Origin of the sequence: Pseudomonas sp. NEEL19 (genome assembly GCF_028751975.1) — a bacterium.
In the GTDB taxonomy this organism is placed as follows: Bacteria; Pseudomonadota; Gammaproteobacteria; order Pseudomonadales; family Pseudomonadaceae; genus Aquipseudomonas; species Aquipseudomonas juntendi.
Window position 1 is genome coordinate 929896 of sequence record NZ_CP081491.1, and the last position, 111976, is coordinate 1041871.

At 62.9% G+C, this 111976-nt stretch carries 109 protein-coding genes, 1 tRNA gene and 1 pseudogene (1 of these 111 cut by a window edge); 68 read left to right on the top strand and 43 right to left on the bottom strand.

The window, feature by feature from the left end:
• Nucleotides 1-511: 511 nt before the first annotated feature.
• From cyoA to K4A76_RS04190, 11 genes are all read left to right on the top strand, one after another.
• Entirely contained in the window at nt 512-1453 is a 942-nt protein-coding gene (cyoA, locus tag K4A76_RS04140) for a ubiquinol oxidase subunit II (protein WP_054890292.1), read from the top strand.
• Between the two features lie 3 nt (nt 1454-1456).
• On the top strand, nt 1457-3475 hold the full coding sequence (gene cyoB, locus K4A76_RS04145) for a cytochrome o ubiquinol oxidase subunit I (protein ID WP_009685201.1): 2019 nt from the start codon (nt 1457-1459) through the stop codon (nt 3473-3475).
• Between the two features lie 3 nt (nt 3476-3478).
• Nucleotides 3479-4105, top strand: a complete 627-nt coding sequence (gene cyoC, locus K4A76_RS04150; RefSeq protein ID WP_029886722.1) for a cytochrome o ubiquinol oxidase subunit III — start codon at nt 3479-3481, stop codon at nt 4103-4105.
• Nucleotides 4105-4437 (top strand): cytochrome o ubiquinol oxidase subunit IV, encoded by a 333-nt coding sequence (cyoD, locus tag K4A76_RS04155; RefSeq protein WP_003248599.1) that lies wholly within the window; start codon nt 4105-4107, stop codon nt 4435-4437. Before cyoC ends, cyoD begins: the two co-directional genes overlap by 1 nt.
• Nucleotides 4438-4448: 11 nt before the next feature.
• Nucleotides 4449-5336 carry a heme o synthase gene (gene cyoE / locus K4A76_RS04160; RefSeq protein ID WP_029886721.1) on the top strand — a complete coding sequence of 296 codons (888 nt, stop codon included), beginning with the start codon at nt 4449-4451 and terminating at the stop codon, nt 5334-5336.
• A 337-nt stretch (nt 5337-5673) separates the two neighbouring features.
• Nucleotides 5674-6882, top strand: a complete 1209-nt coding sequence (alaC, locus tag K4A76_RS04165) for an alanine transaminase (RefSeq protein ID WP_054911420.1) — start codon at nt 5674-5676, stop codon at nt 6880-6882.
• A gap of 218 nt (nt 6883-7100) precedes the next feature.
• Nucleotides 7101-8228 (top strand): hypothetical protein, encoded by a 1128-nt coding sequence (locus K4A76_RS04170; protein WP_274411624.1) that lies wholly within the window; start codon nt 7101-7103, stop codon nt 8226-8228.
• 126 nt (nt 8229-8354) lie between these two features.
• On the top strand, nt 8355-8738 hold the full coding sequence (locus tag K4A76_RS04175; protein WP_029886718.1) for a YkgJ family cysteine cluster protein: 384 nt from the start codon (nt 8355-8357) through the stop codon (nt 8736-8738).
• A gap of 170 nt (nt 8739-8908) precedes the next feature.
• A complete protein-coding gene (locus K4A76_RS04180) occupies nt 8909-9472 on the top strand; it encodes a GNAT family N-acetyltransferase (protein WP_009681616.1) in 564 nt (187 codons plus the stop codon).
• An 11-nt stretch (nt 9473-9483) separates the two neighbouring features.
• The gene (locus tag K4A76_RS04185) at nt 9484-10023 is read left to right on the top strand and encodes a hypothetical protein (RefSeq protein WP_274411625.1); all 540 of its coding nucleotides are present in this window, start codon (nt 9484-9486) and stop codon (nt 10021-10023) included.
• A gap of 20 nt (nt 10024-10043) precedes the next feature.
• Nucleotides 10044-10430 carry a lysozyme inhibitor LprI family protein gene (locus K4A76_RS04190; RefSeq protein WP_054890549.1) on the top strand — a complete coding sequence of 129 codons (387 nt, stop codon included), beginning with the start codon at nt 10044-10046 and terminating at the stop codon, nt 10428-10430.
• A 238-nt stretch (nt 10431-10668) separates the two neighbouring features.
• On the opposite strand, the gene mnmH is transcribed toward K4A76_RS04190, so the two are convergent.
• The gene (gene mnmH / locus K4A76_RS04195) at nt 10669-11781 is read right to left on the bottom strand and encodes a tRNA 2-selenouridine(34) synthase MnmH (RefSeq protein WP_274411626.1); all 1113 of its coding nucleotides are present in this window, start codon (nt 11779-11781) and stop codon (nt 10669-10671) included.
• Nucleotides 11781-12815: a selenide, water dikinase SelD gene (selD, locus tag K4A76_RS04200; RefSeq protein WP_029887425.1), complete on the bottom strand. Its 1035-nt coding sequence runs from the start codon at nt 12813-12815 to the stop codon at nt 11781-11783. Before selD ends, mnmH begins: the two co-directional genes overlap by 1 nt.
• Nucleotides 12816-13008: 193 nt before the next feature.
• On the opposite strand from selD, the gene K4A76_RS04205 reads away from it, so the two are divergent.
• Genes K4A76_RS04205 through phnE form a run of 4 tightly spaced genes read left to right on the top strand, consistent with a single transcriptional unit; the run spans nt 13009 to nt 16254 of the window.
• Nucleotides 13009-13863: a putative selenate ABC transporter substrate-binding protein gene (locus tag K4A76_RS04205; RefSeq protein ID WP_110678806.1), complete on the top strand. Its 855-nt coding sequence runs from the start codon at nt 13009-13011 to the stop codon at nt 13861-13863.
• Nucleotides 13860-14669 carry a phosphonate ABC transporter ATP-binding protein gene (locus K4A76_RS04210; RefSeq protein ID WP_110678808.1) on the top strand — a complete coding sequence of 270 codons (810 nt, stop codon included), beginning with the start codon at nt 13860-13862 and terminating at the stop codon, nt 14667-14669. Before K4A76_RS04205 ends, K4A76_RS04210 begins: the two co-directional genes overlap by 4 nt.
• Nucleotides 14663-15490, top strand: a complete 828-nt coding sequence (locus tag K4A76_RS04215; RefSeq protein ID WP_274411627.1) for a PhnE/PtxC family ABC transporter permease — start codon at nt 14663-14665, stop codon at nt 15488-15490. The genes K4A76_RS04210 and K4A76_RS04215 overlap by 7 nt, the downstream gene beginning before the upstream one ends.
• Nucleotides 15487-16254: a phosphonate ABC transporter, permease protein PhnE gene (phnE, locus tag K4A76_RS04220; protein WP_274411628.1), complete on the top strand. Its 768-nt coding sequence runs from the start codon at nt 15487-15489 to the stop codon at nt 16252-16254. Before K4A76_RS04215 ends, phnE begins: the two co-directional genes overlap by 4 nt.
• A 36-nt stretch (nt 16255-16290) precedes the next feature.
• Here the strand turns inward: phnE and K4A76_RS04225 are convergent, their stop codons facing one another.
• The 4 genes and pseudogenes from K4A76_RS04225 to K4A76_RS04240 all read right to left on the bottom strand — a co-directional run bounded on the left by K4A76_RS04225 (nt 16291) and on the right by K4A76_RS04240 (nt 18482).
• The gene (locus K4A76_RS04225) at nt 16291-17184 is read right to left on the bottom strand and encodes a bestrophin family protein (RefSeq protein WP_047150158.1); all 894 of its coding nucleotides are present in this window, start codon (nt 17182-17184) and stop codon (nt 16291-16293) included.
• 82 nt (nt 17185-17266) lie between these two features.
• Nucleotides 17267-17368, bottom strand: a pseudogene (locus K4A76_RS04230) (GNAT family N-acetyltransferase); the annotation flags it as partial.
• A gap of 118 nt (nt 17369-17486) precedes the next feature.
• On the bottom strand, nt 17487-18134 hold the full coding sequence (locus tag K4A76_RS04235) for a trypsin-like peptidase domain-containing protein (protein ID WP_274412266.1): 648 nt from the start codon (nt 18132-18134) through the stop codon (nt 17487-17489).
• A gap of 263 nt (nt 18135-18397) precedes the next feature.
• A tRNA-Leu gene (locus K4A76_RS04240) sits at nt 18398-18482 on the bottom strand.
• Nucleotides 18483-18589: 107 nt separating this feature from the next.
• Here K4A76_RS04240 and queA point away from each other — a divergent pair.
• From queA to K4A76_RS04270, 6 genes are all read left to right on the top strand, one after another.
• Nucleotides 18590-19639: a tRNA preQ1(34) S-adenosylmethionine ribosyltransferase-isomerase QueA gene (gene queA, locus K4A76_RS04245; protein WP_274411629.1), complete on the top strand. Its 1050-nt coding sequence runs from the start codon at nt 18590-18592 to the stop codon at nt 19637-19639.
• A 14-nt stretch (nt 19640-19653) separates the two neighbouring features.
• Nucleotides 19654-20769, top strand: coding sequence for a tRNA guanosine(34) transglycosylase Tgt (gene tgt, locus K4A76_RS04250; protein WP_009682049.1), 1116 nt, complete (start codon nt 19654-19656; stop codon nt 20767-20769).
• 42 nt (nt 20770-20811) lie between these two features.
• Nucleotides 20812-21147, top strand: a complete 336-nt coding sequence (gene yajC / locus K4A76_RS04255; protein WP_008092587.1) for a preprotein translocase subunit YajC — start codon at nt 20812-20814, stop codon at nt 21145-21147.
• Between the two features lie 63 nt (nt 21148-21210).
• The gene (gene secD, locus K4A76_RS04260; protein ID WP_054890336.1) at nt 21211-23073 is read left to right on the top strand and encodes a protein translocase subunit SecD; all 1863 of its coding nucleotides are present in this window, start codon (nt 21211-21213) and stop codon (nt 23071-23073) included.
• A 10-nt stretch (nt 23074-23083) separates the two neighbouring features.
• Nucleotides 23084-23992: a protein translocase subunit SecF gene (secF, locus tag K4A76_RS04265; protein WP_009682047.1), complete on the top strand. Its 909-nt coding sequence runs from the start codon at nt 23084-23086 to the stop codon at nt 23990-23992.
• 121 nt (nt 23993-24113) lie between these two features.
• The gene (locus K4A76_RS04270) at nt 24114-24656 is read left to right on the top strand and encodes a glycine zipper 2TM domain-containing protein (RefSeq protein WP_033744396.1); all 543 of its coding nucleotides are present in this window, start codon (nt 24114-24116) and stop codon (nt 24654-24656) included.
• Nucleotides 24657-25118: 462 nt separating this feature from the next.
• Here K4A76_RS04270 and suhB read toward each other — a convergent pair whose 3' ends face one another.
• Nucleotides 25119-25937, bottom strand: coding sequence for a type III secretion system regulator SuhB (gene suhB / locus K4A76_RS04275; RefSeq protein ID WP_009682045.1), 819 nt, complete (start codon nt 25935-25937; stop codon nt 25119-25121).
• A gap of 151 nt (nt 25938-26088) precedes the next feature.
• Between suhB and trmJ the strand changes: the two genes are divergently transcribed.
• The 21 genes from trmJ to K4A76_RS04380 all read left to right on the top strand — a co-directional run bounded on the left by trmJ (nt 26089) and on the right by K4A76_RS04380 (nt 44681).
• Entirely contained in the window at nt 26089-26844 is a 756-nt protein-coding gene (gene trmJ / locus K4A76_RS04280) for a tRNA (cytosine(32)/uridine(32)-2'-O)-methyltransferase TrmJ (protein WP_182388826.1), read from the top strand.
• A gap of 3 nt (nt 26845-26847) precedes the next feature.
• Nucleotides 26848-27633, top strand: a complete 786-nt coding sequence (gene cysE / locus K4A76_RS04285; protein ID WP_274411630.1) for a serine O-acetyltransferase — start codon at nt 26848-26850, stop codon at nt 27631-27633.
• A 178-nt stretch (nt 27634-27811) separates the two neighbouring features.
• Nucleotides 27812-28303, top strand: a complete 492-nt coding sequence (iscR, locus tag K4A76_RS04290) for a Fe-S cluster assembly transcriptional regulator IscR (protein WP_008092572.1) — start codon at nt 27812-27814, stop codon at nt 28301-28303.
• 45 nt (nt 28304-28348) lie between these two features.
• The gene (locus tag K4A76_RS04295) at nt 28349-29563 is read left to right on the top strand and encodes an IscS subfamily cysteine desulfurase (RefSeq protein ID WP_009682042.1); all 1215 of its coding nucleotides are present in this window, start codon (nt 28349-28351) and stop codon (nt 29561-29563) included.
• Between the two features lie 46 nt (nt 29564-29609).
• Nucleotides 29610-29996, top strand: a complete 387-nt coding sequence (gene iscU / locus K4A76_RS04300) for a Fe-S cluster assembly scaffold IscU (protein ID WP_003248539.1) — start codon at nt 29610-29612, stop codon at nt 29994-29996.
• 28 nt (nt 29997-30024) lie between these two features.
• The gene (iscA, locus tag K4A76_RS04305; protein WP_003248536.1) at nt 30025-30348 is read left to right on the top strand and encodes an iron-sulfur cluster assembly protein IscA; all 324 of its coding nucleotides are present in this window, start codon (nt 30025-30027) and stop codon (nt 30346-30348) included.
• Between the two features lie 8 nt (nt 30349-30356).
• Complete coding sequence (gene hscB, locus K4A76_RS04310; protein WP_054911407.1) at nt 30357-30878, top strand: co-chaperone HscB; 522 nt, start codon at nt 30357-30359, stop codon at nt 30876-30878.
• A 42-nt stretch (nt 30879-30920) separates the two neighbouring features.
• Nucleotides 30921-32783: a Fe-S protein assembly chaperone HscA gene (gene hscA / locus K4A76_RS04315; protein ID WP_054881952.1), complete on the top strand. Its 1863-nt coding sequence runs from the start codon at nt 30921-30923 to the stop codon at nt 32781-32783.
• Nucleotides 32784-32786: 3 nt separating this feature from the next.
• Nucleotides 32787-33128 (top strand): ISC system 2Fe-2S type ferredoxin, encoded by a 342-nt coding sequence (fdx, locus tag K4A76_RS04320; protein ID WP_023533300.1) that lies wholly within the window; start codon nt 32787-32789, stop codon nt 33126-33128.
• 10 nt (nt 33129-33138) lie between these two features.
• Complete coding sequence (gene iscX, locus K4A76_RS04325; RefSeq protein WP_009682037.1) at nt 33139-33339, top strand: Fe-S cluster assembly protein IscX; 201 nt, start codon at nt 33139-33141, stop codon at nt 33337-33339.
• Nucleotides 33340-33427: 88 nt separating this feature from the next.
• Nucleotides 33428-33853 (top strand): nucleoside-diphosphate kinase, encoded by a 426-nt coding sequence (ndk, locus tag K4A76_RS04330; RefSeq protein ID WP_009682036.1) that lies wholly within the window; start codon nt 33428-33430, stop codon nt 33851-33853.
• A 28-nt stretch (nt 33854-33881) separates the two neighbouring features.
• Entirely contained in the window at nt 33882-35027 is a 1146-nt protein-coding gene (gene rlmN / locus K4A76_RS04335; protein ID WP_009682035.1) for a 23S rRNA (adenine(2503)-C(2))-methyltransferase RlmN, read from the top strand.
• A gap of 14 nt (nt 35028-35041) precedes the next feature.
• Nucleotides 35042-35803 carry a type IV pilus biogenesis/stability protein PilW gene (gene pilW, locus K4A76_RS04340; protein ID WP_029885479.1) on the top strand — a complete coding sequence of 254 codons (762 nt, stop codon included), beginning with the start codon at nt 35042-35044 and terminating at the stop codon, nt 35801-35803.
• Nucleotides 35800-36804, top strand: a complete 1005-nt coding sequence (locus tag K4A76_RS04345; RefSeq protein ID WP_009682033.1) for a RodZ domain-containing protein — start codon at nt 35800-35802, stop codon at nt 36802-36804. Before pilW ends, K4A76_RS04345 begins: the two co-directional genes overlap by 4 nt.
• Nucleotides 36805-36807: 3 nt before the next feature.
• Complete coding sequence (gene ispG, locus K4A76_RS04350) at nt 36808-37917, top strand: flavodoxin-dependent (E)-4-hydroxy-3-methylbut-2-enyl-diphosphate synthase (protein WP_009682032.1); 1110 nt, start codon at nt 36808-36810, stop codon at nt 37915-37917.
• A gap of 25 nt (nt 37918-37942) precedes the next feature.
• Nucleotides 37943-39232, top strand: coding sequence for a histidine--tRNA ligase (hisS, locus tag K4A76_RS04355; protein WP_009682031.1), 1290 nt, complete (start codon nt 37943-37945; stop codon nt 39230-39232).
• A gap of 38 nt (nt 39233-39270) precedes the next feature.
• On the top strand, nt 39271-39912 hold the full coding sequence (locus K4A76_RS04360; protein WP_009682030.1) for a tetratricopeptide repeat protein: 642 nt from the start codon (nt 39271-39273) through the stop codon (nt 39910-39912).
• Entirely contained in the window at nt 39913-41055 is a 1143-nt protein-coding gene (bamB, locus tag K4A76_RS04365) for an outer membrane protein assembly factor BamB (protein WP_009682029.1), read from the top strand.
• 116 nt (nt 41056-41171) lie between these two features.
• Nucleotides 41172-42635, top strand: coding sequence for a ribosome biogenesis GTPase Der (gene der / locus K4A76_RS04370; protein WP_009682028.1), 1464 nt, complete (start codon nt 41172-41174; stop codon nt 42633-42635).
• A 118-nt stretch (nt 42636-42753) separates the two neighbouring features.
• Complete coding sequence (locus tag K4A76_RS04375; RefSeq protein WP_009682027.1) at nt 42754-43902, top strand: pyridoxal phosphate-dependent aminotransferase; 1149 nt, start codon at nt 42754-42756, stop codon at nt 43900-43902.
• Nucleotides 43890-44681 carry an amidohydrolase gene (locus K4A76_RS04380; RefSeq protein ID WP_029885485.1) on the top strand — a complete coding sequence of 264 codons (792 nt, stop codon included), beginning with the start codon at nt 43890-43892 and terminating at the stop codon, nt 44679-44681. The genes K4A76_RS04375 and K4A76_RS04380 overlap by 13 nt, the downstream gene beginning before the upstream one ends.
• A gap of 102 nt (nt 44682-44783) precedes the next feature.
• Here K4A76_RS04380 and K4A76_RS04385 read toward each other — a convergent pair whose 3' ends face one another.
• Nucleotides 44784-47339, bottom strand: coding sequence for a PepSY domain-containing protein (locus tag K4A76_RS04385; protein ID WP_274412267.1), 2556 nt, complete (start codon nt 47337-47339; stop codon nt 44784-44786).
• 149 nt (nt 47340-47488) lie between these two features.
• A complete protein-coding gene (locus K4A76_RS04390; protein ID WP_274411631.1) occupies nt 47489-49792 on the bottom strand; it encodes a TonB-dependent receptor in 2304 nt (767 codons plus the stop codon).
• A gap of 220 nt (nt 49793-50012) precedes the next feature.
• Between K4A76_RS04390 and K4A76_RS04395 the strand changes: the two genes are divergently transcribed.
• Both K4A76_RS04395 and K4A76_RS04400 read left to right on the top strand, forming a co-directional pair.
• Entirely contained in the window at nt 50013-50693 is a 681-nt protein-coding gene (locus K4A76_RS04395; protein WP_029885073.1) for a Fe2+-dependent dioxygenase, read from the top strand.
• A 2-nt stretch (nt 50694-50695) separates the two neighbouring features.
• Nucleotides 50696-51445, top strand: coding sequence for a tetratricopeptide repeat protein (locus tag K4A76_RS04400; RefSeq protein ID WP_029885072.1), 750 nt, complete (start codon nt 50696-50698; stop codon nt 51443-51445).
• 105 nt (nt 51446-51550) lie between these two features.
• Here the strand turns inward: K4A76_RS04400 and K4A76_RS04405 are convergent, their stop codons facing one another.
• From K4A76_RS04405 to K4A76_RS04425, 5 genes are all read right to left on the bottom strand, one after another.
• Nucleotides 51551-52714 (bottom strand): type III PLP-dependent enzyme, encoded by a 1164-nt coding sequence (locus tag K4A76_RS04405; protein ID WP_029885071.1) that lies wholly within the window; start codon nt 52712-52714, stop codon nt 51551-51553.
• A gap of 506 nt (nt 52715-53220) precedes the next feature.
• Nucleotides 53221-54378, bottom strand: coding sequence for an osmoprotectant ABC transporter ATP-binding protein OsmV (locus K4A76_RS04410; RefSeq protein ID WP_054911402.1), 1158 nt, complete (start codon nt 54376-54378; stop codon nt 53221-53223).
• Nucleotides 54375-55028: an ABC transporter permease gene (locus tag K4A76_RS04415; RefSeq protein ID WP_029885069.1), complete on the bottom strand. Its 654-nt coding sequence runs from the start codon at nt 55026-55028 to the stop codon at nt 54375-54377. The genes K4A76_RS04410 and K4A76_RS04415 overlap by 4 nt, the downstream gene beginning before the upstream one ends.
• On the bottom strand, nt 55025-55939 hold the full coding sequence (locus K4A76_RS04420) for a glycine betaine ABC transporter substrate-binding protein (RefSeq protein WP_274411632.1): 915 nt from the start codon (nt 55937-55939) through the stop codon (nt 55025-55027). Before K4A76_RS04420 ends, K4A76_RS04415 begins: the two co-directional genes overlap by 4 nt.
• A gap of 13 nt (nt 55940-55952) precedes the next feature.
• Entirely contained in the window at nt 55953-56666 is a 714-nt protein-coding gene (locus tag K4A76_RS04425) for an ABC transporter permease (protein WP_274411633.1), read from the bottom strand.
• A 457-nt stretch (nt 56667-57123) separates the two neighbouring features.
• Here K4A76_RS04425 and K4A76_RS04430 point away from each other — a divergent pair, with 457 nt between their 5' ends.
• Nucleotides 57124-58707 carry a peptide chain release factor 3 gene (locus K4A76_RS04430; RefSeq protein WP_003248481.1) on the top strand — a complete coding sequence of 528 codons (1584 nt, stop codon included), beginning with the start codon at nt 57124-57126 and terminating at the stop codon, nt 58705-58707.
• Nucleotides 58708-58796: 89 nt separating this feature from the next.
• Here the strand turns inward: K4A76_RS04430 and K4A76_RS04435 are convergent, their stop codons facing one another.
• The 4 genes from K4A76_RS04435 to K4A76_RS04450 form a co-directional block, all read right to left on the bottom strand.
• Nucleotides 58797-59876 carry a polyamine ABC transporter substrate-binding protein gene (locus tag K4A76_RS04435; protein ID WP_110679970.1) on the bottom strand — a complete coding sequence of 360 codons (1080 nt, stop codon included), beginning with the start codon at nt 59874-59876 and terminating at the stop codon, nt 58797-58799.
• A gap of 52 nt (nt 59877-59928) precedes the next feature.
• Complete coding sequence (locus K4A76_RS04440; protein ID WP_009685143.1) at nt 59929-60270, bottom strand: cupin domain-containing protein; 342 nt, start codon at nt 60268-60270, stop codon at nt 59929-59931.
• 31 nt (nt 60271-60301) lie between these two features.
• Nucleotides 60302-61708 (bottom strand): NAD(P)/FAD-dependent oxidoreductase, encoded by a 1407-nt coding sequence (locus K4A76_RS04445; protein WP_274411634.1) that lies wholly within the window; start codon nt 61706-61708, stop codon nt 60302-60304.
• A gap of 64 nt (nt 61709-61772) precedes the next feature.
• Nucleotides 61773-62573: an AraC family transcriptional regulator gene (locus tag K4A76_RS04450; RefSeq protein WP_009685145.1), complete on the bottom strand. Its 801-nt coding sequence runs from the start codon at nt 62571-62573 to the stop codon at nt 61773-61775.
• Between the two features lie 211 nt (nt 62574-62784).
• Between K4A76_RS04450 and K4A76_RS04455 the strand changes: the two genes are divergently transcribed.
• Complete coding sequence (locus tag K4A76_RS04455) at nt 62785-63684, top strand: hypothetical protein (RefSeq protein WP_047150133.1); 900 nt, start codon at nt 62785-62787, stop codon at nt 63682-63684.
• 318 nt (nt 63685-64002) lie between these two features.
• On the opposite strand, the gene K4A76_RS04460 is transcribed toward K4A76_RS04455, so the two are convergent.
• The 9 genes from K4A76_RS04460 to K4A76_RS04500 all read right to left on the bottom strand — a co-directional run bounded on the left by K4A76_RS04460 (nt 64003) and on the right by K4A76_RS04500 (nt 75703).
• Nucleotides 64003-64971, bottom strand: a complete 969-nt coding sequence (locus K4A76_RS04460; RefSeq protein WP_054881444.1) for a peptide ABC transporter ATP-binding protein — start codon at nt 64969-64971, stop codon at nt 64003-64005.
• Nucleotides 64971-65939, bottom strand: a complete 969-nt coding sequence (locus tag K4A76_RS04465) for an ABC transporter ATP-binding protein (RefSeq protein WP_182388821.1) — start codon at nt 65937-65939, stop codon at nt 64971-64973. The genes K4A76_RS04460 and K4A76_RS04465 overlap by 1 nt, the downstream gene beginning before the upstream one ends.
• A 10-nt stretch (nt 65940-65949) precedes the next feature.
• The gene (locus K4A76_RS04470; protein ID WP_009685150.1) at nt 65950-66876 is read right to left on the bottom strand and encodes an ABC transporter permease subunit; all 927 of its coding nucleotides are present in this window, start codon (nt 66874-66876) and stop codon (nt 65950-65952) included.
• A 10-nt stretch (nt 66877-66886) separates the two neighbouring features.
• Nucleotides 66887-67897, bottom strand: coding sequence for an ABC transporter permease subunit (locus tag K4A76_RS04475; RefSeq protein WP_009685151.1), 1011 nt, complete (start codon nt 67895-67897; stop codon nt 66887-66889).
• A 90-nt stretch (nt 67898-67987) separates the two neighbouring features.
• Nucleotides 67988-69598: an ABC transporter substrate-binding protein gene (locus K4A76_RS04480; RefSeq protein ID WP_054911631.1), complete on the bottom strand. Its 1611-nt coding sequence runs from the start codon at nt 69596-69598 to the stop codon at nt 67988-67990.
• A gap of 78 nt (nt 69599-69676) precedes the next feature.
• The gene (locus tag K4A76_RS04485; protein WP_274411635.1) at nt 69677-71056 is read right to left on the bottom strand and encodes an OprD family porin; all 1380 of its coding nucleotides are present in this window, start codon (nt 71054-71056) and stop codon (nt 69677-69679) included.
• A gap of 146 nt (nt 71057-71202) precedes the next feature.
• Nucleotides 71203-72795, bottom strand: coding sequence for an ABC transporter substrate-binding protein (locus K4A76_RS04490; RefSeq protein ID WP_274411636.1), 1593 nt, complete (start codon nt 72793-72795; stop codon nt 71203-71205).
• 145 nt (nt 72796-72940) lie between these two features.
• Nucleotides 72941-74566, bottom strand: a complete 1626-nt coding sequence (locus tag K4A76_RS04495; RefSeq protein WP_054881441.1) for an ABC transporter substrate-binding protein — start codon at nt 74564-74566, stop codon at nt 72941-72943.
• A gap of 420 nt (nt 74567-74986) precedes the next feature.
• Nucleotides 74987-75703 (bottom strand): SIMPL domain-containing protein, encoded by a 717-nt coding sequence (locus K4A76_RS04500; protein WP_274411637.1) that lies wholly within the window; start codon nt 75701-75703, stop codon nt 74987-74989.
• Nucleotides 75704-75904: 201 nt separating this feature from the next.
• Between K4A76_RS04500 and K4A76_RS04505 the strand changes: the two genes are divergently transcribed.
• From K4A76_RS04505 to K4A76_RS04520, 4 genes are all read left to right on the top strand, one after another.
• Complete coding sequence (locus K4A76_RS04505; protein WP_009685158.1) at nt 75905-77161, top strand: ATP-binding protein; 1257 nt, start codon at nt 75905-75907, stop codon at nt 77159-77161.
• Complete coding sequence (locus K4A76_RS04510; protein ID WP_274411638.1) at nt 77161-77721, top strand: response regulator transcription factor; 561 nt, start codon at nt 77161-77163, stop codon at nt 77719-77721. Before K4A76_RS04505 ends, K4A76_RS04510 begins: the two co-directional genes overlap by 1 nt.
• 152 nt (nt 77722-77873) lie before the next feature.
• Nucleotides 77874-78815 (top strand): AEC family transporter, encoded by a 942-nt coding sequence (locus K4A76_RS04515; RefSeq protein ID WP_274411639.1) that lies wholly within the window; start codon nt 77874-77876, stop codon nt 78813-78815.
• 56 nt (nt 78816-78871) lie between these two features.
• Nucleotides 78872-80233 (top strand): amino acid permease, encoded by a 1362-nt coding sequence (locus tag K4A76_RS04520; RefSeq protein WP_009685162.1) that lies wholly within the window; start codon nt 78872-78874, stop codon nt 80231-80233.
• Between the two features lie 77 nt (nt 80234-80310).
• Here the strand turns inward: K4A76_RS04520 and K4A76_RS04525 are convergent, their stop codons facing one another.
• The 5 genes from K4A76_RS04525 to gatC form a co-directional block, all read right to left on the bottom strand.
• Entirely contained in the window at nt 80311-81354 is a 1044-nt protein-coding gene (locus K4A76_RS04525; protein WP_274412268.1) for a calcium/sodium antiporter, read from the bottom strand.
• Between the two features lie 60 nt (nt 81355-81414).
• A complete protein-coding gene (locus tag K4A76_RS04530) occupies nt 81415-81789 on the bottom strand; it encodes a septal ring lytic transglycosylase RlpA family protein (RefSeq protein WP_054881438.1) in 375 nt (124 codons plus the stop codon).
• Nucleotides 81790-81899: 110 nt separating this feature from the next.
• Nucleotides 81900-83345: an Asp-tRNA(Asn)/Glu-tRNA(Gln) amidotransferase subunit GatB gene (gene gatB / locus K4A76_RS04535; RefSeq protein WP_110679319.1), complete on the bottom strand. Its 1446-nt coding sequence runs from the start codon at nt 83343-83345 to the stop codon at nt 81900-81902.
• An 11-nt stretch (nt 83346-83356) separates the two neighbouring features.
• A complete protein-coding gene (gene gatA, locus K4A76_RS04540) occupies nt 83357-84808 on the bottom strand; it encodes an Asp-tRNA(Asn)/Glu-tRNA(Gln) amidotransferase subunit GatA (protein WP_054890020.1) in 1452 nt (483 codons plus the stop codon).
• 15 nt (nt 84809-84823) lie between these two features.
• The gene (gatC, locus tag K4A76_RS04545) at nt 84824-85111 is read right to left on the bottom strand and encodes an Asp-tRNA(Asn)/Glu-tRNA(Gln) amidotransferase subunit GatC (protein ID WP_003255165.1); all 288 of its coding nucleotides are present in this window, start codon (nt 85109-85111) and stop codon (nt 84824-84826) included.
• A gap of 205 nt (nt 85112-85316) precedes the next feature.
• Here gatC and mreB point away from each other — a divergent pair, with 205 nt between their 5' ends.
• The 8 genes from mreB (at nt 85317) to tldD (ending at nt 96464) form a co-directional block, all read left to right on the top strand.
• Nucleotides 85317-86354, top strand: a complete 1038-nt coding sequence (mreB, locus tag K4A76_RS04550; RefSeq protein ID WP_003255163.1) for a rod shape-determining protein MreB — start codon at nt 85317-85319, stop codon at nt 86352-86354.
• Nucleotides 86355-86549: 195 nt separating this feature from the next.
• Nucleotides 86550-87575 (top strand): rod shape-determining protein MreC, encoded by a 1026-nt coding sequence (mreC, locus tag K4A76_RS04555; protein WP_274412269.1) that lies wholly within the window; start codon nt 86550-86552, stop codon nt 87573-87575.
• Nucleotides 87575-88063 (top strand): rod shape-determining protein MreD, encoded by a 489-nt coding sequence (gene mreD / locus K4A76_RS04560; RefSeq protein WP_029885529.1) that lies wholly within the window; start codon nt 87575-87577, stop codon nt 88061-88063. The genes mreC and mreD overlap by 1 nt, the downstream gene beginning before the upstream one ends.
• A gap of 32 nt (nt 88064-88095) precedes the next feature.
• Nucleotides 88096-88734 (top strand): Maf family protein, encoded by a 639-nt coding sequence (locus tag K4A76_RS04565; RefSeq protein WP_054911626.1) that lies wholly within the window; start codon nt 88096-88098, stop codon nt 88732-88734.
• 54 nt (nt 88735-88788) lie between these two features.
• Entirely contained in the window at nt 88789-90246 is a 1458-nt protein-coding gene (gene rng, locus K4A76_RS04570; RefSeq protein ID WP_009683058.1) for a ribonuclease G, read from the top strand.
• Between the two features lie 88 nt (nt 90247-90334).
• On the top strand, nt 90335-94156 hold the full coding sequence (locus K4A76_RS04575) for a YhdP family protein (RefSeq protein ID WP_274411640.1): 3822 nt from the start codon (nt 90335-90337) through the stop codon (nt 94154-94156).
• Between the two features lie 14 nt (nt 94157-94170).
• Entirely contained in the window at nt 94171-95022 is an 852-nt protein-coding gene (locus tag K4A76_RS04580; RefSeq protein ID WP_274411641.1) for a carbon-nitrogen hydrolase family protein, read from the top strand.
• A 2-nt stretch (nt 95023-95024) separates the two neighbouring features.
• Nucleotides 95025-96464, top strand: coding sequence for a metalloprotease TldD (gene tldD, locus K4A76_RS04585; RefSeq protein WP_009683053.1), 1440 nt, complete (start codon nt 95025-95027; stop codon nt 96462-96464).
• 114 nt (nt 96465-96578) lie between these two features.
• Here tldD and yjgA read toward each other — a convergent pair whose 3' ends face one another.
• Nucleotides 96579-97100, bottom strand: a complete 522-nt coding sequence (gene yjgA, locus K4A76_RS04590; protein ID WP_009683052.1) for a ribosome biogenesis factor YjgA — start codon at nt 97098-97100, stop codon at nt 96579-96581.
• Between the two features lie 108 nt (nt 97101-97208).
• On the opposite strand from yjgA, the gene pmbA reads away from it, so the two are divergent.
• The 6 genes from pmbA (at nt 97209) to K4A76_RS04620 (ending at nt 102562) form a co-directional block, all read left to right on the top strand.
• Nucleotides 97209-98555 (top strand): metalloprotease PmbA, encoded by a 1347-nt coding sequence (gene pmbA, locus K4A76_RS04595; protein WP_274411642.1) that lies wholly within the window; start codon nt 97209-97211, stop codon nt 98553-98555.
• Nucleotides 98556-98784: 229 nt separating this feature from the next.
• Nucleotides 98785-99186 carry a hypothetical protein gene (locus tag K4A76_RS04600; protein WP_029887554.1) on the top strand — a complete coding sequence of 134 codons (402 nt, stop codon included), beginning with the start codon at nt 98785-98787 and terminating at the stop codon, nt 99184-99186.
• Nucleotides 99179-100555, top strand: coding sequence for a class II fumarate hydratase (locus tag K4A76_RS04605; RefSeq protein ID WP_274411643.1), 1377 nt, complete (start codon nt 99179-99181; stop codon nt 100553-100555). The genes K4A76_RS04600 and K4A76_RS04605 overlap by 8 nt, the downstream gene beginning before the upstream one ends.
• A gap of 27 nt (nt 100556-100582) precedes the next feature.
• Nucleotides 100583-101044, top strand: a complete 462-nt coding sequence (locus K4A76_RS04610; RefSeq protein ID WP_029887552.1) for a hypothetical protein — start codon at nt 100583-100585, stop codon at nt 101042-101044.
• Between the two features lies 1 nt (nt 101045).
• Nucleotides 101046-101657: a superoxide dismutase gene (locus K4A76_RS04615; protein WP_054890014.1), complete on the top strand. Its 612-nt coding sequence runs from the start codon at nt 101046-101048 to the stop codon at nt 101655-101657.
• A gap of 11 nt (nt 101658-101668) precedes the next feature.
• Nucleotides 101669-102562, top strand: a complete 894-nt coding sequence (locus K4A76_RS04620; RefSeq protein WP_274411644.1) for a ZIP family metal transporter — start codon at nt 101669-101671, stop codon at nt 102560-102562.
• Between the two features lie 55 nt (nt 102563-102617).
• On the opposite strand, the gene K4A76_RS04625 is transcribed toward K4A76_RS04620, so the two are convergent.
• The 10 genes from K4A76_RS04625 to K4A76_RS04670 all read right to left on the bottom strand — a co-directional run bounded on the left by K4A76_RS04625 (nt 102618) and on the right by K4A76_RS04670 (nt 109614).
• A complete protein-coding gene (locus K4A76_RS04625) occupies nt 102618-102890 on the bottom strand; it encodes an HPr family phosphocarrier protein (protein ID WP_009683043.1) in 273 nt (90 codons plus the stop codon).
• Nucleotides 102891-102909: 19 nt separating this feature from the next.
• Nucleotides 102910-103764 carry an RNase adapter RapZ gene (gene rapZ / locus K4A76_RS04630; protein ID WP_274411645.1) on the bottom strand — a complete coding sequence of 285 codons (855 nt, stop codon included), beginning with the start codon at nt 103762-103764 and terminating at the stop codon, nt 102910-102912.
• Between the two features lie 2 nt (nt 103765-103766).
• Nucleotides 103767-104231, bottom strand: a complete 465-nt coding sequence (gene ptsN, locus K4A76_RS04635; RefSeq protein ID WP_173887684.1) for a PTS IIA-like nitrogen regulatory protein PtsN — start codon at nt 104229-104231, stop codon at nt 103767-103769.
• Nucleotides 104232-104243: 12 nt separating this feature from the next.
• Nucleotides 104244-104552 carry a ribosome hibernation-promoting factor, HPF/YfiA family gene (gene hpf / locus K4A76_RS04640; protein ID WP_003255135.1) on the bottom strand — a complete coding sequence of 103 codons (309 nt, stop codon included), beginning with the start codon at nt 104550-104552 and terminating at the stop codon, nt 104244-104246.
• 79 nt (nt 104553-104631) lie between these two features.
• On the bottom strand, nt 104632-106125 hold the full coding sequence (locus tag K4A76_RS04645; protein WP_274411646.1) for an RNA polymerase factor sigma-54: 1494 nt from the start codon (nt 106123-106125) through the stop codon (nt 104632-104634).
• 172 nt (nt 106126-106297) lie between these two features.
• Entirely contained in the window at nt 106298-107023 is a 726-nt protein-coding gene (lptB, locus tag K4A76_RS04650) for an LPS export ABC transporter ATP-binding protein (protein ID WP_010952146.1), read from the bottom strand.
• Nucleotides 107024-107548, bottom strand: a complete 525-nt coding sequence (gene lptA / locus K4A76_RS04655; RefSeq protein ID WP_029887549.1) for a lipopolysaccharide transport periplasmic protein LptA — start codon at nt 107546-107548, stop codon at nt 107024-107026.
• Complete coding sequence (gene lptC / locus K4A76_RS04660) at nt 107535-108107, bottom strand: LPS export ABC transporter periplasmic protein LptC (RefSeq protein WP_029887548.1); 573 nt, start codon at nt 108105-108107, stop codon at nt 107535-107537. Before lptC ends, lptA begins: the two co-directional genes overlap by 14 nt.
• Before the next feature lie 8 nt (nt 108108-108115).
• Nucleotides 108116-108640 carry a KdsC family phosphatase gene (locus K4A76_RS04665; RefSeq protein ID WP_274411647.1) on the bottom strand — a complete coding sequence of 175 codons (525 nt, stop codon included), beginning with the start codon at nt 108638-108640 and terminating at the stop codon, nt 108116-108118.
• The gene (locus K4A76_RS04670) at nt 108640-109614 is read right to left on the bottom strand and encodes a KpsF/GutQ family sugar-phosphate isomerase (protein WP_009683033.1); all 975 of its coding nucleotides are present in this window, start codon (nt 109612-109614) and stop codon (nt 108640-108642) included. The genes K4A76_RS04665 and K4A76_RS04670 overlap by 1 nt, the downstream gene beginning before the upstream one ends.
• A gap of 247 nt (nt 109615-109861) precedes the next feature.
• Between K4A76_RS04670 and K4A76_RS04675 the strand changes: the two genes are divergently transcribed.
• The 4 genes in view from K4A76_RS04675 to K4A76_RS04690 are tightly spaced (at most 9 nt apart) and all read left to right on the top strand, a layout consistent with a single transcriptional unit that may run on beyond the window.
• A complete protein-coding gene (locus tag K4A76_RS04675; protein WP_009683032.1) occupies nt 109862-110671 on the top strand; it encodes an ATP-binding cassette domain-containing protein in 810 nt (269 codons plus the stop codon).
• Nucleotides 110671-111468: a lipid asymmetry maintenance ABC transporter permease subunit MlaE gene (gene mlaE / locus K4A76_RS04680; protein ID WP_173887688.1), complete on the top strand. Its 798-nt coding sequence runs from the start codon at nt 110671-110673 to the stop codon at nt 111466-111468. Before K4A76_RS04675 ends, mlaE begins: the two co-directional genes overlap by 1 nt.
• Nucleotides 111468-111953, top strand: a complete 486-nt coding sequence (gene mlaD, locus K4A76_RS04685; RefSeq protein ID WP_009683030.1) for an outer membrane lipid asymmetry maintenance protein MlaD — start codon at nt 111468-111470, stop codon at nt 111951-111953. The genes mlaE and mlaD overlap by 1 nt, the downstream gene beginning before the upstream one ends.
• 9 nt (nt 111954-111962) lie before the next feature.
• A protein-coding gene (locus K4A76_RS04690; RefSeq protein ID WP_274411648.1) for an MlaC/ttg2D family ABC transporter substrate-binding protein crosses the window boundary here: on the top strand, nt 111963-111976 show its 5' portion. Its footprint extends 634 nt past the window's final position; only the first 14 of its 648 coding nucleotides appear in the window; its start codon is at nt 111963-111965; the stop codon falls past the right edge of the window.

Consider the following 111976-nt stretch of genomic DNA (forward strand, 5'->3'; position numbering starts at 1 on the left):
GGGAAAAGTTGCCGCCCGCTTGATCTGGATCAATCCCAAAGCCTTGCAGCATGCGGCTTTGAGGCCTGGCAAGCGGGGTGCGACAAACTGTCGCGAAGTTGAACAATCAGTCGCCATTGTTGCAGATTCTGTAAAAGACTGTTGCTCAATAAGTCATAGTCAAGGGTTGGCGACCTAACTACAATCGCCCCCAATTCCCGTTCGGCACTGCTTGCGAGTCGCAGGATTGAAGGAAGCCCCAGCGCTTCTTTTTGCTGACTTCGTCAAGTTTCGCCCAACGGCGATACCGGGCGGACCCCCCTCCGCGTTTTCCCGCACCAAATGGACTTGGTCTGAAGTACAGGCCTGTTGCCTACGAAACCAAAAGCACCGCTAACCCGCTTGAGCCAAGGTCCTGCAGTCAGACCCAGGCAGGAGCGAGTACGGGCGCGACATGCCTCACTTGGCAGGACGAAGTGTTGGCTACCAAAACACAAATTGCATTGAAGCAAGCTGATCTAGAGGTCGTGAGATGAGTAAAAAGCGTTACCCCAGACTGTTTGGCATATTGCCCTTTTTAGGCATGCTTTTACTCAGTGGGTGCAACTGGACCCTGCTCGACCCGAAGGGCCAGGTCGGCATTGAGCAAAAGAACCTGATCCTGATCGCTACCGGGCTTATGCTGCTGGTGGTGGTGCCCGTCATCATCATGACCCTGGCGTTCGCCTGGAAGTACCGTGCTTCCAACAAGGCTGCCACCTACACCCCTGACTGGTCGCACTCGACCAAGATCGAGGCCGCGGTGTGGATCATCCCGATCCTGATCATCATCGCCCTGGGTTACGTCACCTACAAGTCCACCCACAAGCTGGATCCGTACCGTCCGCTGGACTCCGACGTCAAGCCGGTACAGATCGACGTGGTCGCGCTGGACTGGAAGTGGCTGTTCATCTACCCGGAGCAGGGCATTGCCACGGTCAACAAGATCGTCTTCCCGGCTAACACCCCGGTCAACTTCCGCGTCACCTCCGACGCCGTGATGAACTCGTTCTTCATCCCGGGCCTGGGCGGCCAGATCTACGCCATGGCCGGCATGACCACCAAGCTGCACCTGATCGCCAACGAAAACGGCGAATTCGACGGTATCAGCGCCAACTACAGCGGTGCTGGCTTCACCGGCATGAAATTCAAGGCTACTGCCACTTCCCAGGAAGACTTCGACAAGTGGGTCGCCGAGGTCAAGCAGTCGCCGAAGAAGCTGGACAAGGCCGAATACGAAGCCTTGGCCAAACCAAGCGAAAACAACCCAGTCGCGCTGTATAGCGAGGCATCGCCAGAGCAGTTCCAGCTGATCGTAGACAAGTACGAAGGCATGAACCGCGGCCGTAGCCACGAAGAAGCTGGCAGCAAAGATCTGGCCACAACCAAGGGTGTGGAATCGAGTATGCAACCAGCTGCCGGTGCAGAGGAGTAAGAGATGTTCGGTAAATTAAGCCTGGAGGCGATACCCTATCACGAGCCGATAGTCATGGTGACGCTTGCCATGATCGCGCTCGGCGGTATCGCTGTCGTCGGTCTTATCACCTATTTCCGCAAGTGGACCTACTTGTGGAGCGAGTGGCTGACTACTGTCGACCACAAAAAGATCGGCGTGATGTACATCATCGTCGCGATGGTCATGCTGCTGCGCGGTTTTGCCGACGCCATCATGATGCGTACCCAGCTGGCTGCCGCAACCGGTGGCTCCGAAGGCTACCTGCCGCCTGAACACTATGACCAGATCTTCACCGCCCACGGTGTGATCATGATCATCTTCATGGCGATGCCGTTCTTCACCGGCCTGATGAACCTGGCGGTTCCTCTGCAGATCGGTGCACGTGACGTTGCCTTCCCGTTCCTGAACTCCCTGAGCTTCTACCTGCTGCTGGCAGGCGTGCTGCTGGTCAACATCTCGCTGGGCGTTGGTGAATTCGCCAAGACCGGCTGGGTTGCCTATCCGCCGCTCGCAGGCATCCAGTACAGCCCTGGGGTAGGTGTCGATTACTATATCTGGGCGCTACAGCTATCCGGATTGGGTACGACGCTTACCGGCGTGAACTTCCTCGTCACCGTGATGAAGATGCGCGCACCTGGCATGAAGCTGATGGACATGCCGATCTTCACCTGGACCTGCACCTGGGCCAACGTCCTGATCGTTGCATCGTTCCCGATCCTGACTGCTGCACTCGCGCTGCTGACTGTTGACCGTTATCTGGACTTCCACATTTTCACCAACGAGCTTGGTGGGAACCCGATGATGTACGTCAACCTGTTCTGGGCGTGGGGTCACCCTGAGGTTTACATTCTGATCTTGCCGGCCTTCGGCGTGTTCTCGGAAGTGACTTCGACGTTCTCTGGCAAACGCCTGTTCGGCCACCACTCGATGATCTACGCATCGGGCGCGATCGCCATCCTTGGCTTTGCGGTATGGCTGCACCACTTCTTCACCATGGGTGCCGGCGCCAGCGTCAACACCTTCTTCGGCCTGGCGACGATGCTGATCTCCATCCCGACCGGTGTGAAGCTGTTCAACTGGCTGTTCACCATGTACCAGGGCCGCGTGCGCTTCACCCCGCCGATGCTCTGGACCCTGGGCTTCATGGTCACCTTCTCCATCGGTGGCATGACCGGCGTACTGCTGGCCGTTCCTGGTGCTGACTTCGTTCTGCACAACAGCCTGTTCGTTATTGCGCACTTCCACAACGTGATCATCGGTGGCGCGGTATTCGGCTACATCGCCGGCTTCGCCTTCTGGTTCCCGAAAGCTTTCGGCTTCACCCTGAACGAGAAGTGGGGCAAAGCTGCCTTCTGGTTCTGGCTGTCGGGCTTCTACGTTGCGTTCATGCCGCTGTACGCCCTGGGCTTCATGGGCATGACCCGTCGTCTGAACCACTCCGACAACCCACTGTGGGAACCCTACCTGTACGTAGCCGTTGTCGGCGCCGTGCTGATCCTGTTCGGTATCGCTTGCCAGCTGATCCAGCTGTACGTTTCGGTCCGCGACCGCAACCAGAACCTGGACGTGACCGGCGACCCATGGGGCGGCCGTACCCTGGAATGGTCGACTTCTTCGCCACCTCCGTTCTACAACTTCGCTCACATGCCTGAGAAAGTTGGCCTGGACTGCTGGCACGAAGCCAAGGAAGAAGGCGTTGCGTACAAGGTTCCGGCCAAGTACGAAGCCATCCACATGCCGAGCAACACTGCTACCGGTCTGTTCATGGGCCTGTTCCTGACCGTCTTCGGCTTCGCTTTCATCTGGCACATCTGGTGGCTGGTGGGCGCGAGCCTGGTTGCAACCATCGCTGTCTTCGTTCGCCACGCTGCACGTGACGACCAGGGCTACATGGTTCCGGCCGAAGAAGTGGCGCGCATCGAAGGCGAGCGTATGAAAGCGCTGGCCAAAGCAGGTGCTCTGCCTGCCGGCGCACGTGTCGAATCGTTTGAGCGGGTGTAATCAATGTCCAGTCAAGTAATGCACGGCGGCGCAGCTCATGGTCACGACCATGGGCATGACGACCACCACCACGACTCGGGCCAGATGACCGTACTGGGTTTCTGGCTGTACCTGATGACCGACTGCATCCTGTTTGCGTCGCTCTTCGCCACCTACGCGGTGCTGTCCGGCAGTTTTGCCGGCGGCCCGTCGGGTCACGACATCTTCCAGCTCGATTTCGTAGCTGTTGAAACGCTGTTCCTGCTGCTGTCCTCGATCACCTTCGGCTTCGCCATGCTGAAGATGTTCGATGGCAAGAAAGCAGGTGTGCTGGGCTGGTTGGCTGTGACCTTCCTGTTCGGTGCAGGCTTCATCGCGATGGAAATCTATGAATTCCATCACCTGATCGGCGAGGGCTTCGGCCCGCAGCGCAGTGGCTTCCTGTCGGGCTTCTTTGCCCTGGTAGGTACCCACGGCCTGCACGTGACTGCTGGTCTGATCTGGATGGCAATCATGATGTACCAGATCAACAAGCACGGCATCACGCCGACCGCCAAGACCCGCATGAGCTGCCTGAGCCTGTTCTGGCACTTCCTGGACGTGGTCTGGATCTGCGTATTCACCGTCGTTTACCTGCTGGGGGTTCTGTAATGGCTAACGCACACGACACTCATCACGAAGGTAATCACGGCAGCGTCAAGTCGTACATGATCGGTTTCGTACTGTCGATCATCCTGACCGCGATCCCGTTCGGCCTGGCCATGACCGCCAGCCTGCCGAAGAACCTGACCGTTCTGATCATCGTTGCCATGGCCGTGATCCAGGTAGTTGTGCACCTGGTGTACTTCCTGCACATGGACCGCTCGAAAGAGCAACGCAACAACGTATCGACGTTCCTGTTCACCACGCTGGTGATCGCACTGCTGGTCGGCCTGTCGCTGTGGATCATGTTCAGCATCCACTTCGAAATGCTGGCCAAGTGAGGTAAGACTGCATGTCCGTTAAGCACTTTATCCAAATCACCAAACCGGGGATCATTTTCGGTAACGTGCTTTCCGTGGCAGGCGGTTTCTTCCTTGCCTCGAAGGGCCATGTGGATTTCGCCCTGTTCCTGGCGGCGGTGATCGGTACTTCGCTGGTGGTGGCGTCCGGGTGCGTGTTCAACAACTGCATCGACCGTGACATCGACCACAAGATGGAGCGCACCAAGAACCGCGTGATGGTTCAGGGCGGCATGTCGCTGCCCCTCGCGCTGATCTACGCCACCCTGCTTGGGGTGGCGGGTTTCAGCCTGCTGTATGTCCAGGCCAACCCGCTGTCGGCGTTCTGCGCAGCAGTAGGGTTCGTCGTCTACGTCGGCTTCTACAGCCTGTGGCTGAAGCGCAAGTCGGTGCACGGCACCTTGGTCGGCAGCCTGTCAGGTGCCATGCCTCCGGTGATCGGCTACTGTGCCGTGAGCAACAGCTTCGACCTGGCTGCGGTAACCTTGCTGGTGATGTTCAGCCTGTGGCAAATGCCGCACAGCTTTGCCATTGCCATCTTCCGCTTCAAGGATTACAGCGCTGCCAACATTCCGGTGCTACCGGTGGCGCGCGGCATTCTGGCGGCGAAGAAGCAGATCGTGCTGTACGTACTGGCTTTCGTGCTCGCTACCTTGATGCTCACCCTCGGCGGTTACGCCGGCCTCGGCTACCTGGCCGTGGCAGCTGCCATGGGCCTGTACTGGCTGTACATGGCCTGGGGTGGCTACAAGGCCGAGGATGACAGCAAGTGGGCACGCAAGGTGTTCGGCTTCTCCATCCTCACCGTCACTGCCCTGAGCGTGATGATGGGTGTGGACAGCCAAACCGCTGCGGACGTGCTGATGACATACGCACGCTGAAATAGCTGCCTGTTTCACGAAAACCCCGGCCATGTGCTGGGGTTTTTTTATGGGTGTTTTTCCTGTGCCGGCCTTTTCGCGGGCTTGCCCGCTCCCACATGTACGGCGCAGGTCCCAGGGGCTGCGGGTAACCCTGTGGGAGCGGGCGAGCCCGCGAAGAGGCCAGCGCAGGAAAACATAAATCCTGTATTTTCAAAAAATACTTCTGAAAAGATCCAAAAAAACAGGAATTTGTCCTTTACAAGTATCCTGTCTCGGCACTATCTTCTGATCCAGGCCGCCACATCGGCCAGCGTCGCTCGGACGGTTCCGGGCGCTTACGTTCTCAGAGGAAACCATGGCCAACCCAGGTTCGCCGCGCCGCTTTGCGCGCATCGATCGTCTCCCCCCTTACGTCTTCAACATCACTGCCGAGCTCAAGATGGCTGCCCGCCGCCGTGGCGAGGACATCATCGACCTGAGCATGGGTAACCCCGATGGCGCCACGCCGCCGCACATTGTCGAGAAGCTGGTGCAGGTTGCCCAGCGTGAAGACACCCACGGCTATTCCACCTCGCGCGGTATTCCGCGCCTGCGCCGGGCCATCGCCAACTGGTACAAGGAACGCTACGAAGTCGACATCGACCCGGAGAGCGAAGCCATTGTCACCATCGGTTCGAAGGAAGGCCTGGCGCACCTGATGCTCGCCACCCTCGACCAGGGCGACACCGTGCTGGTGCCCAACCCCAGCTACCCGATCCACATCTACGGGGCGGTGATCGCCGGCGCCCAGGTGCGCTCCGTGCCGCTGGTACCGGGGGTGGACTTCTTCAACGAGCTTGAGCGCGCCATTCGCGAGTCGATACCCAAGCCGAAGATGATGATCCTTGGCTTCCCGTCCAACCCCACCGCGCAGTGCGTGGAGCTGGACTTCTTCGAGCGTGTGGTGGCACTGGCCAAGCAGTATGGTGTGCTGGTGGTGCATGACTTGGCCTATGCCGACATCGTCTATGACGGCTGGAAAGCCCCGTCGATCATGCAGGTGCCGGGCGCCAAGGACATTGCGGTGGAGTTCTTCACCCTGTCCAAAAGCTACAACATGGCGGGTTGGCGCATTGGCTTCATGGTCGGCAACCCCGAGCTGGTCAATGCGCTGGCGCGGATCAAGAGCTACCACGACTACGGCACCTTCACCCCGCTGCAGGTGGCGGCCATCGCTGCCCTGGAAGGTGACCAGCAGTGCGTGCGCGACATTGCCGAGCAGTACCGCCAGCGCCGCAACCTGCTGGTCAAAGGCCTGCACGAGCTGGGCTGGATGGTCGAGAACCCCAAGGCGTCGATGTACGTCTGGGCGAAAATCCCGCCGGCGTATGCACACCTGGGGTCGCTGGAGTTTTCCAAGAAGCTGCTGGCCGAGGCCAAGGTATGCGTGTCGCCGGGCATCGGTTTCGGTGATTACGGCGATGATCATGTGCGCTTTGCCCTGATCGAGAACCAGGACCGCATTCGTCAGGCCATTCGCGGTATCCGGCAGATGTTCCGGGCTGACGGGCTGGCTCGCAAGTAAGCTTTAGGGGCCGCTTTGCGGCCCATCGCGACACAAGGCCGCTCCCACAGGGGCCACGCAGCATCCGAAAGCTGCGCTGTACCTGTGGGAGCGGCCTTGTGTCGCGAAAGGGCTGCAAAGCAGCCCCAGGATCTTCAGCCGGGCGAGCTTTCCGCCTGCATTCCAAGGCTCGGCCAACCTACCTTCGGCACTCATTTCTCACCGAAGGGATCCCCCCCATGAGTGTCTTCACCGCCTATTTCTGTGGCACCGGCTCGCACCGCTTCGACCACGCCAACCCCAACTTCTGGAACGGCGAGCTGGTTTCGACCCTGGCCAGCAACGAGCAGGGCCACGAGTTCGCCCATTGGATTGCTGTCGATGGTCCAGGCAGCGGCAACCTTCAGGATGACAACCTGTTCGTGGAACCTGGTGGCTATTACAACTGGACCGGGCAGCTGTTTGGTCGCGGCTGGGAAGAAAACGTCAACCACGTGCTGCAGGTGATCAAAGGCGAAAGCAACTGGCAGCGCAACGAACTGAGCAAGGAAGAATACGAGCGGCTGAAGCAAGCTGGGGTGCCGATACCGGATGCCAGGTCTGCGGCCTCATGGTTCTGGCGCAACTACAGCTACGGCGCCCGCCACCCAACACCGCAGCAATTGCAGGAGGGCATCATCAGTATGTTCCGCAAGCCGCGCCTGCCGACCCAGGTCAACCTGGTGGGCTGGAGCAGGGGAGGGATCAGTTGCCACATGCTGGCCAATGCCATGGCACAAGACCCTGTACTGCGCGACATACCGGTGAACATCTTTGCCATCGACCCGGTACCGGGGGTTGGCAATGTGCAGCAGCAGCGGGTCAGCTTGGCCGGCAACGTGAAGGAGTACGTGGGGTTTTATTCGCGGGATGAGCGTTCCAAAGGGTTTGCCTGCGTGGTTCCTGCCGTGGCGAGCACCACACGCATCTGCATTTATCCAATGCCTGGCCGGCACGCCACGCTGGTAGGCAACGCATCGGTTGACGGCGCGAGCGCAGGCAAGGCGTTGGCTGAACCGGGGTTGATCGTTCGCCACTTTGCCGAAGTCTGCCTGGCCCGCTGGGGTGTGCAGTTGGGCAAGCGCCTGGCGTTGACCGACAGCCAGTTGATGCAGTATCACCAGCAAATGGCAGCGGCGGACGACCAGTACCAGGCCATGCGGAATGCGTCCTATACCGTGCTCACCGAGGGTGAGAAGGACGACCGCCTGGTGCACTGTGGTCAAGCGCCCATGCGCTTTAGCGAGGTGCAGGGTACAGCCTACGAACCCAGCACGGGCCTGGCCTTGCAGCGCTGGGACGCCGACACTTACAAAGCCATCTGCTAGCGTTGCCAGGCGGCCGGATCAGCGGCAATTTTTTTTGCATTGCCCCTCTATCCAGCCGCCCCTGCTTGGACTGAGAATGGCGCCGCGGGCCAGACCCGATAACAACAACCTTCCCTCCGTGCCATCATGTCCGAATACAACCCTTGCCTTGACTGCGGCGCCTGCTGCGGGTACTTCCGTGTGTCTTTCTTCTGGGGCGAATGCCAGTCTGCCGGGGGCGTTGTCCCGGATGACCTGGTAGTGCAGGTCAACCCTACCCGTGTGGCCATGATCGGCACCGATGCCAAGCCGTGCCGCTGTATCGCCCTTCAGGGCGAGGTTGGCAAAGAGGTGGCCTGTACCATTTATGCCAACCGCTCCAGCCCCTGCCGTGAGTTCGAGGCGTCGTGGGAGGGTGGGGTACATAACCCCAGTTGTGACGCTGCCCGGGCAGCATATGGCCTGCCACCGCTGACACCGCCTGGGGCCAACGAGCCGCATTGGCCGGATGATGGGGCCGAGGTGGCCTGACGCTTTTTCGCTGGCCTGCACTGGCCCTATCGCCGGCAAGCCAGCTCCCACAGGTACTGCGCAAAGCTCAGGTGTTGGGTCGCCATGGGCTGCGCAGCAGCCCCGGGATGCCGTAACCTCGCGCTTGACGTTAAACTGTCATCTCCCCAGCAATGGACAGGAGATCCGGCGTGACCCCACCCCGCAGTTTCCCCAGTGACCTCTGCCTCGACAGCCCGCGCCTGCAACTGCGCCCCATGCGCCATGCCGATGCCGCGCAGTGGCTGGCGATCATGGCCGACCCCGAGGTCATGCGTTATTGGCACCATGCCCCTTGGCAAAACCTGGCCGAGGCCGAGAGCGCCCTGGCCGCCGACCGCGAAGCCTATGCCAATGGCGACCAGCTCAAGCTGGGTATGTACCGCCGCGACAACGGTGAACTCATCGGCATGGTCCAGTTGTTCAACATCGACGATGTTTCCCGCCGTGGCGAGATCGGCTACTGCCTGGCCAGCGCCGTGCAGGGCAGGGGCTACATGGACGAAGCGCTCACCTGCTTCATCGATTACCTGGCCAACACCCTGCACATGCGCCGCCTGGAAGGTGAGATCGACCCGCGCAACCAAGGCTCGGCACGCACCCTGGAACGGCAAGGTTTCGTGCTTGAAGGCACCCTGCGGGCGCGCTGGTGCGTAGCCGGTGAGTTGTCCGACTCCGGCATCTATGGTCTGCTGCTTGAGCCCCCGGTCGCCTAGGAATTTGCCCTTTGCCCGTTTTCTACCTGAGCATCAGCCTGCTGCTGTACTCGCTCGCCCTGTTCTTCAACGGCGCGCACATGAATGGCGGGCATCACATGCCGGCGCTGCAGATGCTGCTGTACGGGCCATGGGGCTTGCCCTTCGGCTTGCACCAATGGTTTGCCAACCCGCTGCTGGCGTTGGCCATCCTTGCCCACCGGCGCTTTCGCCGGCTGGCATTGCTGGCCGGGTTGGCGGCGGCTTACCTGGCGGGCAGCAGCTTCGGCATCACCCGTCTGCCGGATAACCAGACTTATGAATTCCATGACCTCAGCGGGTTTGGTGCCGGCTTCTACCTGTGGCTGGCGGCGATGGGCGTGTTTTGCCTGGGTCAGGCCTGGCATTGCTGGAAGGCCCGCAGCGCTGAGGACATGCCCGGTTGGAACTGGCTTGATGTGGCCTTGATTGCGGCGTTGGGTGTGGCGGTTTATGCCGCCACACAGATGCCAGCGCTGCAATTCGAGCCGGGCAAGGTGCTGATTCCGCCGGTGCAACCCCAGACGCTTTGATACCTAAAAGGAGAGTTGGCATGTGCAAGCAATACCTGGCAGGGCTGGCACTGACCTGCGTGCTGCCATTGGCCGTGGCCGATGACTACACGGCGGCCTACGTGCAGTGCATGGACAAGGCCTCCAGTACGGTGGCCATGAGTGAGTGCATCGGGGCCGAGACGCAGGTGCAGGACCAGCGCTTGAACCGGGTGTACAAGCAACTGATGGGCAAGCTGGATGCCGGGCAGCAGAAAAGCTTGCGCGATGTGCAGCGCAAGTGGCTGGCGTACCGCGATGGCAATTGCCAGTTTCATGTGCAGGCCAGTGGCGGGACCATGGCGCAGCTGGAAGGCGGTACCTGCATGATGAGCATGACCCGCGACCGCGCGGCGGAGCTGGAGCGGGTGCTTAGCCCGGGGCAGTGAGTTGCCTGTACGGGCCTCTTCGCGGGCATGCCCGCTCCCACAGGGGTAGTGTTGGGAGCAACTGTCTTGTACTGCCTGGACTGGCCTCATCGCCGGCAAGCCAGCTCCCACAGGGATTGCGCCAGCTTATGGCTTTGAGCACGACAGTTGCCCCCACAGGGATTGCACAGGATTTGAAGTCGATGCGATCGAGGTGGGAGCTGGCTTGCCTGCGATGGGGCGCGAAGCGACCCTGGTTTTACAGGTGTGGCTGGCGCAGTGCCCGGGCCTTGAGGTACTCGCGCACTTCCACGGCATCCCCGGCAAACTCGATGCGCTCGGCCTTGGCTGCCCGCTGGTAGGCATACATCGGGTCGTAGTACTCGTTCAGCAAACCCTCGATCCAGCCCCGGTGCAGGTCCACCGCGCCGCTGCGCTGCTGTTCTTCCAGGGCCTGGCGCAGAACTTCCGATAGCCGTTGGTAGCGTTCGCCACCCAGGCGCTTGTGGATGTTGGCCATGCTCTGCAGCATGCGCTCGGCAAACAGGCGGCGACCGTCTTCCTGGCCATGCACGGCCATAAACTCGGCACTCAGGTTGATCACATAGTCGCGAAGAATGCGTTCCACGCGGTTAGCGAAGCTGTCCTCCAGCCACACCAGCGGATACCGCTGCATGCCTTGGTATAGCTCCAGCGGCAATGTGCAACTGCCGACAATGCGGCCTTCATCTTCCAGCACGAACTGCTCGACCCCTCGGGCACGCTTCTTCAGCACATCGATGGCCAACTGGTTCTCGAAATCGATCTGCGCCGGCTGCGCCGTGGCGCGCTTGCCGAAGCTGGAGCCGCGGTGATTGGCGTGGCCTTCCAGGTCGAGCACGTTGTCCAGTTGCTGCAGCACATCGGTCTTGCCGGTGCCGGTCAGGCCGCCGACCAGCACGAAATCGCATTGGGCCACCGCCTGCTGGGTCGTCCCCAGCAGAAAGTTACGCATGGCCTTGTAGCCACCTTTGACGCGTGGGTACTGGATGCCCGCTTCATCGCGCAGCCAGCCCTGCACGATCTGCGAGCGCAGGCCGCCCCTGAAGCAGTACAGGTAGCCCTCGGGATGCGCCTGGGTAAAGGCTACCCAGGCTTGCAGGCGGGCCTGCTTGGTAGCACCGCTGACCAACTGGTGGCCCAGCGCGATGGCGGCGGCCTGGCCCTGTTGCTTGAAGCAGGTGCCGACCTTCTGCCGCTCCTGGTCGTTCATCAGCGGCAGGTTGACCACGCCGGGGAAGGCGCCCTTGGCGAATTCGACCGGCGCGCGCATGTCCATCATCGGCACGTCTTCGAGGAACAGCTGGCGAAAATCGGTGCAGTCGGGGCGCATCAGATCACCTCGACCGCGTGGCTCTGTCGCTCGACCAGCTTGCCGATCGGCGCCAGTTGCAGGCCCAGTTCGGCGGCCACCGCCAGGAACTCTGCTTCACCTTGCGGGGTAACTGCCACCAGCAGGCCACCGCTGGTTTGCGGGTCGCACAGCAGGTGCTTCTGGTCGTCGCTGAGCGTACCGATCTTGTGCCCGTAGCTGTCGTAGTTGCGCAGGGTGCCGCCGGGGATGCAACCCTCGGCCAGGTAGTGGTCGACACTGGGCAGGCGCGGTACAGCGGCGTAGTCCAGGTGCGCGGTAAGGCCGCTGCCTTCTGCCAGTTCGACCAGGTGGCCGAGCAGGCCGAAGCCGGTGACGTCGGTCATGGCCTTGACCCCGTCCAGCTTGCCAAAGCGGCTGCCGGGGGTATTGAGGGTGCACATCCAGTCACGGGCCAGGCCTTGGTCCTGCGCGCGCAGCTTGGCCTTTTTCTCGGCAGTGGTGAGGATGCCGATGCCCAGTGGCTTGGTCAGGTACAGCTGGCAGCCGGCGCTAGCGGTGTCGTTGCGCTTGAGGTGGCGCTTGCTGACCACGCCGGTGACAGCCAGGCCGAAGATGGGCTCGGGAGCGTCGATGGAGTGGCCGCCGGCCAGTGGAATACCGGCTTCAGCGCACACGGCACGGCCACCGCGGATGACTTCGCGGGCGACTTCCGGTGGCAGCACGTTGACTGGCCAGCCAAGGATGGCGATGGCCATCAGCGGGTCGCCGCCCATGGCATAGATGTCGCTGATGGCGTTGGTGGCGGCGATTCGACCGAAGTCATAGGGGTCATCGACGATCGGCATGAAGAAGTCGGTGGTCGAAACCACGCCACGTTCGTCGTCCAGTGCGTATACCGCGGCATCATCGCGTGAGGCGTTGCCGACCCACAGTTTCGGGTCCAGGGCCTGGGTGCCGCTTTCAGCGAGGATCACGTCCAGCACCTTGGGGGAAATCTTGCAGCCACAGCCGGCACCGTGGCTGTACTGGGTCAGGCGAATCGGCTCGCTCATACGTACCTCAGCAGGTCAATTTGTTGCGCGATTGTAGCAAAGCTGGCCTTTGCGCCTGTGCCTCTTATAATTCCTTGGGCCAGTTGCGAGCTTCAAGCTTCAAGCAAAAGCCACATGCAGGCTGCTTTTGCTTGCAGCTTGCAGCTTGCGACTTGCGACTAGCAGCCCCCGCCATTGAACCGGAGAACACCCCATGCTCAAACGCCCCCTGGCGCTCGCCGCTGGCCTTGTGCTGTCCTGCTGTGCCGTTGTCGTGCAGGCCGCTGAAACCTTGCGGGTCAGCGCCATCCCAGATGAAGCACCCACCGAACTGCAGCGCAAGTTCAAGCCGTTGGGCGAGTACCTGGCCAAGCAGTTGGGCATGGAAGTGAAGTTCGTGCCGGTGGCCGATTACCCGGCTGTGGTCGAGTCGCTGGCTTCCGACCGCCTCGACCTGGCCTGGCTGGGTGGGTTCACGTTCGTCCAGGTTCACCTGAAGGACCCGACCGTCACGCCGTTGGTGCAGCGTGAGCAGGATGCGCAGTTCACCTCCAAGTTCATTACCGCCGACCCCAACGTGAAAAGCCTGGCCGACCTGAAGGGCAAGTCGTTTGCCTTCGGCTCCATCTCGTCCACGTCGGGGAGCCTGATGCCGCGCTACTTCATGCTCAAGCAAGACAACATCAAGCCTGAGGACTACTTCAGCCGTGTGGCCTATTCCGGTGCGCATGACGCCACCGTGGCGTGGGTGCAGGCGGGCAAGGTCGACGCAGGTGTGCTCAATGCCAGCGTCTGGCAGAAGCTGGTGGACGCCGGCAAGGTCGATACCAGCAAGGTGAAGGTCTTCGCCACCACACCGACCTATTTCGACTACAACTGGACCGTGCGCGGCAACATGGACCCGGCGCTGAAAGAGAAGATCAAACAGGCCTTCCTCGCCCTCGACCCGGCCAACCCGGCGGACAAGGCGATTCTCGACCTGCAGGCCGCCAGCCGCTTCATCGAGACCAAGGCCGAGAACTACCTGGGCACCGAGCAAGCGGCGCGTGAGGCCGGCCTGCTCAAGTGACAGCCTCGAACGCGGCCATCCACCTGCATGGCGCCGGCCTGCGCCACGGTCAGGTGCGCGCTCTCGATGCCGTCAGCCTGCAGATCGGCCAGGGCGAGCGCGTGGCCATCATCGGGCCTTCGGGCGCGGGCAAGTCCAGCTTGCTGCACCTGATGGCCACGGCCGTGCGGCCTGGCAGCGGGCGCCTGGAACTGCTCGGTGAGCAGCCCTGGGCGTTGTCGGTGCGGGCGCGTCAACGCTTGCGTGCGCGGGTCGGCCTGGTACACCAGGCGCCACCCTTGCCGCCGCGCCAACGGGTGGTCACGGCAGTGCTGGCAGGGCGCCTGGGGCAATGGGGGCTGCTGCGCGGCTTGTTCAACCTGCTGTACCCCAGCGATGTCGCAGGCGCTCGGCAGGTTCTGGCTGAACTGGGCCTGGCCGACAAGCTGTTCGTGCAATGTGGGCAACTGTCCGGCGGGCAGTTGCAACGGGTCGGCATCGCGCGCGCGTTGTATCAACGGCCGCAGGTACTGCTCACCGACGAACCCGTGTCGGCCATGGACCCGGTGCTGGCCGACCACAGCCTGGCTTTGCTCAACCGCCATGCCCAGCGCCATGGCGTTACCCTGGTGGCCAGCCTGCATGCGGTGGAGCTGGCGCTGGCGCATTTCCCTCGGGTGGTCGGTATTCGCGAGGGGCAGGTGGCGTTCGACTGCCCGGCCACTGCGGTCACCAGGCAGATGCTGGATGCGTTGTACGCCAATGAACACCTGGCCTCGCCGCCAACCCCTGGGGCACCCCTGACCGTGCACATTCCGCGATGCTGAATGCCAGCACCCGCGACCCGGCCTTATTGCCGCGGTTGCTGCTGGCCGTGCTGGCTGTGGCCGTCCTGTGGCCGGGTATCCAGTTGAGCGAGCTGAACCCCGGTGTGCTGCTGCAGGCAGAGAACCGGCAGCAGATCGCCCAGTTCACCCGCGCGTTCTGGCCACCGGCCCACGACGCCGATTTCCTTGCGTTGCTGTACGACGCCACGTTGCAGACCCTGGCCGTGGCGACTGCCGGCATGGCGCTGGCATTGCTGCTGGCGATCCCGGCTGGCTTGCTGGCCAGCCGGGCGTTGTCGTTGCGCGCTGCATCCAGGGGCGGACGGGCCGGGTTAGGGGCACGGGTGGTACGCCTGCCTGTGCGCGGGGTGCTGATTTTCCTGCGCAGCGTGCCCGAGATAGTCTGGGCGTTGCTGTTCGTGCGTGCGGTGGGGTTGGGGCCGACGGCAGGGGTACTGGCCATTGCCATTACCTACAGCGGCATGCTCGGCAAGGTCTATGCCGAGATTTTCGAATCGGTCGACCAGCGCCCGGCACATGCCTTGTTGCAGGCGGGCAGCGGGCGCTTGGCGGCGTTCCTCTACGGCATCCTGCCCAATGCCGCCGCCGAGGTGGTGTCGTACACCGTTTACCGCTGGGAATGCGCGGTACGGGCTTCGGTGGTGATGGGCTTTGTTGGCGCCGGGGGGCTGGGGCAGCAGATCGACCTGTCGATGCGCATGTTTGCGGGTGCCGAGGTTGCCAGCATGCTGCTGACCTTCCTATTGCTGGTGATCCTGGCCGACCTGCTCAGCCGCTTGCTGCGTTGGAGGTTGGCATGAACCGGGTGATCAACCTGCTACTGCTGGGGGCCATCGTGGCGGCGGTAGCGGCCTCGTTTGCCTACCTGCAGCTGGACTTGCAAGCACTGGTCGGCAATGGCGGCCTGGGGCAGATGGGCGAATACGCCGGGCGCTTCCTGCACCCTGACTGGTCTGCCGGGCACCTGAAAGCGGTATGGCACGGGGCGCTGGAGACCCTGGCCATGTCCGGGCTGGGCACCCTGTTGGCGATGGTGCTGGGGATGCTGCTGGCGCTGCCGGCGGCGGGCCGCTTCGGTTGGCCGTTGCAGGGCGCTGCGCGGTTGCTGCTCAATGCCCTGCGCGCCATTCCGGAGCTGGTGTGGGCGGCGCTCACCGTGCTGGCTGCCGGGCTTGGGCCCAATGCCGGCACCCTGGCCCTGGCGCTGCACACTGCCGGGGTACTGGGGCGGTTGTTTGCCGAGGCGCTGGAGAACGCGCCGCCAGAGCCTGCGGCGGCGATCCGTTTGCAGGGGGGTAGCCAGGTGGCGGCCTTCTGCTTTGGCACCTTGCCCAATGTGTGGCCGCAGTTGCTGGCGTACAGCTTGTACCGCTGGGAGAACAACATTCGCATGGCCAGCGTGCTGGGGTTTGTCGGGGCGGGGGGGCTGGGGCAGATGCTGTACACCACCTTGAGCCTGTTCCAGGAAGCCCAGGCCAGTACGGTGATCCTTGGCATGCTGGTGCTGGTGTTGCTGGTGGACATGCTCAGTGATGTGTTGCGCCAGCGTTATGTGCGGGCCTGACCGATAGCCAGGGCCGCAAGGCAGCCCCAAAATCCATCAGGCTCCCACAACCTCGCCACACTGCGCCTCGCGCTGCATCGATTCCAGGTTGCGCTCAATCGTCTCGCAGATGGTGTCCATCTGGATCTGGTGTTCACTGAACCTGAACGGGCTCTGCAAGTCGGTACCGATCCGCTCGATGGCCAGCAACATGAACCCCACCACCGTCGACGCCAGCGGTGTGAACCAGCCCAGCGACTCCACCAGCCCCACCGGCACGATCAGGCAGAACAAGGTGATGAACAGGCGCGGAAAATACACGTAAGGGTACGGCAGCGGCGTATTGGCAATCCGCTCCATGCCGCCCTGGGCATTGGACAGGTCCACCAAGGTTGCCTCCAGCCGCGCCAGGCGAATGCTGTCCAGCCGCCCGGCCTGGTATTCCCGGGCCAGCAGGGCCGCCGAGCCGCTGAGGATGTCGTTGGCGAAGTTGTTCGAGCGGTTGCGCCGTTCGAACTCCGCCGGCGGGATAAAAGCCATCAGTTCCTCCGGGCAGGGTTCACCTTTCAGGTGTGCCGCCAGGCAGTTCACATAGGCGACATGCCGGCGCAGCAGGGTGGCCTTGACCGGGTTCAGGCCGTCGTCCGTGTCATCGATCAGGGTCAGCGTCTGCCGGGCAAAACTGCGCGAGCTGTTCACCAGCGCGCCCCATAGCGTGCGTGCTTCCCACCAGCGGTTGTAGGCACTGCTGTTGCGAAAGCTCACCAGCACCACCAGCGCAGAACCCAGCAGGGTCAATGGGATCAGCGGTAAGGTGAACTTGCTGTTGAAGAACAGCATGAAGTCGATGGTGACCAGCACATCCCAGATCAGCAGCCAGAACAGCGACCAGCCGATGTAGCCGATGGTCTTCACCACCAGGCGGTACTTGCGGGCGATGACGTCTTTCACGCGGGGGTACCTCGGAACGCGGGGGATGCAGGATGGGACGTCGAGGGGCGCCGAAGGTTCGCCACCCTTGAGCGGGTGTATCCATAAGGATACGATTGGGTGGCCACTTGATGATGCCGAATGGTGTGAAGCCCAGCTGTGGATAGAGCAGCAGGCCGGCGGTGTCGTGATTGAAGCATGGCACTCAGACCTCCCGAGCGCAGGCACTAATCCCGCGCAGGCCCTGTAGGAGCGGGTTTACCCGCGAAGAGGCCATCAGCCTCACATCCTAGGCCGCTTTCCATCCAGCACCGCGCCCCGATTCACGGCTTGGCGGCCACCGCCACGTAGCCTTTGACCGCAGCCGGCGCCCTCGGCTTGGCCTTGCGTGCCAGCAGGTAGTGATAGCGCCGCCACTCCTTGTCGATCTCGTTGAACGACATGAACACGCTGATGCGTTCCTTGCCGATCAGGTCGGGGCGCCTGCCAGCGTCGATCTCGCTGGTCGGGATGATGGCCACGTTGATGCCTACGACCTTGCCATCGTCGGCAAACACCGGCCCACCCGACATGCCTTTGGTGATCGGGCCATCGTGTACCGAGTAGAAGACACTGCCAGGCGTACCTTCCAGCCGAACCAGCGACGGCAGGGCATGGCCCTTGCCTTGCATCGGCATCATCAAGCTGTTGTAGCCGACCGCCGTCACGGCCTCGCCCGGCACGTACTGGCGCCAGGCCGGTACCGTCGCAGCCTTGTGCTTGAAGAACACCACATCACCGAGGCCTTCGTGAACCACGTTGGGCAGGAAGGGGGTGTGTTTGGCGGTTACTGCGTAATCCTCGTTCCACTGGATGGCGCTGGCCATCAGCAGCATTGGCAGCGGAGCACCGGAGGTGACCACGAATGCCTGGCTGTAGACGGGATCGGAAACGTACGACGTTGGCACTCCATTGCACCCACCCAGCAGCATCATTGCTGCCACACAGGGCGCTATAGCTTTCATGGTTCACACAGGATTGAGGGGAAGAGTGCGCAACTATGGCTAAGTGCCATTATTTGGACAATGCTTTCGTGATATATCCGACGAATGACAGCTTAAGGGCTAATCAGAAGGGTAGACAATAGAATCGGGGTATCGGGGTGAGGCCCGGCGCCGTGGCGGTGGCGTCAAGACGAGGGGTAGTTTTGCGAGGCGAAAAAAAACCGACCATACGGTCGGTTTTTTCCGGATTTTGGTGCCCCGAGGGAGACTCGAACTCCCACTCCTTTCGAAAACGGATTTTGAATCCGCCGCGTCTACCAATTCCGCCATCAGGGCGTGTGGCGCGCAGTATAGAGAGCTGCCGCTGGTCGGTCAATCGGCTTTCATGGTCAATTTTCACACATTGGGCTAAACTTCCCGGCCCTGCCGAACCGAACATCATCATGCGCGTCGCCGATTTTTCCTTCGAACTCCCCGATTCCCTGATCGCCCGCCACCCACTGGCCGAGCGCCATGGCAGCCGTCTGCTGGTCCTCGATGGGCCGAGCGGCGTGCTGGCACACCGGCAATTCCCCGATTTGCTCGAGTACCTGCGCCCCGGCGACCTGATGGTGTTCAACAACACCCGGGTCATTCCGGCCCGCTTGTTCGGCCAGAAAGCGTCTGGCGGCAAGCTGGAAGTGCTGGTCGAACGCGTGCTCGACAGCCACCGGGTGCTGGCTCACGTAAGGGCCAGCAAGGCGCCGAAAGAGGGCGCGGTCATCCTCATCGATGGCGGTGGCGAGGCCGAAATGGTCGCCCGCCACGACACACTGTTCGAGCTGCGCTTCACCGAAGAGGTGCTGCCACTGCTCGACCGCGTCGGGCACATGCCGTTGCCGCCCTATATCGACCGCCCCGACGAGGGCGCCGACCGTGAGCGCTACCAGACCGTCTACGCCCAGCGTGCCGGTGCAGTGGCCGCGCCCACCGCCGGCCTGCACTTCGATGAAGCGCTGCTGGAAAAAATTGCCGCCAAGGGCGTGGAGCGCGCCTTCGTCACCCTGCACGTGGGCGCCGGCACGTTCCAGCCGGTGCGTGTCGACAAGATCGAAGACCACAATATGCACAAAGAGTGGCTCGAAGTGAGCCAGGACGTGGTCGATGCCATCACGGCCTGTCGCGCTCGCGGTGGCCGGGTGATCGCCGTGGGCACCACCAGCGTGCGTTCGCTGGAAAGTGCCGCGCGCGACGGCGTGCTCAAGGCGTTCAGCGGCGACACGGATATTTTCATCTACCCGGGTCGGCCTTTCCATGTGGTCGACGCACTGGTCACCAACTTCCACCTGCCGGAGTCCACGCTGCTGATGCTGGTCTCGGCCTTCGCCGGCTACCCCGAGACCATGGCCGCCTACGCCGCGGCGGTGGAGCAGGGGTACCGCTTCTTCAGTTACGGTGATGCCATGTTCATCACCCGCAATCCGGCGCCACGCGGCCCCGAGGATCAAGCATGAGTCGCACCTGTCGAATGTCCTTCGAACTGCTGGCCACCGACGGCAAGGCCCGTCGCGGTCGCATCACTTTCCCTCGTGGCACCGTGGAAACCCCGGCGTTCATGCCGGTGGGCACCTATGGCACGGTCAAGGGCATGCTGCCACGCGATATCGAGGCCATTGGCGCCGAGATGATCCTCGGCAATACCTTCCACCTGTGGCTGCGCCCCGGCACCGAGGTGATCAAGAAGCACAACGGCCTGCACGATTTCATGCAGTGGAAGGGCCCGATCCTCACCGACTCCGGTGGTTTCCAGGTGTTCAGCCTGGGCGCCATGCGCAAGATCAAGGAAGAGGGTGTGACCTTCGCCTCGCCGGTCGATGGCTCCAAGGTATTCATGGGCCCGGAAGAGTCGATGCAGGTCCAGCGTGACCTGGGGTCGGACGTGGTGATGATCTTCGACGAGTGCACCCCGTACCCGGCCGAGCACGATGTCGCGCGCACCTCCATGGAGCTGTCGCTGCGCTGGGCCCAGCGCTCGAAGAACGCCCACGCCGACAACACCGCCGCGCTGTTCGGCATTGTTCAGGGTGGCATGTACCAGGACCTGCGCATGCGCTCGCTCGAAGGCCTGGAAAACATCGGCTTCGATGGCCTGGCCATTGGTGGCCTGTCGGTTGGCGAGCCCAAGCACGAAATGATCAAGGTGCTGGATTACCTGCCTGACCAAATGCCGGCTGACAAACCTCGTTACCTTATGGGGGTAGGCAAACCGGAAGATCTCGTTGAGGGTGTGCGCCGCGGCGTCGACATGTTCGACTGCGTGATGCCAACGCGCAACGCGCGCAACGGGCATCTGTTTGTCGATACAGGGGTGATCAAGATCCGCAATGCGTTCCATCGCCACGATGAATCGCCGCTGGATCCGACCTGTGACTGCTACACCTGCACCAACTTCTCGCGCGCCTATCTGCACCATTTGGACAAGTGCGGCGAAATGCTGAGCAGCATGCTGAATACCATCCACAACTTGCGCCATTACCAGCGCTTGATGGCCGGTTTACGCGAGGCCATTCATCAGGGTAAATTGGCCGCCTTTGTCGACGCCTTCTACGCCAAGCGCGGGCTTCCGGTTCCGCCCTTGGACTGACTGTCTGCATCCATTATTAGAAAATTACATTAGGAGTGCCCAATGAGCTTCTTGATCCCCGCCGCATACGCGGACGCTGCAGCACCCGCCGCCGGCCCAGCCGGTACCGGCTTCGAGTGGATTTTCCTGGTCGGTTTCCTGGTCATCTTCTACCTGATGATCTGGCGCCCACAGGCCAAGCGTGCCAAAGAGCAGAAGAACCTGCTGAGCAACTTGCAAAAAGGTGACGAAGTTGTCACCAACGGCGGTATCGCCGGCAAGATCGTCAAGGTTTCCGATGACTTCGTGGTACTGGAAGTGTCCGACACTGTCGAACTGAAGTTCCAGAAGGGCGCCATTGCTGCGACCCTGCCAAAAGGTACGCTCAAGGCTATCTGAGTTACCGGTTTTATTTTCCAGTCGGGGCGCGCAACGCGCCCCGCGTCTTGAACGGGCGGCGTGATGCTGAACAAATACCCTCTGTGGAAATATGCACTGATCGTGCTGGTACTGGTGGTCGGTTTCATTTATTCCGCACCCAACCTTTACCCGGACGACCCGGCGGTGCAGATCAGTGGTGCCAGCTCGGCGCTGCAGGTGAACCAGGCCGACCTCGACCGCGTCAGCAAGGCGTTGGTCGATGCCAAGATCGCAGTCAAGGGCACCAGCCTGGGCGAGAAGGGCAGCGGGCTGATCCGCCTGACCAACCAGGAAGACCAGCTGCCGGCCAAGGATGTGGTGCGCAAGGCGCTGGGCGATGATTACGTCGTGGCCCTGAACCTGGCCCAGACGACTCCGCAATGGCTGCGCAACCTGGGTGCAAGCCCGATGAAGCTGGGCCTGGACCTGTCCGGTGGTGTGCACTTCCTGCTGGAAGTGGACATGGACAAGGCCATGAGCGCCCGCATGAAAGTCTACGAAGGCGAGGTCAAGACCTTGCTGCGTAAAGAGCGTGTGCGCTACCGCAGCCTGCCTCAGCAGGATGGTGGCATCATGCTGGGCTTTGCTGACGATGCAACCCGCGAACAGGCGCGTGCCCTGATCCGCAAGAATTTCAATGATTTCGACCTGACCACCACCGAGCGCAACGACCTTGCGGTGCTGCGCCTGGCGCTGACCCAGGCGAAGGTCGCCGAAATCCGCGAATACTCGATCAAGCAGAACCTCACCACCGTGCGCAACCGCGTCAACGAGCTGGGCGTGGCCGAGCCGCTGGTACAGCGTCAGGGCGCCAACCGCATCGTGGTCGAGTTGCCGGGTGTGCAGGACACTGCCGAAGCCAAACGTATCCTGGGTAAAACCGCCAACCTCGAGTTCCGTTTCGGTGCCGAACCGGGTGCGTCCAAGGCCACTACCGAGGTGTTCGAGTTCCGCGAAGGCGGCCGGTCCGCTGCGGTCGAGCGCGGGCTGATCATTACCGGTGACCAGGTTACCGACGCCCAGGCAAGCTTCGATGAACACGGCCGCCCACAGGTGAACATTCGCCTGGATGGCCACGGTGGCGAGCTGATGAGCCGCGCTACCCGCAGCAACGTTGGCCGCAGCATGGCGGTGATCTTCATCGAGCAGAAGCCGGTTACCCGCTACGTCAAGCAAACCGTCGACGGCGTCGAGAAAGACGTGGCCGTGCAAAGCTTCGTCGAAGAGAAGAAAATCATCAGCCTGGCCACCATCCAGTCGCCGCTGGGTAGCCAGTTCCGCATCACCGGCCTGAACGGCCAGGGTGAATCGTCCGAGCTGGCGCTGTTGCTGCGTGCCGGTGGTCTGGCTGCACCGATGTACTTCGCAGAAGAACGTACCATTGGCCCAAGCCTGGGTGCCGACAACATCACCAAAGGTATCGATGCATCGCTGTGGGGCATGCTGTTCGTCTCGCTGTTCATCATCGCCATCTACCGTGGTTTTGGCGTGATCGCCACCATCGCCCTGGCGGGCAACATGGTGCTGCTGCTGGCACTGATGTCGCTGCTGGGGGCCACCCTGACCCTGCCAGGCATTGCCGGTATTGTGTTGACCATGGGTATGGCGGTAGACGCCAACGTGCTGATCTTCTCGCGCATACGCGAAGAGCTGAAGGCCGGCATGTCGGTGCAGCGCGCCATCCACGAAGGTTTCAACCGCGCCTATACCGCGATCATCGACGCCAACCTGACCAGCCTGCTGGTCGGCGGCATCCTGTTCGCCATGGGTACCGGCCCGGTCAAGGGCTTTGCGGTCACCATGTCCCTCGGGATTTTCACCTCGATGTTCACCGCCGTCATGGTGACCCGCGCAATGGTCAACCTGACCTGTGGCGGGCGTGACATCAAGAAGCTGTGGGTTTGAGGGAGCTGCGATGAAAACCATCAACTTCATGGGCGTGCGCAATGTCGCGTTCGCCATTACCGTGCTCCTCACCGTGCTGGCGCTGTTCAGCTGGTGGCAGAAAGGCCTGAACTTCGGCCTGGACTTCACCGGTGGTACGCTGATTGAGCTGACCTACGAGCGCCCGGCAGACCTCAAGGCGGTACGCGCCGAGCTGGTCGACTCCGGTTTCCACGAGGCCGTGGTGCAAAGCTTTGGTGCTACCACCGACCTGTTAGTGCGTATGCCGGGTGATGACCCGCAGCTGGGCAACAAGGTAGCTGCCGCACTGCAGAAGGCGGGCGGCGACAACCCGGCTACGCTCAAGCGCGTCGAGTTCGTTGGCCCACAGGTGGGTGAAGAGCTGCGCGACCAGGGTGGCATGGGCATGCTGCTGGCGCTGGGCGGCATCCTCATCTACCTGGCCTTCCGCTTCCAGTGGAAGTTCGCGGTGGGGGCGATTATCTCGCTGATTCACGACGTGGTAGTCACGCTGGGTATCCTGTCGTTCTTCCAGATCACCTTCGACCTGACGGTATTGGCGGCAGTGCTGGCGATCATCGGCTACTCGCTGAACGACACCATCGTCGTGTTCGACCGGGTGCGGGAAAACTTCCGCGTCATGCGCAAGGCTTCGTTGATCGAGAACATCAACGTGTCCACCACCCAGACCTTGCTGCGTACCATCGCTACCTCGGTTTCGACCTTGCTGGCCATCGCGGCGCTGTTGTTCTTTGGCGGTGACAACCTGTTCGGCTTCTCGCTGGCCTTGTTCATCGGGGTGATGGCAGGTACCTACTCGTCGATCTACATCGCCAACGTGGTATTGATCTGGCTGAACCTGAACAGTGAAGACCTGATCCCGCCGACCAAGGCAGAAGGCGTGGACGATCGTCCGTAGCGGCTAGCCCAACACCGCCTGGCGGTGTAAAAGGCGCGAGTATTGAACTCGCGCCTTTTTTTTTGCTCCAAGGCTGGGAGAAGCGCGGGTTGCGACCCGCTGGTACGATCAGGAGGTTGACGTGAATAAATCAATGCTGGTGGGTGCGGTACTGGGTGCTGTCGGTGTGACTGCCGGAGGTGCTGTCGCGACCTACAGCTTGGTCAACAAGGGGCCTGAATATGCCCAGGTCACCGACGTGCAGCCGATCAAGCAACAGGTGAAAACCCCGCGTGAAGTGTGCAAGGACGTTGCCGTAACGCGCCAGGCGCCGGTCAAGGACCAGCACCAGATCGCCGGTACCGTGGTAGGCGCCCTGGCGGGCGGCTTGCTCGGCAACCAGATTGGCGGCGGCACCGGCAAGAAGATCGCCACCGTTGCCGGTGCGGTCGGTGGTGGTTATGCCGGCAACAAGGTGCAGGAAGGCATGCAGCAGCGTGACACCTACACCACCACGCAAACCCGCTGCAATACGGTCAATGACATCAGTGAGAAGGTGGTGGGGTACAACGTGAAGTACACCCTGGGTGATCAGGTAGGGCAGGTGAAGATGGACCGCGAGCCTGGGTCGACCATTCCGGTGGACAAGAATGGCAAGCTGATCCTGAGCGAGGCCGGGCAGTAAGTCTGAATGCGGTCCGCTGTTTTATGTGGGAGCGGCCCGAGGGGTCTGTGCCCCATCAGAGATTGTCCAACAAATGGGGCGCAGTTCCTTGGTCGGTGTTGGGCACATATTTGCAGCTCGACAACGCTCGGGAATTGATACACATCGGTATCTTCACACCGCCCGCTGTAGGAGCGGGTTCACCCGCGAAGGGGCAGGGCCTGGCGGCCAATATCTTCTGGGTATTCACCGTTGCAGCCACCACCGCATTCGCGGCTAAAGCCGCTCCTACAGGGGTTGTAGGCCAAAAAAGCCCCCGAGGGTTAATGCCAGTCAGTCAAGTAATTTGGGGCCGCTTTGCGACCCTTCGCGGGTATGCCCGCTCCCACAGGGGGTCGCGCATTTCTTGAGTTCAGCGCTGTGGGAGCGGGCGTGCCCGCGAAGGGCTGCAAAGCAGCCCCAGTAACGCTTAATTGACAGCGCTTAGCGCTTCAAGCTTTCTGGCAGGTGTGGCTGGATAGCGGTCAGCACGGCCTTGAAGCACTTGATGTTGCCCGCAACGATGTGGCCTTTGTCGAGGAAGTCGTGGCCACCGTTGAAGTCGCTAACCAAGCCACCGGCTTCCTGAATCAGCAGCACGCCGGCGGCCATGTCCCACTCGGACAGCCCCGATTCCCAGAAGGCGTCGAAGCGGCCGGCAGCAACGTAGGCCAGGTCCAGGCTGGCAGCGCCGGCGCGGCGGATGCCGGCAGTCTGGCCGGTCAAGGCGCGGAACATGCCCAGGTAGTTGTCGAGGTCGGCCATCTGGCTGTCGCGGAACGGGAAGCCGGTACCCAGCAGGGCGCCTTCCAGGCTGGTGCGCGAGCTGACACGCAGGCGGCGGCCATTGAGTTGGGCGCCACGGCCACGGCTGGCGGTGAATTCTTCCTGGCGAACCGGGTCGACGATCACGGCGTGCTCAAGGCGGCCACGGTATTTGCAGGCAATGCTGACAGCGAAGTGCGGGATGCCACGCAGGAAATTGGTGGTGCCGTCCAGCGGGTCGATGATCCACAGGTAATCCTTGCCCTCTTCACCGGTGCCGGCGTGCAGGCCGGTTTCTTCACCCTGGATGGAGTGGTTCGGGTAGGCCTTGCGCAGGGCGTTGACGATGGTCTGCTCGGCGGCGCGATCGACTTCGGAAACGTAGTCCTTGGCCTCTTTCTCATCGACCTTGATGCTATCCAGGCGTTCGATGGAGCGGAAAATCAGTTCACTGGCGCTGCGAGCGGCGCGCAGGGCGATATTCAGCATAGGCTGCATGGGCGGGTCACCTGGAGATGTTAAAGAAGAAAGCCGATCATTCTAGCAGAAAACTGTGGCGGCAGAAGGGGCACATTTGCTTTCGTGGCGTTACGTCTGTCGGTTCTGTAAGATCCAAGCCCCTGATTCCTGCATCTGTGAGCACAACACCTTGCTGCAAAATATTCGTGTTGTTCTGGTCAATACCAGCCACCCCGGCAACATCGGCGGCGCTGCGCGTGCCATGAAAAACATGGGCTTGTCGCGCCTGGTGCTGGTGCAGCCGAAAGAGTTCCCCGCCGTGGATGCCAGTGCCCGCGCCTCTGGTGCCGACGATGTGCTGGGCAATGCCCAGGTGGTCGACAGCCTCGAACAGGCCCTGGTCGGCTGCAACCTGGTGATGGGCACCAGCGCCCGCGAGCGCAGCATTCCCTGGCCGTTGATCGGCCCGCGTGAATGTGGCGAAAAGGCGGTGGCGCATGCCAATGGTGGCGAAGAAATCGCCCTGGTGTTCGGGCGCGAACACGCCGGCCTGACCAACGAAGAGCTGCAGCGATGTCACTTCCACGTGCACATTCCCTCCAACCCCGACTTCAGCTCGCTGAACCTGGCTGCCGCCGTGCAAGTGCTCGCCTATGAGGTGCGCATGGCCTGGTTGGCCGCCGGTGTGGCACCGGCCCAGGTCGAGAAGGTTGATGCCAGCGAGCTGGCGACCATGGACGAAATGGAGCTGTTCTACGACCACCTGGAGAAAACCCTGGTGGGCATCGGCTTCCTCGACCCTGCAAAGCCCAAGCACCTGATGCCGCGCTTGCGCCGGCTGTACGGGCGGGTGGCGGTCGAGCGTTCGGAAATGAGCATTTTGCGCGGCATCCTGACCGAGACCCAGAAAGTGGTCCGGGGCGAGCCGCATAAACGGAAGGACTGAAAGATGTTTGAACGCCTGCGTGAAGATATTCAAAGCGTATTCCACCGTGACCCGGCTGCGCGCAATGCCTTCGAGGTGCTCACCTGCTACCCGGGCATGCATGCCATCTGGCTGCACCGCCTGGGTAATGCCTTGTGGCGGCGCGACTTCAAGTGGCTGGCGCGCCTGGTCTCGAACTTTGGTCGCTGGCTCACCGGTATCGAGATTCACCCGGGTGCCACCATCGGCCGGCGTTTCTTCATCGACCACGGCATGGGCATCGTCATCGGCGAAACCGCCGAAATCGGCGATGACGTCACCCTGTACCAGGGCGTTACGCTGGGCGGCACCAGCTGGAACAAGGGCAAGCGCCACCCCACCCTGGAAAACGGCGTGGTTGTAGGGGCGGGGGCCAAGGTGCTGGGCCCGTTCACCGTGGGTGCGGGGGCCAAGATCGGCTCCAATGCGGTGGTGACCAAGGCGGTCCCGGCCGGTGCCACGGCAGTGGGCATCCCCGGGCGCATCATCGTCAAGAGCGAAGACAGCGAAGTGGAGGCCAAGCGCAAGGCCATGGCCGAGAAGATCGGCTTCGACGCCTACGGTGTGAGTGGCGACATGCCTGACCCGGTGGCGCGCGCCATTGGCCAGATGCTCGACCACCTGCAGGCCGTCGACGAGCGGCTGGAGGGTATGTGCGGCGCGTTGACGAAAATGGGCAGTGACTACTGCGCCAAAGAGCTGCCGGCCCTGCCTGAAGATGACTTCACCGAAGCGGCCCAGCCCGTCAGGCGCGACACTCAGCCGCATTGATTGCGCCGCGGCGCACCGAGGTAGACATACGGGGCGTGTGCTCACGCCCCTCGTCTGCTACAATCGCGCCGCCTCCCAGATGCAAACCCGACTAAAGCAGTAGGTCTAATAGTTGACTTAAATGCTCGGGAATCGCATACTTGCACACATCCCGAAACTCCCGTGGTACCCAATAGCCATGCGACTGACTACCAAAGGCCGATACGCCGTGACTGCCATGCTCGACCTGGCGTTGCACGCGCAGCATGGGCCGGTGTCTTTGGCCGATATTTCCGAGCGCCAGGGCATTTCCCTCTCTTATCTGGAGCAGCTGTTCGCCAAGCTGCGCCGTAGCAGCCTGGTTTCCAGTGTGCGCGGCCCAGGTGGCGGCTATCAGCTGTCGCGCGGTATGGAAACCATCCAGGTGGCACAGGTCATCGACGCGGTCAACGAATCGGTCGATGCCACCCGTTGCCAGGGCCTCGGGGACTGCCATGCCGGTGATACCTGCCTGACCCACCACCTGTGGTGCGACCTCAGCCAGCAGATCCATGAATTCCTCAGCGGCATCAGCCTGGCCGACCTTGTCATGCGCCGTGAGGTGCAGGAAGTCGCCCAGCGCCAGGACTTGCGTCGTGTCGCAGGCCGAACCGCCCAGCTGGACAAGATTGAGACGTCTGCCGTCGATTGACCCTTAGCCACGACGAGCGACGCCACCGCCTGATAGGAGAGACAAATGAAGTTGCCGATCTACCTCGATTACTCCGCGACTACGCCGGTTGACCCACGCGTCGCCCAGAAAATGGCCGAATGCCTGCTGGTTGACGGGAACTTCGGTAACCCGGCTTCGCGCTCCCACGTGTTCGGCTGGAAGGCCGAAGAAGCGGTCGAGAACGGCCGCCGCCAGGTTGCCGAGCTGATCAACGCCGACCCGCGCGAGATCGTCTGGACCAGCGGTGCCACCGAGTCCGACAACCTCGCCCTCAAAGGCGTGGCGCACTTCTATCAGACCAAGGGCAAGCACATCATCACCTCCAAGATCGAGCACAAGGCGGTACTGGATACCGCTCGCCAGCTGGAGCGTGAAGGTTTCGAAGTCACCTACCTGGAGCCAGGCGAAGACGGTATCGTCACCCCGGCGATGGTCGAGGCCGTGCTGCGTGACGACACTATTCTGGTGTCGCTGATGCACGTGAACAACGAAGTCGGCTCGATCAACGACATCGCCGCCATCGGTGAGCTGACCCGTGCGCGTGGCGTGCTGTTCCATGTCGATGCCGCCCAGTCGGCCGGCAAGGTGGAAATCGACGTGCAGAAGCTGAAGGTCGACCTGATGTCGTTCTCGGCGCACAAAGCCTACGGCCCGAAAGGCATCGGCGCGCTGTACGTCAGCCGCAAGCCGCGTGTGCGTCTGGAAGCCATCATCCACGGTGGTGGTCATGAGCGCGGCATGCGTTCGGGCACCCTGCCGACCCACCAGATCGTCGGCATGGGCGAGGCATTCGCCATCGCCAAGCAGGAAATGGCCGCCGAAAACGTACGCATCAAGGCCCTGAGCGACCGCTTCTTCAAGCAGGTCTCCAGCCTTGAAGAGCTGTACGTCAACGGTAGCCAGACTGCCCGCGTACCGCACAACCTGAACCTGAGCTTCAACTACGTCGAAGGCGAATCGCTGCTGATGTCGCTGAAGGACATCGCCGTATCGTCCGGTTCGGCGTGCACCTCCGCGTCGCTCGAGCCGTCGTACGTACTGCGCGCTCTGGGCCGCAACGACGAGCTGGCGCACAGCTCGATCCGCTTCTCTTTCGGCCGCTTCACCACCGAAGAAGAAGTCGACTACGCCGCGCAGAAAGTCTGCGAGGCCGTCAACAAACTGCGTGAACTGTCGCCGCTGTGGGATATGTACAAAGACGGCGTTGACATCTCCAAGATCGAGTGGGCCGCCCACTAAGCAGTCGCCGGCAAGAGCGGCTCCCTGATGAGGAAGGAATTGCACCATGGCATACAGTGAAAAGGTCATCGACCACTACGAAAACCCACGCAACGTCGGCAAGATGAATGCCGAAGACCCGGATGTCGGTACCGGCATGGTCGGCGCCCCTGCGTGTGGCGACGTGATGCGTCTGCAAATCAAGGTCAACGAACAGGGCGTGATCGAAGACGCCAAGTTCAAGACCTACGGTTGCGGTTCGGCCATCGCTTCCAGCTCCCTCGCTACCGAGTGGATGAAGGGCAAGACCCTGGACGAAGCCGAAACCATCAAGAACACCCAGCTGGCAGAAGAACTGGCGTTGCCGCCGGTCAAGATCCACTGCTCGGTACTCGCCGAAGATGCCATCAAGGCAGCTGTGCGCGATTACAAGCAGAAGAAAGGCTTGATCTAAGCCGCCTGTTGCGAGGTAAGGAGTCCTGATGGCTATCAGCATGACAGAAGCCGCCGCCAACCACATTCGCCGCTCCCTCGATGGGCGCGGCAAAGGTGAGGGCATTCGCCTGGGCGTGCGCACCACCGGTTGCTCGGGCCTGGCCTACGTGCTGGAGTTCGTTGACGAACTGGCCGACGAAGACCAGGTGTTCGAAAACCACGGCGTCAAGGTGATCATCGATCCCAAGAGCCTGGTGTACCTCGACGGTACCGAGCTGGACTTCGTCAAGGAAGGGTTGAACGAAGGCTTCAAGTTCAACAACCCCAACGTGCGCGGTGAGTGTGGCTGCGGCGAAAGCTTCAACGTTTGAGGCCGGCTGTGGGTACTCCTTGTCACTACGCATTGTTTGACCTCCAGCCAAGCTTCCGCCTGGATCTCGACAAGCTGGCCACTCGCTACCGCGAGCTGGCCCGCGAAGTCCATCCCGACCGTTTTGCCGACGCCTCCGAGCGGGAGCAGCGGGTCGCGCTGGAAAAGTCCGCAGCCCTCAACGACGCCTACCAGACGCTGCGCAGTGCGCCGCGTCGTGCCCGCTATCTGCTGGCCATCAGCGGTCACGAAGTGCCCCAGGAAGTCACGGTCCACGACCCGGACTTTTTGTTGCAGCAGATGCAGTGGCGCGAAGAGCTGGAAGAGCTGCAGGACGAAGCCGACCTGGACGGCGTAGCGGCATTCAAGAAGCGCTTGAAGGCCGCCCAGGACTCGCTGAACGAGGATTTCGCTGCCTGCTGGGATGTTCCCGCCGAGCGCGACAAGGCTGAGCGCCTGATGCGCCGCATGCAGTTCCTCGACAAGCTCGCCCAAGAAGTGCGCCAACTGGAAGAGCGCCTCGACGATTAACCCGGTGTCGCCCGTGATGGCACCTAAGGTACTCAGATAAGCATGGCCCTACTGCAGATTGCCGAACCCGGTCAAACCCCCCAACCGCACCAGCGTCGCCTGGCGGTCGGCATTGACCTGGGTACCACCAACTCCATGGTCGCCGCCTTGCGCAGCGGCCGCAGCGAGCCCCTGCCCGATGCGCAGGGTAACGTCATTCTGCCGTCCGCGGTACGCTACCTCGACGGGCGTATCGAGGTGGGGCAGGCCGCGCGTGAGGCCGCTTCCAGCGACCCGCTGAACACCGTGCTGTCGGTCAAGCGCCTGATGGGGCGCGGCGTTGCCGACGTCAAGCAGTTGGGCGAGCAACTGCCTTACCGCTTTGTTGGCGGTGAGTCGCACATGCCGTTCATCGATACCGTGCAGGGCCCGAAAAGCCCGGTGGAAGTGTCCGCCGACATCCTCAAGGTGCTGCGTGAGCGGGCCGAAGCGACCCTGGGTGGCGAGCTGGTAGGCGCGGTGATCACCGTGCCAGCCTATTTCGACGACGCTCAGCGCCAGGCGACCAAAGACGCTGCACGCCTGGCAGGCCTGAACGTGCTGCGCCTGCTCAATGAGCCGACCGCCGCTGCCGTGGCCTACGGCCTGGACCAGAACGCCGAAGGCGTGGTGGCCATCTATGACCTGGGCGGCGGTACCTTTGACATTTCCATCCTGCGCCTGACTGCCGGTGTGTTCGAAGTGCTGGCCACCGGCGGCGATACCGCCCTGGGCGGCGACGATTTCGACCATGCCATTGCCGGCTGGATCATCGAACAGGCCGGTCTTTCCTCCGACCTGGACCCGGCTACCCAGCGCGCACTGCTGCAGACTGCCTGTGCTGCCAAAGAAGCCCTGACTGACGCCGACGTCGTCACTGTCAGCCACGGTGCCTGGCAAGGTGAGCTGAGCCGTGTTGCCTTCGACGCCATGATCGAGCCGATGATCGCCCGCAGCCTCAAGGCTTGCCGCCGCGCGGTGCGCGACAGCGGCGTTGAAATGGACGAAGTCAGCGCCGTGGTCATGGTCGGTGGCTCCACCCGCGTGCCGCGTGTGCGCGATGCGGTGGGTGCGCTGTTTGGCCGTACGCCGCTGACCTCGATCGACCCGGACCAGGTGGTGGCCATCGGCGCCGCGATTCAGGCTGACACCCTGGCCGGCAACCGCCGCGAAGGTGGCGAACTGCTGCTGCTCGATGTCATTCCGCTGTCGCTTGGCCTCGAAACCATGGGCGGGCTGATGGAGAAGGTGATCCCGCGCAACACCACCATTCCGGTGGCGCGTGCCCAGGAGTTCACTACTTACAAAGACGGCCAGACGGCCATGATGATCCACGTGCTGCAAGGCGAGCGTGAGCTGATCAGCGACTGCCGCTCGCTGGCGCGTTTCGAGCTGCGTGGCATTCCGGCCATGGTCGCCGGCTCGGCAAAAATCCGCGTCACCTTCCAGGTGGATGCCGACGGCCTGCTCAGCGTTGCCGCGCGCGAGCTGGGTTCGGGCGTGGAAGCCAGCATCCAGGTCAAGCCGTCCTACGGCCTGACCGACGGCGAAATCGCCCGTATGCTCAAGGACTCGTTCGAGCACGCCGGTTCCGACAAGCATGCCCGCCAGTTGCGCGAGCACCAGGTCGATGCCGAGCGCCTGCTCGAAGCGGTACAGGGCGCCCTGGACGCCGACGGCGAACGCTTGCTCAGCAGTGACGAGCGCGACGCCATCGAGTTCCAGATGCAAGAACTACGTGATTTGCTGGCGGGCACCGATGGCGCAGCCATCGAGCAACAGACCAAGCGTCTGTCGCAGGTGACCGACGCATTTGCCGCCCGTCGCCTTGATTCGACGGTCAAAGCCGCACTGGCCGGGCGCAACCTGAATGAGATCGAGGAGTAATCGATGCCGCTGGTAACCTTCCTGCCGCATGAGAAGTTCTGCCCTGAAGGCCTGACCGTGGATGTGCCAGCCGGGACCAACATCCTGGAGCTGGCCCACGACCATCACATCGAGATGGAAAGCGCCTGTGGCGGGGTAAAGGCTTGCACCACCTGCCACTGTATTGTTCGCAAAGGTTTCGATTCGCTCGAAGAAGCCGACGAGCTGGAAGAGGACATGCTGGACAAGGCCTGGGGCCTGGAGGCGCAGTCGCGCCTGGGTTGCCAGGTGGTGGTCGCCGACCAGGACCTGACCATCGAGATCCCCAAGTATTCGCTGAACCACGCTGCCGAAGCACCGCACTGAGGGCCTGTACATGAGTCTGAAATGGGTTGATGTACTTGAAATCGCCATCCAGCTTGCAGAAAGCAAGCCGGAAGTCGATCCTAAATATGTGAATTTCGTCGACCTGCACCGCTGGGTGCTGGCATTGCCAGAGTTCAGCGACGATCCGTCACGCGGCGGTGAGAAAGTGCTTGAGGCAATCCAAGCCGCCTGGATTGACGAAGCCGACTAAGCGTTGCGTGCAGGTTAGGCAATCCCCTCGAACCCGCGTATAATTCGCGGGTTTAATTTTTCGTAACACTCATATTCTGGAGTTTTCCATGGCTGTTCAACGTACTTTCTCGATCATCAAGCCTGACGCCGTTGCCAAAAACGTCATCGGCAAGATCACCACCCGTTTCGAAGAAGCCGGCCTGAAAATCGTTGCCTCGAAAATCAAGCAACTGTCCAAAGCCGAAGCCGAAGGCTTCTACGCTGAGCACAGCGAGCGCGGCTTCTTCGGTGACCTGGTTGCCTTCATGACTTCCGGTCCGGTTGTTGTTCAGGTCCTGGAAGGTGAAAACGCCATCGCCAAGAACCGTGAGCTGATGGGCGCTACCAACCCTAAAGAAGCTGCTCCTGGCACCATCCGCGCCGACTTCGCCGAGTCCATCGACGCCAACGCCGTTCACGGTTCGGACTCCGAAGCTGCTGCTGCTCGCGAAATCGCTTACTTCTTCGCTGCTACCGAGGTAACCACTCGCTAAGCGAAAGCTTACGGGTGAGGGTGAATCCATGACGACATCTACTGGCAAAATCAACCTGTTGGGCCTGACCCAGCCGGAAATGGAACAATTCTTCGACTCTATCGGGGAGAAGCGCTTCCGCGCCGGCCAGGTGATGAAATGGATTCACCATTTTGGCGTGTCCGATTTTGCGGCCATGACCAACGTTGGCAAGGCCTTGCGCGAGAAGCTCGAGGCCGTTGCCGAGATTCGCCCCCCGGAAGTGGTCAGTGAAGACATTTCCGCCGACGGCACCCGCAAGTGGGTGATCCGCGTTGCCTCCGGCAGCTGCGTCGAAACCGTCTACATTCCTACCGACGACCGCGGCACCCTGTGCGTATCGTCGCAAGCCGGCTGTGCCCTGGACTGCAGCTTCTGCTCCACCGGCAAGCAAGGCTTCAACAGCAACCTCACCGCCGCCGAAGTGATCGGCCAGGTGTGGCTTGCCAACAAATCCTTCGGGACCGTCCCTGCCAAAATCGACCGCGCCATTACCAACGTGGTGATGATGGGCATGGGCGAGCCTCTGCTGAACTTCGACAACGTCATCGCCGCCATGAAAATCATGATGGATGACCTGGGCTACGGCATTTCCAAGCGTCGCGTCACCTTGTCCACCTCGGGCGTGGTGCCAATGATCGACGAGCTGGCCAAGCACATCGACGTGTCGCTGGCACTGTCGCTGCACGCCCCTAACGACGAGCTGCGCAACAAGCTGGTGCCGATCAACAAGAAGTACCCGCTGAAAATGCTGCTGGAATCGTGCATGGGCTACATGGCCACCCTGGGTGGCAAGCGCGTGCTGACCATCGAGTACACCCTGCTCAAGGACGTCAACGACCAGCCAGAGCATGCCGCGCAAATGATCGAGCTGCTGCGCGACGTGCCGTGCAAGATCAACCTGATCCCGTTCAACCCGTTCCCGCATTCGGGCTATGAGCGGCCTAGCAACAATGCCATTCGTCGTTTCCAGGACCTGCTGCACCACGGTGGTTTCAACGTGACCACCCGTACTACCCGTGGCGACGACATCGACGCTGCCTGCGGTCAGTTGGTGGGGCAGGTCAACGACCGCACGCGCCGCAGTGAGCGCTATATTGCTGTGCGCCAACTGTCTGCGGATGTCGAGCTGCAAGACAGCGCCGCCAGCCACTGACCGGGACCTTGCCCATGAGCCTGCGCGCCGCGCTGTCGATCCTTGCGCTTTCGCTGCTGGCCGGCTGCGTGTCGGGCGGCGCGAGCGACCCGCTGGGCAGCCGCCAGGGCAGGGCCGAAGCGGGGCGTGCCTACGTGCAGCTTGGGCTGGGTTATTTGCAACAGGGTTTGACCGAACAGGCCAAGGCGCCACTGGGCAAGGCCCTGGCCCTGGACAGCAGCGATGCCGATGCGCACGCGGCCCTGGCGCTGGTGTTCCAGGCCGAAGGTGAGCCGGCACTGGCCGAAACACACTTTCGCAAGGCCCTGCAAAGCAGCGGCGGCAATACGCGAATTCGCAACAACTACGGCAGTTTCCTTTATGCTCAGGGGCGATTTGCCGAGGCCGAGCAGATGTTTCGCCTGGCCAGTGCCGATACCCTGTATCCTGAGCGCTCGCGCGTATACGAGAACCTTGGCCTGACTGCCTTGAGGCTCGAACGCCGCGACCAGGCACAGGCCTATCTGGTGAAAGCATTGCAGCTCAACCAGCGGCAACCAAGGGCGTTGCTGGAAATGGCTGAGTTGTCCTACGAAAACAGGCATTATGTGCCGGCCCGGGACTACTACGATCGTTTCAGCGAGCTGAGCGCGCACGATGCCCGTAGCCTGCTGCTGGGCAGCCGCCTTGCCAGGGTGTTCGACGAGCAGGGCGCACTGGCCGAAACGGGCCAGCAATTACAACGACTTTATCCCGGTACGCCGGAATATCAGCAATACCTGTCGGAGCAACGATGAACGCCGCGCATCCCGAAGTAGCAGTAGCGCCTGGCCAGAACCCCGGTGAGCTTTTGCGCCTGGCCCGTGAGAAACGGGACTGGTCGCAAGCCGAGGTGGCCCGCAAGCTAAACCTCACTGTCAGTTCGCTGAACCACGTGGAAACCGGCGCCTTCGACAAGCTGCCCGGGCATACGTTTGCCCGTGGCTACATACGTGCCTACGCCAAGCTGCTGGACCTGGACCAGGCTGCGCTGGTCGATGCCTTCGACCGCTACACCGGTACCCATGCCAAGGGCAGCGACGTGCATTCGCTGGGCCGCATCGAAGAGCCGACGCGCCTGTCGCACAACATCCTGCGCGGCGTCAGCCTGCTGTTGCTGCTCGCCGTGGTCGGTGGTGGTTTCGTCTGGTGGCAGGACCAAGGCAGCCTGCGTGGCAAGGACCTGGCCAAGATGGCCCTGGAGCATGTCGAAGTCGAAAGCGCCGACGGCACTACCCAGATCCACCCGCTCGATGAGCCTGAAGACCAGGCCGTTACCGCCGGCCAGCAGGCTGAGACTGCACCGCTGCCGTTGGCGCAGGGCACGGGCGAACAACCCGCTGCAGCTGGCGAGCAGCCGGCGGCCGGTACAGCCACAGAGCCCGCCGCTGGGGCGGCAACTGCCCAGCAGGCGCCCGTGCAGGCAGCCGCCAGCACCCCGGCGGCCACAGCGGCGCCTGTAGCTCCCGTTACGGCCGCGCCGGCCGCCGCCAGTGAGCCTGCGCCAGTGCCGGCCGGTAGCGGCAAGGTCGCCATTCAGTTCACCGCCGATTGCTGGACCCAGGTTTCCGACGGCAACGGCAAGGTGCTGTTCAGCGCCATCAAGCGCAAAGGGGACAACCTCGAACTGACCGGCAAGCCGCCGTTCGCGGTACGCCTGGGCTTCGCCCGGGGCGCCCAGGTCAGCTACAACGGCCAGGCCGTCGATGTTGCCCCGTTCACCAGTGGCGAGACTGCTCGCCTGAAGTTGGGACAGTAAGTCATGCACGGCGAATCTCCGATCAAACGTCGCGAATCCCGCAAAATCTGGGTCGGCAATGTGCCGGTGGGTGGTGATGCCCCCATCGCGGTGCAGAGCATGACCAACACCGACACCAACGATGTGGCCGCCACCGTGGCGCAAATCCAGCGCCTGGTCGATGCCGGCGTGGACATCGTGCGGGTATCGGTGCCAGACATGGACGCTGCCGAAGCCTTCGGCAAGATCAAGCAACAGGTGAGCGTGCCGCTGGTAGCCGATATCCACTTCGACTACAAGATCGCCCTGCGGGTGGCCGAGCTGGGCGTCGATTGCCTGCGTATCAACCCGGGCAACATCGGCCGCGAAGACCGTGTGCGCGCAGTGGTGGACGCCGCCCGCGACCGCGGCATCCCGATCCGCATCGGGGTCAACGCCGGTTCGCTGGAAAAAGACCTGCAGAAGAAGTACGGCGAGCCTACCCCGGCCGCGCTGGTCGAGTCGGCCCTGCGCCATGTCGAGCACCTCGACCGCCTGGACTTCCAGGACTTCAAGGTCAGCGTCAAGGCCTCCGACGTGTTCATGGCCGTGGAGGCCTACCGCCTGTTGGCCAGGCAGATCGTGCAGCCGCTGCACCTGGGCATCACCGAAGCCGGTGGCCTGCGTTCAGGCACGGTGAAATCCGCCGTCGGCCTCGGTATGCTGCTGGCCGAAGGCATTGGCGATACCATTCGCATCTCGCTGGCGGCTGACCCGGTCGAAGAAGTGAAGGTCGGCTACGACATCCTCAAGTCGCTGCACCTGCGCTCGCGCGGCATCAACTTCATCGCCTGCCCGAGCTGCTCGCGGCAGAACTTCGATGTGGTCAAGACCATGAACGAGCTGGAAGGGCGCCTGGAAGACCTGCTGGTACCGCTAGACGTGGCAGTGATCGGTTGCGTGGTCAACGGCCCAGGTGAAGCCAAGGAAGCCCATGTCGGCCTGACTGGCGGCACGCCGAACCTGATCTACATCGACGGCAAGCCGGCGCAGAAACTCACCAACGACAACCTGGTCGATGAGCTGGAAAAACTCATCCGCCAGAAAGCGGCCGAAAAGGCCGAAGCCGACGCGGCGCTGATCGTCCGTGGCTGACACACAGAATTCGTAAGGACTTTTCGTGAGCAAATCGCTGCAAGCCATCCGTGGCATGAACGACATCCTGCCAGAACAGTCGCCGCTGTGGCGCTACTTCGAAGGCACCGTCGCCGGCCTGCTGGACACCTACGGGTACAGCCAGATCCGCACGCCGATCGTCGAGTTCACCGAGCTGTTCAAGCGCTCGATCGGCGAAGTGACCGATATCGTCGAAAAGGAGATGTACACCTTCGAGGACCGCAACGGCGACTCGCTGACCTTGCGCCCTGAAGGCACCGCCGCCTGCGTGCGTGCCGTGCTCGAGCACGGCATCACCGGTAACGGCCAGGTGCAGAAACTGTGGTACATCGGCCAGATGTTCCGCCACGAACGCCCGCAGAAGGGCCGTTACCGCCAGTTCCACCAGATTGGCGTGGAAGTGTTCAACCTCGACGGCCCGGACATCGACGCCGAGCTGATCATGCTGACCTGGCGCCTGTGGGGCCTGTTGGGCATTCAGGACGCGGTCAAGCTCGAACTCAACAGCCTCGGCACCAGCGAGGCCCGCGCCCGCTACCGCGATGCGCTGGTCGAGTTCCTGTCCGCACGCCTGGAGCAGCTGGATGAAGACAGCCAGCGCCGCCTGAAAAGCAACCCGCTGCGCATCCTCGACAGCAAGGACCAGAACACCCAGGCGGTGCTGGTTGGCGCGCCAAAGCTGGAAGACTATCTGGACGAACCGTCGCGCGTGCACTTCGAGGGCCTCAAGGCTCGCCTGGAGGCCGCCGGCATTCCGTTCGTGATCAACACCAAGCTGGTGCGTGGCCTGGACTACTACAGCAAGACCGTATTCGAGTGGGTGACCGACAAGCTCGGCGCCCAGGGCACCGTGTGTGCCGGTGGCCGCTACGACGGCCTGGTCGAGCAGATGGGTGGCAAACCGACCACCGGCGTTGGTTTCGCCATGGGTATCGAGCGTCTGATCCTGCTGCTGGAAACCCTGGGCAAGGTGCCGGAGTCCATCAGCCGTACTGTCGACGTCTACCTGTGTGCCTTTGGTGAGCAGGCCGAGCTGGCCGGGCTGCGCCTTTCCGAAGGTTTGCGCGACCGTTTGCCGGGCTTGCGCCTGGCCGTCAACGCCGGCGGCGGCAGTTTCAAGAGCCAGTTCAAGAAAGCCGATAAAAGCGGTGCGCTGTTCGCCCTGATCCTCGGTGACGACGAACTGGCCAAGCAAGTCATCGGCTTGAAGCCACTGCGTGGCCAGGGCGAGCAACAGAACATTGCCTGGGATGCTCTTGCCGAGCACCTGGAAACCGCGATCGCGCAGGCGTAACGCGGTTCAACAACGAATAGGCGAAAAGGAGTATTGGGGTGTCGAGTACTGATGATGATGACCTGGCAGGGGTCAAGGACTGGTGGAACCGCAATGGCAAGCCGCTGCTGACCGGCGCATTGCTGGCAGGTGTGGTGGTGCTGGGCTGGAATACCTGGCACAAGTACCAGAACAACCAGTCGCAAGGGGCCTCGCAGTTGTACCAGGCCCTGCTCGAAACCAGCCTGACGCCAAGCGGTCAGCCCGACGCCACCAAGGTCGCGGAACTGGCCGGCAAGCTCAAGAGCGAGTTTGGCGGCACGGCCTATGCCCAGTACGGTAGCCTGTTCGTGGCCAAGGTCGCGGTCGAGAGCGGCAAGCTCGACGACGCCGCCGCCGAGCTCAAAGGTGTGCTGGACAAGCCTGCCGATGCCACCCTGGGCGAAATCTCGCGCCAGCGCCTGGCTCGCGTGCTGGCCGCCCAGAACAAGGCCGAGGATGCCCTGAAGCTGCTTGACGGTGATGCCGACAAGGCGTTCCTGGCCAGCCGTGAAGAGTTGAAGGGTGACCTGCTGGTGCAACTGGGTCGCGCCAGCGACGCGCACAGCGCTTACGAGAAAGCCAAGGCTGCGTTGTCCGATGACGCCGCAGTCGGTGGCCTGCAATTGAAGCTGGATGACCTGGCTAAAGGGGACGCGTAAGTGATCGGTTGGAAACATGCAGCAGTGCTGACCCTGGCCGTACTGGCCGCAGGTTGCAGCAGCAACAGCAAGAAGGAACTGCCCCCGGCCGAGCTGACCAAGTTCACCGAGGAAGTGGTGCTGAAGAAGCAGTGGAGCCGTTCGATCGGTGACGGCCAGGGTGAAACCTACAACACCCTGGTACCGGCCATCGAGAACGACCGCATCTACGCTTCCGACGTACACGGCGACGTCTATGCCCTTGATCGCATCACCGGCGACGTGGTCTGGAACAAGGACCTGGAGCTGCCGGTTTCCGGCGCAGTGGGCGTGGGTTATGGCCTGGTCATGCTCGGCACCCTCAAGGGTGAAGTCATTGCCCTGGATTCCAGCACCGGTGAAGAGCGCTGGCGCTCCCGCGTGACCAGCGAAGTGCTGGCCCCGCCTGCCAACAACGGTGACGTGGTCGTGGTGCAGACCCAGGACGACCGCCTGATTGGCCTGGACGCCGCTACCGGCGACCGCCGCTGGATCTACGAAAACACTCCGGCCGTACTGACCCTGCGTGGCACCGGTGCGCCGATCGTCACCAACCGCCTGGCCATTGCCGGCCTGTCGACCGGCAAGGTGGTGGCGGTGGATATCAACAACGGCGTGCCGGTGTGGGAAAGCCGCGTGGCCATTCCCCAAGGCCGTTCCGAGCTGGAGCGCGTGGTCGACATCGATGGCGGCCTGCTGCTGTCTGGTCAAACCCTGTATGTGAGCACTTACCAGGGCCGCGTAGCGGGCCTGGACCTGGAAAGCGGCCGTGTGCTGTGGCAGCGTGATGCCTCCAGCTACGTGGGTGTCGCCCAGGGCTTCGGTAACGTTTACGTCAGCGAAGCTTCAGGCACTGTCGAAAGTGTCGACGAGCGCACTTCCAGCGCCCTGTGGTCCAACGACAGCATGGCCCGTCGCCAGCTCTCTGCGCCGGAAGTGTATTCCAGCTACGTGGCCGTGGGCGACTTCGAAGGTTACCTGCACCTGCTGAGCCAGGTCGATGGTCGCTTCGTGGGCCGTGAGCGTATCGACAGCGATGGCCTGCGCGCCCGCCCACTTGTGGTCGGTGACACCATCTATGTCTTCGGCAACAGCGGCAAGCTCGAGGCACTGACCATCCGCTGAAGCTATGCTTGAAGCCTTGGCGGGCTTCAAGCCGCGGCGCAGGAAGCGCCGCCCGTACTCCGGCCGCTGCCTTGCAGCGGCCTTTGCATTTTCAAGAATTCGAGAGTGGAGAGCCGATGGTTCCCGTAATTGCCCTGGTGGGCCGCCCGAACGTCGGCAAATCCACCATGTTCAACCGCCTGACCAAGACCCGCGATGCCATCGTCGGTGACCTGTCGGGCCTGACCCGTGACCGCCAGTATGGTGATGCCAGCTGGCAGGGTCGTTCCTTCATCCTGATCGACACCGGCGGTATCACCGGTGACGAAGTGGGCATGGACGAGAAAATGGCCGAGCAGTCGCTCATGGCCATTGAAGAGGCCGACTACGTCCTGTTCCTGGTCGATGCCCGCGCCGGCATGACCGCCGCCGACCAGATGATTGCCGAGCACCTGCGCAAGCGCAACAAAGAGGCGATTCTGGTCGCCAACAAAATCGACAACATCGACGCCGACGTGGCTCGCGCCGAGTTCTCTCCGCTGGGCATGGGCAATGCCATTCCGGTAGCCGGTTCCCAGGGCCGCGGTATCAACGCGCTGATGGAAGCCGTGCTCGGCCACCTGCCGCGCGACCAGGTCGAGGAAGCCCTGGACGCCGATGTCGCCGAAGGCGAAGAGGCTGTGCGCATTCCGGGCCCGAGCGAAAAGGATGGCATCAAGATCGCCATCATCGGCCGCCCGAACGTCGGCAAGTCGACCCTGGTCAACCGCATGCTCGGTGAAGAGCGTGTGGTGGTGTACGACCAGCCAGGCACCACCCGCGACAGTATCTATATTCCGTTCGAGCGCGATGGCGAGAAGTACACGTTCATCGACACTGCCGGCGTGCGCAAGCGTGGCAAGATCCACGAGGAAGTCGAAAAGTTCTCGGTGGTGAAGACGCTGCAGGCGATCAAGGACGCCAACGTGGTGATCTTCGTCATGGACGCCCGCGAAGGTGTGGTCGACCACGACTTGAACCTGCTGGGCTTTGCCCTGGAAGCCGGGCGCGCGATCGTCATTGCCCTGAACAAGTGGGACGGCATGCAGCCGGGCGAGCGTGACTACGTCAAGACCGAGCTGGAGCGCCGGCTGTTCTTCGTCGACTTCGCCGACATCCACTTCATTTCCGCCTTGCATGGCACTGGCGTGGGCAACCTGTACAAGTCGGTGCAGGCTGCCTTCAAGTCGGCGGTCACCCGCTGGCCGACCAGCCGCCTGACGCAAATCCTCGAAGATGCGGTGAGCGAGCACCAGCCGCCGCTGGTCAACGGTCGTCGCATCAAGCTGCGCTATGCCCACCTCGGCGGGGCCAACCCGCCGCTGATCGTGATCCACGGCAACCAGACCGAGAAGATTCCGAAGTCGTACTCGCGCTACCTGGAAAACACCTACCGCCGTGTGCTGAAGCTGGTCGGCACGCCGATCCGCATCGAATACAAGGGCGGTGAGAACCCGTACGAGGGCAAGAAGAACACCCTCACAGACCGCCAGGTCAACAAGAAGCGCCGGCTGATGTCGCACCACAAGAAGGCCGAGAAGAAGCGCCGCGACAAGCGTTAATCCGTTGCAAGCTGCAAGCCGCAAGTAAAAGCAGGCCGCGTTTCTCGCTGCTTTTTCTTGTGGCTTGCAGCTTGAAACTTGTAGCTTATAGCTCTCAGTCCCCAGGAAAGAGGGCTCCATGATCCGCAGCAAGCTGCCGAATGTCGGCACGACCATCTTCACCACCATGTCCCAGCTCGCCGTGCAAACTGGCGCGTTGAACCTGTCGCAGGGGTTTCCCGATTTCAATGGCCCACAGGCACTGCTCGATGCAGTAGGCCGGCATGTGGCCGCCGGGCATAACCAGTACTCGCCGATGACCGGCCTGCCGGCTCTGCGCCAGCAAGTGGCGGCCAAGGTGGAGCGCTTGTACGGGGCGAAGGTGGATGCCGACCAGGAAGTGACCATCACCCCCGGCGCCACCGAGGCGATCTTCTGCGCCATCCAGGCGGTGGTGCATGCCGGTGACGAGGTGATCGTCTTCGATCCGTGCTACGACAGCTACGAGCCTTCGGTGGAACTGGCCGGTGGCCGTTGCGTGCATGTGCAATTGAGCGATGGCGACTTCCGTATCGACTGGCAGAAGTTCAGCGATGCCCTGAGCCCGCGCACGCGCATGGTCATCCTCAATTCACCGCATAACCCCAGCGGCGCCTTGATCACCCGCGAAGACCTCGACCAGCTGGCGCAGCTGATCGCCGACCGGGATATCTACCTGGTCAGCGACGAGGTCTACGAGCACCTGGTCTACGATGGGGTACGCCACGCCAGCGTGCTGGCCCATGCGCAGCTGTACCCGCGCGCCTTCGTGGTCAGTTCGTTCGGCAAGACCTACCACGTCACCGGCTGGAAGACCGGTTACGTGATCGCCCCGCCGGCGCTGAGCGCCGAACTGCGAAAGGTGCACCAGTACGTCAACTTTTGCGGCGTCACCCCGCTGCAGTGTGCGTTGGCCGACTTCATGGCCGAGCACCCGGAGCACATCGATGAGTTACCGGCCTTTTACCAGGCCAAGCGCGACCTGTTCTGCGGCTTGCTGGAGGGTTCGCGATTGCGCTTTACCCGCACGGCGGGCACTTATTTCCAGCTGGTGGACTATTCGCACATACGCCCGGACCTGAATGATGTCGACATGGCGCTGTGGCTGACCCGTGAGCACGGCGTGGCGACCATTCCGGTGTCGGTGTTCTACCAGCAACCCATCCCCGAGCAACGGCTGGTGCGCCTGTGCTTTGCCAAACGAGAGGAGACGCTGCGCCAGGCAGCGGAAAAACTATGCGCGATCTGAGCACATTGCCGAACCTGAAAATCGCCCTGGTGCAGACTACCCTTGCCTGGCATGACCGCGAGGCCAATTACGCGCACTTCGAGGTACTGCTTGAGCAGGCCGGTGAAGTGGACCTGGTGATCCTGCCAGAGATGTTCACCACGGGGTTTTCCATGCAATCGGAAAGCCTGTGCGAGCCTGAGAATGGCCCCACCTACAAATGGCTCAAGGCGCAGGCGAAAAAGTACAACGCGGTGATTACCGGAAGCGTGATCGTGCAGGCGGCCGATGGCAGCCACCGCAACCGGCTGCTGTGGGCGCGCCCGGATGGCGAGATTCTGCACTACGACAAGCGCCATCTGTTCCGCATGGCGGGCGAGCACAAGCATTACACCCCGGGCGAGCGCCAGGTGCAGTTCGAGCTCAAGGGCTGGCGGATTCGCCCGCTGATCTGCTACGACCTGCGCTTCCCGGTATGGAGCCGCGACGCCCAGGACACCGACCTGCTGCTGTACACCGCCAACTGGCCGGCGGCTCGCCGCCAGCACTGGAACCGCCTGTTGCCGGCGCGGGGCATCGAGAACCTGTGCTATGTGGCCGCGGTGAACCGGGTGGGGACGGACGGCAAGGGCTTTGCCTATTCCGGTGACAGCCAGGTGCTGGACTTCCAGGGTGAGAGCCTGCTGAGTGCCGGCGAGGCGGACGGGGTGTTTACTGTGGTGCTGAGTGCGGCGGAGCTGGCGGCGTACCGCACCAAGTTCCCGGCCAACCTGGATGCCGATACCTTCGAGCTGCACTGACAGCAGGGCCGGCCTCTTCGCGGGTAAACCCGCTCCTACAACGACCGATGTCGGAGCGGGTTCACCCGCGAAGAGGCCAGTGCCGGCTACATCAAAGGCTGATCAGTACACATCCCGCCGATACCGCCCATCCTCGATCAGCTGCTGCACAGCGGCCTCCCCAAGAATGCCATTGAGCGTGGCATCCACCCCCGCAGCCATGCCTTGCAGGCTGCCGCAGACATACACACACGCACCCTCTGCCAGCCAACGCTTGAACGCCTCGGCCTGCTGCAGCAACACATCCTGCACATACACCTTTTCGGCTTGATCGCGAGAGAACGCCAGGTCCAGCCGTGCCAGGTCGCCGTTGGCCAGCCAGCCTTGCAGCTCTTCACCACACAACAGGTCATGGGCGCGGTTACGCTCACCGAACAGCAGCCAGTTGCGCTGCTCCCCCGCATTCACCCGCGCCCGTATCAGGCTGCGCAGGCCGGCCAGGCCAGTGCCGTTGCCGATCAGGATCATGGGTGCGGCGTGGCCCGGCAGGTGGAAGCTGCTGTTGCGGCGCAGGCGCAGGCTCAGCGTGCCATTGAGCGGCAGGTACTCGGTCAACCAGCCGGAACCCAGGCCCAGCTGCCCATCGGCGTGGCGCTCCTGGCGTACGATCAACTCGAGCACGCCATCGCTGGCAATCGAGGCGATGGAGTATTCACGGCTGCCAATCGGCACCAGGGCATCGACCAGCGCCTGCGGCTGCAGGCCGATCAGGTGATCACGGCGCGTGGGCAACTGGCGACCGGCCAGCGCCTGGGCCAGGGTTTCACTCAGGCCATTGACCTGCACCGCTGTGGTTGCATCGACCGCCATGCCCTTGAGGAACGCGGCGACCCGCGGTGGACCATTGAGTGGCAGCACCTCCACCAGGTCGCCAGCCTCCCAACTGACCGGGGTTTGCGCTTGCAAGCCGAGCAGGTAGACCGGCCGGCCCTGGCTGCCGGGGTTGAGCAGCTTGCGCTGCACCAGCGTCCAGTTGGCGAAACTTGGGGGTTGCCAGGCGGCCACCGGCTGGGCCCCGGTCAGCTGCGCCAGCGCTTGCTGCCACTGCTGCAGGGCAGCCTGGTCGGCATTGTCCACTTCCACCGGGCTGAACGCGCTGTTGGCCCCGCGCTCGGCGAGCCACGCTTGCAGGCGGCGGGCGAAACCGCAGAAGTGCGGGTACTGGCGATCGCCAAGGGCGAGCAGGGCGTAGCTGAGGTTGTTCAGCGCCCAGGGTTGCCCGAGCACTTTGCGCTCGAAGGCGCGCGCGCTGTCGGGGGCTTCACCGTCGCCGAAGGTGCTGACCACAAACAGTGCGCGGCGGGCCTGGCGCAAGTCTGCCTCACCCAGCTCGGCCAGGGCGCGGACCTGCACCGGCAGGCCGGCTGCCTGCAACTGGCCGGCGCTCTGCCAGGCCAGTTGCTCGGCCAGGCCGCTCTGGCTGGCGAAACCGATCAGCCAGCTGTCGCCGTTGCCACTGTTGCTGGCAACGCTGCCGCGAGCGGCGCGCACCTGGCGCTTCTTGCGGCGGCGGTCGAGGTACAGCAGCCAGCCGGTGACGAAGAACAGCGGCATGGTCAGGCTGGCGATAGTGACGATGATGCGGCCCGGCAGGCCAAAGTATTCACCCACATGCAGGGCGTAGACGCTTTGCAGGAGTTGGGCCTTGAAGGATTTGTCGGTATAGCGCTCCTGGCGCCTGACCTGGCCGGTGGCCGGGTCCAGCACCAGGGTGTTGAAGGCCCGTGGGTGGTCGGCGCTGTCCAGCAGGTAGAACAGGTTGGCCGGCTGGCCGCCTGCCGCTGGCAGGCGCAGGTTGTATGCCGCCAGGCCGGGCCCGGCAGCCTGTTTGAGGCTGGACCAGATGGCATCGTAGTCGACCACCCGCGGCGGCGCATTGGGGTCGACCTTTTGCGGCCCGTGTCGGCCTCGGCCCTCACCGCGTTTTTGCTGCTGGCCAGCGGCCGGCGCATCGGCCAGCAACCTGTTCAGGCCTTCGCGGTACCACTCGTAGGACCAGAACAGCCCGGTCAGGGCAAACAGCAGGTAGAACAGCAGGCACCAGGTGCCGGCCACGGCGTGCAGGTCCCAGTTGAAGGCGCGGCCCTTCTTGGCCCAGTCCAAGGTCAGCCATGTGCGCCAGTTAAGCGCCTTGCGCGGCCAGCGCAGGTACAGGCCGGACAGGCAGAAAAACACCAGCAGCAGGGTGCAAGCGCCCGTGATCTGCCGGCCGGTATCACCCATCGCCAGGAAGCGGTGCAGGGTGAGCATGAGGTTGAAGAAGCCTTGCCCGGCCACTTCGCCCTTGAGCTCGCCGGTGTACGGGTCGGCGTAGCGCAGCAGGCCACGGCGTTCGCCCGGTGCGGGCATGAAGAAGATACGCGCGGCATTGCCTTCGCGCACATCCACCCACAGCATCGATACCTTCTCGTGTTGCTGGGCTTCGACCCGTTGCACCAGCTCGGCTGGCGGCAGTACGCCTTCGGCGCGCACCTCGACCTTCAGCACGTCGGCATTGAAGGCGCGCAGCAGTTCTTCCTGGAACGAGTACAGCGCTCCGGTAATGCCCATCAAGGCCAGCACCAGGCCAGCGGTGATGCCAAAGAACCAGTGCAATTGGAACAGCGTCTTCTTCACCACATCATCACCTTGTGTTTCTGCCGCATGCTGCGCGGCGTGCATTATGCCTTGATACGCAAAAGCCCCGCTCACGGAGATGAACGGGGCCGGGGTGGGTGTTTTTTAGCGTGTTGCGTTTTACCAGCGCCGCCCGGTCAACCCAACCCCTGTCAGAAGTGCACGCTGGTGGTCAGCAATGCCGTGCGCCCAGCCGCCTGGTTGGCGAAGTGGGTGGAGAAGGTCTTGTCGTAGTAAACCTCGTTGGTCAGGTTCTGCACGTTCAATTGCAGGTCGATGTTCTTGGTCAGCTTGTAGGCAGCCATGGCGTCGTAGCGTACGTAGCTGTCGACCATGGTGGTGTTGGCTACGCTGCCGTACACGTCATCCACGTAGAACGCACCGCCGCCCACGGTCAGCTTTGGTGTAATCGCGTAGGTGGTCCACACGCTGGCGCTGTTGTTCGGGGTGTTCGGCAACTGGTTGCCGTCGTTGGCCTTGCCCAGCGGGCCGCCGTCGATCTGGCGGGCCTGCATGTAGGTGTAGCCAGCGAACACTTGCCACTTGGCGGTGATCTTGCCGCTGGCCGACAGTTCGATACCCTGCACGCGGGTTTCGCCGACGTTCTCGTAGCTTGTGGTATCGACCTGAACGCGCGCGTTTTCCTTCTCGGTGCGGAACAGCGCGGCGGTCAGCGACAGGCGCTGGTCGAGCAGGTCCCACTTGGTGCCGATTTCGTAGTTGGTGGTTTCTTCCGGCTCCATGTCGCTGCTCAACAGGTTGCCGGCACGGTCGGTGGTGTTGCCCAGTGGGTTGGCCTCCATGCCTTCGCCCAGCATTGCACCCGGTGGGGTAGCAGAGGTGGCGTAGGACACGTAGACGCTGCCGTTGTCGGCCGGTTTCCATACCAGGCCCAGCTGGCCGGTGACGAACTCGCTGGTATCCTTGCCTTTGGCGGCTACGCCCTTGGCATTGACCACGGTGGCGCCAGCCGCGTCATAGGTGCGGTACTGGGTATCGAAGTGGTCGTAACGCAGGCCCATGTTCACCAGCCATGCAGGCGACAACTCCAGGGTGTTGAATACATACAGGGCGCGGGTGTCGCTCTTGGTGTCGGTGCCGGCGTAGTTGCGGGCGATGCTGCCGTTCCACGGGTCATCCGGGTTCGGGTTGCTCAGCGAGGTGCAGTTGTAGCCGCTGTTGGCGCCGATCAGGCCGGGGTTGCACACGGATGCGTTCAGCCCGGTGTTGGTGTTGACGGTGTAGCTGGAGCGGTCGCTTTCTTCGCGGCTCAGCTCGATGCCGGTGGAGAAGCTGTTTTTCATGCCGCCCAGGTAGAACTCGCCAAACAGGTCGGTCTGGTTGGTGGTGGTGGCGGTGTTGCCAACGCGGGTGTTGGCCCGGCGCCAGACGCTGCCGTTGTTGACGTTGCCCTTGCTGTCGTCCGGTTGGGTGAGGATGTAGTCCTGCATGCTGTTGCCGTGGCGCAGGGTGTTCTTCACGGTCAGCGCGTCGGTAAGGTCGTGTTCGATGGCGAAGGTGGCGATATCCACCCGGCTCTTGCGGAAGTCGCGACCGCTCAGGCCATAGAAGTTGTCGCTGTCGCCGCCATCATCCGGCTTGCTCGGGTGGGCCGAAGTACGGGCAGCGCTGCCAGCCAACGGGATGCTGTACGGGATGCCCGAATCCGGCAGGTCGTCGCTTTCCAGGTGGTAGTAGTCGAGGTTGACGCGGGTCGGCGTGCCCAGGCCGAAGGCCAGCGACGGGGCGATGCCCCAGCGGTCGTAGTTCACCTTGTCGCGGCCTGCGACGTTGCTTTCATGGGTCATCAGGTTCAGGCGGCCGGCCACGGTATCGCTGAATTGGTAGTTACCGTCGAAGGTATAGCGTTGGGTCTGGTCGCTGCCCCAGGTCCAGGCACCGTCCAGCGAGTTGCCCAGGTGCGCGCGCTTGCTCACCAGGTTGATGGTACCGCCCGCTGCCCCGCGGCCACCTACGGCGGAGTTCGGGCCCTTGGCCACTTCAACCGACTCGATGGCGAAGATTTCGCGGGTTTGTGCGCCAGTGTCGCGCACGCCGTCCAGGTAGGTGTCGCCCTGGGCGTCGAAACCGCGAATGAACGGGCGGTCGCCTTGCGGGTTGCCACCTTCGCCGGCGCCGAAGGTAATGCCTGGCACGGTGCGCAACGCGTCTTGCAGGGTCAGGGCGTTGGTATCCTTGATCACCTGTTGCGGGATCACCGTGACCGAGCGCGGGGTGTCCACCAACGGCGCAGTGTACTTCTGCGAAGCTGCGCGCTCGGCTTTGTAGTCGCTGCTGGCCTGCTCAGCCTTGCCGTTCACGCTGGTGGCATCCAGGGTGATGGCACTGCTGGCAGCCGGGTCGGCGGCGTAGGCCGAGGATGCGCCAAGCGCGATGCCTATGGCGCTAACGATCAGACGCGGTGAGCTTACTGCAGATGGTACGGACTGGCGCATTGCTGGAAACCTTCCCCAAGGTGGTGAGGCGGCGGATACTAATGTAAGCGATTGTGACTAACAATTGAGATTCGTTACCATTCGTGAAGAATTTACAATCTTTACAATTTGCCCGTAAGTTTCCAGTCGGCTGAAACGTCGTAAGCGGCGAAAAGGCTTGTGTAGCGCAAAAGGGAATCAATATCATTGGGCCTTTACAGTTCCCGACGGTAACCTTGCCATGCTGCTGCACATCCCAGGCCTGTTCGCCGCTGACGAACTGGCCCGTATTCGCGAGGCCCTGGAGCAGGCTGACTGGGCCGATGGCAAGGTGACTGCCGGCTACCAGTCGGCCAAGGCCAAGCACAACCTGCAACTGCCAGAAGGGCACCCGCTGGCCAAGGAAATCGGCACCGCGCTGATCGACCGCCTGTGGAAGACCCCGCGCTTCCTGTCGGCGGCGTTGCCGCACAAGGTGTTCCCGCCACTGATCAATTGCTACCGCGAGGGCGGCAATTTCGGCTTTCACATCGACAATGCCCTGCGCCAGCCCAAGGGCAGCCCGGAGCGCGTGCGTACCGACCTGTCGTCCACGCTGTTTCTCAGTGACCCGGGCAGCTATGACGGGGGGGAACTGGTCATTCAGGACACCTATGGTGAGCAGCAGGTCAAGCTGGCGGCCGGTGACCTGGTGCTGTACCCCGGCACCAGCCTGCACAAGGTCAACCCGGTCACCCGCGGGCAGCGCTATGCCGCCTTTTTCTGGACCCAGAGCCTGGTGCGTGAGGACAGCCAGCGCGCGCTGCTGTTCGAAATGGACAATGCCATCCAGCAACTGACGGCCGATGTGCCAGAACACCCTGCGCTGCTGCAATTGACGGGCACCTACCACAACCTGCTGCGCCGCTGGGCCGAGGTCTGACCGTGGGCTATCAGTTGCGGCGTGAGGAAGTGCTGGACGTGGCCGGGTTGCGGGCCATGCTTGAGCAAAGCCCGGGCAAGGCGGCCCAGGCCATCCTGGCAGCGGCGGGGCAGGGCGTGGTCGAGGCGCAGTTGCTGCTGGGGCAGATCCTGCTCGATGGGCGCGGGATAGAAGCCGACGCCGAGGTTGCCCGGCGCTGGTTTGCCATTGCCGCGCAAGGTGGCAACGCCATGGCGCATAACATGCTCGGGCGTTGCCTGGAGCATGGCTGGGGCGGTGCGGTAAACCTGGCTCAAGCCGCCGTGCACTATGCCCGCGCCGCCGATGCCGGGCTTGCTTGGGGGCTGTACAACCTGGGTAACCTGCTGGCGACCGGGCGTGGTGTGCCGGCCAACCAGGCGCAGGCGCTGATGTGCTATGAGAAGGCCGCACAGCAGGGGCATGCCAAGTCGATGAACCTGTACGGGCGCTATCTGGAGCAGGGCATTGCCACCGCGCCCAGCCCCGCGCGTGCGGTGCGCTGGTATCGCCGGTCGGCCGAGGCAGGGGATTTTCGCGGCATGTTCAGCCTGGGGCTGGTGCTGGTCGAGCGTGGCCAGGTGGCCGAGGCTGCGCCTTGGCTGGAGCGTGCGCGGGTCGAGGGTAACCTGAACTTCCTGCGTGCGGCGCTGGTGACCCTGCAGGGCGCGGGGCCGGTGCTCATGGCGTTTGCCGCGCGCTATGCCGAGGAAATCGAACGGCGCGAAGCTTGAAGTTGCCTGTGCTGGCCCAATCGCCTGCAAGCCGGCTCCCACCTCGACAGCGCTGATCTCGGCATCTGCACACATGAAAACGGGGCCTCGCGGCCCCGTTGTGCATTACAGGTAGTAGGCCTTCAGCGGCGGGAAGCCGTTGAATTCCACTGCGCTGTAGCTGGTGGTGTAGGCGCCGGTCGACAGCCAGTACAGGCGGTCACCAATGGCCAGGTTCAGCGGCAGGCCGTACTTGTAGTTCTCGTACATGATGTCGGCGCTGTCGCAGGTAGGGCCGGCGATGACCACTTCTTCGGTTTCGCCTTTCTTCTCGGTCCAGATCGGGAACTTGATGGCTTCGTCCATGGTTTCGATCAGGCCGGAGAACTTGCCCACGTCGGTGTAGATCCAGCGCTCGACGGCGGTACGCGACTTGCGTGCAACCAGCACCACTTCGCTGACCAGGATGCCGGCGTTGGCGATCAGCGAACGGCCAGGTTCGAGGATGATTTCCGGCAGCTCGTCACCGAAGTCTTCCTTGAGGAAGCGAATGATTTCTTCGGCGTAGGTTTCCAGGCTGTTGGTACGGGTGATGTAGTTGGCCGGGAAGCCACCGCCCATGTTGATCAGCTTCAGTTCGATGCCGTCTTCTTCCTTCAGGCGCTCGAAGATCACCTTGACCTTGGCGATGGCGGCGTCCCACACGCTGATGTCGCGCTGTTGCGAACCGACGTGGAAGGAGATGCCGTAGGGCACCAGGCCCAGGTCGCGGGCCAGGATCAGCAGGTCCATGGCCATGTCGGTCTGGCAACCGAATTTGCGCGACAGCGGCCAGTCGGCAGTGGTCGAGCCTTCGGTGAGGATGCGCACGTACACTTTCGAGCCCGGGGCGGCCTTGGCGATGTTGCGCAGGTCGGCTTCGGAGTCGGTGGCATACAGGCGCACGCCCTTCTCGTAGAAGTAGCGGATGTCCTTGGACTTCTTGATGGTGTTGCCATAGCTGATGCGGTCAGCGCTGACGCCGCGGCCCAACACCTTGTCCAGCTCGTAGATCGAGGCGATGTCGAAGCTCGAACCTTTCTCCTTGAGCAGGTCGATGATCTCGACAGCCGGGTTGGCCTTCACCGCATAGTAGACCTTGGCGAATTCGAAACCCGCGCGCAGGTCGTCGTAGGCCTGGCTGATCATCTGGGTATCGATGAGTACGAACGGGGTTTCCTGCTTGTCGGCGAACGCCTTCATTTTCTGGAAGGTATCACGCGCGAAATAGTCTTCGACCTGGATCGACATGCTCAGGGACTCCATGGGCAAACTGAAAGATTAAGTGGCTGCAAACTGAACGTCCTCCGTATCCCCACTTTGGTTCGCCTACTCAGTACTTGAGCCGGATGGATCGTTTCCAGCATGGACGTTCGGCGCGCACTTTAGGGCGTGAAGAATGCAGAATCAACAGGCAATCCTGGCGTGATCGGCGTTGATCGGCCACCTGTCGTTTGAATAAACGACTCATATGACCGGCTGATGTTCCCGGTGGTGTTTCAAGCGTAAAAAATTGTGGAATGGACCACGTCGGCTCATGTGCGGTTGAAGCCGCTGCTACAGGGTTTTGACCTACCCTGTGGCAGCAGCCTGATGCCCCATTGCACCGGAGGTGTTCATATTTATGGCCACGCTTTTCTGGTACCCACGTACCGAAAATCGCGCATAAATTTTTTGTTACCGACCAACGGATGCGACGTTTCAGGTGCGTGAAACCCCGTATCCGCACCTAGCTGCGCATCAGTAGGCAGCGCTCATCACGATGCCACCGCCTCGGCCGGGGAGACGATGCTGGTCTTGGCGCCGCGCGAGCGGCCGGAACTCAGGTACGCCGCAATCGACTCCTGTGTCACCTCGCCGAGGAACACCTGCTCGGCATCCAGCACCGGCAACCACGCCCGGTTGAACTCGTACATGCGCGACAGCAGGATGCGCAGGTGCTCGTCGTGCGAGGCGGTGGCATTGAACGGGCGCAGGAAGTCACCACAGGTGCCCTGCTGGCGGTGCATGTCTCGCCGGCGTACATAGCCCAGGGCCTTGTTCTGCGCGTCGGTGACCACCACGTAGCGGCGGTCGTGCTCGTCGAGCAGTTCCAGCGCATCGCTTACCGGCGTTTCCGGGCTGACCGCCGGGGCGTTGTCTGCCGCATCTTCTGCGCGCACCAGCAGCAGGCGCTTGAGGGTGCTGTCCTGGCCTACGAAGTTGCTCACGAACTCGTCTGCCGGGTGCGCCAGCAGGGTGTCCGGGTGGTCCAGCTGCAGCAGCTTGCCGGCCCGGAAGATGGCAATCTTGTCGCCGAGCTTGATCGCTTCGTCGATGTCGTGGCTGACCATGATCACGGTCTTGTTCAGCGCCCGTTGCATTTCGAAGAATTCGTTCTGGATCATTTCACGGTTGATCGGGTCGACCGCGCCGAACGGCTCGTCCATCAACAGCACCGGCGCATCGGCCGCCAACGCGCGGATCACGCCGATACGCTGCTGCTGGCCACCGGAAAGCTCGCGCGGGTAGCGTTGCAGGTACTGTTTGGGCTCGAGCTTGATCATGTGCATCAGTTCGCGGGCGCGTTCGTGGCATTTCTGCTTGTCCCAGCCGAGCAGGCGCGGCACCACGGTGATGTTCTCTTCGATGGTCATGTTGGGGAACAGGCCGATCTGCTGGATCACATAGCCGATGTGCCGGCGCAGGGTCACTTCGTCCAGCCCGGTGGTGTCCTCGCCATTGATGAACACCTGGCCCGAGGTTGGCGTGATCAGGCGGTTGATCATTTTCAGCGTGGTGCTTTTGCCGCAGCCCGATGGGCCGAGGAACACGCAGATTTCCCCTTCGTTGACGGTGAGGCTTACCGCGTCGACGGCTTTGACGTCCTTGCCGTTGACGTTGAAGGTTTTGCTGAGGTTCTTCAGTTCGATCATGAGCGCAGTCCTTCTGGAGTCAGGGCACGTTGCAGGGTTTGCAGCAGCAGGTCGGCGATGATGGCCAGCAGGCTGACCAGTACCGCGCCGACCAGCAGCATCGACATGTCGCTGCGGCTGATGGAGGTCAGGATCAGCACGCCAAGGCCGCCGGCGCCGATGGTGGCGGCAATGGTCATGACGCCGATGTTCATCACCACGGCGGTACGCACGCCGGCGAGGATCACCGGCACGGCGATGGGCAGCTCGACCATGCGCAGGCGCTGGCCGAAGGTCATGCCGATGCCGCGCGCGGCTTCGCGGATGCCGGGTTCGACATTGGTCAGGGCCAGGTAGGTGTTGCGCATGATCGGCAACAGCGAATACAGGAACACGGCGGTAATCGCCGGTAGCGGCCCGAGGCCTTGTCCGAATTTGGAGTAAAGCGGCAGCAACAGGCCGAACAGGGCAATCGACGGGATGGTCAGCAGTACCGTGGCGCTGGCCTGCAGCGGGCCGGCCAGGGCCGGGAAGCGGGTCATGAGGATGCCCAGCGGCACGCCCACCAGAATCGCCAGGCCCACGGCCACACCGACCAGCATGATGTGTTGGCCGGTCAGGTTCAGTACCTGGGCCCAGTCGAGGTGGTTGAAGGTATCGATCAGGTTCATGGCTGGCCCTCGCTGGTCAGTGGGTGATCGCGCAGGAAGGCGGCGGCCACGGCGGTCGGGTTCTGGTGCTCGACATCGACCTTGGCGTTGAGCTGGCGCATGGTTTCATCGTCCAGTTGCTCGGCCAACGGTTTGAGCAGCCCCGCCAGCTGCGGGTTGGCGTCGAGCACGGCCTTGCGCACCACCGGCGCGGCCGTGTAGTCAGGGAAGTAGTGCTTGTCGTCTTCCAGCAGCTTCAGGTTGAAGGCGCTCAGGCGGCCATCGGTGGTGTACACCAGGCCGGCGAACACCTGGTTGTTGCGCATGGCGGTGTAGACCAGGCCCGCGTCCATCTGGCGGATGTTGGCGCGGCCCAGTTGCAGGTCGTACATCGCATTCAGGCCGACCAGGCCATCGGGGCGGTTGGCGAACTCGGTGTCCAGTGCCACCAGGTGCTTGCGCTCGCTTTCGTCACGCAGTACCTGGTTGAGGTCGCTGATGCTGTTGACCTGCGGATAGGCCTCGGCCACTTGCTTGGGCAGGCCCAAGGCGTAGGTGTTGCTGAACTTCGACGGGGTCAGCCAGACCAGGCCCTTTTTCGCGTCCAGCGCCTTGACCTTGGCGTAGGTGGCTTCGGCGCTGGGCATGCGTTCTTCGATGTGGTTGTACGACACCAGCGATACGCCGGTGTATTCCCACATCAGGTCGAGCTGGCCGGTTTCCTGGGCCTGGCGCGCGATGTTGCTACCCAGGCCGGTGGTGACGCGCACGTCGAAACCGTTGGCACGCAGGTACTGCGCGGTGATTTCGGCCAGTACGGTCTGTTCGGTGAACACCCGCGCGCCGATGCGGATCTGGGGCTTTTCCGCTGCCTGGGCAAATCCTGCGAACAGCAGGGCCGCGCCCAGCAGCAAGGCGATTGTTTTCTTCATGCGTTCCCTATCCTTAGTGGGCCAGGCCACGTTCCAGCCAGCGCTTGCTGGAGAAACTCACCGCCGCGTCCAGTAGCAGGGCCAGCAGTGCGGTACAGGCGGCCCCCAGCAGCAGCTGGGGCTGGTTGTTCAGGGCGATGCCGGGGAAGATCAGGCTGCCCAGGCTATTGGCGCCAATCAAGAATGCCAGCGGTGCGGTGCCCACGTTCAAGGCCAGGGCCACGCGAACACCGCCGACAATGATTGGCACGGCGTTGGGCAGCTCGACCTGCCACAGTTGCTGGCGTGGGGTCATGCCAATGCCCGTGGCGGCTTCCTTGAGCGAGGCGGGGACGTTTTTCAGGCCTTCGTAGGTGTTGCGCACGATGGGCAGGAGGGAGGCGAGGAACAGTGCGAAGATCGCCGGCCCGGCGCCGATGCCCAGGATACTCAGGGCGATGGCCAGAACGGCCAGGGGGGGGATGGTATTGCCAACGTTGAAGAACTGCATGAAGCGCTCGGCTTTGTCGACCCGGTGCGGCCGACTGAGCGCAATGCCGGCGGGGATGCCCACGGCCAGTGCCGCCGCCATCGAAGCCAGCACCAGTATCAGGTGCGCTTGCAGGTAGAACCCAAGATCGTCGCGATACCGCGCGATCGTGTCGATGCCGATCCAGTGGACCAGCAGGGCCAGGATGACGAGCACGGCGGCCCATCCCAACAGCCCTTTACCGTAGCGTTTAGCCACAGGCAGACTCCTTGTGTTGTCGGCGAGCACACTTCTTGGTTGCCGGCCAGGGGTGGCGGCGGGTGGTGTGTTCGCGAGTAGCAGTCAGATGCAAACCGAAGGCTGCGATCTGGCCATGAGCCGAACCCCGTCGGGCCCGAAAATGCTGATGAAACCAGCCCTCAACCGAAGCGGGTTGCAGGGGAGTGGACGTCTCCAAGGCCCTAAAGGTTCCCATTTGAGGCGGCATTTGGCCAGCGTTAATCACTGGGGGAATGCAAATCTGGCGAGAGAAAACAGCGGCTTAGCGCGCTGCAGGCGTTGAAATAACTGCCCTGTGGCCATTTGTCGTGATAAAGCGATTGTGTGGTGAATCTGCTGGGCCGGACCTGCAACCCCTGCATCAGCAGATTTTGGTCCCCGCCCAACTTCAGGTATGATATCGCCCCTTTCAAATCCCCCAGTCAGGCGATTTCCCATGACCAACCAGGCCGCCGAAGTCGCGAAGCGCCGCACTTTCGCAATCATTTCCCACCCCGACGCCGGTAAGACCACCATCACCGAAAAGCTGCTGCTGATGGGCAAGGCCATTGCCGTCGCCGGTACCGTGAAGTCGCGCAAGTCCGACCGCCATGCCACCTCCGACTGGATGGAAATGGAGAAGCAGCGCGGCATCTCCATCACCACCTCGGTGATGCAGTTCCCGTACCGCGAGCACATGATCAACCTGCTCGACACCCCCGGCCACGAAGACTTCTCTGAAGACACCTACCGCACCCTGACCGCAGTGGACTCGGCGCTGATGGTGCTGGACGGCGGTAAGGGTGTAGAGCCGCGGACCATCGCCCTGATGGACGTCTGCCGCCTGCGCGACACGCCCATCGTCAGCTTCATCAACAAACTCGACCGTGACATTCGCGACCCTATCGAACTGCTCGACGAGATCGAGGCGGTTCTGAAGATCAAGGCCGCGCCGATCACCTGGCCGATCGGTTGCTACCGTGACTTCAAGGGCGTGTACCACCTCACCGGTGACTACATCGTGGTGTACACCCCTGGCCACGGCCATGAGCGCACCGAGGCCAAGATCATCCAGAAGCTGGACTCCGACGAGGCCCGTGCGCACCTGGGTGACCAATACGATTCGTTCGTCGAGCAACTGGAGCTGGTGCAGGGTGCTTGCCACGAGTTCAACCAGGAAGAGTTCATCAATGGCCAGCTGACCCCGGTGTTCTTCGGTACGGCACTCGGTAACTTCGGTGTCGACCACGTGCTTGATGCGGTAGTCGACTGGGCGCCGCGGCCGCTGGGGCGTGTGGCCCACGAACGTACCGTAGAGCCGGTCGAAGAGAAGTTCACCGGTTTCGTGTTCAAGATCCAGGCGAACATGGACCCGAAACACCGCGACCGTATCGCGTTCATGCGCATCTGCTCGGGCAAGTACGAAAAGGGCATGAAGATGCGCCACGTGCGCCTGAACAAGGACCTGCGTATCGGCGATGCGCTGACCTTCTTCTCCTCCGAGCGTGAGCAACTGGAAGAGGCCTTTGCCGGCGACATCATCGGCCTGCACAACCACGGCACCATCCAGATCGGTGACACCTTCACCGAAGGCGAGGCCCTGGGCTTTACCGGTATCCCGCACTTCGCCCCGGAGCTGTTCCGCCGTGTGCGCCTGAAGGACCCGCTGAAGTCCAAGCAGCTGCGCCAAGGCTTGCAGCAGCTGGCGGAAGAGGGTGCCACGCAGGTGTTCTTCCCGGAGCGCAGCAACGACATCATCCTGGGTGCTGTCGGTGTGCTGCAGTTCGACGTGGTCGCCAGCCGCCTGAAGGAAGAGTACAAGGTCGAGTGCGCCTACGAGCCGATCACCGTATGGTCGGCCCGCTGGATCAGCTGCGACGACAAGAAAAAGCTCGAGGAATTCCAGACCAAGGCCATGGAAAACCTGGCCATCGATGGTGGCGGCCACCTCACTTACCTGGCGCCGACCCGGGTCAATCTGGCGCTGATGGAAGAACGCTGGCCGGACATCAAGTTCCGCGCTACCCGCGAGCACCACTGACTACTGGATTTGGGGCTGCCTTGCAGCCCTTCGCGGGCAATCACTGTGGGAGCGGGCGTGCCCGCGAAGGGCCGCAAAGCGGCCCCATTTCAATTCCCGGCCTTGATACTGGTCCAGATCCGCGTCCTGATACGGTCGATCTTGGCCGGCATCGCCTCCAGCGCATACAGCTTGCCCATCACGGCCTCGCTCGGGTAAATCATCGCGTTGTCCTTCAGCGCAGGGTCCACCAGCCCGTCCGCCTTGAGGTTGCCGTTGGCATACTGCACATGGTTGCTGATGTTGGCCATCACCTCCGGCTGCAGCAGGTAGTTCATGTAGGCATAGCCAGCCTTTTCATCTGGCGCATCGGCCGGCATGGCCACCATGTCGAACCACAAGGGCGCGCCTTCCTTGGGTATCGAATAGCCCACCTTGACGCCGTTGTGCGCCTCTTCGGCGCGGTTCTTCGCCTGCAGCACATCCCCCGAGAAGCCCACCACCACGCAGACATCGCCGTTGGCCAGGTCGCCAGTGTATTTCGAGGAGTGGAAGTAGCTGATGTAGGGCCGTACCTGCATCAACAGCGCCTTGGCCTTGTCGTAGTCTGCCGGGTTCTGGCTGTGGTGCGGCAGGCCCAGGTAGTGCAGGGCAATCGGCAGCAGCTCGGGGCCGTTGTCCAGCACCGCTACACCGCAGCTTTTCAGCTTGCTCATGTACTCGGGCTTGAAGATCAGGTCCCACGAGTCCAGCGGCGCGTTGTCGCCCAGTACCGCCTTGACCTTGTCGATGTTGTAGCCGATTCCGGTGCTGCCCCACAGGTAGGGGAAACCGTACTGGTTGCCCGGGTCATTCACCTCCAGCGCCTTGAGCAGCACCGGGTTGAGGTTCTGCCAGTTGGGCAGCTGCGACTTGTCCAGGCGTTTCAAAGCCTTGCCCTGGATCTGCCGGGCCATGAAGTGGTTGGAAGGGAACACCACGTCGTAGCCGGAGTTGCCGGTCATCAGCTTGCCGTCGAGGGTTTCGTTGCTGTCATACACGTCGTAGGTGGGCACGATGCCAGTGGCTTGCTGGAAATTTTTCAGCGTGTCGGGTGCCACGTAGCTGGACCAGTTGTAGATTTTCACCGTTTCGGCGGCACTGGCCACACTGGCGGCCAGCATCAAGGGTGCAAGAAGGCGTGTGCGCATGTCGGGGTTACCTTGCTTTGTCTGTTGTTATCGAAGGCAGGCGATCAGCGGATCAGAAAATCAGTACGTAGGTCTTGCGCACGGTCTCCTGGATGTCCCAGGTGCCGGTGCTATTGGCCGGTAGCATCAATGCGTCTCCGGCTTCTATAAGCAGGGGCTCGCCACCGTCGGGGGTGAAGGTGCAGCGGCCCTTGATGAAATGGCAGAACTCCTGTTGCACGATCTGCCGCCGCCAACGCCCGGGGGTGCACTCCCAGATACCGGTTTCGACGCCGTCGTCGCGTTCCACGCTGGTGACCGAAGCCACCGCCACGGGTTCGCCGAGCGGCACCGCTACCGGGCTGGCGCTAGCCAGTGCAACGCTGTCGGTATTCTTGAACTGGGTGATGCGCATGACCGGTGGATCCTGTGTTGGGGAAAGGGAATCAGTGCATGAAGCCTTCCATGAAGTCCGCGAGCGAGCTGGCCAGGCGCCGCCTCCAAGGCGCGCTGGCGGGGTTGGCGAGGGTCCGGTCCTCGTTGACGAAGCTCTGGATGATTGCGTTGTAGCCCAGCCAGCGGCAGGGCTCGGGCGGCCAGCTGGCCAGGCTTGAAACCGGGCGGTTGTCGAGCACCCACGGTTGCGCCGTCAGCGCGTTGTGCTGGTTGAGGATCAGTGCCGCCAGGGTCCGCCCGCCCAGGTTGGTGGCGCCAACGCCTTCGCCGCCGTAACCGCCGGCCAGGGCGATGCCGCGCTGGCGGTCGCAGAGCATGTGTGGGCGGAAGCGCCGCGCCATGCCAAGGTTGCCACCCCACGAATGGGTGATACGCGCATGCTTTAGCTGTGGGAAGAGTTCGCTGAACAGGTAGCGGCGCAGCTCGATTTCATGTTCGTCGAGGTTGAAGTTTTCACGCAGGCGGCCGCCGAAGCGGTACCCGCCCCGGGCGCCGAATACCAGCCGGTTGTCGGCCGTGCGCTGGCCATAGGTGACCTGGCGGCTGCTTTCGCTGAAGGCCTGGCCCTGGCTCAGGCCGATCTGTTCCCAGGTCGCCTCGGGAAGTGGCTCGGTGGCCACCAGCAGGCTCTGCACCGGCAGTTGGTGTTTGCCCAGCGGTGGCAGGCTGGCGGCGTAGCCCTCCACGGCGGGCACTACCCATTGGCAGCGAATGCGCGCCAGCGGTGTACGCACCTCACCCGGTTGCCAGTCGATGGCTGGGGTGTTTTCGTAGATCGGTACACCCAGCGCTTCCAGCGCCCGGGCCAGGCCACGGGCGAGCATGGCCGGCTGAATGGTCGCCGTGTGCGGGCTGTAGATCGCGCCATAGGCGTTGCTGACCCGTAGCTGCGCGTCAAGCTGTTCGGGGCGCAACCAACGGTAGTCCTCTTCGGTCATGCCCTGGCGGTACAGGTCGTCGAGGTAGGCGCGCAGGCTGCGTTCCTGTTCCGGGTAGCGCGCGGCGCAGTACAGCACGCCGCCTTTGCGGTAGTGGCAGTCGATGCCTTCGCGCTGCAGCACGCTGTGCACCTCGTCCGGAATCCCGTGCAGCAGGTCGATGCTGGCGCGGCGCTGCTGCGGTGACAGGCTGGCGAGCAGGCGGTCTTCGCCGAGCAGGTTGCCCATCAGCCAGCCACCGTTGCGCCCAGAGGCGCCGAAACCGGCGATGTTGGCATCAATCAGTGCAATGTTCAGCTGGGGTGCCTGGCGCTTGAGGTAGTAGGCGGTCCATAGCCCGGTGTAGCCCGCGCCGATGATGCACACATCCGCGTCCAGGTCGTCGCGCAGGACCGGGCGGGCGCACAGCGGCTCGTCGAGCTGGTCCATCCACAGGCTGAGCGTGCGCAGGGGTTGCATCGGGTTCGGCTCCACGTCCGTCAAGGTCTGTGGCCGATCCTAGTCGGGCGAGTGGGCGGCTGTCTTACGTGCGTGCACGCAGGGAAATTTGCTTCAGGTAGGCCTTGGGTGTGAGCCCGGTGTGTTCACGGAAGCACTTGTAGAACGCCGACAGCGAATTGAAGCCAGCGTTGAACGCCAGGTCATCGATGGGTGTTCCGGCGCTGTTGTCATCAAGGCTGGCCATCAGGTGCTGCAGACGCGCCTGGTTGACGTAGCGGTAGAAGCTTTGCCCAAGCACCTGGTTCAGCAGGTAGGAAATCTGGTTGCGGCTGTAGCCACTGGCATCGGCAACTTGCTGCAGATCCAGTTCAGGGTCCAGGTAGGGGCGTTGGCGCTGAAAATAGTGTTCCAGGTCCTGGGCCATGGTCGACAGCTGCCGCGGTGACAGGCCCAGGCGGCTGGTGGCTGGCCGCGCGCCGCCGGTGCCCGCGGTGTTGCCGTGCTGGCGCACCAGGGTCGCATATTCGTTGACCCGCCAGATCAGGCCGTCCCTCACGGTAATTGCCTCGCTGGACTGAAACGCCACCAGGCCATCGCCGCCCTGCACCGTAACCTGGTACTGGATGAACGCGGTGCAGCCATCGACGCGGATACGGTCACTGTGGACGATGTCTTCGCCGGCTTCGTGGGGTAGGCAGGCGCGCACGTAGTCGCGCAGTTCGCGATAGCCCAGCACGCGGTTCTGGAAGAAGTCGTGATACTGGACATCGGGGTGATAAAGCGCCATCACGCCGTCGAGGTCACGGTGCTTCCAGCACAGGTGGTAGCGCAGCACGGTCTCGGCGGTGAGTGGGGTCTGGGCGGGGTCATCGGGGAGCGTCATGGCTGGATCATGCCTTGCCGGCCAGGCCATCACAAGAATGCAGAACACCTGATGGATAGGGCGCTTTCGCGCATTTTGCACGGTTCAGCAGGCGGCCAGCGAGCTAAGACACTGATTTATATGGGTGTCATTTTTTGTCACATCTGGCACAGCTACTGCAAAGGTTACTGCGCGAATGGAATTCTCGCTAACAACATAAGGCGCACACATCATGATCACCTCTGCCGACTACCCCGCTGTCGATACGCAAAGCCGTTCAGGTGTTTCCTGGGCGGCGATCTTCGCTGGCGCGGCTGCTGCCGCATCCGTTTCCCTCATCCTTGTGGTGCTGGGCGCGGGGTTGGGCTTCGCCGCCACCTCGCCTTGGGCTGACGAAGGGGCGAGTGCCAAAGCCCTGGGCGTTTCTACCATTGTCTGGCTGCTGCTCACTCAGATCATCGCATCGGGCATGGGCGGCTACATTGCCGGCCGGCTGCGGGTGAAGTGGGCGAACCTGCACGGTGACGAGGTGTACTTCCGCGATACCGCGCATGGCTTCCTGTCGTGGGCAGTTGCCACCCTGGTCGCCGCCATGCTGGTGCTGGGCGCGGCGGGCAACCTGGTAGGGGCCGGGGCCAGCGCTGCGTCGCAAGCGGCCACGGTGTCTGCTGCCGCAGGTGCATCGGCGGCTACCGGCAGCAACAATGACTCGATGGGGTACTTCGTCGACAGCCTGTTCCGCGGTGACGGCCCGGCGCCAGTCAGCGAAGACGCTGCCAATGGGGTTGCCGCGCGCATTCTGGCCAAGGGCATTGCCGGGGACGGCGCACTGCCTCCTGAGGACCGTACCTACCTGGCCCAGTTGGTGGCGCAGCGTACCCGCCTGACCCAGGCCGAAGCCGAAGCCCGTGTGGACCAGGTAATGGCTCAGGTGCAACAGCTGAAAACCGATGCCAAGCAAGCGGCCGATACTGCCGCCAAGGTAGCTGCCTGGACTGCCCTCTGGACCTTCGTCGCGCTGCTGTGCGGCGCCTTCATCGCCAGCGTCGCGGCCCTGTATGGCGGTCGCCTGCGCGACCGCGTGCAGTGGCTGGAAGGCGACTACGTCACTACCCGCACCGTTCAACGTTAAGCAAGGAGAATTACCATGCGCTCGATATTGCTGTGGATGCTTGGAGTACCGATTCCCGTGATCATCCTGATTGCACTGTTCATGCACTGACAGCAAAGGGCGGCCCAGGCCGCCCTTTGCTATTGCCACCGTTGACGGAGGTTGAACATGCGCTCGATATTGCTGTGGATGATCGGCGTGCCGATACCGGTGATTATCCTGATCTGGATTTTCATGCATTGAGCGGCTGGGGGCCGCGGTGCGGCCCATCGCGGCGCAAGGCCGGTTCTGCAGAGGTCGCGTGAACCTCAAGCCAGCGCAGATCGCTCTGGCAACTGATTAAAGAAACTGCTCCGCGTAATGACAGGCCACTTGCCGGGTACCGACTTGCCTGAACGCCGGCACGTCCTTGGCGCAGCGTTCAGTGGCATGTGGGCAGCGCTTGTGGAACGCGCAGCCGTTCGGTGGGTTCAGCGGGTTGGGCAACTCCCCGGCAATTCTGATTTTCGGCTTCAACGGGTCGGGATGAATCGCCGGTGTCGCTGACAGCAGTGCCTGGGTGTACGGGTGCAGCGGCTTCTCGTAGATGTCCTCCTTGGGCCCCATTTCTGCGGGCCTTCCCAGGTACATCACCAGCACCTGGTCGGCCACGTGCCGCACCACCGCCAGGTTGTGCGAGATGAACACGTAGGCGGTGTTGAACTCCTTCTGCAAGTCCATGAACAGGTTCAGTACCTGTGCCTGGATCGACACGTCCAGCGCCGAGGTCGGTTCGTCTGCCACCAGTACCTTGGGCTGCAGCATCATCGCCCGGGCCAGGGCGATGCGCTGGCGCTGGCCGCCAGAGAACATGTGCGGGTAGCGCTGATAATGCTCGGGGCGCAGGCCGACCTGCTCCATCATCTTCTGCACCTTGTCTCGCCGTTCGGCCTTGCTCAGCGAGGTGTTGATCAGCAAGGGTTCGGCCAACTGGTCGCCAATCTTCTGCCGAGGGTTGAGCGAAGCGTAGGGACTCTGGAATACCATCTGCACGTCGCGGCGCAGTTGCTTGCGCTGGGCCTTGCTGGCGCCAGTGACTTCGGTGCCGGCAATTTGCAGGGAGCCGGAAGACGGCTCTTCGATCAATGTCAGGGCGCGGGCCAGGGTCGACTTGCCGCAGCCAGACTCACCCACCACCGCCAGGGTCTTGCCGGCCTCCAGCTCGAACGACACGCCGTTGAGCGCGCGGACCAGTGCGTGGCCTTTGAACAGCCCGCGGGATACTTCGTAATGCCGGGTCAATTCCCGGGCAGTCAGAACCACGGCCATTACGCCACCTCCTGGTTCAGCGGGTAGAAGCAACGCACCAGGCTGTGCGCCTGAGGGTCGAGGGGCGGGCGCTGGCGCCGGCAGTCGTCCTGTACATAAGGGCAGCGCGGCGATAGCAGGCAGCCCACGGGGCGGTCGTAGCGGCCAGGCACGATGCCCGGCAGGGTGGCCAGGCGTTCGGCGCCAAGGCTGTGTTCGGGGATGGCCGCCAGCAGGGCTTCGCTGTAAGGGTGGGCCGGCAGGTCGAACAGCTCCGGAACCTGGCCAACTTCCACCGCCTGGCCGGCATACATCACGCACACCCGCCTGGCCGTTTCGGCGACCACGGCAAGGTCGTGGGTGATGAGGATCAGCGCCATGTTGCGCTCTTTCTGCAGGTTCACCAGCAGTTCCATGATCTGCGCCTGGATCGTCACGTCCAGCGCGGTGGTGGGCTCGTCGGCGATCAGCAGCTTGGGTTCGCCGGCAATCGCCATGGCAATCGCCACACGCTGGCTCATGCCGCCGGACAACTGGTGCGGGTAGGCATCCAGGCGGCTTTCCGCCGCCGGGATCTCGACCTTTTTCAATAGCTCAAGGGCACGTTGGCGCGCGGCCTTGCCCTTCAGGCCCAAGTGTTGCCGCAGCACCTCCTCGATCTGGAAGCCTACCGTGTAGCTGGGGTTCAGTGCGGTCATCGGGTCCTGGAAGACCATGGCGATGTCCTTGCCCACCACCTTGCGCCGTTGCCGGCCGCTGAGCTTGAGCATGTCGGTGCCGTCGAACGTGAGGGCGTCGGCGGTAATGCGCCCAGGCGCATCGATCAGGCCCATCAGGGCCATCATGGTGACCGATTTACCCGAGCCGGACTCGCCGACGATCGCCAGGATCTCGCCGGCGTCCACCGCCAGGTCCAGGCCATCGACCACCGGCACGGCAGTGGCGTCGCCGAAGCGCACGTTCAGGTTGTTGATCTGTAACAGTGACATGGCGTTCTCCTCAGGCGGCGTTCTTGAGTTTCGGGTCCAGCGCATCGCGCAGGCCGTCGCCCATCAGGTTGATTGCCAACACACTGAGCAGAATGGTCAGGCCGGGCAGGCTCACCACCCACCAGGCACGCTCGATGTAGTCACGCGCCGAAGCCAGCATGGTGCCCCACTCGGGGGTGGGCGGCTGCACGCCCAGGCCAAGGAAGCCCAAGGCAGCGGCGTCGAGGATCGCCGAGGAAAAACTCAAGGTGGCCTGCACGATCAACGGTGCCATGCAGTTGGGCAGCACCGTGACGAACATCAGGCGTGGCAAGCCGGCGCCGGCCAGGCGTGCGGCCGTGACGTAGTCGCGGTTCAGCTCGCCCATCACGGCGGCGCGGGTCAGGCGCACGTAAGAGGGCAGCGACACGATGGCGATCGCAATCACCGTGTTGATCAGGCCTGGGCCGAGAATGGCGACGATCGCCACCGCCAGCAGCAGCGACGGCAGTGCCAGCATCACGTCCATCAGGCGCATGATCGACGGGCCCAGCAGTTGCGGGAAGAACCCGGCCAGCAGGCCCAGCAGGATGCCCGGGATCAGCGACATCACCACCGAGGACAGGCCGATCAGCAGCGACAGCCGCGCGCCCTGGATCAGGCGTGAAAGCAGGTCGCGGCCGAGTTCGTCGGTGCCAAGGATGAACTGCCAGGTGCCGCCTTCCAGCCACACCGGTGGGGTCAACAGGAAGTCGCGGTACTGCTCGCTGGGGTCATGGGGGGCGACCCATGGCGCGAACAGCGCGCAGAACACCACCAGGCACATGAACGCCAGGCCCATCACCGCGCCTTTGTTGCGCGCGAAGGCTTGCCAGAATTCTTTGTACGGCGAAGGGTAGAGCAGGCTTTGGTCCACCGGGCTGGCCGGCGACACGGATTTCGGAATCGGGCTAGTCATGGCAAGGGCCTCAGCGCTGATGACGGATGCGTGGGTTGGCCAGGCCGTAGAGAATGTCCACGACGAAATTGACCAGGATTACCAGGCAGGCGATCAGCAGGATGCCGTTCTGGACCACGGGGTAGTCACGGGCGCCGATGGCTTCGATCAGCCATTTGCCGATGCCCGGCCAGGAGAAGATGGTTTCGGTCAGCACCGCACCGGCCAACAGCGTGCCGACCTGCAGGCCGAACACGGTGAGCACCGGGATCAATGCGTTGCGCAAGCCATGCACGAACACTACCCGGGCCGGCGACAGGCCTTTGGCACGGGCTGTGCGGATGTAGTCTTCGCGCAGCACTTCAAGCATCGATGAGCGGGTCATGCGCGCGATTACCGCCAGCGGGATGGTGCCGAGCACGATGGCAGGCAGAATCAGGTGCATCACCGCGTCCTTGAATGAGCCTTCCTCATCGCTGAGCAGGGTATCGATCAGCATGAAGCCGGTTTTCGGCTCGATGTCGTAGAGCAGGTCGATGCGCCCGGACACCGGGGTCCAGCCCAGGCTCACGGAGAAGAACATGATCAGGATCAGGCCCCACCAGAAGATCGGCATCGAATAGCCCGCCAGGGATATGCCCATTACCCCGTGGTCGAACAGCGAGCCGCGTTTGAGCGCTGCGATCACCCCGGCCAGCAAGCCGACCACGCCAGCGAACAACAGCGCGGCAAAGGCCAGTTCCAGGGTGGCCGGGAACAGGGTCAGGAACTCGCGCCACACGCTTTCGCGGGTGCGCAGCGATTCACCCAGGTCGCCCTGGGCCAGCTTGCCGACATAGTCCAGGTACTGGACCGGCAGGGGTTTGTTCAAGCCCAGGCGCTCCATGGCCTGGGCATGCATTTCGGGGTCGACCCTGCGCTCGCCCATCATCACTTCCACCGGGTCGCCGGGGATCAGGCGTATGAGCGCGAAAGTCAGCAACGTGATGCCGAAAAAAGTCGGTATCAGCAGGCCAAGGCGCCGGGCAATAAAACTCAACATTGTCGGGGTTACCTCATCAGACCGTACGGCCAGCAGCACGCTACGGCAGTGCCGCCGGTTCCCTGCTGGGCGCCGGCGGTCGTCGTTGTTCTACTTCACCCGGGTGGTGGCGAAGTTGTTTTTGGCCAGAGGGCTGATCACGTAGCCCTCTACATTGTCACGCATGGCGGTGAACATCTTCGGGTGGGCCATGCTGATCCACGGTTGGTCGTCATCGTACACCTTCAATGCCTCGCTATAGAGCCTTGCCCGTTCGTCGTTGTCGACCACCTCGCGGGCTCGGCTGATCAGCTCCTGGAACTTAGGGTTGCACCAGCGCGCATAGTTCTCGCCGGTCTTGGCCGCCTCGCAACTGAGCAGGGGGGTGAGGAAGTTGTCCGGGTCGCCGTTGTCGCCCGCCCAGCCGGTGGACACCAGGTCGGCTTCACCGCGCTTGGCGCGGCGCAGCATCTCGGCCCACTCCATCACACGGATATCCAGCTTCAGGCCGATCTGGCCGAGGTCGGCCTGCAGCATCTCGGCCGACAGGCGCGGGTTGGGGTTGGTCATGCCACCGCCGTTGCGGGTGAACAGGGTGATGACGGTGCCCTCCGGCACACCCGCCTCCTTGAGCAGGGCGCGCGCCTTGGCAAGGTCACGCGGCGGGTTCTGGTTGGCCGGGTTGAAGCCCATCATGCTGGGCGGGTAGGGGTTCACCCCGACCAAGGCATTACCTTTGCCGAACAGCTGGTCGACGTGGGTCTGGCGGTCGAACGCCATGTTGATGGCTTTACGCACGCGCACGTCGCTGAGGTACTTGTGCTGGGTGTTCATGGCAACGTAGCCGGTCACCAGCGCTTCGGTTTCGGCCACCTTGAGGGTGCGGTCGGCCTTGATCGAGGGCACGTCGTCCGGCTTGGGGTACAGCGCCACCTGGCACTCGTTGGCGCGCAATTTCTGCAGGCGCACATTGCTGTCGGTGGCAATGGCGAAGATCAGGGCGTCGGCCGGCGGTTTGCCGCGGAAGTAGTCGGGGTTGGCTTTGAAGCGGACCTGCGCATCCTTGTTGTAGCGCTGGAAGATGAACGGCCCGGTGCCGATGGGTTTGCTGTTCAGCTCGGCGGCCTTGCCGGCCTTGAGCAACTGGTCGCCGTATTCTGCCGAATAGATAGAGGTGAAGCCCATGGCCATGTCATGCAGGAACGGTGCTTCGGGGCGGGTGAGGGTGATCACCACGGTATGCTCGTCGGTCTTGTCCACCGCCTTGAGCAACTGGCTGAAGGCCATGCTCTCGAAGTACGGGTAGCCGACGCTGGTCTTGTCGTGCCACGGGTGCGCCGGGTCCAGCTGGCGCCGCAGGCTCCACAGCACATCGTCGGCGTTGAATTCGCGGGTGGGTGTGAAGTAGTCGGTGCTGTGGAACTTCACGCCCTTGCGCAGGTGAAAGGTATAGGTCAGGCCGTCTGCTGAAATGTCCCAGCGCTCGGCCAGGGCCGGCTCGATGTCGGTGGTCCCGGGTTTGAAGTCCACCAGGCGGTTGAACAGTGTTTCAGAGGACGCATCGAAGGTGACGCCGGTGGTGTACTGGACCACGTCGAAGCCCTCCGGGCTGGCTTCGGTGCAGACCACCAGCGGCTTGGCCGCCAGTTGCGTGGCACTGCCGAGCACCAGCGCAGCCAGGGCCAGGCGTAGCGGTCGCGACTTGATGAAAACTCTGTGCATGGGTTGAAGACTCCCTGCGTGCATTGATTCCAGCGTAGCCGCCAAGGCCCGCCGTGCAGCGGGCCGTGGCGCAAACGGTCAGAGAATGTTGAATGGAATGGTGGTGACCAGGCGGAACTCGTCCAGGCTGCCATCGGCCTGCGCTTTGCTGGCGCGGTGCGTGGTGTAGGTGGCGCGGATACTGGTGTCCTTCAGCGGCCCGCTCTGCACCGCGTAGCTGGTGCCGATACCCCACTCGTAGTGGGTTTCGCCATCCAGGCCCCTCACGTCATAGGCGGTGCCACGGTAGTGGGTGCCATCGATGCCCCAGCCACGGGCGTTGTACAGGTTGAACTTCAAGCCTGGCACGCCGTAGGGCGCCATGTTCAGCACGTAGGAAATCTGCAAGGATTTCTCGTTCGGGCCGTTGAAGTCCGAGAGCAACGAGTTGGCCAGGAAAATGCCGTTGGTTTCGTGCAGGTAGTCGAAGTATTCGTTGCCGTTGACCTGCTGCCACGAAGCGCTGAGGGTGTGCGCCTGGTGGGTCAGGCCGAACGACAGGCTGTAGGTGTCGTTGTCGATCTTGCCCATCTTCTGGCTGCCGGCGTCGACTGTCTTGTAGTAGTTCAGGCCAGTGGTCAGGCTGAGCACCGCACTGTCGCCAAGCACATGGTTGGCGCCGAAGTAGTACTGGTTCCAGAAGTCATCGACTTTGGTGGCGTACAGGCTGGTGCTCAGGCTCTTGAACGGCTGGTAATTGATGCCGGCAGTGCTGGCACGGTCGGTTTCCACGCCAGTGGCGCTGTACTCGCTGCGGAACTTGCTGAGGCTTTGCTCGGTACGCGGCGAGACGCGGTCGAAGGTGCCCAGGTCGAAGTTGAGGTTGTCGAACTCGGCACTGTGCAGGAACACGCCCTGGAAGCTCGACGGCAGGGCACGGTTGCCGATGTAGGCGATCATGGGTGTGTCCACCGATTGCCGGCCCAGGGTGAGGGTGGTGTTGGACACGCGTGCCTTGATGTTGCCCAGGCCCAGCTTGCTCCACTGGCCGATGGGGTCGCCGTCGCTGTGGGTGAGCGTGCGGTTGTTGGGGCCGGCTACGGCCTGGCGGCTCTGCTGCAGTGCAATGGCATTGTAGCCGGCGGCCTCGACGGCGATGCCGACGGTGCCTTCGGTAAAGCCGGAGCTGTAGTTGAGGATGGTGCCCTGCACCCAGTTCTCACGGCTGTGCGTGTCGTGGCGGGTGCCGTCGTTCTTGTAGTACTTCCACAAGGGGGCGCGCGCCGCGCGTTCGCGGGCGTACCAGTTACGGGTGCTGCCGGACAGGTTCTGCCCCTCAATAAAACCGCTGGCCTGGGCTTGCTCGCTGGTGCTCTTGAGGGTGATGGGAATGAAGGCCTGGCTTTGCGGGTCAGCCTGGGCCACGGTGGTCACTGCACTGATGGATAAGGCCAGTGCGCTCAAGGTGAATAGTTTCAAGTTGAAGCTCCCTTTCTTTTCTAGTTATGGCCGGCCTTGTGGGCCGGGTGCTTGCTGCGGTGTTGCCAGGGTTGCCGCGGGGTTGCCGGGCTTGATCCGGAAGCTGTGTTGCCTGTACCGGCGAAGCGGCCGGTGCAGGTTGGCCATCAGTCAACACTCACACCGGAGAAATCATTGCGCCCAAACGGGCTGACCTTGAATTGGGAAACCTTGACGCTGAGCGGCTGGTTGACGGTGGAATGGGCCACCGGGGTGATCGGCACCTGCTGCTTGAGGCGCTGCTGTGCCTGCTGGTACAGGGCGCTGCGTTGCACCGGGTCGCTCACGCGCTTGGCCTGCATGACCAGGCTGTCGTACTGCGGATCGCACCACTGCGAGTAGTTGTTGCTGCCAATGGCGGCGCAGCTGTAGAGGGTGCCCAGCCAGTTGTCGGGGTCGCCGTTGTCACCGGTCCAGCCGATCAAGGCGATGTCGTGCTCGCCGTTTTTCATGCGCTTTACGTATTCGCCCCACTCGTAGCTGACGATGCGCACCTTGAGGCCGAGTTTGTTCCAGTCGGCCTGCAGCATTTCGGCCATCAGCTTGGCGTTGGGGTTGTACGGGCGCTGCACCGGCATGGCCCACAGGGTGACCTCGGTACCTGGCGCTACGCCGGCCTGGCGCAGCAGTTGGCGGGCCTTTTCCGGGTTGTAAGGGGCATCCTTGAGGCTGTTGTCGTAGGACCATTGGGTCGGTGGCATGGCGTTGACTGCCAACTGGCCGGCGTCCTGGTACACCGCCTGGATAATGGCTTGCTTGTTCACCGCCATGTCCAGCGCCTGGCGTACTTCCAGGCGGTCGAACGGTGCATGGCGGGTGTTGTAGGCGATGTAGCCGAGGTTGAAGCCCGGCTGCTGCAGCACCTGCAGTTGGCTGTCGGCGCGAAGGGCCGGCAGGTCGGCCGGGCGCGGGTGCAGGGTGACCTGGCATTCGTTGCGGCGCAGTTTCTGGATGCGCACCGAGGGGTCTACGTTGATCGAGAACACCAGGTTGTCGAGCTTGACCTGCTCGGGGGCCCAGTAGGCCTTGTTGCCCTTGTAGCGGATCTGCGAGTCCTTCTGGTAGCGCTGGAACACGAACGGGCCGGTGCCGATCGGCTGCTGGTTGATGTCACTGGCACGCCCGCTGGCCAGCAACTGCTCGGCGTACTCGGCAGAGAGGATCGAGGCGAAGCTCATGGCCAGGTTCTGAATGAATGCGGCATCCACCGCGTTCAGGGTGAACACCACGGTCAGCGGGTCGCGTTTCTCGACCCGGGCGATGTTCTTGTCCAGGCCCATGCTGATGAAATAGGGGAACTCGGTGGGGTAGGCCTGGCGGAACGGGTGGCCTTTGTCGAGCATGCGGTTGAAGGTGAACAGCACGTCGTCGGCATTGAAGTCGCGGCTGGGCGTGAGGGCCTTGTTGCTGTGAAACCTGACCCCCTCACGCAGATGGAATGTGTAGTTCAAGCCGTCGTCGGACACCTCCCAGCGGGTAGCCAGGGCAGGGTGCACGGCGGTGCCGCCACGTTCGAACTCGACCAGGCGGTTGTAGATCGGTTCGGCGGCGTCGTTGTCGGTGGCGGTGGTGTACTGGGCGGTGTCGAAACCGTCAGGGCTGCCCTCGGAGCAGAACACCAGGCTGTTGGCGTACAGGTGGGGGGCCTGGCTGATCAGGCCCAGGGCCAGCAGGGCAGCAAGTCGGGTGGCGTGGCGCATGGCAAGTCCTTTTCCTCTGTTTGCACCGCCCACGGGTACGAATGGCGGCAACAGTGTGCCGACCCCGCAGCGGATAGCTGCAGGCCGACAGAAATTAGTGATTGGAGGGGAGGGCACCCACCAGCTGGCGGGTGCCGGGGCTACCCTATTTGTCCACGCTGACGCCGTAGAAGGCGTTCAGCGCGAACGGGCTGATCTTGAAGTCCTTCACCTTGACGCTCATCGGCTGGTAGACGGTGGAGTGGGCGATCGGGGTGATCGGCACCTGCTCCTTGAGGATGCGCTGTGCCTGCTGGTACAGCTCGGTGCGCTTGGCCTGGTCGGAGGTGGCCTTGGCCTGTTTGATCAGGCTGTCGTAGGGCTTGTAGCACCACTTGGAGAAGTTGTTGCCGTCAATGGCATCGCAGCCGTAGAGGGTGCCTAGCCAGTTGTCCGGGTCACCGTTGTCGCCGCTCCAGCCAATCAGCATGGCGCCCTGTTCGCCGGCTTTGGAGCGCTTGATGTACTCGCCCCACTCATAGCTGACAATTTTTGCCTTGATGCCGATCTTGGCCCAGTCGGACTGCAGCATTTCGGCCATCAGCTTGGCATTGGGGTTGTACGGGCGTTGCACGGGCATGGCCCACAGGGTGATTTCGGTGCCTTCCTTGATGCCGGCTTCCTTGAGCAGTTGTTTGGCTTTTTCCGGGTCGAACGGTGCGTCCTTGATGCTGGTGTCATACGACCACTGCGTGGGCGGCATGGCGTTGACCGCCAGCTGGCCGGCGCCCTGGTAGACCGACTCGATGATCCGTTTCTTGTCCACGGCCATGTCCAGCGCCTGGCGCACTTTCAGCTGGGCCATGGGGTTGGGCTGGTTGCTGCCCTTGATCTGGTCCATCACGTTATAGGCGATGTAACCCAGGTTGAAGCCGGCCTGCTGGGGCATCTGCAGGTTCTTGTCGGCCTTCAGCGGCTCGATATCGGCCGGGCGTGGGAACAGGGTGACCTGGCATTCGTTCTTTTTCAGCTTCTGCATGCGTACCGAGGCGTCGGTGGTGATGGCGAAGATCAGGTTGTCGATCTTCACGTCCTCGGGCTTCCAGTAGTCCTTGTTGCCCTTGAAGCGGATCTGCGCGTCCTTCTGGTACTTGCTGAACACGAACGGGCCGGTGCCGATCGGCTTCTGGTTGATGTCGGCGGCCTTGCCGTCCTTGAGCAACTGGTCGGCGTACTCGGCGGACTGGATCGAGGCGAAGCTCATGGCCAGGTTCTGGATGAACGCTGCATCGACCTCGTTGAGGGTGAACTTGACGGTGTGCTCGTCAAGCTTTTCCAGCTTGGCGATGTTCTTGTCCATGCCCATGTCGGTGAAGTACGGGAACTCGGTCGGGTAGGCCTTGCGGAAGGGGTGGTCCTTGTCGAGCATGCGGTTGAAGGTGAACAGCACGTCGTCGGCGTTGAACGGGCGGGTCGGCTTGAAGTAGTCGGTGGTGTGGAACTTCACCCCCTCGCGCAGGTGGAAGGTGTAGGTCTTGCCATCGTCGGACACGTCCCAGCGAGTGGCCAGGCCGGGTATCACTGCAGTGCCGCCGCGTTCGAACTGCGTCAGGCGGTTGAAGACGGTTTCGGCCGAGGCGTCGAAGTCGGTACCGGTAGTGTATTGCCCTGGATCGAAGCCGGCCGGGCTGCCTTCGGAGCAGAACACCAGGTTGGACGCGGCAAGTGCCGACGGAGCACCGGTGAGCAAGCCTGCACCGAGCAGGAACGGTATGACTGCGTGTTTGAGCATGGTGGCCTCATTTTTGTCATTTTTCGAGTGAGGTGGCCTCGTGAGCCGACCTGCGGATACTTATGCAGGGGATGTTCCCAATGCAACAGGTACAAGGATAGTTGGCGCCGGGAATGTGGCACGAACGTACATGGATGTCGCATCGCTATAACTTTCGACGAAGTTAAACGTTTGCGTGGGCAAAATGATGGCTTTTTTCGAGGTGTTTCAAGGCGGGATTTTTGTAGGATGCACCTGAACGGTGCGTAAGAAAGGTCTGAAACGCTTTTTTCAGCCCCCACACGGCCCCTGTAGGAGCGGCCTTGCGTCGCGATGGGCCGCGCGCAGCGGCCCCTGTGCAGCACACTGCTACAACAGGGGAGCGCCCCCCCGGCCCCCGCCCCGTCGCGACCCCAGGCCGCGCATACCGGCGCTAGTTGCTTAAGGCATCTGCACTTCAATCAACCCATCAGCATTCATGCTCACCTCACTGGTACCGGCTTCGATGTCCGGCGCCGGCGCCGCTTCATCTGCGCTCATGGCCTTCATGGCCATGGGGGCGCTGCGCAGGTACGGCCGTGGGTAGCCGCTGCTGTTCAGGTTCAGGCTGACCACTTTGTAGCCTGTGCCGCCCAAGGCTTGCGTGGCCAGTTGTGCATGGGCCTTGAACGCATCGACGGCATCCTTGAGCAGCTCGTCTTCGCTGGACTTGCGCGTGGCCGGCGCGATGGAGAAGTCCATGCCACCCATTTTCAGCTCTTGCAGCAGGTCGGCGGTCAGTTGCGAGAGGGCCGGGAAATCGGCGCTTTCCAGGCGCAGCTCGGCGCGTTCACGCCAGCCGGTGATCTTCTGGCCTTTGCTGTCGTAAACGGGGTAGCTGTTGCGGCTGCCCTGGCTGATCTTCACATCCTTGACCTGGCGCGACTGCTGCACGGCCTTGTTCATGGTTTCGGTGATCTGCTTGGCGAGCTTGCCGGGGTCGCTGTTCTGCGCTTCGCTATACAAGGTCACGACCATCAGGTCGCGCGCCACTTCCTTGCTGACCTCGGCGCGCAGCGATACCTGGTTGTAGCGCGGTTCATCGGCCGCCAGTGCCGGCAGGCTGGCGAGCAGGCCGCAAGACATGATCAGGGCGGCGCCGTGACGTGGAATGTGCATGTGGTACTCCTTGGCAATAAAAGGCGTGGGCGCTGGTCATCCATGCCACGCATGGCCAATCAGACCGGCATCAGTGTAGTGGGTTCAACAGTGCCATCACGACAGTGTGACAAAGTGTGGCGCTTTGCCGCAGCGCTGCAGCAGGGGGCCCGGCTTCGGTATACTCCAGCCGATTTTCTGGAGCACTCATCAGGAGAGCTCATGCTCGCCGCCGTACAACCGTTGTCCGCTACCCGCCAGAACCTCTGGCGCCTGACCGTCATTCGTGTGCTGGTCCTGGCTGCCCAGGCCGGCTCGGTCGGTGTCGCCTACTGGACCGAACTGCTGCCCTTACCCTGGCTATCGCTGGCCGGTACCTTGGCCTTGTCGTCGCTGCTGTGTGCCTTCACCGCCCTGCGCCTGCGCTTGTCGGTGCCCGTCACCGAAATGGAATACGCCCTGCAGCTGGCCTGTGACCTGTTGATCCACAGTGCCTTGCTGTATTACTCCGGCGGCTCGACCAACCCGTTCGTGTCCTACTACCTGGTACCGTTGGCCATTGCCGCAGTGACCCTGCCGTGGCTGTATTCGCTGATCCTGTCCGGTATTGCCCTGACCGCCTACAGCTTGCTGCTGGTGCAGTTCTACCCGCTCGAAGGCCTGCCCATGGCGCGGGACAAGATGCAGGTGTACGGCATGTGGCTGAGTATTGCCCTGGCGGCGGCGGTGATCACCTTCTTCGCGGCACGCATGGCGGAAGAGCTGCGGCGCCAGGAGCAACTACGCTCGGAGCGGCGTGAAGAAAGCCTGCGCGACGAGCAGTTGCTGGCCGTAGCCACCCAGGCCGCCGGCGCCGCTCATGAGCTGGGCACGCCGCTGGCCACCATGAGTGTGCTGATCAATGAAATGCGCCAGGACCACACCGACCCGCTGTTGCAGGAAGACCTGCAAATCCTTCAGGACCAGGTGAAGCTGTGCAAGGAAACCCTGCAGCAACTGGTACGCGCCGCTGAAGCCAACCGCCGCCTGGCGGTGGTCGAGCAGGATGTCACCGCCTGGCTGGACGAAGCGCTGAACCGCTGGCACTTGATGCGCCCGGAAAGCAGCTACCGCTTCCAGCGCCTGCGTGACGGCCAGGTGCCGCGCCTGACCCCGCCACCGGACCTGACCCAGGCGCTGCTGAACCTGTTGAACAATGCGGCCGATGCCTGCCCCGATGACCTTGAAGTGCGCCTGGACTGGGACGCTCAGGATATCGTGATCAGCATCCGCGACCATGGCCCTGGCGTGCCGCCGGCCATTGCCGAAGCCATCGGCAAACCCTTCATTACCACCAAGGGCAAAGGTTTCGGCCTGGGCCTGTTCTTGAGCAAGGCCAGCGTGACCCGTGCGGGCGGTTCGGTAAAACTTTATAGTCATGAGCAGGGTGGCACCCTGACCGAACTGCGCCTGCCCTATGGCAAGCGAGGAGATGAATGATGAGCGATGAAAACCAGGTCGAGAGCGAAGAGCTGCCGCACCTGCTGCTGGTGGATGACGATGCCACCTTCACCCGGGTCATGGCGCGCGCCATGAGCCGTCGCGGGTTCCGCGTGAGCATTGCCGGTTCCGCCGAAGAGGGCTTGATCCTGGCCCAGCAGGACCTGCCGGACTACGCCACGCTGGACTTGAAGATGGACGGCGACTCCGGCCTGGTGCTGCTGCCCAAGCTGCTGGAGCTGGACCCGGAAATGCGCGTGGTGATCCTGACCGGTTATTCGAGCATTGCCACAGCGGTGGAGGCGGTCAAGCGCGGCGCCTGCAACTACCTGTGCAAACCGGCTGATGCCGACGACGTGCTGGCGGCGTTGCTGTCGGAGCACACCGACCTGGACGCGTTGGTGCCGGAAAACCCGATGTCGGTCGACCGCCTGCAGTGGGAGCATATACAGCGTGTGCTGACCGAGCACGATGGCAATATTTCGGCCACCGCACGGGCGCTGGGCATGCACCGGCGGACCTTGCAGCGCAAACTGCAGAAGCGTCCGGTTCGGCGCTGATTCATATTGCCTGTACCGGCCCCATCGCTGGCAAGCTGGCGATAGGGCCGGTGTGGACAGAAATTCATCTGTAACACCCCGCGATCCCCGCAAATCCCGGCTGTTGGCGTATCATTGCCACCTGACGGCAACCCCTCCAGGATCGCTAGCGCATGCTCGCCCTTCTCATCCAGACGCTGAATATCACGGCACCGGTTTTCGCCATGCTGTTCATGGGCGTGCTGCTCAAACGCATTCGCCTGATCGACGACAACTTCAACCAGGTCGCTTCGCAGCTGGTGTTCAACGTGTGCATGCCGGCCCTGCTGTTCCTGGGCATCTACCACGCTGACCTGGCTACGGCGGTCCAGCCCGGTGTCATTTTGTACTTCATCGTCGCGACCCTGATCGGCTTCGCCCTTGCCTGGGGCATGGCTATCTGGCGCAGCCCCATGGCCGATCGCGGTATCTATGCCCAAGGCGCCTTTCGCGGCAACAACGGCGTCATTGGCCTGGCCTTGGCCGCCAGCCTGTACGGGGACTATGGTATTTCCTTGGGGGCGGTACTCGCCGGCGTGGTCATCCTCATGTACAACTCGCTGTCCGCGGTGGTGCTGGCGGTGTACAGCCCGGACCTCAAGTCCGACCCCTGGAGCATCTGCAAGAGCATTCTCAGCAACCCGCTGATCATCAGCGTATTGGTGGCCACCCCGATGGCCTACGGCCAGGTGCCGCTGCCCAACTGGTTGCTCACTTCAGGCGACTACCTGGCGCAGATGACCCTGCCACTGGCGCTGATCTGCATCGGCGGCACCCTGTCGCTGGCGGCTCTGCGCGACAGCGGCCGCCTGGCCATCGATGCCAGCCTGGTGAAGATGGTGTGGTTACCGCTGCTCGGCACCCTGGGTGCTTGCCTGTGTGGTTTTCGCGGTGCCGAGCTGGGCATCCTTTTCCTGTACATCGGTAGCCCCACGGCGGCCGCCAGCTACGTGATGGCGCGCGCGGCCAACGGCAACCACCAATTGGCGGCGTCGATCATCGTGATCACCACGTTGATGGCAGCAATCACCACCAACATTGGTATTTTCATCTTGCAGTGGGGCGGATGGATCTAGATCCTTGACTGCAAACAACAGCAACAACACTGCCTCACTGAGCTAAAGGACACTTCATGCAAGACCAGAGCACGCCCGAGCGGTTACAGCGCGGGCTGAAGAATCGCCACATCCAGCTGATTGCGCTGGGTGGGGCCATCGGTACCGGGTTGTTCCTGGGCATCGCCCAGACCATCCAGCTGGCTGGCCCCTCGGTACTGCTGGGCTATGCCATCGCCGGCCTGATGGCCTTTCTGATCATGCGCCAGTTGGGTGAAATGGTGGTGGAAGAGCCGGTTGCCGGCAGCTTCAGCCATTTCGCCCACCAGTACTGGAGCGAGTTCGCCGGGTTCGTCTCGGGCTGGAACTACTGGGTGGTGTACGTGCTGGTCGGCATGGCCGAGCTTACCGCTGTGGGTATCTACGTGCAGTACTGGTGGCCGGAATTCCCGACCTGGGCCACCGCGGCGATCTTTTTCGTGGTGATCAACCTGATCAACCTTACTCAGGTCAAGGTCTATGGCGAAATGGAGTTCTGGTTCGCCTTGGTCAAGGTGGTGGCCATTGTCAGCATGATCGGCTTCGGTGCCTGGTTGCTGAGCAGCGGGCAGGGCGGCGCCGATGCCAGCGTAGCCAACCTGTGGCAGTACGGCGGGTTCTTCCCCAATGGCGTCAGCGGCCTGGTGATGGCGTTGGCGGTGATCATGTTCTCGTTCGGCGGCCTGGAGCTGGTGGGCATTACCGCTGCCGAGGCCGACAACCCGCGCCAGAGCATTCCCAAGGCCACCAACCAGGTGGTGTACCGTATCCTCATTTTCTACATCGGCGCGCTGGCCGTGCTGCTGTCGTTGTACCCGTGGCAGAAGGTGGTGCAAGGCGGTAGCCCGTTCGTGATGATCTTCCACGAACTGGACAGCGACCTGGTGGCCACCATTCTCAACATTGTGGTGCTTACCGCGGCGCTGTCGGTGTACAACAGCTGCGTGTATGCCAACAGCCGCATGCTGTTCGGCCTGGCCAGCCAGGGCGATGCGCCGCGCCAGTTGCTGAAGGTCAGCCGCAGCGGCGTGCCCCTGACAGCATTGGGGGTATCGGCGTTCGCTACCGGCTTGTGCGTAGTGATCAACTACCTGATGCCGGGTGAGGCCTTTGGCTTGTTGATGGCCCTGGCGGTATCGGCGCTGGTGATCAACTGGGCGAGCATCAGCATCACCCACCTGAAGTTCCGCAAAGCCAAGCTGGCCGCGGGCATCACCCCGTTCTACAAGAGCCTGGGGCACCCGCTGACCAACTACCTGTGCCTGGCATTCATCGTGTTGATCCTGGTGGTGATGTACCTGACCCCGCCGATTCGCATTTCAGTGATGCTGATACCGGCATGGATTGCCGCGCTGTGGGTGGCCTTCAAGCTGAAGAAGGCTCGCCAGGCGAAGTACTGAGTCGGGCTTGTGCGTGAGGGGCAGGCCGCCAGCGTTTCGCCGCCTGGTGGCCCTGGCGCGCTGCCTATCCATGCCCCTCAATGCTGCCGCCGCCAGGCGCGCACGGTGGTGTACAGCAGCACCAGGGCCAGTACCGGCAGCACGTAGAACAGCATCAGCCGCTCAAGGCGGCCGGCCAGCGGCAGCCCCATGGTGAAGGCCGCGACGTGCAGGCCATAAGCCAGGTACAGGCACAGGAAGACCAGCCCTTCGGCCCGGGTAATGCGGTAGCCGGAATAGAACACCGGCATACTCAGTACGGCAACGCCGAGCATCACGGGCAGGTCGAACGACAGTGCATTGGGTGAAATCGACAGCGGCTCTGGGGTCACCAGTGCGGTCAGGCCCAGCACCGCCAGCAGGTTGAACAGGTTGCTGCCGATGACCGTGCCCACGGCGATCTCCCGCTCGCCCCGCAGGGCCGCAATCAAGGCGGCGGCCAATTCCGGCAGGGAGGTGCACACAGCGACCACGGTCAGCCCGATAACGCGCTCGGACAGGCCCAGGTCGGTGGCCACCTCGACGGCGGCTTCAAGCAGCAAGTGGCCTGCCAGGGTCAACAGGCCCAGGCCGAACAGCACCTGCAGCACGGTGGCTGACCAGAAGCGCCCGGCGCTGGCCTGGGCGGCGTCGGGGGCAGGGTAGGTACGTGCGTAATGGCGCGACTGGTGCCAGAGCATGGCCAGGTAGCCGGCCAGGCCCAGCAACAGCAACCCACCTTCGACCCGGCCCAGCTGGCCGTTGGCGCACAGTGCGTAGACCAGGCCGCTGGCGAGGATCATCAGCGGTATGTCCAGACGTACCAACTGGCGCGAAACCCGCAGTGGGATGATCAATGCGGCCAGGCCGAGCACTACCAGCACATTGAAGATATTGCTGCCGACCACGCTGCCGACCGCTACATCCGGCGCGCCCTGGTAGGCCGCCTGCAGGCTGACGGTCAACTGTGGTGCGGTGCTGCCGAAGGCGACCAGGCTCAGGCCGATGATCAACGGGCGCACGTGCAGGCGCTGCGCCAGGCGCAGGGCTGCGCGCACCAGCAGTTCGGCGCCGCCTACCAGCAACAGCAGGGCTGTGCCCAGTTGCAGCAGGCTGAAGGTGGGAAGGGTGGCCAAGTCGAAAATGGTCGAACTCCTGTCGCGTCAGTCGCTAAGCCCTTGTACCCGCACCCGCGCTGTGCCGCTACGCAGCATGCCGATTTTTTCGGCGGCGGCGCGTGACAGGTCGATCAGCCGGCCGCGGGTATGCGGGCCACGGTCGTTGATGCGTACCACCACACTGCGCTGGTTGGCCATGTTGGTCACCAGAACGCGGCTGCCAAACGGCAGGCTGCGGTGGGCGGCGGTAAGGCCGTGCTGGTTGAACGGTTCGCCGCTGGCGGTGCGTTTGCCGTGGTGGCGCGAGCCGTAATAGGAAGCGGTGCCGGTCTGGTCGTAACCGCGCGGGTCGATGTCATGGCTGGCGCAGCCGGCCAGGAACGAAAACAGGGCGAGGGTGCCGAGGGATCGTTTTAGCAAGTCAGGTGCTCTCCTAGTGCGACGCTCCCACAGGTCGGCGCTGTACCTGTGGGAGCGGGCATGCCCGCGAACGAGGGCGAAGCCCTCGCAGGACTACAGGGATAAAACAATCACCCTTCGAGCTTGGCCTTGAGCATTTGGTTCACCTGCCCTGGGTTGGCCTTGCCTTTGGAGGCTTTCATGGCCTGGCCGACGAAGAAGCCGAACATCTTGCCGCGCTTGGCCTCGTCAGCCGCGCGGTACTGTTCCACCTGCTCGGCATTGGCGGCCAGCATTTCGTCGAGCATCTTCTCGATTGCGCCGGTGTCGGTGACCTGCTTCAGGCCTTTGCTTTCGATAATGCTGTCGGCATCGCCTTCACCGCCAGCCATGGCTTCGAACACGGTCTTGGCGATCTTGCCGCTGATGGTGTTATCGCGGATGCGCAGCAGCATGCCACCCAGTTGCGCAGCGCTGACCGGTGCCTGGTCGATCTCCACGCCCAACTTGTTCAGCAGGCTCCCCAGTTCGACCATGACCCAGTTGGCGGCCAGCTTGGCGTCACCGCCAATTTTCACCACTTCTTCGAAGTAGTCGGCCTGTTCGCGGCTGGAGGCCAGCACGTTGGCATCGTAGGCCGACAGGCCATACTGGCGCTGGAAGCGCTCGACCTTCTGCGGCGGCAGCTCGGGCAGGGCAGCGCGGATGCTGTCGAGGTAGCTGTCCTCGATTACGACCGGCAGCAGGTCCGGGTCGGGGAAGTAACGGTAGTCGTTGGCTTCCTCTTTGCTGCGCATGGAACGGGTTTCATCTTTGTTTGGGTCGTACAGGCGGGTTTCCTGCACCACCTTGCCGCCATCCTCGATCAGGTCGATCTGGCGCTGGATCTCGCTGTTGATGGCACGCTCGATGAAGCGGAACGAGTTGACGTTCTTGATCTCGCAGCGGGTACCGAATTCGACCTGGCCTTTCGGGCGGATCGACACGTTGCAGTCGCAGCGCAGCGAGCCCTCGGCCATGTTGCCGTCGCAGATGCCCAGGTAGCGCACCAGTGCGTGGATCGCCTTGACGTACGCCACGGCCTCCTTGGCGCTGCGCATGTCAGGCTCGGACACGATCTCCAGCAGCGGTGTGCCGGCGCGGTTCAGGTCGATGCCAGTAGAGCCGCTGAAGTCTTCGTGCAGGCTTTTGCCTGCGTCTTCTTCCAGGTGCGCGCGGGTGACCCCGATGCGCTTGATGGTGCCGTCTTCCAGGGCAATGTCCAGGTGGCCCTTGCCGACGATCGGCAGGTCCATCTGGCTGATCTGGTAGCCCTTGGGCAGGTCCGGGTAGAAGTAGTTCTTGCGCGCGAACACGTTGCGCTTGCCGATCTCGGCATCGATGGCCAGGCCGAACATGCAGGCCATGCGCACGGCTTCCTGGTTCAGCACCGGCAAAACGCCCGGCATGCCCAGGTCAACCAGGCTGGCCTGGGTATTCGGCTCGGAGCCGAAGGTGGTAGCGCTGCCGGAGAAGATCTTCGACTGGGTGGCGAGCTGAGTGTGGATTTCCAGCCCGATCACAACTTCCCATTGCATGTGTGAACTCCTCAGAAGCCGTTGGGGGCACGGGTGTGCCAGTCGGTCACTTGCTGGTAGCGGTGCGCGACGTTGAGCAACCGGCCTTCCTGGAAGTACGGCGCCAGCAGCTGTACGCCGACCGGCAGGCCGTCGACGAAGCCCGCGGGCATCGACAGGCCCGGCAGGCCCGCCAGGTTGGCGGTGATGGTGTAGATGTCTTCGAGGTAGGCGGCGACCGGGTCGCTGCTCTTGGCGCCAAGCTTCCAGGCCGGGTTAGGCGTGGTCGGGCCAAGGATCAGGTCAACCTCGTTGAAAGCGGCCATGAAGTCGTTCTTGATCAGGCGGCGGATCTGTTGCGCCTTCACGTAGTACGCGTCGTAGTAGCCGGCCGACAGGGCGTAGGTGCCGACCATGATGCGGCGCTGGACTTCAACGCCGAAACCTTCGCCACGCGAACGCTTGTACAGGTCGGTCAGGTCTTTGGGCGCCTCGCAGCGGTAGCCGAAGCGCACACCGTCGAAACGCGACAGGTTGGACGAGGCCTCGGCAGGTGCGATCACGTAGTACGCGGCAATGGCGTGCTGCATGTTCGGCAGGCTGATTTCCTTGACCACGGCACCGAGCTTTTCCAGCTCCTTGACGCTGGCCTGCACCAGGTCGGCAATGCGTGGGTCCAGGCCTGCACCGAAGTACTCCTTGGGCAGGCCGATGCGCAGGCCCTGCAAGGAGGCGCCGAGGTTGGCGCTGTAGTCCGGCACCGGCTCCTCGATGCTGGTGGAGTCCTTGGCGTCGAAGCCGGCCATGCCTTGCAGCAGCAAGGCGCAGTCTTCGGCGGTGCGCGCCAGTGGGCCACCCTGGTCGAGGCTGGAAGCGTAGGCGATCATGCCCCAGCGCGAAACACGACCGTACGTCGGTTTCAGGCCGGTGAGGTTGGTCAGCGCCGCCGGCTGGCGGATCGACCCGCCGGTGTCGGTGCCGGTGGTGGCTGGCAGCAGGCGCGCCGCCACGGCCGCGGCAGAACCGCCGGACGAGCCGCCTGGCACGTGTTCCAGGTTCCACGGGTTCTTCACCGCGCCGTAGTGGCTGGATTCGTTGGCCGAACCCATGGCGAACTCGTCCATGTTGGTCTTGCCCAGGGTGACCATGCCGGCTTCGGCCAGCTTGGCGACCACGGTGGCGTCATACGGCGCCTTGAAGTTGTCGAGCATCTTCGAGCCGCAGCTGGTGCGCACGCCGTTGGTGCAGAACAGGTCCTTGTGGGCGATGGGCGCACCCAGCAGCGCGCCGGTCTCGCCAGCGGCGCGACGGGCGTCGGCGGCACGCGCCTGGCCCAGGGCCAGCTCGTCGGTGACGCTGATGAAGCTGTTGAGCTGTGGGTCGAGCTGCTTGATGCGCGCCAGCAGCGCGCCGGTCAGCTCTTCGGAAGAAAACGACTTGTCGGCGAGTCCGCGGGCGATCTCGGCCAGGGTCAATTGGTGCATGGCAGGCTCTATCCCTTACTCGATGACTTTGGGAACCAGGTACAGACCGCTTTCGGTCGATGGCGCGATGGCCTGGTAGGCGTCGCGCTGGTTGCTTTCGGTGACCTGGTCGGGACGCAGGCGCTGGCTGGCCTCCAGCGGGTGAGCCAGGGGCTCGATGCCAGTGGTGTCGACAGCTTGCATCTGGTCGACCAGCCCAAGAATGCTGTTGAGGGCGTCGGTAATGCGTGGCAGTTCGCCATCATTCAGGCCCAGGCGGGCCAGATGGGCGATCTTTTCCACGTCGCAGCGTTCAAGCGCCATGGGGATCTCCAAGGGAAACAAAGAACGGAATTTAGGTCCGCAGTGAGGAACATGTCAGCTTTTTGGCGGTCTAACAGCCGCGAATTTCTGCTGGCGTGCTCGGAAAAACAGCCAATTTAACATATTGGCTCCTTGCCCAAAATCCCTGCCATTGTTAGAGTTTGCCGCACTTTTTTACCCACGCTTTCCCCAGGGTCACTTTCCCATGTTCAAGAAACTGCGTGGCATGTTTTCCAGCGATCTTTCCATCGACCTGGGTACTGCCAACACCCTTATTTACGTGCGTGAGCGCGGTATCGTCCTGAATGAGCCCTCGGTTGTTGCCATCCGTACCCATGGCAACCAGAAAAGCGTCGTCGCCGTCGGTACCGAAGCCAAACGCATGCTGGGCCGTACGCCTGGCAACATTGCAGCCATTCGTCCGATGAAGGACGGCGTGATCGCCGACTTCAGCGTTTGCGAAAAAATGTTGCAATATTTCATCAACAAGGTTCACGAGAACAGCTTCCTGCAGCCAAGCCCGCGCGTGCTTATCTGCGTACCGTGCAAATCGACCCAGGTAGAGCGCCGCGCCATTCGCGAGTCGGCCCTGGGTGCCGGTGCCCGTGAAGTGTTCCTGATCGAAGAGCCAATGGCTGCCGCCATCGGTGCCGGCCTGCCGGTAGAAGAGGCCCGCGGTTCGATGGTCGTCGATATCGGTGGCGGCACCACCGAAATCGCCCTGATCTCGCTCAACGGTGTGGTCTACGCCGAGTCCGTGCGTGTTGGCGGTGACCGCTTCGACGAAGCCATCGTGACCTACGTACGCCGTAACTACGGCAGCCTGATCGGCGAGTCCACCGCCGAGCGCATCAAGCAGGAAATCGGCACTGCCTACCCGGGCGGTGAAGTGCGCGAAGTCGACGTGCGTGGCCGTAACCTGGCCGAAGGCGTGCCGCGTGCCTTTACCCTGAACTCCAACGAAGTGCTCGAAGCGCTGCAGGAGTCGCTGGCGACCATCGTTCAGGCAGTGAAGAGCGCCCTCGAGCAATCGCCGCCCGAGCTGGCCTCCGACATTGCCGAGCGTGGCCTGGTGTTGACCGGTGGTGGTGCACTGCTGCGTGATCTCGACAAGCTGCTGGCCCAGGAAACCGGCCTGCCGGTTATCGTCGCCGAAGACCCGCTGACCTGTGTCGCCCGTGGCGGTGGTCGCGCCCTGGAGATGATGGACAAGCACGCGATGGACCTGCTCTCCAGCGAGTGATCCTGCTCGCTGTTCATGAGCGCCCGGTTTACAGGTAGTACGCACAGTGCTACCTGTATGTGCTGGGCTGGCGCCCACACGGGCGCCGTATCCGTCAACCCGCAACCAGGCTGGTGCGTTGTCCCATGTCCAATGACCTCCTGAGTCGTCCACGAGGAACGGCCCATTAAACCGCTTTTCTCCAAGGGCCCTTCGCTGGGCGTTCGCCTGCTCGTTCTGGTGGTGCTGTCAGTCGCGTTGATGGTTGTCGACGCGCGCTTCGACGTGCTCAAACCGGTGCGCAGCCAGATGGGCCTGGTGCTGATGGAGTCGTACTGGATCACCGACTTGCCGCAGCGTGCCTGGCAGGGCGTGGCGGGCCAGTTCGGTAGCCGCACCGAACTGATTGCCGAAAACGAGAAGCTCAAGACCGAGGCCCTGCTGCTGCAGGGGCGCCTGCAGAAGCTGGCGGCCCTTACCGAGCAGAACGTGCGCCTGCGCGAACTGCTCAACTCCTCGGCGCTGGTCAACGAAAAGGTCGAAGTGGCCGAGCTGATCGGGGTCGACCCCAACCCCTTCACGCACCGTATCCTGATCAACAAGGGCGAGCGTGACGGCGTGTTCCTTGGCCAGCCGGTGCTCGATGCCCGGGGCCTGATGGGGCAGGTGGTGGAGTTGATGCCCTATACCTCGCGGGTGCTGCTGCTGACCGACACCACCCACAGCATTCCGGTGCAGGTCAACCGCAATGGCTTGCGCGCGATCGCCAGCGGTACCGGTAACCCCGAGCGCCTGGAATTGCGCCATGTGGCCGACACCGCCGACATCAAGGAAGGCGACCTGCTGGTCAGTTCCGGCATGGGCCAGCGCTTCCCGGCCGGCTACCCGGTGGCCACCGTCAATGAAGTGATCCACGACTCCGGCCAGCCGTTCGCTATCGTGCGTGCCATCCCCACCGCCGCGCTCAACCGCAGCCGCTACATGCTGCTGGTGTTCAGTGACCGGCGCACCCCAGAGCAGCGTGCCACCGATGCTGCCATGGCCCAGGAAGAAGCCGACCGCAAGGGCACCGCGCCCGCCGGCCAGCCAGCCACAACCGGCGAGCAGGCCGCACCGGCCACGGGTACCCCTGCAGCGCCGGCCAGCCCGGCCACGCCAACGGCCCCGGCCGCGCAGCCTGCGGCCCCAAGTGCTGCCCCGGCGGCAGCGCCGGCTGCCCCCGCCCCCACCCGGAGACAATGATGGCTGCATCGCGCCGCAACAACGGCTGGGTGATCTGGCTGACTTTCGCCATCGGCCTGCTGCTCAGCGTCTCGCCCATGCCGCAGTTCATGGAAGTGTTCCGGCCCATGTGGCTGGCCTTGCTGGTTTCGTTCTGGACCCTGGCCATGCCGCACAAGGTGGGCATGACCACAGCGTTCGTGCTGGGCCTGGCCGAGGATGTGCTGTATGGCACCTTGCTGGGGCAGAACGCACTGATCCTTACCCTGATCACCTTCCTGGTGCTGTCCTTGCAGCAGCGCCTGCGCATGTTCCCCATGTGGCAGCAAAGCCTGGTCATTCTGGTGATCTTCGGCATTGCCCAGCTGATCCAGCTGTGGCTTAGCGCCCTGACCGGCAACCGTCTGCCCACCCTGGCATTGGTCTGGTCGGCGGTGATCAGCGCCTTGCTCTGGCCGTGGATCAGTTTCGCCCTGCGCGACCTGCGTCGCCGCTTGCGTATCAACTGACGGCGATGCGCCGCTGACAGGGAGATGTCTGCATGAACCCGCTTTACCTGGCCTCCGGCTCGCCTCGCCGCCGTGAATTGCTGACCCAGATCGGCGTGCCGTTCAGCGTCATCAGCGCCCCCATCGACGAAACCCCGCTGGCCGATGAAAGCGCCCAGGCTTACGTCGAGCGTCTGGCCCGGGCCAAGGCTGCCGCCGGCCTGGCCTGCCTCGCCCACCCCGACAACGCCACGGCCCCCGAGCGCCGTGCTGTGGTGCTTGGTGCAGACACGGCAGTGGTGCTCGAGGGTCGTATTCTGGGTAAACCGCAAAGCCGCGACGATGCCTTGGCCATGCTGGCTGATCTGGCTGGCCGCGAGCACCAGGTGCTGACCGCCGTCGCTTTGACCGATGGCCTGCGCGTGCGCAGCCTGTGCGTGGCCAGCAGCGTGCATTTTCGCCCGATCAGTGCCGACGAAGCGCAACGTTACTGGGCCAGCGGCGAGCCGGCGGACAAGGCAGGCGGTTATGCCATCCAGGGCCTGGGTGCGGTGTTCGTCACCGGCCTGGCCGGCAGCTATTCGGCAGTGGTCGGTTTGCCGCTGTGTGAAACCGCAGAATTGCTCGGCCAGTTCGGCATTGCCTGCTGGCAGCCGCTCGTGCCTGCAGCAGAGGTGACAAACCCGCGGTAGCCAGCTCTGCCTTCGCCATCCATCATTACAAGAAACTTTTGACGAGAGCCTGCCATGAGTGAAGAGATCCTGATCAACATCACCCCGATGGAGTCACGCGTGGCGGTGGTGGAAAACGGGGTGCTGCAGGAAGTGCACGTCGAGCGCACTCAGCGCCGTGGCATCGTCGGCAATATCTACAAGGGCAAGGTGGTGCGTGTGCTGCCAGGCATGCAGGCCGCCTTCGTCGACATTGGCCTGGAACGCGCGGCGTTCATCCATGCTTCGGAAATTTCCCAGCGCGAAGGCTCGGCGGTCGAGAACATCACGGCGCTGGTGCACGAGGGCCAGGCGCTGGTGGTACAAGTGACCAAGGACCCGATTGGCACCAAAGGCGCGCGCCTGACCACGCAGTTGTCGATCCCTTCGCGTTATCTGGTGTACATGCCGCGCAGCAGCCACGTTGGCATTTCCCTGAAGATCGAAGATGAAGCCGAACGTGAGCGCCTCAAGCAGGTGGTCAGCAACTGCATGGAGAGCGAGAACATCAAGGATGCCGGCGGGTTCATCCTGCGCACTGCCGCCGAAGGCGCGCGGGCTGAGGAAATCCTGCAGGACATCCGCTACCTGCGCCGCCTGTGGGAGCAGATCGGCAGCCAGATCAAGACCTGCGGTGCACCGACGGTCATCTACGAAGACCTGGGCCTGGCCCTGCGAACCCTGCGTGACCTGGTCAACCCGAAGATCGAGAAGATCCGCATCGACTCGCGGGAAACCTTCCAGAAAACCATGCAGTTCGTGAGCGAACTCATGCCGGAAATCGCCGACCGCCTCGAACACTACCCTGGCGAGCGGCCGATCTTCGATCTGTACGGCGTCGAGGACGAAATACAGCGTGCGCTGGAGCGCAAGGTGCCGCTCAAGTCGGGTGGCTATCTGGTGGTGGACCCGGCCGAGGCGATGACCACCATCGACGTCAACACCGGGGCTTTCGTCGGGCATCGCAACCTTGAAGAAACCATCTTCAAAACCAACCTCGAGGCCGCTACCGCCATCGCCCGGCAACTGCGCCTGCGCAACATTGGCGGCATCATCATCATCGACTTCATCGACATGGAAGATGAAGAGCACCAGCGCCAGGTTCTGCGCACCCTGGAAAAACAGCTGGAGCGCGACCATGCCAAGACCAACATCATCGGTATCACTGAGCTGGGCCTGGTGCAGATGACCCGCAAGCGCACGCGCGAAAGCCTGGAGCAGGTGCTGTGCGAGCCCTGCCTGGCTTGCCAGGGGCGTGGCAAGCTGAAAACCCCCGAGACCATCTGTTACGAAATTTTCCGCGAGATCCTGCGTGAGGCCCGTGCTTACCAGGCCGAAGGCTACCGTGTGCTGGCCAACCAGAAGGTGGTTGACCGCCTGCTGGACGAAGAGTCGGGCAACGTTGCCGAACTGGAAGCCTTCATCGGTAGAACCATTCGCTTCCAGGTCGAGTCGATGTATTCGCAGGAACAATACGACGTGGTGCTGCTCTGAGGCCCTCAGCAACACGTCGCTGCCTCGTCGCGCTGGCGAAACCCGTGCGACGGGCCATCATGGATAAACGACTTGGAGGGCCACGGCCATGGGACGTCTGACCCGCGTTCTTGTTGCCCTGACCCGCTGGGGGCTGGGCATATGCGCCTTGTTGGCGGTATTGGTGGCGCTGTATGTCAGCCTCGGCCGTGCATTGATACCCCTGGTAGCCGAGTACCGTGCCGACGTGCAGAGCAAGGCCGAGCAAGCGCTTGGCATGCCGGTACATGTGGGCGCCCTGGAGGGGCGCTGGAGCGGCCTTGCGCCGGTATTGCGGGTGCGCGACCTGCAACTGGGCGAAGGTGCCAAGGCGTTGCGCCTGGATGAGGTCATGGTCGTGCCTGATGTATGGGCCAGCCTGCTGGCGCGTGAGGTACGCCTGTCGCGTATCCAGCTCGGTGGCCTGCAATTGATCGTGCGCGAGAACGGGCAGGGCGCCTGGAACCTCGACGGCCTGCCGCAGCAGGACGATACGCCGCTGAACCCTGCCGAGTTGCTGCAGCGCCTGCGCCAACTGGGCCGCGTCGATGTGTTCGACAGCCAGGTCACCTTGCACCCATGGCAGCGTGACCCGCTGACCCTGACGTATGTGAGTGCCGGCTTGCAGGCCGGCCCCTCGCGGCAGGCCCTGGACCTGCGGGCGACGCTGCCCGATGGCCATCCCCTGGCGATGAACCTGCGCAGTCGTGTTTCTGCCGAGGCTTGGCGTGACGGCCAGGTCGAGGCCTACCTGAGCCTGCCGCAAAGCGACTGGTCGCAGTGGTTGCCGCCCAGCCTGCTGGGCCAATGGCATGCCGACGCACTGCGTGCAGGCGGCGAGTTCTGGGTCGATTGGGGCAAGGGGCAGTTGCAGAAGGCCGTGGTGCGGCTCAATGCCCCTGAGCTGAAAGGCGCCTACAGCGGGCGCAAGGCCGCCATGTTGAGCAACCTGGCCATGGGCGCCTGGTTCCAGCGCCGCGACCAGGGCTTCGACGTTGTGGTCGACTCGCTGGCCATGGACCTCGGTAAAAGCCGTTGGGAGACGCACCTGCAGGTGCAGCAGCGCCCCGGTGAGCAGGCGGCCGATGAGAGCTGGCAGGTGCAGGCCGACCGGCTCGACCTCACGCCCCTGACCCCGCTGATCGAGGCCCTGGCACCGCTACCCGACGCAGCCATGGCGGCGGTCACTAGCCTCAAAGTGACCGGTGGTCTGCGCAACGTGCGGCTGCAGGCCCGGCCCAAGGCCGAAGGCGACCAGCGTCTGCAGTTCGAGGCGAACCTGGACAAGGTCGGTTTCGATGCCTATCACGGTGCCCCGGCCGCGGGTAACGTCAGCGGCAGTATCAGTGGCGACCTGGGCCATGGCGAGCTGCGCCTGGACACTGAAGCCTTCATGCTGCACTTGTACCCGATCTTCGCCAAACCCTGGCACTACCAGAAGGCCAACGCGCGCTTGACCTGGGTGCTGGACAAGCAGGGCTTCACCCTTGTCGCGCCCTACCTGAAGGTGCTGGGCGAAGAAGGCAAGATTGCCGGCGATTTCCTGATTCGCCTGCTGTTTGAGGAAGGCCGCGAGGACTACATGGACCTGCGCGTCGGCTTGACCGACGGCGATGGCCGGTATACCGCCAAGTATCTGCCCGAAGTGCTCAGCCCGGCCCTCGACGAGTGGCTGCGCAGCGCCATCGTCAAGGGCGCGGTGGACGAAGGCTATTTCCAGTACCAGGGCTCGCTGAACCATGGCGCGGCGCCAGAGGCACGCAGTATCAGCCTGTTCTTCAAGGTGCATGACGCCGCACTGGACTTCCAGCCGGGCTGGCCGCAAGTCCAGCATGTGGATGGCGACGTCTTCATCGAGGACAGCGGCGTGCGGGTCAAGGCCCGGCGCGGGGTGCTGCTGGACACCAAGGTCAGTGACGTCGACGTCGATATCCCGCATGTCGACGAGGGCCAGCAGAGCCACCTGTTCCTGACGGGCAATTTCGATGGCAGCCTGGGTGATGGCCTGAAGATCCTCAAGCAAGCGCCTATCGGCACCGGTGAGATCTTCGCCGATTGGGAGGGTGAAGGGCCGCTGAAGGGTAAGCTCAAGCTCGATATCCCGCTGGCTCACGGGCAGCGGCCCAAAGTGCAGGTAGACTTCGCCACCCATGACGCGCGCCTGAAGGTCGCCCCGCCCACCCTCGAGCTGAGCCGCTTGAAAGGTGACTTCAGCTTCGATTTCGACAAAGGTCTCAGCGGCAAGGGCATCAGCCTGCAGGCCTTCGGCAAGCCCGTCACGGCGCAGATAACAGCCGAGGGCCAACCCGGGCAGATGCAGACCCGCATCGATGCCAATGGCCAGGTAGCGCTCAAGGCGTTGACCGACTGGCTGCAGTTCAAGCAAGCCCTGCCGGCTTCCGGTGACCTGCCTTACCAGTTGCAACTGAGCCTGGGCAGCCGGGACAATCGTTTGAGCGTCAACTCCAACCTCAAGGGGCTAGCGGTCGATTTGCCAGCGCCATTCGGCAAGGCGGCGGGGGAAACCCGTGACAGCCGTTTCAGCATGACGCTACAGGGTCCGGAGCGGCGTTTCGACGCCGGCTACGGTGACCTTGCCCGTGCTGCCTACGCCGCGCCGGCCGACAAGCTCGGCCAAGGCCGGGGCGAGTTGTTGCTGGGCACCGGTGATGCCCAATTGCCCGCTGCACAGGGCCTGCGCGTGCGTGGGCGCCTGGAAACGCTGGACCTGGCCCCTTGGCAAGAGCAGGCCTCACGGCTGGCCGGAGACGACCCAGGTGGCAGTGCGCGGCAGATGCTGCAAAGCGTGGACCTGAGCATTGGCCAGCTCAAGGCGTTTGGCACCGAGCTGAACCAGGCCCTGGTACGGTTGAGCCGAGGCGGCCCCGCCTGGGACCTGCGCCTCGACAGCCAGGAAGTCATCGGCAATGCCCGCGTGCCGGATGCCAAGGGTGCGCCAATGGTCGTGCGCCTGCAGACGCTGCGGCTGCCAGCGCCCAGCCCCGCGGAAAAGCAAGCCCAGGAGCGCGCCGAAGATGGGCCGGACCCGCTTGCCACCTTCGACCCACGCAAAGTCCCGGCGCTGGACCTTAGCATCGACAAGCTGTACCGCGGTGACGACCTGTTCGGCAGCGCCTCGATCAAGCTGCGGCCCACTGCACGTGGGGTTGCCGCCAGCGATATCGCTCTTGACTTCAAGGGCCTGAGCATTGGCGGTGGCGGTGGCTGGGAGGGCGAAACGGGCAAGACCAGCAGCTGGTACAAAGGCCGCCTGCAAGGCACGAACCTGGGCGACGTGCTCAAGGCCTGGGGCTTTGCCCCGACCGTCACCAGCCGCGACTTCCGCCTGGACGTGGACGGCCGCTGGCCAGGCTCGCCGGCGGCCGTCAGCCTGACGCGCTTCTCGGGCAGCATGGACGCGGCGTTGCGGTCCGGTCAGTTCGTCGAGGTCGACGGCAGTGCCCAGGCGTTGCGGGTCTTTGGCCTGCTCAACTTCAATTCTATTGGCCGACGCCTGCGGCTGGACTTCTCCGACCTGTTCGACAAAGGCCTGGCCTATGACCGGGTCAAAGGCCTGCTGGCGGCCAGCAATGGCGTGTACGTGACCCGCGAACCGATCACCATGACCGGCCCGTCGAGCAGCTTCGAGCTGGAGGGCACGTTGGACCTGGTTCGTGACCAGGTCAATGCCAACCTGCAGGTGAGCCTGCCGGTGACCAACAACCTGCCGCTGGCCGCGTTGATCGTGGGGGCGCCAGCCGTGGGCGGGGCGTTGTTCCTGGTCGACCGGCTGATCGGTGACCGCGTCTCGCGTTTTGCCAGCGTGCATTACCGTGTCGAAGGGCCGTGGAAAGAGCCTAGAATCACCTTTGTGAAACCCTTCGAGAAATAGTGCCAGGAGTGCCCATGAAGGCAGCGGTGATCCAGATGGTCAGCCAGGACGACGTGCTGGCCAACCTGCAGCGTGCCGGTGCCTTGCTGGAGCAGGCTGCACAGGGTGGTGCGCGGCTGGCGGTGCTGCCGGAAAACTTCGCTGCCATGGGCCGCAAGGACGCCGCTGCCATCGGCCGAGCCGAGGCATCAGGGAACGGGCCTATCCTGCCATGGTTGAAACGTACCGCCCGCGACCTCAGGTTATGGATAGTCGCCGGTACCATGCCCTTGCCACCGGTCGGCCAGCCCGACGCAAAGGCACATGCCTGCTCGCTGCTGATCGATGAGCACGGTGAAGTGGCTGCGCGCTATGACAAGCTGCACTTGTTCGACGTGGACGTTGCCGATACCCGCGGCCGCTACCGTGAATCGGATGATTTTGCCCATGGCGCACACGTGGTGGTGGCGGACACGCCGGTCGGCCGGCTGGGGTTGAGCGTATGTTACGACTTGCGCTTCCCAGAGTTGTACAGCGCGTTGCGTGCCGCTGGCGCGGAACTGATCAGCGCACCGGCGGCCTTCACTGCGGTAACCGGCGCAGCACACTGGGACGTGCTGGTGCGCGCCCGGGCCATCGAGACCCAGTGCTACCTGTTGGCGGCAGCGCAGGGCGGTACCCACCCAGGCCCACGGGAAACCCATGGCCATGCGGCGATCGTCGACCCTTGGGGGCGGATCGTGGCACAACAGGCGCAAGGCGAAGCGGTATTGCTTGCCGAGCGCGACATTGAAGAACAGGCGTCCATCCGGGCGCGCATGCCGGTGGTATCGCACCGGCGCTTTTTTTCGCAGGACGCATTGCGGCCTGCGCCCACCTTGGAGTGACTATGAGCCAGATGTTATCCACCGTCAGTGAGCAGCTCCTGGCCCCAGGCGGCTTGACCCTGGACAGCCTGCAAAGCGTGCTCGGTGAATTGGCCGGCCCCGGCATCGACGCTGCCGACCTGTATTTCCAGGGCCAGATTTCGGAAACCTGGGCGCTGGAAGACGGCATCGTCAAAGAGGGCAGCTTCAACCTGGACCAAGGCGTGGGCGTGCGTGCCCAGTCCGGTGAAAAGACCGGCTTCGCCTACAGCAATGCCATCAACCTTGAAGCGCTGACGTCGGCCGCGCGCGCCGCCCGTTCGATTTCCCGCGCCGGGCAGAACGGCACCGTGCAGGCCTTCCGCAGCCCGTCAGTGACCGCGCTGTATGCGGCGGACAACCCGCTCGATGTACTCAGCCGTGCCGAAAAGGTTGAGTTGCTGAAGCGTGTCGATGCCGCGACCCGCGCGCTTGACCCGCGTATCCAGCAGGTCAGCGTGAGCATGGCCGGGGTCTGGGAGCGCATCCTCATCGCTGCAGCGGACGGCAGCCTGGCTGCAGATGTGCGGCCGCTGGTGCGTTTCAATGTGAGCGTCATCGTTGAGCAGAACGGCCGTCGCGAGCGCGGCGGGCAGGGTGGTGGCGGGCGTACCGACTACCGTTTCTTCACCGAAGAGCGGGTCATGGGCTATGCCCGTGAGGCGCTGCGCCAGGCGCTGGTGAACCTCGAAGCTATCCCCGCGCCGGCCGGTACCTTGCCAGTGGTGCTGGGCTCGGGATGGTCGGGCGTGCTGCTGCACGAGGCGGTCGGCCATGGCCTGGAAGGTGACTTCAACCGCAAGGGCAGCTCGGCGTTCAGTGGCCGGGTTGGCGAGAAAGTGGCGTCGAGCCTGTGCACCATCGTCGATGACGGCACCCTGGAAGGCCGCCGCGGTTCGCTGAGCGTGGATGACGAAGGTACGCCGACCGAGTGCACCACCCTGATCGAGAACGGTGTGCTCAAGGGCTACATGCAGGACAAGCTGAACGCGCGGCTGATGGGCATGGCAGTGACCGGCAATGGTCGCCGCGAATCCTACGCTCACCTGCCGATGCCACGCATGACCAACACCTACATGCGTGCCGGCGAAAGCGACCCGCAGGAAATTATCGCCTCGGTGAAGAAGGGCATCTACTGCGCCAACCTCGGGGGTGGCCAGGTGGACATCACCAGCGGCAAGTTCGTGTTTTCGACCAGCGAGGCCTACCTGATCGAAGACGGCAAGATTACCGCACCGGTGAAGGGCGCGACCTTGATTGGCAATGGTCCGGAGGCGATGAGCCGGGTGTCGATGGTCGGCAACGACCTGGCGCTGGACAGCGGGGTAGGGACGTGCGGCAAGGACGGGCAATCGGTGCCGGTCGGGGTTGGGCAGCCGACCCTGAAGCTGGATGCGATCACCGTGGGCGGTACCGGCGCGTGATGGCCTTTGGGGCCGTTGTGGGAGCGGGCTTGTCCGCCAGCACCGGCGAAGCCGGTGCCGGGCACCGCGTCGCCTGCTTCGCGGGCACGCCCGCTCCCGCAGGGCCTCAGCCTGTCAGCGCAACCCGCGCTGCAACTCGTCGAGGTCGCGGATGTACTTGAACACCTTGCGCGCGGCGGCCGGCGGTTTGTTCCGCGCCTTCTCGTGCTGGGCATGGCGCACCAGTGAACGCAGTTGCTGGCGATCGGTGTCGGGGTATTCGTTGACGAAGCGTTCAAGGTCTTCGTCGTTACCGTCGATCAGCCGGTCGCGCCAGCGCTCCAGGCCGTGGAAGCGTTCGTTGTACTGGCGAGTCGAGCTGTCCATCTGCTCGAGCAGGGCATGGATGGCATCCAGGTCCTGCACGCGCATCAGCTTGCCGACGAACGACATGTGGCGTTTACGCGCACCATGAGCAGTGTGCTTGCTGGCCTCGGCCAGGGCCTTGCGCAGCTCGTCGGTCAACGGCAGGCGGGCCAGGGTATCGGCCTTGAGCGTAGTCAGGCGCTCGCCGAGTTCGACCAGCGCATGCAGCTCGCGCTTGATCTGGGTTTTGCTTTTTTCGCCGTCGAAGGCGTCGTCGTTTGAATCAACCATGGTGGCAGTCCGCTAGAAATCGCCGCCATGATAACCAGTCGGGGGCCGCTTGTCCGGCCCGGTCGTAGAATGACCCTCGCCGAACGCAGAATTTGAGTGGAGAGAACCATGAGTGCAGTCCAGAGCGTAGGTCCGAAAGACCTGCCAGCATTGCAAGAGCAGGTCGAGGCGATCATCGCCGAAGCGCGCCGCCAAGGGGCCAGTGCCTGCGAAGTGGCCGTGTCGCTGGAGCAGGGCCTGTCCACCACGGTACGTCAGCGCGAGGTCGAAACGGTTGAATTCAACCGCGACCAGGGCTTTGGCATCACCCTCTATGTTGGCCAGCGCAAAGGCTCGGCCAGTACCTCGGCCAGTGGCGCGGAGGCGATCCGGGAAACCGTCGCGGCAGCGCTGGCCATTGCCAGGCACACCTCCGAGGACGACTGTTCGGGCCTGGCGGACGCGGCGTTGATGGCCCGGGAAATTCCGGACCTGGACCTGTATCACGACTGGGCTCTCGAGCCCGAGAAGGCCATCGAGATGGCGCTGGCGTGCGAAGCGGCGGCGTTCGATGCCGACCCGCGCATCCTCAATGCCGATGGCACCACCCTCAACACCCACCAGGGCTGCCGCGTGTATGGCAACAGCCACGGGTTCATCGGTGCTTACGCCTCGACCCGGCACAGCCTGAGCTGCGTGATGATCGCTGAAGGCGACGGGCAGATGCAGCGCGATTACTGGTATGACGTCAACCGCCAGGGCAACCTGCTGGCCGACCCGCGCAGCATTGGCGTGCGTGCCGCGCAGCGGGCCGCCAGCCGGCTCGGCGCGCGGCCGGTGCCAACCTGCGAAGTGCCGGTGCTGTTTTCGGCAGAACTGGCAGGGGGGTTGTTCGGCAGCTTCCTGTCGGCGATCTCTGGCGGCAATCTGTACCGCAAGTCCTCGTTCCTCGAAGGCAGCATCGGCCAGCGCCTGTTTCCGTCCTGGCTGACCCTCGACGAGCGCCCGCACATTCCGCGCGCGCTGGCCAGTGCAGCGTTCGACGCCGACGGCCTGGCGACCTATGCCAAACCGTTCGTCGACAAAGGCGAGCTGGTGTCGTATCTGCTGGGTACCTATTCGGGGCGCAAGCTGGGCTTGCCCAGCACGGCCAACGCGGGGGGTGTACACAACCTGTTCGTCAGCCACGGCGTCGAGGACCAGGCTGCCCTGATCCGGCGTATGGGGCGTGGGCTGTTGGTGACCGAGCTGATGGGCCATGGCCTGAACATGGTGACGGGTGATTACTCCCGAGGCGCAGCGGGTTTCTGGGTCGAGAATGGTGAAATCCAGCATGCGGTGCAGGAAGTGACGATTGCCGGCAACATGAAGGATATGTTCCAGCAGATTGTCGCGATTGGTAGCGATCTTGAAACACGCAGCAATATCCACACTGGGTCGGTGCTGATCGAGCGGATGACTGTGGCAGGTAGCTGATTCATTGCCTGTACCGGCCCATTCGCGGGCTCGCCCGCTCCCACAGCTTGAAGCCTATGCAATCCCCTGTGGGAGCGGGCAAGCCCGCGAAGAGGCCGGTACAGGCAATAAAGAATTTCAGTGGAATACAAGACCCGGCCCTCGCGCCGGTTTTTTTCTTTCATCAGCTCCCCTTGAAGTGATTCTGTTTATCAATTAATAATGAATATCATTATCCAGTAACTCGGCGATGATGTTCATGAATTCCGTCCTCCGCGAACTGCCCTACCTGGAAAACTGGCGCTGGCTCAGCCGCCGGATCCGCTGCGCGCTCGAACCTGACGAGCCGCGCCTGATCGAGCACTACCTGGCCGAAGGCCGTTACCTGGTGTGCTGTACCGAAACCTCGCCATGGACGGTGGCGTTGACCTCCTTCCGCCTGCTGCTCGACACCGCCTGCGACCGCATGTTGCCCTGGCACTGGCGCTGCCTGTGCCTGGACCAGGCCTGGCGGCCGTTGCTGGACCTGCGCAACCTCGACCGCCAGGCCCAGAACCAGCGTTGGCAGCCCTACGCCATTCAGTTGGCCAACTGCAGCCTGCTGCCGTCGATTTCTCCCGATGAACTGATGCAAGGATTTGATGATGAGTGATACCCGTATCGAGCGCGACAGCATGGGTGAATTGCAGGTGCCGGCCCAAGCCCTGTATGGCGCCCAGACCCAGCGCGCGGTCGACAATTTCCCGATCAGCGGCCAGCGCATGCCGGCCCAGTTCATTCGTGCCTTGCTGCTGGCCAAAGCGGCTGCGGCCAAGGCCAACGTCGAGCTGGAGCAGCTGTCCGCCGGCCAGGGGCAGGCCATCGTCAAGGCGGTGGAACAGCTGCTGGCGCAGGACTACATCCAGCACTTCCCGGTCGACGTGTTTCAGACAGGCTCGGGCACCAGTTCGAACATGAACGCGAACGAGGTGATCGCCACCCTGGCCAGCCGTGTGCTCGGCGAGCCGGTCAATGCCAACGACCACGTCAATTGCGGCCAGAGCAGCAATGACATCATTCCCACCACCATTCACGTCAGCGCTGCCCTCGCCGTGCATGAGCAGCTGTTGCCTGCCCTGGCGCACCTGGTGCAGGTGATCGAGGCCAAGTCCAGGCAGGTGCATCAGTACGTGAAAACCGGCCGTACCCACCTGATGGATGCAATGCCCGTGCGCCTGAGCCAGGTGCTGGACGGTTGGGCAGCGCAGATCGAAGGTGCCAAGGCGCACATCGAAGCCACCCTGCCAAGCCTGCAGGCGCTGGCCCAGGGCGGCACCGCAGTGGGCACCGGCATCAATGCCCACCCGCAGTTCGCTGCCGCTTTCGCGCGTCAGCTCAGCGGCCTGACCCAGGTCCAGTTCACGCCGGGGCACAACCTGTTTGCCCTGATCGGTTCGCAGGATACCGCGGTAGCCCTGTCCGGCCAGCTCAAGACCACAGCGGTGGCACTGATGAAGATTGCCAACGACCTGCGCTGGATGAACTCGGGCCCTCTGGCCGGCCTTGGGGAAATCGAACTGCAGGGTCTGCAGCCGGGCTCTTCGATCATGCCAGGCAAGGTCAATCCGGTCATCCCGGAGGCTACGGCCATGGTCGCCGCGCAGGTCATCGGCAACGACGCCACCATCGCCGTGGCTGGGCAGTCGGGCAACTTCGAACTCAACGTGATGTTGCCGCTGATCGCACGCAACCTGCTGGAGAGCATCGAGTTGATGGCCAACGTCAGCCGCCTGCTGGCCGACAAAGCCATTGCCAGCTTCAAGGTCAACGAGGGCAAGCTGAAGGAGGCGCTGGCGCGCAACCCGATCCTGGTCACTGCACTGAACCCGATCATCGGCTACCTGAAGGCCGCTGAAATTGCCAAGACCGCCTACCAGCAAGGTCGCCCGATCATTGATATCGCCCTGGAGCATACCGACCTGTCGCGGGACCAGCTGGAAACGCTGCTGGACCCGGAAAAACTCACCGCTGGCGGCATCTGACACTGCCTTACCGCCGAGGAAACAGACATGCAGCACTGGAAACGCACCATGGAACTGGCCAACCGCCTGTTCGAACAAGGCGAGCTGGTCGATGCCCGGGAACATTACCTGCAAGCCCTGGCTCTGGCCCAGGTGCTGTTCGAGCGCTGGCATGACGTCGACGAAGCGGTGGCTGCCCTGGTCGTCGCTCACCATAACCTGGCCGACCTGCACCTGCGCCTGAACCAGCCGCATGAAAGTGCCGATTACCTCTGTGCCGCGCACCAGTGGCTGCTACAGGCCAGCCAGCAAGCCCGCTTGCCACAGGCGCTGCGGGACGCAGCCCTGCGCCACAGTGGGCGTACCTACACCGAACTGCTCGGTTTCATCGCGGAGTACGGCCAGTACCCGCGTACCGAACGCCTGCTCAACCGCCACAACATCGGGGCCAGCGAACTCGCTGCCCCGGCCGGCGTGGTACCCAGTACTCAAGCCTACGGAATTCACTGACATGCCCCATACCTTGCCTGCTTTGCCTTACGCCTACGACGCGCTGGAGCCGCACATCGACGCGCAGACCATGGAGATCCACCACACCAGGCACCACCAGACTTATGTCAATGGCCTCAACGCCGCCGTCGAAGGCACCGAGTGGGCTGAGTGGCCAGTCGAAAAACTGGTCGCTGCGGTCGGGGACTTGCCGGAGCAGCTACGTGGCGCCGTGACCAACCACGGTGGCGGTCACGCCAACCACAGCCTGTTCTGGACCGTGATGTCGCCGCAGGGCGGCGGTGAGCCCACGGGCGAGCTGGCACAAGCCATCACCACGCAACTGGGCGGTTTCGACGCGTTCAAGGAAGCCTTCACCAAGGCCGCCCTGACCCGCTTCGGCAGCGGCTGGGCCTGGCTCAGCGTAACGCCGCAGAAAACCCTGGTCGTGGAAAGCAGCGGCAACCAGGACAGCCCACTGATGCATGGCAACACGCCAATTCTCGGGTTGGACGTGTGGGAGCATGCGTATTACCTGAAATACCAGAACCGCCGTCCGGAATACATTGGTGCCTTCTACAACGTCATCGACTGGGCGCACGTGCAACACCGCTATCTCGAAGCCCTGAAGTGAGTCGGACCGGTATGCGCTCAGAGGTCATGTCGGTCAGCAGTGTGCGCCTGTTTCGCCAGGCGCTGGGTGCCTTGCTGTTGCTGGCGGGTACCGCGCTGCTGGCGGCGCGCGGTCTTGCCTGGCTGGACTTGGCGCCGCGCATGCTGCGAGCCCTGGAGGGCAGCGCTTTGTGTGCGCTGGGCACGGCGCTGGGCGCAGTACCGGTGCTGGTCATCCGTAACATGCCGGTGGCGTTGGCCGACACCATGCTGGGCTTCGGCGCCGGGGTCATGCTGGCGGCTACGGCATTTTCATTGATCATGCCCGGGCTGGATGCGGCCCAGGCCATCGGCTTCAGCCCATGGGGTGCGGGTGGCTTGATCAGCTTCGGCTTGATGTTCGGCGCGTTGTGCCTGTTCCTTATCGACCTCAAGGTCTCCAACGCCTCGCCGCAAGCGCTGGTTGGCAGTACGCAGCAGCCGGTGATCGCCGCGCGGATCTGGCTTTTCGTCATTGCCATCATTGCCCACAACATTCCCGAAGGCATGGCGATTGGTGTGTCAGCCGGGGGTGGCATGGCCGACGCAGACAGCCTGGCCATGGGCATCGCGTTGCAGGATGTGCCCGAAGGGCTGGTGATTGCCCTGGTGTTGGCAGGGGCGGGCATGCCGCGCTTCAAGGCGTTCATGATCGGCGCGGCTTCGGGGTTGGTCGAGCCTGTGGCTGCGGTGATCTGTGCCTGGCTGGTGAATGTCGCCGAATTGCTGCTGCCCCTGGGGCTCGCCTGCGCAGCCGGCGCGATGCTGCTGGTGGTAACCCAGGAAGTCATCCCCGAATCGCGCAGCAACGGCCATCACCGCCTGGCCAGCCTGGGGCTGTGCATCGGCTTCTGCCTGATGATGGTGATGGATACCGCGCTGTCCTGATCTTTGGTCAGGTCGAAGGGGTGCACACTGTGGGCGCGGTGCAGGGCTTGGAGGCTTACTCGCCTTCGTCGAAGTAGTTGTTGATCAACTCGACCAGCGCGTCCATGGCATCGTTGTCCTGCTCACCCTCGGTATGCAGGTGCACCTGGGTACCCTTGCCAGCCGCCAGCATCATCACGGCCATGATGCTTTTGCCGTCTACCAGTTTGTCCGGCGCGCGGCCGACCCGCACCTGGCAGGGAAAGCGGCCGGCCACGCCGACGAACTTCGCTGCCGCCCGGGCATGCAGGCCCAGCTTGTTGATGATGGTGATTTCGCGGGCGGGCATCGTGGGGCGGATCCTTGGGCTAGAGGTCGCGGTGGCGGACCTGGACGTTTTTCAGGGACTGTTGCAGCAACTGGCCGAGGCGTTCGGTGATGTACACCGAACGATGGTGGCCGCCGGTGCAGCCAATGGCAATGGTCACGTAGGCACGGTTACTGGCTGCGAAGCGGGGTAGCCACTTGAGCAGGTAGCCGGAAATATCGTTGAACATGTCCTCGACGTCTGGCTGCGCGGCCAGGTAGTCGATCACTGGCTGTTCCAGGCCGGAGTGCTCACGCAATTCGGGCTTCCAGTAGGGGTTGGGCAGGCAGCGTACGTCGAACACCAGATCGGCATCGACCGGCATGCCGCGTTTGAAGCCGAATGACTCGACCAGGAATGCGGTACCAGGCTCGGGCTTGTTGAGCAGGCGCAACTTGATCGTGTCACGCAACTGGTAGAGGTTCAGGCTGGTGGTGTCGATCTTCAGGTCGGCCAGGTCGGCAATCGGCCCCAGCAGCTCGCTCTCCACGCGGATGGCCTCTGCCAGCGAGCGGTCGGCGTTGGTCAGCGGGTGGCGGCGGCGGGTTTCTGAAAACCGCTTGAGCAAGGTATCTTCATCGGCATCCAGGTACAGCACATCGCACTGGATGTGGCGGGCACGGGCGTCGGCTAGCAGCTCGGGGAAGCGCGACAGGTGGCTGGGCAGGTTGCGGGCGTCGATCGACACTGCCACTTTCGGCTGCAGCAGTTCGGTGTTGATCAGTGCATTTTCCGCGAGCTGCGGCAGCAGCCCGGCGGGCAGGTTGTCAATGCAATAGAAACCGTTGTCTTCCAGGACATCGAGGGCGGTGCTCTTGCCGGAGCCGGACCGGCCGCTGACGATGATCAGGCGCATGTTCAGTGCTCGTTCTGTACGTCCAGGACAACCTGGTACAAGGCCTCGTTGCTGGGGGCCGAACGCAGGCGATCACGCACGTCCTTGCGGTCGAGCATGCTGGCGATCTGGCGCAGCAGTTCCAGGTGGGCATCGGTGGCGGCTTCAGGGACCAGCAGGACGAACAGCAAGTCTACCGGCGCGCCATCGATGGCATCGTAATCGATGGGTGCTTCCAGGTGCAGCAGGGCGCTGACTGGCGCGGAGCAGCCTTCAAGCCGGCAGTGCGGAATGGCGATGCCATTGCCGAAACCGGTTGAACCGAGTTTTTCCCGGGCGACCAGCTTTTCGAAGACAACTTGCATCTCCAGTTCCGGCACTTGTTCGGCGATGATGGTGGCGACCTTTTCCAGGGCGCGCTTCTTACTGCCGCCCGGCACGTTCACGAGGGAACGGCCGGGGGTCAGGATGGTTTCAAGTCGGATCATGGATGAGGGGGATCAGCGGGCAGCTGCACCTTGCAGCAGGCTTTGCTGTTTTTCCTTGTGTTTTTTCAGTTGGCGGTCGAGCTTGTCGGCCAAGGCATCGATCGCTGCATACATATCTTCGTGTTCGGCGTTTGCTACCACTTCGCCGCCGGGAATCTGCAGGGTCGCCTCGACCTTCTGCTGCAGCTTCTCGACCTTCATGATGACCTGCACGTTGGTGATCTTGTCGAAGTGACTTTCCACGCGGGCGAGCTTTTCAAGCACGTAATCGCGCAGTGGCTGGGTGACTTCTACATGCTGTCCACTGATATTGACTTGCATACAGCTTCTCCTTTGTTGCCCGTGCATAAAGAGGCAGGTCTTGCACCTGCCCCGCAAACGCTATGGCAGATCTCAGGGGCTACATCAGTCGCTTGCGCTCACTCGACGGTGCGATGCCGAGAGACTCGCGGTACTTGGCGACGGTGCGACGGGCCACCTGGATGCCTTGTGCCTCCAGTAAACCAGCGATCTTGCTGTCACTCAATGGCTTTTTCTGATTTTCCGCTGCAACCAGTTTCTTGATGATCGCGCGGATCGCTGTAGACGAGCATTCTCCGCCTTCGGAGGTGCTGACGTGGCTGGAGAAAAAGTATTTCAGTTCGTAGATGCCGCGGGGCGTGTGCATGTATTTCTGCGTGGTCACCCGGGAAATGGTCGACTCGTGCATGCCCACCGCTTCGGCAATGTCATGCAGCACCAGCGGTTTCATCGCTTCGTCGCCATGATCGAGGAAGCCGCGCTGATGCTCGACGATCTGCGTGGCGACTTTCATCAGGGTTTCGTTGCGGCTTTGCAGGCTCTTGATGAACCAGCGCGCCTCCTGCAGCTGGTTGCGCATGAAGGTGTTGTCGGCACTGGTGTCGGCGCGGCGCACGAAGCCGGCGTATTGAGCGTTCACGCGCAGGCGCGGGATGGCTTCCTGGTTCAGCTCCACCAGCCAGCGGTCGCTGTCCTTGCGCACGATCACGTCCGGTACCACGTACTCGGGCTCGCTGGACTCGATCTGCGAACCCGGGCGCGGGTTGAGGCTTTGCACCAGTTCGATCACCTGGCGCAGTTCGTCTTCCTTGATTTTCATGCGCCGCATGAGCTGGCTGTAGTCGCGGCTGCCGAGCAAGTCGATGAAATCGCTGACCAGCCGTTTCGCCTCGTTCAGCCACGGCGTGCTGGCAGGCAGTTGGCGCAGTTGCAGCAGCAGGCACTCGCCAAGGGTGCGTGCCGCGACGCCTGCCGGTTCGAACTGCTGAATGCGGTGCAGCACCGCTTCGACTTCGTCCAGCTCGATATCCAGCTCCGGGTCGAAGCCAGCGCAGATTTCTTCGAGGGTGTCTTCCAGGTAGCCTTGGCCGTTGATGCTGTCGATCAGGGTCACGGCGATCAGGCGGTCGGTATCCGACATCGGCGCGAGGTTCAGTTGCCACAGCAGGTGGCTTTGCAGGCTTTCGCCGGCCGATGTCCGCGTGGTGAAGTCCCACTCGTCGTCATCGTTGCTCGGCAAGCTGCTGGCGCTGGTCTGGTAGATGTCTTCCCAGGCGGTGTCGACCGGCAGCTCGGTGGGGATGCGCTCGCTCCATTCACCGTCTTCGAGGTTGTCGGCACTGACCGTGCTTTCCTGGAAGCTGTTGTCCTGAACGTCGGCGGCCGGCTTGTTCTCGGCGTTGTCGGCCATCGGGTCGCTGTTGTCGAAGTCGTCGCCGTCTTCCTGGCGTTCGAGCATCGGGTTCGACTCCAGCGCCTCCTGGATTTCCTGTTGGAGGTCCAGGGTGGAAAGCTGGAGCAGGCGGATGGCCTGTTGCAACTGCGGTGTCATCGTCAGTTGCTGGCCCATTTTTAGGACGAGCGATGGTTTCATGGCTGGGGCTTAATACCTTGTTCGCCGGCGCGCATGCGCCATCCACTACACGAGGGCGCCGGGGCGCCAGATCAAGCAAGTTTTATGCCTTAAATTGTAGCGTTTGCCTAGAGTACGTAACAATTTTAACCCTGAGTACAGGGCAGGTTGCAGTACTCCAGGCAGGAGTGGGTCAGAGCCGGAACTCGTGGCCCAGGTAAACCTCTTTGACCAATTCGTTGGCCAGGATGGTTTCGGCGTCGCCTTCGGCGATCAGCCGGCCATCGTTGACGATGTAGGCGGTCTCGCAGATATCCAGGGTTTCGCGCACGTTGTGGTCCGTGATCAGCACACCGATACCCTTGGCCTTGAGGTGGTGGATGATCTGCTTGATGTCGCCGACCGAGATCGGGTCCACGCCGGCGAAGGGTTCGTCCAGCAGGATGAACTTGGGCGCGGTCGCCAGGGCGCGAGCGATCTCGACACGGCGGCGTTCGCCACCGGACAGGCTCATGCCGAGGTTGTCGCGGATGTGGCTGATGTGGAACTCCTGCAGCAGGCTTTCCAGTTCCTTGCGCCGGCCATCGCGGTCGAGGTCCTTGCGGGTCTCGAGGATGGCCATGATGTTGTCTGCCACCGAAAGCTTGCGGAAGATCGAGGCTTCCTGCGGCAGGTAGCCGATGCCGGCGCGCGCGCGGCCGTGCATGGGCTGGTGGCTGACATCGAGGTTGTCGATCAGTACACGACCCTGCTCGGCCTGGACCAGGCCGACGATCATGTAGAAGCAGGTGGTCTTGCCGGCACCGTTCGGGCCGAGCAATCCGACGATCTGGCCGCTGTCGATCGACAGGCTGACATCACGTACGACCTGGCGCCCCTTGTAGCTTTTGGCCAGGTGCTGGGCTTTTAGGGTTGCCATTTACTCGGCCTTCTTCTTGGGCTGGATCACCATGTCGATACGCTGACGTGGCTGGGTCACGTTACCGCCACGGCCGGCGGTAGCCACCTGCGACTTGGTGTTGTAGACGATCTTCTCGCCCTCGGTGGTGTTGCCTTCGTTCTCGACCTTTGCGCGGTCGGTGAGGATCACGGTGTCTTTTTGCGCCTGGTACTGGATGGTCACTGCCCAGCCCTTCATCTTGTCGGGCTTGGCGGCGCTCTGCTGCTGCTCGAAGTAGGCCAGGTTGCCAACCGAAGTGACCACGTCGATGTCGCCGTTGGCGGCGCGGGTCATGGTCACGGTATTGCCTTTGATCATCATCGAGCCTTGAGTGATGATCACGTCACCGGTGTACGTCGCGACTCCCTGCTTGTCGTCCAGATGCGCGTTGTCGGCCTGGATACGGATTGGCTGGTCACGGTCATTCGGCAGGGCGAAGGCGCTCGCGCTTCCCAGTGCTGCGCTCAGGCTGAGCAAAAGGGGGAGGGTTTTAACGAGCCTCATACTGTCCTCTTACGTTAGAGAGCAAGTCCATCTTGCCTTCTTTCAAATACGCTTTCATGCCCTTGCCCGTGGTTGTGCCACCGGCGCCGTCGATTCTAACGGCTTGCTCGGTCTGCGCATATTGCTTCTGCGGGAATACGGTCATGCGTGAGCTGGTGATGATGGTGTCGCGTTGCTTTTCGTCGGTGCGGGCAACGCGGACCTTGTTGATCAGTTCGACCTCGTTGCCGTCCGGGCTGACCTCGGCGCGCTCGCTCTGAACATGCCACGGGTATTCGGTGCCGCGGTAAAGGCGCAGGTCGGGCGTGGTCACCAGGGTAACTTCGGTCGCCTTGACGTGCTCGACCTTGTCGGCGGTCATTTCGTACTGCAATTTGCCGTCCGGCAAGAACTGCACACTATGGGCGTTGATCGCATAGTAGTCGATGGCGCTCTCGTCGACCTGGGCCACAGGCTGGTCGAGGAAGCTTTCAGGGCTGACATTCCAGTAGCCAATGGCAGCGAGCACGGCAGCAATCACCGCCAGCAGCGCAATATTGCGAACCTTCTTGCTGAACATGGGCGGCCTTACAAGTAGTTGGCGTTGGCAGCGTCCAGGGTGCCCTGGGCCTGCATGATCAGTTCGCAGAACTCGCGGGCAGCGCCTTCGCCGCCGCGCGCCTGGGTCACGCCGTGGGCATGCTGGCGAACGAAGGGCGCGGCGTTGGCCACTGCCATACCCAGACCGACGCGGCGAATCACCGGCAGGTCGGGCAGGTCGTCGCCCAGGTAGGCGACCTGTTCATAGCTTAGGCCGAGTTCGGCAAGCAGCCCGTCAAGAACCACCAATTTGTCTTCGCGGCCCTGAAACAGGTGCGCGATACCCAGGTTCGCAGCCCGCCGCTCGACCACCGGGGTCTTGCGCCCGCTGATGATGGCCGTGGTCACGCCCGACGCCATGAGCATCTTGATGCCCTGGCCGTCGAGGGTATTGAAGGTCTTGAATTCGCTGCCGTCTTCGAGAAAGTACAGTCGCCCATCGGTCAGTACGCCGTCGACATCGAACACGGCCAGCTTGATGGTCTGGCCACGTTGCATGAGATTCTGGCTCATCACATAACTCCTGCACGCAACAGGTCGTGCATGTTCAGGGCACCTGTCGGCCGGTCGTCCTGGTCGACGACCACCAGTGCGTTGATTTTGTTGTCTTCCATGATTTTAAGGGCCTCGGCGGCGAGCATTTCGGCCCGTGCAGTTTTGCCATGCACGGTCATGACGTGGTCGATCAACGTGGTATGCACATCGATATTGCGGTCCAGGCTGCGGCGCAGGTCGCCATCGGTGAAGATACCGGCCAGCTTGCCGTCTGCCTCGAGCACAGCGGTCATGCCCAGCCCTTTGCGCGACATTTCCAGCAGGGCATCCTTGAGCAACGTGCCACGCAGCACCTTGGGCAACTGGTCACCGCTGTGCATCACATGCTCGACCTTCAGCAGCAGCCGCCGCCCCAAGGCACCGCCAGGGTGCGAAAAGGCGAAGTCCTCGGCCGTGAACCCGCGCGCTTCGAGCAGGGCAATGGCCAGCGCGTCACCCAACACCAGTGCCGCAGTGGTCGAGGAGGTAGGGGCAAGGTTCAGCGGGCAGGCCTCCTGTGCGACCCGGGCATCCAGGTTCACCTCTGCTGCCTGGGCCAGGGTGGAATCCGGGTTGCCGGTAAGGCTGATGAGGGTGATGCCCAGGCGCTTGACCAGCGGCAGCAACGTGACGATCTCGGCCGTGCTGCCTGAGTTGGACAGCGCCAGGATGATATCGTTGCCGGTGATCATGCCCATGTCGCCATGGCTGGCTTCGGCCGGGTGCACGAAAAACGCGGGGGTGCCGGTGCTGGCGAGGGTCGCGGCAATTTTGTTGCCGATATGCCCGGACTTGCCCATGCCAAGCACCACGACGCGGCCCTGGCTGGCCAGGATCAGTTCGCAGGCTTTGACGAAATGCTCGTCGATGCGCGCCAGCAGGCCCTCTACGGCCTCGAGTTCCAGGCGCACGGTGCGCTGTGCGGATTGAATCAGCTCGCTGGATTGGCTCATGTCGATAAAGCACTGCCTGATGAAAAGTCGGCGATTATAGCCGCAATCGACGAAACCCTCACCTTTTCCATCTGCCTGGTCCCGGGCGCGCCAGCCTGTCTCGTAGCTGAACGGGGCATGCATGACCTTGGGGGCGCGCGGGCAGCGGTGCTATAGTTCGCCGCTATTCGGCCTGCCAAGGGCGCGTGTGCCTTCTGCAGGGAGGCTGGCGTCCATAAGGACGAGGCTGCATCAGCAAGGAGTCTAGATGAGTGTGGATAGCGCCTACGCGGTGGAATTGAAGGGTGTTACCTTCAAACGCGGTTCGCGTAGCATTTTCAGCAACGTCGACATTCGCATCCCGCGCGGCAAGGTCACCGGCATCATGGGGCCATCGGGTTGCGGCAAGACCACGTTGCTTCGCCTGATGGGCGCGCAACTGCGCCCCGCCAGTGGTGAGGTATGGGTCGCCGGGCAGAACCTGCCGACGCTGTCGCGCAGCGACCTGTTCGACGCCCGCAAGCAGATGGGCGTGCTGTTTCAGAGCGGCGCGCTGTTCACCGACCTCGATGTGTTCGAGAACGTCGCATTTCCGCTGCGCGTGCATACCCAGCTTGCCGACGACATGATTCGTGACATCGTGTTGATGAAACTGCAGGCCGTGGGGCTTCGTGGGGCCATCGACCTGATGCCCGATGAGCTGTCCGGTGGCATGAAGCGCCGTGTGGCGCTGGCCCGGGCAATCGCCCTGGACCCGCAGATCCTCATGTACGACGAGCCGTTCGTCGGGCAGGACCCTATTGCCATGGGGGTACTGGTGCGCTTGATCCGCCTGCTCAACGATGCCTTGGGCATTACCAGCATCGTGGTGTCCCATGACCTCGCAGAAACCGCCAGCATCGCCGACTACATCTATGTGGTGGGCGACGGCCAGGTGCTGGGGCAGGGTACCCCCGACGAGCTGATGGGCTCGGACAACCCGCGGATCCGCCAGTTCATGAAAGGCGACCCGGATGGCCCGGTGCCGTTCCATTTCCCTGCGCCTGACTACAGCGCCGACCTGCTGGGGGCGCGTTGATGCGCAGAAAATCCTTACTCGAACGTGTCCGGCTGCTGGGCCGCTCGGCCATCGACGTGGTGGCGGTACTCGGGCGTTCCTGCCTGTTCCTGTTCCATGCCCTGGTTGGGCGCGGCGGCATTGGCGGTGGCTTCCAGCTGCTGACCAGGCAACTGTACTCGGTCGGCGTGCTGTCGCTGGCGATCGTCGTCGTGTCCGGGGTGTTCATCGGCATGGTGCTGGCACTGCAGGGCTACAGCATCCTCACCAAGTACGGCTCCGAGCAGGCCGTGGGCCAGATGGTGGCCCTGACCCTGTTGCGCGAGCTTGGGCCGGTGGTCACGGCGTTGCTGTTCGCAGGCCGTGCCGGTTCTGCACTGACTGCCGAAATCGGCAACATGAAGTCCACCGAGCAGTTGTCCAGCCTGGAGATGATCGGCGTCGACCCGCTCAAATACATCGTGGCGCCACGCTTGTGGGCCGGTTTCATTTCGTTGCCGCTGCTGGCGCTGATCTTCAGTGTGGTCGGTATCTGGGGGGGCTCGTGGGTCGCCGTGGACTGGCTGGGCGTATACGAGGGCTCGTTTTGGGCCAACATGCAAAACAGTGTTTCGTTCACTGACGACGTGCTGAACGGGTTGATCAAGAGCCTGGTGTTCGCATTCGTCGCGACCTGGATCGCCGTATTCCAGGGGTACGACTGTGAGCCCACTTCAGAAGGGATCAGCCGTGCAACCACCAAGACCGTGGTCTATGCCTCGTTGGCAGTGCTGGGTCTGGACTTTATTCTGACCGCCTTGATGTTTGGAGATTTCTGATGCAAAACCGCACCCTGGAAATCGGTGTCGGCCTGTTCCTGCTGGCCGGGATCCTGGCGCTGCTGCTGCTGGCCCTGCGTGTCAGCGGGCTGTCGGCCAGCCCGAGCAGCGATACCTATAAAGTTTATGCCTATTTCGACAATATCGCCGGTTTGACGGTCAGAGCCAAGGTGACCATGGCGGGCGTGACCATCGGCAAGGTCACCGCCATCGATCTGGACCGTGATTCCTATACCGGTCGGGTGACCCTGCAGCTGGACAAGTCGGTGGACAACCTGCCGACCGACTCCACTGCCTCGATCCTGACCGCCGGTCTGCTCGGCGAGAAGTACATCGGTATCAGCGTGGGCGGTGAGGAAGACGTGCTCAAGGATGGCTCGACCATTCACGACACCCAGTCTGCCCTGGTGCTGGAAGACCTGATAGGCAAGTTCCTGCTCAACTCCGTTGGCAAGGAACCGAAAGAAGCGCAACCGGCTAATTGAGGAGTTTCCATGATTTCGATCTT

What these genes read in the sequence shown, in the direction of transcription:
- cyoA (WP_054890292.1), top strand. Translation starts at nt 512, where the DNA reads ATGAGTAAAAAGCGTTACCCCAGACTGTTTGGCATATTGCCCTTTTTA.
- cyoB (WP_009685201.1), top strand. Translation starts at nt 1,457, where the DNA reads ATGTTCGGTAAATTAAGCCTGGAGGCGATACCCTATCACGAGCCGATA.
- cyoC (WP_029886722.1), top strand. Translation starts at nt 3,479, where the DNA reads ATGTCCAGTCAAGTAATGCACGGCGGCGCAGCTCATGGTCACGACCAT.
- cyoD (WP_003248599.1), top strand. Translation starts at nt 4,105, where the DNA reads ATGGCTAACGCACACGACACTCATCACGAAGGTAATCACGGCAGCGTC.
- cyoE (WP_029886721.1), top strand. Translation starts at nt 4,449, where the DNA reads ATGTCCGTTAAGCACTTTATCCAAATCACCAAACCGGGGATCATTTTC.
- alaC (WP_054911420.1), top strand. Translation starts at nt 5,674, where the DNA reads ATGGCCAACCCAGGTTCGCCGCGCCGCTTTGCGCGCATCGATCGTCTC.
- K4A76_RS04170 (WP_274411624.1), top strand. Translation starts at nt 7,101, where the DNA reads ATGAGTGTCTTCACCGCCTATTTCTGTGGCACCGGCTCGCACCGCTTC.
- K4A76_RS04175 (WP_029886718.1), top strand. Translation starts at nt 8,355, where the DNA reads ATGTCCGAATACAACCCTTGCCTTGACTGCGGCGCCTGCTGCGGGTAC.
- K4A76_RS04190 (WP_054890549.1), top strand. Translation starts at nt 10,044, where the DNA reads ATGTGCAAGCAATACCTGGCAGGGCTGGCACTGACCTGCGTGCTGCCA.
- mnmH (WP_274411626.1), bottom strand. Translation starts at nt 11,781, where the DNA reads ATGCGCCCCGACTGCACCGATTTTCGCCAGCTGTTCCTCGAAGACGTG.
- selD (WP_029887425.1), bottom strand. Translation starts at nt 12,815, where the DNA reads ATGAGCGAGCCGATTCGCCTGACCCAGTACAGCCACGGTGCCGGCTGT.
- K4A76_RS04205 (WP_110678806.1), top strand. Translation starts at nt 13,009, where the DNA reads ATGCTCAAACGCCCCCTGGCGCTCGCCGCTGGCCTTGTGCTGTCCTGC.
- K4A76_RS04215 (WP_274411627.1), top strand. Translation starts at nt 14,663, where the DNA reads ATGCTGAATGCCAGCACCCGCGACCCGGCCTTATTGCCGCGGTTGCTG.
- phnE (WP_274411628.1), top strand. Translation starts at nt 15,487, where the DNA reads ATGAACCGGGTGATCAACCTGCTACTGCTGGGGGCCATCGTGGCGGCG.
- K4A76_RS04235 (WP_274412266.1), bottom strand. Translation starts at nt 18,134, where the DNA reads ATGCTGCTGGGTGGGTGCAATGGAGTGCCAACGTCGTACGTTTCCGAT.
- queA (WP_274411629.1), top strand. Translation starts at nt 18,590, where the DNA reads ATGCGCGTCGCCGATTTTTCCTTCGAACTCCCCGATTCCCTGATCGCC.
- tgt (WP_009682049.1), top strand. Translation starts at nt 19,654, where the DNA reads ATGTCCTTCGAACTGCTGGCCACCGACGGCAAGGCCCGTCGCGGTCGC.
- yajC (WP_008092587.1), top strand. Translation starts at nt 20,812, where the DNA reads ATGAGCTTCTTGATCCCCGCCGCATACGCGGACGCTGCAGCACCCGCC.
- secD (WP_054890336.1), top strand. Translation starts at nt 21,211, where the DNA reads ATGCTGAACAAATACCCTCTGTGGAAATATGCACTGATCGTGCTGGTA.
- secF (WP_009682047.1), top strand. Translation starts at nt 23,084, where the DNA reads ATGAAAACCATCAACTTCATGGGCGTGCGCAATGTCGCGTTCGCCATT.
- suhB (WP_009682045.1), bottom strand. Translation starts at nt 25,937, where the DNA reads ATGCAGCCTATGCTGAATATCGCCCTGCGCGCCGCTCGCAGCGCCAGT.
- cysE (WP_274411630.1), top strand. Translation starts at nt 26,848, where the DNA reads ATGTTTGAACGCCTGCGTGAAGATATTCAAAGCGTATTCCACCGTGAC.
- iscR (WP_008092572.1), top strand. Translation starts at nt 27,812, where the DNA reads ATGCGACTGACTACCAAAGGCCGATACGCCGTGACTGCCATGCTCGAC.
- K4A76_RS04295 (WP_009682042.1), top strand. Translation starts at nt 28,349, where the DNA reads ATGAAGTTGCCGATCTACCTCGATTACTCCGCGACTACGCCGGTTGAC.
- iscU (WP_003248539.1), top strand. Translation starts at nt 29,610, where the DNA reads ATGGCATACAGTGAAAAGGTCATCGACCACTACGAAAACCCACGCAAC.
- iscA (WP_003248536.1), top strand. Translation starts at nt 30,025, where the DNA reads ATGGCTATCAGCATGACAGAAGCCGCCGCCAACCACATTCGCCGCTCC.
- hscA (WP_054881952.1), top strand. Translation starts at nt 30,921, where the DNA reads ATGGCCCTACTGCAGATTGCCGAACCCGGTCAAACCCCCCAACCGCAC.
- fdx (WP_023533300.1), top strand. Translation starts at nt 32,787, where the DNA reads ATGCCGCTGGTAACCTTCCTGCCGCATGAGAAGTTCTGCCCTGAAGGC.
- iscX (WP_009682037.1), top strand. Translation starts at nt 33,139, where the DNA reads ATGAGTCTGAAATGGGTTGATGTACTTGAAATCGCCATCCAGCTTGCA.
- ndk (WP_009682036.1), top strand. Translation starts at nt 33,428, where the DNA reads ATGGCTGTTCAACGTACTTTCTCGATCATCAAGCCTGACGCCGTTGCC.
- rlmN (WP_009682035.1), top strand. Translation starts at nt 33,882, where the DNA reads ATGACGACATCTACTGGCAAAATCAACCTGTTGGGCCTGACCCAGCCG.
- pilW (WP_029885479.1), top strand. Translation starts at nt 35,042, where the DNA reads ATGAGCCTGCGCGCCGCGCTGTCGATCCTTGCGCTTTCGCTGCTGGCC.
- K4A76_RS04345 (WP_009682033.1), top strand. Translation starts at nt 35,800, where the DNA reads ATGAACGCCGCGCATCCCGAAGTAGCAGTAGCGCCTGGCCAGAACCCC.
- ispG (WP_009682032.1), top strand. Translation starts at nt 36,808, where the DNA reads ATGCACGGCGAATCTCCGATCAAACGTCGCGAATCCCGCAAAATCTGG.
- der (WP_009682028.1), top strand. Translation starts at nt 41,172, where the DNA reads ATGGTTCCCGTAATTGCCCTGGTGGGCCGCCCGAACGTCGGCAAATCC.
- K4A76_RS04375 (WP_009682027.1), top strand. Translation starts at nt 42,754, where the DNA reads ATGATCCGCAGCAAGCTGCCGAATGTCGGCACGACCATCTTCACCACC.
- K4A76_RS04380 (WP_029885485.1), top strand. Translation starts at nt 43,890, where the DNA reads ATGCGCGATCTGAGCACATTGCCGAACCTGAAAATCGCCCTGGTGCAG.
- K4A76_RS04390 (WP_274411631.1), bottom strand. Translation starts at nt 49,792, where the DNA reads ATGCGCCAGTCCGTACCATCTGCAGTAAGCTCACCGCGTCTGATCGTT.
- K4A76_RS04395 (WP_029885073.1), top strand. Translation starts at nt 50,013, where the DNA reads ATGCTGCTGCACATCCCAGGCCTGTTCGCCGCTGACGAACTGGCCCGT.
- K4A76_RS04405 (WP_029885071.1), bottom strand. Translation starts at nt 52,714, where the DNA reads ATGTCGATCCAGGTCGAAGACTATTTCGCGCGTGATACCTTCCAGAAA.
- K4A76_RS04410 (WP_054911402.1), bottom strand. Translation starts at nt 54,378, where the DNA reads ATGATCGAACTGAAGAACCTCAGCAAAACCTTCAACGTCAACGGCAAG.
- K4A76_RS04415 (WP_029885069.1), bottom strand. Translation starts at nt 55,028, where the DNA reads ATGAACCTGATCGATACCTTCAACCACCTCGACTGGGCCCAGGTACTG.
- K4A76_RS04420 (WP_274411632.1), bottom strand. Translation starts at nt 55,939, where the DNA reads ATGAAGAAAACAATCGCCTTGCTGCTGGGCGCGGCCCTGCTGTTCGCA.
- K4A76_RS04430 (WP_003248481.1), top strand. Translation starts at nt 57,124, where the DNA reads ATGACCAACCAGGCCGCCGAAGTCGCGAAGCGCCGCACTTTCGCAATC.
- K4A76_RS04435 (WP_110679970.1), bottom strand. Translation starts at nt 59,876, where the DNA reads ATGCGCACACGCCTTCTTGCACCCTTGATGCTGGCCGCCAGTGTGGCC.
- K4A76_RS04440 (WP_009685143.1), bottom strand. Translation starts at nt 60,270, where the DNA reads ATGCGCATCACCCAGTTCAAGAATACCGACAGCGTTGCACTGGCTAGC.
- K4A76_RS04445 (WP_274411634.1), bottom strand. Translation starts at nt 61,708, where the DNA reads ATGCAACCCCTGCGCACGCTCAGCCTGTGGATGGACCAGCTCGACGAG.
- K4A76_RS04450 (WP_009685145.1), bottom strand. Translation starts at nt 62,573, where the DNA reads ATGACGCTCCCCGATGACCCCGCCCAGACCCCACTCACCGCCGAGACC.
- K4A76_RS04455 (WP_047150133.1), top strand. Translation starts at nt 62,785, where the DNA reads ATGATCACCTCTGCCGACTACCCCGCTGTCGATACGCAAAGCCGTTCA.
- K4A76_RS04460 (WP_054881444.1), bottom strand. Translation starts at nt 64,971, where the DNA reads ATGGCCGTGGTTCTGACTGCCCGGGAATTGACCCGGCATTACGAAGTA.
- K4A76_RS04465 (WP_182388821.1), bottom strand. Translation starts at nt 65,939, where the DNA reads ATGTCACTGTTACAGATCAACAACCTGAACGTGCGCTTCGGCGACGCC.
- K4A76_RS04470 (WP_009685150.1), bottom strand. Translation starts at nt 66,876, where the DNA reads ATGACTAGCCCGATTCCGAAATCCGTGTCGCCGGCCAGCCCGGTGGAC.
- K4A76_RS04475 (WP_009685151.1), bottom strand. Translation starts at nt 67,897, where the DNA reads ATGTTGAGTTTTATTGCCCGGCGCCTTGGCCTGCTGATACCGACTTTT.
- K4A76_RS04480 (WP_054911631.1), bottom strand. Translation starts at nt 69,598, where the DNA reads ATGCACAGAGTTTTCATCAAGTCGCGACCGCTACGCCTGGCCCTGGCT.
- K4A76_RS04490 (WP_274411636.1), bottom strand. Translation starts at nt 72,795, where the DNA reads ATGCGCCACGCCACCCGACTTGCTGCCCTGCTGGCCCTGGGCCTGATC.
- K4A76_RS04495 (WP_054881441.1), bottom strand. Translation starts at nt 74,566, where the DNA reads ATGCTCAAACACGCAGTCATACCGTTCCTGCTCGGTGCAGGCTTGCTC.
- K4A76_RS04500 (WP_274411637.1), bottom strand. Translation starts at nt 75,703, where the DNA reads ATGCACATTCCACGTCACGGCGCCGCCCTGATCATGTCTTGCGGCCTG.
- K4A76_RS04505 (WP_009685158.1), top strand. Translation starts at nt 75,905, where the DNA reads ATGCTCGCCGCCGTACAACCGTTGTCCGCTACCCGCCAGAACCTCTGG.
- K4A76_RS04510 (WP_274411638.1), top strand. Translation starts at nt 77,161, where the DNA reads ATGAGCGATGAAAACCAGGTCGAGAGCGAAGAGCTGCCGCACCTGCTG.
- K4A76_RS04515 (WP_274411639.1), top strand. Translation starts at nt 77,874, where the DNA reads ATGCTCGCCCTTCTCATCCAGACGCTGAATATCACGGCACCGGTTTTC.
- K4A76_RS04520 (WP_009685162.1), top strand. Translation starts at nt 78,872, where the DNA reads ATGCAAGACCAGAGCACGCCCGAGCGGTTACAGCGCGGGCTGAAGAAT.
- gatB (WP_110679319.1), bottom strand. Translation starts at nt 83,345, where the DNA reads ATGCAATGGGAAGTTGTGATCGGGCTGGAAATCCACACTCAGCTCGCC.
- gatA (WP_054890020.1), bottom strand. Translation starts at nt 84,808, where the DNA reads ATGCACCAATTGACCCTGGCCGAGATCGCCCGCGGACTCGCCGACAAG.
- gatC (WP_003255165.1), bottom strand. Translation starts at nt 85,111, where the DNA reads ATGGCGCTTGAACGCTGCGACGTGGAAAAGATCGCCCATCTGGCCCGC.
- mreB (WP_003255163.1), top strand. Translation starts at nt 85,317, where the DNA reads ATGTTCAAGAAACTGCGTGGCATGTTTTCCAGCGATCTTTCCATCGAC.
- mreD (WP_029885529.1), top strand. Translation starts at nt 87,575, where the DNA reads ATGGCTGCATCGCGCCGCAACAACGGCTGGGTGATCTGGCTGACTTTC.
- K4A76_RS04565 (WP_054911626.1), top strand. Translation starts at nt 88,096, where the DNA reads ATGAACCCGCTTTACCTGGCCTCCGGCTCGCCTCGCCGCCGTGAATTG.
- rng (WP_009683058.1), top strand. Translation starts at nt 88,789, where the DNA reads ATGAGTGAAGAGATCCTGATCAACATCACCCCGATGGAGTCACGCGTG.
- K4A76_RS04575 (WP_274411640.1), top strand. Translation starts at nt 90,335, where the DNA reads ATGGGACGTCTGACCCGCGTTCTTGTTGCCCTGACCCGCTGGGGGCTG.
- K4A76_RS04580 (WP_274411641.1), top strand. Translation starts at nt 94,171, where the DNA reads ATGAAGGCAGCGGTGATCCAGATGGTCAGCCAGGACGACGTGCTGGCC.
- tldD (WP_009683053.1), top strand. Translation starts at nt 95,025, where the DNA reads ATGAGCCAGATGTTATCCACCGTCAGTGAGCAGCTCCTGGCCCCAGGC.
- yjgA (WP_009683052.1), bottom strand. Translation starts at nt 97,100, where the DNA reads ATGGTTGATTCAAACGACGACGCCTTCGACGGCGAAAAAAGCAAAACC.
- pmbA (WP_274411642.1), top strand. Translation starts at nt 97,209, where the DNA reads ATGAGTGCAGTCCAGAGCGTAGGTCCGAAAGACCTGCCAGCATTGCAA.
- K4A76_RS04600 (WP_029887554.1), top strand. Translation starts at nt 98,785, where the DNA reads ATGATGTTCATGAATTCCGTCCTCCGCGAACTGCCCTACCTGGAAAAC.
- K4A76_RS04605 (WP_274411643.1), top strand. Translation starts at nt 99,179, where the DNA reads ATGAGTGATACCCGTATCGAGCGCGACAGCATGGGTGAATTGCAGGTG.
- K4A76_RS04610 (WP_029887552.1), top strand. Translation starts at nt 100,583, where the DNA reads ATGCAGCACTGGAAACGCACCATGGAACTGGCCAACCGCCTGTTCGAA.
- K4A76_RS04615 (WP_054890014.1), top strand. Translation starts at nt 101,046, where the DNA reads ATGCCCCATACCTTGCCTGCTTTGCCTTACGCCTACGACGCGCTGGAG.
- K4A76_RS04620 (WP_274411644.1), top strand. Translation starts at nt 101,669, where the DNA reads ATGCGCTCAGAGGTCATGTCGGTCAGCAGTGTGCGCCTGTTTCGCCAG.
- K4A76_RS04625 (WP_009683043.1), bottom strand. Translation starts at nt 102,890, where the DNA reads ATGCCCGCCCGCGAAATCACCATCATCAACAAGCTGGGCCTGCATGCC.
- rapZ (WP_274411645.1), bottom strand. Translation starts at nt 103,764, where the DNA reads ATGCGCCTGATCATCGTCAGCGGCCGGTCCGGCTCCGGCAAGAGCACC.
- ptsN (WP_173887684.1), bottom strand. Translation starts at nt 104,231, where the DNA reads ATGATCCGACTTGAAACCATCCTGACCCCCGGCCGTTCCCTCGTGAAC.
- hpf (WP_003255135.1), bottom strand. Translation starts at nt 104,552, where the DNA reads ATGCAAGTCAATATCAGTGGACAGCATGTAGAAGTCACCCAGCCACTG.
- K4A76_RS04645 (WP_274411646.1), bottom strand. Translation starts at nt 106,125, where the DNA reads ATGAAACCATCGCTCGTCCTAAAAATGGGCCAGCAACTGACGATGACA.
- lptB (WP_010952146.1), bottom strand. Translation starts at nt 107,023, where the DNA reads ATGGCAACCCTAAAAGCCCAGCACCTGGCCAAAAGCTACAAGGGGCGC.
- lptA (WP_029887549.1), bottom strand. Translation starts at nt 107,548, where the DNA reads ATGAGGCTCGTTAAAACCCTCCCCCTTTTGCTCAGCCTGAGCGCAGCA.
- lptC (WP_029887548.1), bottom strand. Translation starts at nt 108,107, where the DNA reads ATGTTCAGCAAGAAGGTTCGCAATATTGCGCTGCTGGCGGTGATTGCT.
- K4A76_RS04665 (WP_274411647.1), bottom strand. Translation starts at nt 108,640, where the DNA reads ATGAGCCAGAATCTCATGCAACGTGGCCAGACCATCAAGCTGGCCGTG.
- K4A76_RS04670 (WP_009683033.1), bottom strand. Translation starts at nt 109,614, where the DNA reads ATGAGCCAATCCAGCGAGCTGATTCAATCCGCACAGCGCACCGTGCGC.
- K4A76_RS04675 (WP_009683032.1), top strand. Translation starts at nt 109,862, where the DNA reads ATGAGTGTGGATAGCGCCTACGCGGTGGAATTGAAGGGTGTTACCTTC.
- mlaE (WP_173887688.1), top strand. Translation starts at nt 110,671, where the DNA reads ATGCGCAGAAAATCCTTACTCGAACGTGTCCGGCTGCTGGGCCGCTCG.
- mlaD (WP_009683030.1), top strand. Translation starts at nt 111,468, where the DNA reads ATGCAAAACCGCACCCTGGAAATCGGTGTCGGCCTGTTCCTGCTGGCC.